This is a genomic window from Streptomyces sp. NPDC002206 (genome assembly GCF_053593595.1).
The window spans coordinates 173,015-286,736 of the sequence record NZ_JBSFCW010000006.1; the positions used below are offsets into that span (position 1 = coordinate 173,015).

Annotated in this window: 102 protein-coding genes, 4 pseudogenes and 1 riboswitch (1 of these 107 only partly in view); of the genes and pseudogenes, 60 read left to right on the plus strand and 46 right to left on the minus strand. The window is 70.4% G+C overall.

What is annotated here, in order from left to right; all coding sequences use genetic code 11:
• Together ACWCP8_RS14740 and ACWCP8_RS14745 are read right to left on the minus strand one after the other, a co-directional pair.
• On the minus strand, positions 1–375 hold the beginning of the coding sequence (locus ACWCP8_RS14740) for a carbohydrate kinase family protein (protein ID WP_451116221.1). The gene continues 522 nt to the left of window position 1, outside the view; only the first 375 of its 897 coding nucleotides appear in the window; its start codon is at positions 373–375; its stop codon lies beyond the left edge, outside the window.
• Positions 372–1,352 carry a pseudouridine-5'-phosphate glycosidase gene (locus ACWCP8_RS14745; RefSeq protein WP_451116223.1) on the minus strand — a complete coding sequence of 327 codons (981 nt, stop codon included), beginning with the start codon at positions 1,350–1,352 and terminating at the stop codon, positions 372–374. Before ACWCP8_RS14745 ends, ACWCP8_RS14740 begins: the two co-directional genes overlap by 4 nt.
• A 151-nt stretch (positions 1,353–1,503) precedes the next feature.
• Between ACWCP8_RS14745 and ACWCP8_RS14750 the strand changes: the two genes are divergently transcribed.
• Positions 1,504–1,866, plus strand: a complete 363-nt coding sequence (locus ACWCP8_RS14750) for a cupin domain-containing protein (RefSeq protein ID WP_352264493.1) — start codon at positions 1,504–1,506, stop codon at positions 1,864–1,866.
• A gap of 86 nt (positions 1,867–1,952) precedes the next feature.
• Here the strand turns inward: ACWCP8_RS14750 and ACWCP8_RS14755 are convergent, their stop codons facing one another.
• From ACWCP8_RS14755 to ACWCP8_RS14765, 3 genes are all read right to left on the minus strand, one after another.
• On the minus strand, positions 1,953–3,245 hold the full coding sequence (locus ACWCP8_RS14755) for an MFS transporter (RefSeq protein WP_352264495.1): 1,293 nt from the start codon (positions 3,243–3,245) through the stop codon (positions 1,953–1,955).
• A gap of 69 nt (positions 3,246–3,314) precedes the next feature.
• Complete coding sequence (locus tag ACWCP8_RS14760) at positions 3,315–3,881, minus strand: methylated-DNA--[protein]-cysteine S-methyltransferase (RefSeq protein WP_352264496.1); 567 nt, start codon at positions 3,879–3,881, stop codon at positions 3,315–3,317.
• 57 nt (positions 3,882–3,938) lie between these two features.
• Positions 3,939–4,898, minus strand: a complete 960-nt coding sequence (locus ACWCP8_RS14765) for a glycerophosphodiester phosphodiesterase (protein WP_451116226.1) — start codon at positions 4,896–4,898, stop codon at positions 3,939–3,941.
• Positions 4,899–5,113: 215 nt separating this feature from the next.
• On the opposite strand from ACWCP8_RS14765, the gene ACWCP8_RS14770 reads away from it, so the two are divergent.
• The 5 genes from ACWCP8_RS14770 (at position 5,114) to ACWCP8_RS14790 (ending at position 12,271) form a co-directional block, all read left to right on the plus strand.
• Entirely contained in the window at positions 5,114–6,004 is an 891-nt protein-coding gene (locus ACWCP8_RS14770; RefSeq protein WP_352264500.1) for an MHYT domain-containing protein, read from the plus strand.
• Between the two features lie 40 nt (positions 6,005–6,044).
• Positions 6,045–8,165: an excinuclease ABC subunit UvrB gene (uvrB, locus tag ACWCP8_RS14775; protein ID WP_352264502.1), complete on the plus strand. Its 2,121-nt coding sequence runs from the start codon at positions 6,045–6,047 to the stop codon at positions 8,163–8,165.
• A 132-nt stretch (positions 8,166–8,297) separates the two neighbouring features.
• The gene (locus tag ACWCP8_RS14780; protein WP_030919738.1) at positions 8,298–8,876 is read left to right on the plus strand and encodes a TerD family protein; all 579 of its coding nucleotides are present in this window, start codon (positions 8,298–8,300) and stop codon (positions 8,874–8,876) included.
• A 162-nt stretch (positions 8,877–9,038) separates the two neighbouring features.
• The gene (locus tag ACWCP8_RS14785) at positions 9,039–11,015 is read left to right on the plus strand and encodes a TerD family protein (RefSeq protein WP_451116229.1); all 1,977 of its coding nucleotides are present in this window, start codon (positions 9,039–9,041) and stop codon (positions 11,013–11,015) included.
• A 254-nt stretch (positions 11,016–11,269) separates the two neighbouring features.
• The gene (locus ACWCP8_RS14790; RefSeq protein WP_352264506.1) at positions 11,270–12,271 is read left to right on the plus strand and encodes a TerC family protein; all 1,002 of its coding nucleotides are present in this window, start codon (positions 11,270–11,272) and stop codon (positions 12,269–12,271) included.
• A gap of 50 nt (positions 12,272–12,321) precedes the next feature.
• On the opposite strand, the gene ACWCP8_RS14795 is transcribed toward ACWCP8_RS14790, so the two are convergent.
• Positions 12,322–12,978, minus strand: coding sequence for an MBL fold metallo-hydrolase (locus ACWCP8_RS14795; protein WP_352264508.1), 657 nt, complete (start codon positions 12,976–12,978; stop codon positions 12,322–12,324).
• Between the two features lie 10 nt (positions 12,979–12,988).
• Entirely contained in the window at positions 12,989–13,678 is a 690-nt protein-coding gene (locus tag ACWCP8_RS14800; RefSeq protein WP_352264510.1) for a maleylpyruvate isomerase family mycothiol-dependent enzyme, read from the minus strand.
• Positions 13,679–13,853: 175 nt separating this feature from the next.
• On the opposite strand from ACWCP8_RS14800, the gene uvrA reads away from it, so the two are divergent.
• Both uvrA and ACWCP8_RS14810 read left to right on the plus strand, forming a co-directional pair.
• On the plus strand, positions 13,854–16,877 hold the full coding sequence (gene uvrA, locus ACWCP8_RS14805; protein ID WP_451116232.1) for an excinuclease ABC subunit UvrA: 3,024 nt from the start codon (positions 13,854–13,856) through the stop codon (positions 16,875–16,877).
• A gap of 239 nt (positions 16,878–17,116) precedes the next feature.
• Entirely contained in the window at positions 17,117–17,542 is a 426-nt protein-coding gene (locus tag ACWCP8_RS14810; protein WP_352264514.1) for a Rieske (2Fe-2S) protein, read from the plus strand.
• A 45-nt stretch (positions 17,543–17,587) separates the two neighbouring features.
• Here the strand turns inward: ACWCP8_RS14810 and ACWCP8_RS14815 are convergent, their stop codons facing one another.
• Positions 17,588–18,514, minus strand: coding sequence for a hypothetical protein (locus tag ACWCP8_RS14815; RefSeq protein ID WP_451116234.1), 927 nt, complete (start codon positions 18,512–18,514; stop codon positions 17,588–17,590).
• A gap of 295 nt (positions 18,515–18,809) precedes the next feature.
• Between ACWCP8_RS14815 and uvrC the strand changes: the two genes are divergently transcribed.
• The 10 genes from uvrC (at position 18,810) to pgi (ending at position 29,855) form a co-directional block, all read left to right on the plus strand.
• Positions 18,810–20,846: an excinuclease ABC subunit UvrC gene (gene uvrC, locus ACWCP8_RS14820; RefSeq protein WP_451116236.1), complete on the plus strand. Its 2,037-nt coding sequence runs from the start codon at positions 18,810–18,812 to the stop codon at positions 20,844–20,846.
• Entirely contained in the window at positions 20,843–21,841 is a 999-nt protein-coding gene (rapZ, locus tag ACWCP8_RS14825) for an RNase adapter RapZ (protein WP_352264520.1), read from the plus strand. Before uvrC ends, rapZ begins: the two co-directional genes overlap by 4 nt.
• On the plus strand, positions 21,838–22,872 hold the full coding sequence (locus tag ACWCP8_RS14830; protein WP_267005761.1) for a gluconeogenesis factor YvcK family protein: 1,035 nt from the start codon (positions 21,838–21,840) through the stop codon (positions 22,870–22,872). The genes rapZ and ACWCP8_RS14830 overlap by 4 nt, the downstream gene beginning before the upstream one ends.
• The gene (gene whiA / locus ACWCP8_RS14835) at positions 22,863–23,852 is read left to right on the plus strand and encodes a DNA-binding protein WhiA (RefSeq protein WP_030919772.1); all 990 of its coding nucleotides are present in this window, start codon (positions 22,863–22,865) and stop codon (positions 23,850–23,852) included. The genes ACWCP8_RS14830 and whiA overlap by 10 nt, the downstream gene beginning before the upstream one ends.
• Positions 23,853–24,113: 261 nt before the next feature.
• Positions 24,114–25,121 carry a type I glyceraldehyde-3-phosphate dehydrogenase gene (gap, locus tag ACWCP8_RS14840; RefSeq protein WP_352264522.1) on the plus strand — a complete coding sequence of 336 codons (1,008 nt, stop codon included), beginning with the start codon at positions 24,114–24,116 and terminating at the stop codon, positions 25,119–25,121.
• Between the two features lie 108 nt (positions 25,122–25,229).
• Positions 25,230–26,441 carry a phosphoglycerate kinase gene (locus ACWCP8_RS14845; RefSeq protein ID WP_451116239.1) on the plus strand — a complete coding sequence of 404 codons (1,212 nt, stop codon included), beginning with the start codon at positions 25,230–25,232 and terminating at the stop codon, positions 26,439–26,441.
• 6 nt (positions 26,442–26,447) lie between these two features.
• On the plus strand, positions 26,448–27,224 hold the full coding sequence (gene tpiA, locus ACWCP8_RS14850; RefSeq protein WP_352264524.1) for a triose-phosphate isomerase: 777 nt from the start codon (positions 26,448–26,450) through the stop codon (positions 27,222–27,224).
• Positions 27,225–27,353: 129 nt separating this feature from the next.
• Positions 27,354–27,584 carry a preprotein translocase subunit SecG gene (gene secG, locus ACWCP8_RS14855; protein ID WP_030919783.1) on the plus strand — a complete coding sequence of 77 codons (231 nt, stop codon included), beginning with the start codon at positions 27,354–27,356 and terminating at the stop codon, positions 27,582–27,584.
• Between the two features lie 109 nt (positions 27,585–27,693).
• Positions 27,694–28,029 (plus strand): RNA polymerase-binding protein RbpA, encoded by a 336-nt coding sequence (locus ACWCP8_RS14860; protein WP_078852825.1) that lies wholly within the window; start codon positions 27,694–27,696, stop codon positions 28,027–28,029.
• Between the two features lie 155 nt (positions 28,030–28,184).
• The gene (pgi, locus tag ACWCP8_RS14865) at positions 28,185–29,855 is read left to right on the plus strand and encodes a glucose-6-phosphate isomerase (RefSeq protein ID WP_451116241.1); all 1,671 of its coding nucleotides are present in this window, start codon (positions 28,185–28,187) and stop codon (positions 29,853–29,855) included.
• Between the two features lie 249 nt (positions 29,856–30,104).
• On the opposite strand, the gene ACWCP8_RS14870 is transcribed toward pgi, so the two are convergent.
• The 6 genes from ACWCP8_RS14870 to tkt all read right to left on the minus strand — a co-directional run bounded on the left by ACWCP8_RS14870 (position 30,105) and on the right by tkt (position 37,136).
• The gene (locus tag ACWCP8_RS14870; protein WP_352264528.1) at positions 30,105–30,464 is read right to left on the minus strand and encodes a VOC family protein; all 360 of its coding nucleotides are present in this window, start codon (positions 30,462–30,464) and stop codon (positions 30,105–30,107) included.
• Positions 30,465–30,544: 80 nt separating this feature from the next.
• Positions 30,545–31,327: a 6-phosphogluconolactonase gene (pgl, locus tag ACWCP8_RS14875; protein WP_356003925.1), complete on the minus strand. Its 783-nt coding sequence runs from the start codon at positions 31,325–31,327 to the stop codon at positions 30,545–30,547.
• Entirely contained in the window at positions 31,324–32,346 is a 1,023-nt protein-coding gene (opcA, locus tag ACWCP8_RS14880; protein WP_352264532.1) for a glucose-6-phosphate dehydrogenase assembly protein OpcA, read from the minus strand. The genes pgl and opcA overlap by 4 nt, the downstream gene beginning before the upstream one ends.
• Positions 32,343–33,875 (minus strand): glucose-6-phosphate dehydrogenase, encoded by a 1,533-nt coding sequence (gene zwf, locus ACWCP8_RS14885; protein WP_352264534.1) that lies wholly within the window; start codon positions 33,873–33,875, stop codon positions 32,343–32,345. Before zwf ends, opcA begins: the two co-directional genes overlap by 4 nt.
• 5 nt (positions 33,876–33,880) lie before the next feature.
• Positions 33,881–34,999, minus strand: coding sequence for a transaldolase (gene tal, locus ACWCP8_RS14890; RefSeq protein ID WP_451116245.1), 1,119 nt, complete (start codon positions 34,997–34,999; stop codon positions 33,881–33,883).
• Between the two features lie 34 nt (positions 35,000–35,033).
• Positions 35,034–37,136, minus strand: coding sequence for a transketolase (gene tkt, locus ACWCP8_RS14895; RefSeq protein WP_451116247.1), 2,103 nt, complete (start codon positions 37,134–37,136; stop codon positions 35,034–35,036).
• A 400-nt stretch (positions 37,137–37,536) separates the two neighbouring features.
• On the opposite strand from tkt, the gene ACWCP8_RS14900 reads away from it, so the two are divergent.
• The 3 genes from ACWCP8_RS14900 (at position 37,537) to ACWCP8_RS14910 (ending at position 40,207) form a co-directional block, all read left to right on the plus strand.
• Positions 37,537–38,490 carry a heme o synthase gene (locus ACWCP8_RS14900; RefSeq protein ID WP_352264539.1) on the plus strand — a complete coding sequence of 318 codons (954 nt, stop codon included), beginning with the start codon at positions 37,537–37,539 and terminating at the stop codon, positions 38,488–38,490.
• A 95-nt stretch (positions 38,491–38,585) separates the two neighbouring features.
• Positions 38,586–38,945 (plus strand): hypothetical protein, encoded by a 360-nt coding sequence (locus ACWCP8_RS14905; RefSeq protein ID WP_030919814.1) that lies wholly within the window; start codon positions 38,586–38,588, stop codon positions 38,943–38,945.
• 119 nt (positions 38,946–39,064) lie between these two features.
• Positions 39,065–40,207: an amidohydrolase gene (locus ACWCP8_RS14910; protein ID WP_451116249.1), complete on the plus strand. Its 1,143-nt coding sequence runs from the start codon at positions 39,065–39,067 to the stop codon at positions 40,205–40,207.
• Positions 40,208–40,215: 8 nt separating this feature from the next.
• Here ACWCP8_RS14910 and ACWCP8_RS14915 read toward each other — a convergent pair whose 3' ends face one another.
• From ACWCP8_RS14915 to ACWCP8_RS14930, 4 genes are all read right to left on the minus strand, one after another.
• On the minus strand, positions 40,216–40,638 hold the full coding sequence (locus tag ACWCP8_RS14915; RefSeq protein ID WP_352264543.1) for a hypothetical protein: 423 nt from the start codon (positions 40,636–40,638) through the stop codon (positions 40,216–40,218).
• Positions 40,639–40,847: 209 nt separating this feature from the next.
• Positions 40,848–41,864, minus strand: coding sequence for a COX15/CtaA family protein (locus tag ACWCP8_RS14920; protein ID WP_451116251.1), 1,017 nt, complete (start codon positions 41,862–41,864; stop codon positions 40,848–40,850).
• Between the two features lie 79 nt (positions 41,865–41,943).
• Complete coding sequence (locus ACWCP8_RS14925; RefSeq protein ID WP_352264547.1) at positions 41,944–42,711, minus strand: ABC transporter permease; 768 nt, start codon at positions 42,709–42,711, stop codon at positions 41,944–41,946.
• The gene (locus ACWCP8_RS14930) at positions 42,708–43,634 is read right to left on the minus strand and encodes an ABC transporter ATP-binding protein (protein WP_451116253.1); all 927 of its coding nucleotides are present in this window, start codon (positions 43,632–43,634) and stop codon (positions 42,708–42,710) included. Before ACWCP8_RS14930 ends, ACWCP8_RS14925 begins: the two co-directional genes overlap by 4 nt.
• 136 nt (positions 43,635–43,770) lie before the next feature.
• On the opposite strand from ACWCP8_RS14930, the gene ACWCP8_RS14935 reads away from it, so the two are divergent.
• The 10 genes and pseudogenes from ACWCP8_RS14935 (at position 43,771) to ACWCP8_RS14980 (ending at position 51,332) form a co-directional block, all read left to right on the plus strand.
• A complete protein-coding gene (locus ACWCP8_RS14935) occupies positions 43,771–44,511 on the plus strand; it encodes a helix-turn-helix transcriptional regulator (protein WP_352264550.1) in 741 nt (246 codons plus the stop codon).
• The gene (sufB, locus tag ACWCP8_RS14940; protein WP_326603017.1) at positions 44,508–45,929 is read left to right on the plus strand and encodes a Fe-S cluster assembly protein SufB; all 1,422 of its coding nucleotides are present in this window, start codon (positions 44,508–44,510) and stop codon (positions 45,927–45,929) included. The genes ACWCP8_RS14935 and sufB overlap by 4 nt, the downstream gene beginning before the upstream one ends.
• A 59-nt stretch (positions 45,930–45,988) precedes the next feature.
• Positions 45,989–47,170 carry a Fe-S cluster assembly protein SufD gene (sufD, locus tag ACWCP8_RS14945; protein ID WP_352264552.1) on the plus strand — a complete coding sequence of 394 codons (1,182 nt, stop codon included), beginning with the start codon at positions 45,989–45,991 and terminating at the stop codon, positions 47,168–47,170.
• Positions 47,170–47,487, plus strand: a complete 318-nt coding sequence (locus tag ACWCP8_RS14950) for a bifunctional 3-phenylpropionate/cinnamic acid dioxygenase ferredoxin subunit (RefSeq protein WP_030919832.1) — start codon at positions 47,170–47,172, stop codon at positions 47,485–47,487. The genes sufD and ACWCP8_RS14950 overlap by 1 nt, the downstream gene beginning before the upstream one ends.
• A 7-nt stretch (positions 47,488–47,494) precedes the next feature.
• Positions 47,495–48,259: a Fe-S cluster assembly ATPase SufC gene (gene sufC / locus ACWCP8_RS14955; protein ID WP_030919835.1), complete on the plus strand. Its 765-nt coding sequence runs from the start codon at positions 47,495–47,497 to the stop codon at positions 48,257–48,259.
• Positions 48,256–49,512 carry a cysteine desulfurase gene (locus ACWCP8_RS14960; RefSeq protein WP_326603016.1) on the plus strand — a complete coding sequence of 419 codons (1,257 nt, stop codon included), beginning with the start codon at positions 48,256–48,258 and terminating at the stop codon, positions 49,510–49,512. The genes sufC and ACWCP8_RS14960 overlap by 4 nt, the downstream gene beginning before the upstream one ends.
• Before the next feature lie 10 nt (positions 49,513–49,522).
• On the plus strand, positions 49,523–49,978 hold the full coding sequence (sufU, locus tag ACWCP8_RS14965) for a Fe-S cluster assembly sulfur transfer protein SufU (RefSeq protein WP_326631193.1): 456 nt from the start codon (positions 49,523–49,525) through the stop codon (positions 49,976–49,978).
• Positions 49,975–50,313: a metal-sulfur cluster assembly factor gene (locus ACWCP8_RS14970; protein WP_030974666.1), complete on the plus strand. Its 339-nt coding sequence runs from the start codon at positions 49,975–49,977 to the stop codon at positions 50,311–50,313. The genes sufU and ACWCP8_RS14970 overlap by 4 nt, the downstream gene beginning before the upstream one ends.
• A gap of 249 nt (positions 50,314–50,562) precedes the next feature.
• Positions 50,563–50,901 (plus strand): annotated as a pseudogene (locus ACWCP8_RS14975) (hypothetical protein); the annotation flags it as partial.
• Between the two features lie 65 nt (positions 50,902–50,966).
• A complete protein-coding gene (locus tag ACWCP8_RS14980; RefSeq protein ID WP_382831254.1) occupies positions 50,967–51,332 on the plus strand; it encodes a VOC family protein in 366 nt (121 codons plus the stop codon).
• A 55-nt stretch (positions 51,333–51,387) separates the two neighbouring features.
• On the opposite strand, the gene ACWCP8_RS14985 is transcribed toward ACWCP8_RS14980, so the two are convergent.
• Positions 51,388–52,410, minus strand: a complete 1,023-nt coding sequence (locus ACWCP8_RS14985; protein WP_451116258.1) for a DUF7847 domain-containing protein — start codon at positions 52,408–52,410, stop codon at positions 51,388–51,390.
• A gap of 274 nt (positions 52,411–52,684) precedes the next feature.
• Between ACWCP8_RS14985 and ACWCP8_RS14990 the strand changes: the two genes are divergently transcribed.
• Together ACWCP8_RS14990 and ACWCP8_RS14995 are read left to right on the plus strand one after the other, a co-directional pair.
• The gene (locus tag ACWCP8_RS14990) at positions 52,685–53,005 is read left to right on the plus strand and encodes a DMT family transporter (protein WP_267005785.1); all 321 of its coding nucleotides are present in this window, start codon (positions 52,685–52,687) and stop codon (positions 53,003–53,005) included.
• Complete coding sequence (locus tag ACWCP8_RS14995) at positions 53,005–53,541, plus strand: TetR/AcrR family transcriptional regulator (protein ID WP_352264558.1); 537 nt, start codon at positions 53,005–53,007, stop codon at positions 53,539–53,541. Before ACWCP8_RS14990 ends, ACWCP8_RS14995 begins: the two co-directional genes overlap by 1 nt.
• Before the next feature lie 69 nt (positions 53,542–53,610).
• Here the strand turns inward: ACWCP8_RS14995 and ACWCP8_RS15000 are convergent, their stop codons facing one another.
• Positions 53,611–54,480 carry a winged helix-turn-helix transcriptional regulator gene (locus ACWCP8_RS15000; protein ID WP_451116261.1) on the minus strand — a complete coding sequence of 290 codons (870 nt, stop codon included), beginning with the start codon at positions 54,478–54,480 and terminating at the stop codon, positions 53,611–53,613.
• A 113-nt stretch (positions 54,481–54,593) separates the two neighbouring features.
• Between ACWCP8_RS15000 and ACWCP8_RS15005 the strand changes: the two genes are divergently transcribed.
• Entirely contained in the window at positions 54,594–55,841 is a 1,248-nt protein-coding gene (locus tag ACWCP8_RS15005) for an MFS transporter (RefSeq protein ID WP_451116263.1), read from the plus strand.
• Positions 55,842–55,932: 91 nt separating this feature from the next.
• Positions 55,933–56,919, plus strand: coding sequence for a 2,3,4,5-tetrahydropyridine-2,6-dicarboxylate N-succinyltransferase (gene dapD, locus ACWCP8_RS15010; protein WP_352264563.1), 987 nt, complete (start codon positions 55,933–55,935; stop codon positions 56,917–56,919).
• Here dapD and dapA read toward each other — a convergent pair.
• Complete coding sequence (dapA, locus tag ACWCP8_RS15015; protein WP_451116265.1) at positions 56,916–57,800, minus strand: 4-hydroxy-tetrahydrodipicolinate synthase; 885 nt, start codon at positions 57,798–57,800, stop codon at positions 56,916–56,918. The two genes, dapD and dapA, sit on opposite strands and share 4 nt — an antisense overlap.
• A 150-nt stretch (positions 57,801–57,950) precedes the next feature.
• Here dapA and ACWCP8_RS15020 point away from each other — a divergent pair, with 150 nt between their 5' ends.
• Entirely contained in the window at positions 57,951–58,643 is a 693-nt protein-coding gene (locus ACWCP8_RS15020; RefSeq protein ID WP_352264566.1) for a DUF4232 domain-containing protein, read from the plus strand.
• 14 nt (positions 58,644–58,657) lie between these two features.
• Here ACWCP8_RS15020 and ACWCP8_RS15025 read toward each other — a convergent pair whose 3' ends face one another.
• Positions 58,658–59,101 (minus strand): GNAT family N-acetyltransferase, encoded by a 444-nt coding sequence (locus tag ACWCP8_RS15025; RefSeq protein ID WP_355999940.1) that lies wholly within the window; start codon positions 59,099–59,101, stop codon positions 58,658–58,660.
• A 419-nt stretch (positions 59,102–59,520) separates the two neighbouring features.
• Between ACWCP8_RS15025 and ACWCP8_RS15030 the strand changes: the two genes are divergently transcribed.
• The 4 genes from ACWCP8_RS15030 to ACWCP8_RS15045 all read left to right on the plus strand — a co-directional run bounded on the left by ACWCP8_RS15030 (position 59,521) and on the right by ACWCP8_RS15045 (position 64,999).
• On the plus strand, positions 59,521–60,978 hold the full coding sequence (locus tag ACWCP8_RS15030) for a hypothetical protein (protein ID WP_352264569.1): 1,458 nt from the start codon (positions 59,521–59,523) through the stop codon (positions 60,976–60,978).
• A 179-nt stretch (positions 60,979–61,157) separates the two neighbouring features.
• Positions 61,158–62,621 (plus strand): alkaline phosphatase PhoX, encoded by a 1,464-nt coding sequence (locus tag ACWCP8_RS15035; protein WP_451116268.1) that lies wholly within the window; start codon positions 61,158–61,160, stop codon positions 62,619–62,621.
• Between the two features lie 488 nt (positions 62,622–63,109).
• A complete protein-coding gene (locus ACWCP8_RS15040) occupies positions 63,110–64,690 on the plus strand; it encodes a TROVE domain-containing protein (RefSeq protein ID WP_451116270.1) in 1,581 nt (526 codons plus the stop codon).
• A gap of 78 nt (positions 64,691–64,768) precedes the next feature.
• Positions 64,769–64,999 (plus strand): hypothetical protein, encoded by a 231-nt coding sequence (locus tag ACWCP8_RS15045; RefSeq protein WP_014156926.1) that lies wholly within the window; start codon positions 64,769–64,771, stop codon positions 64,997–64,999.
• A gap of 120 nt (positions 65,000–65,119) precedes the next feature.
• On the opposite strand, the gene ACWCP8_RS15050 is transcribed toward ACWCP8_RS15045, so the two are convergent.
• Together ACWCP8_RS15050 and ACWCP8_RS15055 are read right to left on the minus strand one after the other, a co-directional pair.
• Complete coding sequence (locus ACWCP8_RS15050; protein ID WP_451116272.1) at positions 65,120–66,313, minus strand: TerD family protein; 1,194 nt, start codon at positions 66,311–66,313, stop codon at positions 65,120–65,122.
• 122 nt (positions 66,314–66,435) lie between these two features.
• On the minus strand, positions 66,436–67,245 hold the full coding sequence (locus ACWCP8_RS15055; protein ID WP_451116274.1) for an NAD-dependent epimerase/dehydratase family protein: 810 nt from the start codon (positions 67,243–67,245) through the stop codon (positions 66,436–66,438).
• 261 nt (positions 67,246–67,506) lie between these two features.
• Here ACWCP8_RS15055 and ACWCP8_RS15060 point away from each other — a divergent pair, with 261 nt between their 5' ends.
• Together ACWCP8_RS15060 and ACWCP8_RS15065 are read left to right on the plus strand one after the other, a co-directional pair.
• Positions 67,507–68,484, plus strand: a complete 978-nt coding sequence (locus tag ACWCP8_RS15060) for a 5-dehydro-4-deoxyglucarate dehydratase (RefSeq protein ID WP_451116276.1) — start codon at positions 67,507–67,509, stop codon at positions 68,482–68,484.
• Positions 68,481–69,662 (plus strand): hypothetical protein, encoded by a 1,182-nt coding sequence (locus tag ACWCP8_RS15065; RefSeq protein ID WP_352264576.1) that lies wholly within the window; start codon positions 68,481–68,483, stop codon positions 69,660–69,662. Before ACWCP8_RS15060 ends, ACWCP8_RS15065 begins: the two co-directional genes overlap by 4 nt.
• Here ACWCP8_RS15065 and ACWCP8_RS15070 read toward each other — a convergent pair.
• A complete protein-coding gene (locus ACWCP8_RS15070) occupies positions 69,645–70,877 on the minus strand; it encodes an MFS transporter (protein ID WP_451116279.1) in 1,233 nt (410 codons plus the stop codon). The genes ACWCP8_RS15065 and ACWCP8_RS15070 overlap by 18 nt on opposite strands.
• Before the next feature lie 219 nt (positions 70,878–71,096).
• On the opposite strand from ACWCP8_RS15070, the gene ACWCP8_RS15075 reads away from it, so the two are divergent.
• The 3 genes from ACWCP8_RS15075 to araD are packed head-to-tail and all read left to right on the plus strand — an operon-like array spanning position 71,097 to position 74,424.
• Positions 71,097–71,756, plus strand: a complete 660-nt coding sequence (locus ACWCP8_RS15075; protein WP_451116281.1) for a GntR family transcriptional regulator — start codon at positions 71,097–71,099, stop codon at positions 71,754–71,756.
• Positions 71,757–71,788: 32 nt separating this feature from the next.
• Complete coding sequence (locus ACWCP8_RS15080) at positions 71,789–72,691, plus strand: dihydrodipicolinate synthase family protein (protein WP_352264733.1); 903 nt, start codon at positions 71,789–71,791, stop codon at positions 72,689–72,691.
• Positions 72,688–74,424: an L-arabinonate dehydratase gene (araD, locus tag ACWCP8_RS15085; RefSeq protein ID WP_451116283.1), complete on the plus strand. Its 1,737-nt coding sequence runs from the start codon at positions 72,688–72,690 to the stop codon at positions 74,422–74,424. The genes ACWCP8_RS15080 and araD overlap by 4 nt, the downstream gene beginning before the upstream one ends.
• Positions 74,425–74,611: 187 nt before the next feature.
• On the opposite strand, the gene ACWCP8_RS15090 is transcribed toward araD, so the two are convergent.
• Both ACWCP8_RS15090 and ACWCP8_RS15095 read right to left on the minus strand, forming a co-directional pair.
• Entirely contained in the window at positions 74,612–75,313 is a 702-nt protein-coding gene (locus ACWCP8_RS15090) for a hypothetical protein (RefSeq protein WP_451116285.1), read from the minus strand.
• A complete protein-coding gene (locus tag ACWCP8_RS15095) occupies positions 75,313–75,885 on the minus strand; it encodes a SigE family RNA polymerase sigma factor (protein ID WP_352264586.1) in 573 nt (190 codons plus the stop codon). Before ACWCP8_RS15095 ends, ACWCP8_RS15090 begins: the two co-directional genes overlap by 1 nt.
• Positions 75,886–76,107: 222 nt before the next feature.
• Here ACWCP8_RS15095 and ACWCP8_RS15100 point away from each other — a divergent pair, with 222 nt between their 5' ends.
• On the plus strand, positions 76,108–77,532 hold the full coding sequence (locus tag ACWCP8_RS15100) for an NCS2 family permease (RefSeq protein WP_352264587.1): 1,425 nt from the start codon (positions 76,108–76,110) through the stop codon (positions 77,530–77,532).
• Positions 77,533–77,659: 127 nt separating this feature from the next.
• On the opposite strand, the gene ACWCP8_RS15105 is transcribed toward ACWCP8_RS15100, so the two are convergent.
• The 3 genes from ACWCP8_RS15105 to ACWCP8_RS15115 form a co-directional block, all read right to left on the minus strand.
• On the minus strand, positions 77,660–79,111 hold the full coding sequence (locus ACWCP8_RS15105; RefSeq protein WP_352264589.1) for a peptidoglycan D,D-transpeptidase FtsI family protein: 1,452 nt from the start codon (positions 79,109–79,111) through the stop codon (positions 77,660–77,662).
• 105 nt (positions 79,112–79,216) lie between these two features.
• The gene (locus ACWCP8_RS15110) at positions 79,217–79,741 is read right to left on the minus strand and encodes a GNAT family N-acetyltransferase (RefSeq protein ID WP_352264590.1); all 525 of its coding nucleotides are present in this window, start codon (positions 79,739–79,741) and stop codon (positions 79,217–79,219) included.
• A gap of 3 nt (positions 79,742–79,744) precedes the next feature.
• On the minus strand, positions 79,745–80,515 hold the full coding sequence (locus ACWCP8_RS15115; protein ID WP_030919961.1) for an IclR family transcriptional regulator: 771 nt from the start codon (positions 80,513–80,515) through the stop codon (positions 79,745–79,747).
• A gap of 155 nt (positions 80,516–80,670) precedes the next feature.
• On the opposite strand from ACWCP8_RS15115, the gene ACWCP8_RS15120 reads away from it, so the two are divergent.
• The 8 genes from ACWCP8_RS15120 (at position 80,671) to ACWCP8_RS15155 (ending at position 89,615) form a co-directional block, all read left to right on the plus strand.
• Positions 80,671–82,191 carry an aldehyde dehydrogenase (NADP(+)) gene (locus ACWCP8_RS15120; protein WP_352264592.1) on the plus strand — a complete coding sequence of 507 codons (1,521 nt, stop codon included), beginning with the start codon at positions 80,671–80,673 and terminating at the stop codon, positions 82,189–82,191.
• The gene (locus ACWCP8_RS15125; RefSeq protein ID WP_355999875.1) at positions 82,188–82,799 is read left to right on the plus strand and encodes a DUF1349 domain-containing protein; all 612 of its coding nucleotides are present in this window, start codon (positions 82,188–82,190) and stop codon (positions 82,797–82,799) included. The genes ACWCP8_RS15120 and ACWCP8_RS15125 overlap by 4 nt, the downstream gene beginning before the upstream one ends.
• A gap of 349 nt (positions 82,800–83,148) precedes the next feature.
• On the plus strand, positions 83,149–83,619 hold the full coding sequence (locus tag ACWCP8_RS15130; protein ID WP_451116289.1) for an N-acetyltransferase family protein: 471 nt from the start codon (positions 83,149–83,151) through the stop codon (positions 83,617–83,619).
• Positions 83,620–83,762: 143 nt separating this feature from the next.
• Positions 83,763–86,270, plus strand: a complete 2,508-nt coding sequence (locus tag ACWCP8_RS15135) for a Tox-REase-5 domain-containing protein (RefSeq protein WP_451116291.1) — start codon at positions 83,763–83,765, stop codon at positions 86,268–86,270.
• Between the two features lie 56 nt (positions 86,271–86,326).
• The gene (locus ACWCP8_RS15140) at positions 86,327–87,049 is read left to right on the plus strand and encodes a hypothetical protein (RefSeq protein WP_352264599.1); all 723 of its coding nucleotides are present in this window, start codon (positions 86,327–86,329) and stop codon (positions 87,047–87,049) included.
• A complete protein-coding gene (locus ACWCP8_RS15145) occupies positions 87,046–87,573 on the plus strand; it encodes a hypothetical protein (RefSeq protein WP_451116293.1) in 528 nt (175 codons plus the stop codon). The genes ACWCP8_RS15140 and ACWCP8_RS15145 overlap by 4 nt, the downstream gene beginning before the upstream one ends.
• Before the next feature lie 151 nt (positions 87,574–87,724).
• Positions 87,725–88,444 (plus strand): DsbA family oxidoreductase, encoded by a 720-nt coding sequence (locus ACWCP8_RS15150; protein WP_352264603.1) that lies wholly within the window; start codon positions 87,725–87,727, stop codon positions 88,442–88,444.
• Between the two features lie 109 nt (positions 88,445–88,553).
• Positions 88,554–89,615, plus strand: coding sequence for an aminotransferase class V-fold PLP-dependent enzyme (locus ACWCP8_RS15155; RefSeq protein ID WP_355999863.1), 1,062 nt, complete (start codon positions 88,554–88,556; stop codon positions 89,613–89,615).
• A gap of 4 nt (positions 89,616–89,619) precedes the next feature.
• On the opposite strand, the gene ACWCP8_RS15160 is transcribed toward ACWCP8_RS15155, so the two are convergent.
• Positions 89,620–90,114, minus strand: coding sequence for a MarR family winged helix-turn-helix transcriptional regulator (locus ACWCP8_RS15160; RefSeq protein ID WP_352264607.1), 495 nt, complete (start codon positions 90,112–90,114; stop codon positions 89,620–89,622).
• Positions 90,115–90,286: 172 nt separating this feature from the next.
• On the opposite strand from ACWCP8_RS15160, the gene ACWCP8_RS15165 reads away from it, so the two are divergent.
• Positions 90,287–91,354 (plus strand): alkene reductase, encoded by a 1,068-nt coding sequence (locus tag ACWCP8_RS15165; protein WP_352264608.1) that lies wholly within the window; start codon positions 90,287–90,289, stop codon positions 91,352–91,354.
• 4 nt (positions 91,355–91,358) lie between these two features.
• Here ACWCP8_RS15165 and ACWCP8_RS15170 read toward each other — a convergent pair.
• A pseudogene (locus tag ACWCP8_RS15170) lies at positions 91,359–92,051 on the minus strand (LacI family DNA-binding transcriptional regulator); the annotation flags it as partial.
• Here ACWCP8_RS15170 and ACWCP8_RS15175 point away from each other — a divergent pair.
• Positions 92,050–92,379 (plus strand): annotated as a pseudogene (locus ACWCP8_RS15175) (Beta-galactosidase C-terminal domain); the annotation flags it as partial. The pseudogenes ACWCP8_RS15170 and ACWCP8_RS15175 overlap by 2 nt on opposite strands.
• A 63-nt stretch (positions 92,380–92,442) precedes the next feature.
• On the opposite strand, the gene ACWCP8_RS15180 reads toward ACWCP8_RS15175, so the two are convergent.
• The 6 genes from ACWCP8_RS15180 to ACWCP8_RS15205 form a co-directional block, all read right to left on the minus strand.
• Positions 92,443–93,459 (minus strand): VOC family protein, encoded by a 1,017-nt coding sequence (locus ACWCP8_RS15180; RefSeq protein WP_451116297.1) that lies wholly within the window; start codon positions 93,457–93,459, stop codon positions 92,443–92,445.
• A 112-nt stretch (positions 93,460–93,571) separates the two neighbouring features.
• On the minus strand, positions 93,572–94,465 hold the full coding sequence (gene thpD / locus ACWCP8_RS15185; RefSeq protein ID WP_451116299.1) for an ectoine hydroxylase: 894 nt from the start codon (positions 94,463–94,465) through the stop codon (positions 93,572–93,574).
• Positions 94,466–94,468: 3 nt separating this feature from the next.
• Positions 94,469–94,867, minus strand: coding sequence for an ectoine synthase (locus ACWCP8_RS15190; protein WP_352264613.1), 399 nt, complete (start codon positions 94,865–94,867; stop codon positions 94,469–94,471).
• Positions 94,868–94,971: 104 nt separating this feature from the next.
• On the minus strand, positions 94,972–96,240 hold the full coding sequence (gene ectB, locus ACWCP8_RS15195; RefSeq protein WP_411085739.1) for a diaminobutyrate--2-oxoglutarate transaminase: 1,269 nt from the start codon (positions 96,238–96,240) through the stop codon (positions 94,972–94,974).
• A gap of 92 nt (positions 96,241–96,332) precedes the next feature.
• Entirely contained in the window at positions 96,333–96,797 is a 465-nt protein-coding gene (gene ectA, locus ACWCP8_RS15200) for a diaminobutyrate acetyltransferase (RefSeq protein WP_451116365.1), read from the minus strand.
• Positions 96,798–97,172: 375 nt separating this feature from the next.
• A complete protein-coding gene (locus ACWCP8_RS15205) occupies positions 97,173–98,279 on the minus strand; it encodes a pyridoxal-phosphate-dependent aminotransferase family protein (protein WP_352264617.1) in 1,107 nt (368 codons plus the stop codon).
• Positions 98,280–98,384: 105 nt separating this feature from the next.
• On the opposite strand from ACWCP8_RS15205, the gene ACWCP8_RS15210 reads away from it, so the two are divergent.
• A complete protein-coding gene (locus ACWCP8_RS15210) occupies positions 98,385–99,485 on the plus strand; it encodes an amidohydrolase family protein (RefSeq protein WP_355999837.1) in 1,101 nt (366 codons plus the stop codon).
• A gap of 338 nt (positions 99,486–99,823) precedes the next feature.
• A complete protein-coding gene (locus ACWCP8_RS15215; protein WP_451116302.1) occupies positions 99,824–100,777 on the plus strand; it encodes an SCO1860 family LAETG-anchored protein in 954 nt (317 codons plus the stop codon).
• Positions 100,778–100,919: 142 nt separating this feature from the next.
• On the opposite strand, the pseudogene cobC reads toward ACWCP8_RS15215, so the two are convergent.
• The 8 genes and pseudogenes from cobC to ACWCP8_RS15255 all read right to left on the minus strand — a co-directional run bounded on the left by cobC (position 100,920) and on the right by ACWCP8_RS15255 (position 111,460).
• Positions 100,920–102,499, minus strand: a pseudogene (gene cobC, locus ACWCP8_RS15220) (Rv2231c family pyridoxal phosphate-dependent protein CobC).
• 187 nt (positions 102,500–102,686) lie between these two features.
• Positions 102,687–104,153: a cobyrinate a,c-diamide synthase gene (locus ACWCP8_RS15225; protein ID WP_451116304.1), complete on the minus strand. Its 1,467-nt coding sequence runs from the start codon at positions 104,151–104,153 to the stop codon at positions 102,687–102,689.
• The gene (gene cobO / locus ACWCP8_RS15230) at positions 104,147–104,755 is read right to left on the minus strand and encodes a cob(I)yrinic acid a,c-diamide adenosyltransferase (protein ID WP_355771082.1); all 609 of its coding nucleotides are present in this window, start codon (positions 104,753–104,755) and stop codon (positions 104,147–104,149) included. The genes ACWCP8_RS15225 and cobO overlap by 7 nt, the downstream gene beginning before the upstream one ends.
• Positions 104,755–106,770, minus strand: coding sequence for a putative cobaltochelatase (locus ACWCP8_RS15235; protein ID WP_451116306.1), 2,016 nt, complete (start codon positions 106,768–106,770; stop codon positions 104,755–104,757). Before ACWCP8_RS15235 ends, cobO begins: the two co-directional genes overlap by 1 nt.
• Positions 106,771–106,945: 175 nt before the next feature.
• Positions 106,946–108,505, minus strand: a complete 1,560-nt coding sequence (locus ACWCP8_RS15240) for a cobyric acid synthase (RefSeq protein WP_355999827.1) — start codon at positions 108,503–108,505, stop codon at positions 106,946–106,948.
• A complete protein-coding gene (locus ACWCP8_RS15245; RefSeq protein WP_352264630.1) occupies positions 108,502–109,482 on the minus strand; it encodes a cobalamin biosynthesis protein in 981 nt (326 codons plus the stop codon). The genes ACWCP8_RS15240 and ACWCP8_RS15245 overlap by 4 nt, the downstream gene beginning before the upstream one ends.
• Before the next feature lie 151 nt (positions 109,483–109,633).
• Positions 109,634–109,762: riboswitch (cobalamin riboswitch) on the minus strand.
• Positions 109,763–109,927: 165 nt separating this feature from the next.
• Positions 109,928–110,161 (minus strand): hypothetical protein, encoded by a 234-nt coding sequence (locus tag ACWCP8_RS15250; RefSeq protein WP_267005848.1) that lies wholly within the window; start codon positions 110,159–110,161, stop codon positions 109,928–109,930.
• A 12-nt stretch (positions 110,162–110,173) separates the two neighbouring features.
• Positions 110,174–111,460: an inorganic phosphate transporter gene (locus ACWCP8_RS15255; protein WP_352264632.1), complete on the minus strand. Its 1,287-nt coding sequence runs from the start codon at positions 111,458–111,460 to the stop codon at positions 110,174–110,176.
• 293 nt (positions 111,461–111,753) lie between these two features.
• Between ACWCP8_RS15255 and ACWCP8_RS15260 the strand changes: the two genes are divergently transcribed.
• Positions 111,754–112,476 carry a class II aldolase/adducin family protein gene (locus tag ACWCP8_RS15260; protein WP_352264634.1) on the plus strand — a complete coding sequence of 241 codons (723 nt, stop codon included), beginning with the start codon at positions 111,754–111,756 and terminating at the stop codon, positions 112,474–112,476.
• Positions 112,477–112,556: 80 nt separating this feature from the next.
• Complete coding sequence (locus ACWCP8_RS15265) at positions 112,557–113,684, plus strand: alpha/beta hydrolase (RefSeq protein WP_451116310.1); 1,128 nt, start codon at positions 112,557–112,559, stop codon at positions 113,682–113,684.
• Positions 113,685–113,722 lie beyond the last annotated feature (38 nt).

The following is a 113,722-nucleotide window of genomic DNA, read 5'->3' on the forward strand; positions in this document are numbered from 1 at the left end:
CGAAGGCGACCAGTTGTCGGGGGACAGACGCAGCACGGCGCCGCTGTCGGTGAGGAAGGTGCGCTCGGCGGCGGAGTCGACGAGCGCGACGACGGTGGCGGTCGGTGCCTCGTCGTCCACGGCCAGCAGCGGACGTACCCCCGCCCGGCGCAGCACATCTTCGTGCCAGGCCGCGGAGTCGGCGCCCACCCGTGCCAGCAGCCGTACGTCCCGGCAGCCCGAACGCACCGCCCAGCAGGCGACATTGGCACCGGCCCCGCCCGGCAGCGTGCTGATCCGGGCCACTGTGTCCGTGCCGTGCACGAGAGGTCCCCCGTGCCGCGCCACCACATCCGTGACCACGTCCCCGACGACGAGAAGACCGCCGCCGGTCATCGGGCGGCCGCCGCCTTCGGCCCGGCTGTTCCGTGTTCCGCGGCGGACCGGGCAACCGCGATTCGCGCAGCAAGGGACACGTTTCCGCGCACGGCTGCCAGGTTGGCCTCCAGTGAGGCCCCTCCGGTGTGCTGCATCAGGTGGTCCAGCAGGAACGGCGTGACGGCCTGCCCCACGATGCCGCGCTCCCGGCAGGCGTCCAGCGCCTGGGCCAGCACCCGGTCGTGCAGGGCGGGATTCAGCTGGTCCTTCCGCGACACGGGGTTGGCGACGATCAGCGCCGCGGCGGGGCCGCCCAGGGTCTCCCTGGCCCGCATCACCTCCACGACCTCCTCGGGCGTACGCACCGTCCAGTCGACGGGCTCGCCCGAACTGCTCAGATAGAAGCCGGGGAAGTGCTTCGTGCCGTAGCCGAGCACCCCGACCCCGAGGGTCTCCAGGCGCTGCAGTGTGGCCGGGACGTCCAGGATCGACTTCACGCCGGCGCACACCACCGTGATGTCGGTGCGGGCGAGCAGCCGGAGATCCGCGGACTCGTCCTGGGTCGCGGTCCAGTCCCGGTGTACGCCGCCGAGACCGCCGGTGGCGAAGACGCGCAGGCCCGCGCGGGCCGCGAGGAACGCGGTCGCGGACACGGTCGTCGCCCCGCTCGCACCGGCCGCCAGTGCCGGTGCGAGGTCGCGGTGCCCGAGCTTCCGCATGGCCGGATCCTCGGCGACCCTTTCCAACTGGTCCTTGTCCATGCCGATATGGGCTCGTCCGTCCAGTACGGCGATGGTCGCGGGGGTGGCGCCCGCGGATCGTACGAGCTCCTCCAGCTCTTCCGCGACCTGCCGATTCCGGGGGCGCGGCAGGCCGTGCGCGATGATCGTCGACTCCAGGGCCACGACGGGGCGGTGCGCGGCGAGGGCTTCCTGTACCTCGGCGGAGGGGACCGGTTCGTACGGGTGGGCGCTGTCCGGCGCATTCAGTGACATGTCCACATCCCTGTCGCGGTCGGGCTCCCCTCAAACGTGACCCGGGACCCGAACGGCCGCCGGACCGTGCGGCACCAGCCGGACGAGTCCGGCTCCCTCCGGTCGGTCCTGCTCGCGAGACGTTCTGCGGCGGTCGCTAGGGTGACCGGCCATGACCACATTTGATCAAGCGCCCGCCTCCTTCGCCGTGCACATCCCCGACGCCGAGCTCGAACCGGAGCCGCTCGACCCCGAGCAGATCGTCTCGGGCGAGCCCGTTGTGACCGGCAAGGTGCTGTGGGAGTCCGCCGACGGCAAGCAGGTGCGGGGCATCTGGCAGATCACACCGGGCGTGGTCACCGACACCGAGGCCGACGAACTGTTCGTGGTCGTCAGCGGGCGCGCGACCGTCGCGGTCGAGGGCGGCGCGACGCTGCAGATCGGCCCCGGTGACGCCTGCGTGCTGCGCGAGGGCGACCGTACGACCTGGACCGTGCACGAGACGCTGCGCAAGGCGTACCACATCAGCCTCTGAAGCCCCGGGGCTTGTCCCCGGCCCGGGCTTGGGCCGCCGCCTTGCGGACCTCGTCCCGCGATGTCCGTCCTGCGGATCCCGTCCGGTCAGGCGGCGGCGGGCCGGGTCAGCGCGCGGCGCAGCGCCAGTGCCGCCATCGGCAGCAACAGGCACGCGCCGACCGCGTTCAGCCAGCCGTAGCTCGCCTGGGAGACGATCACCCCGGCGACCGCACCGCCGATGCCCGCCGCCGTGTTCATGGTCAGGTCCGACAGGCCCTGCACGGCGGCGCGGGCGGGCTGCGGTACGGAGTCGGTGAGGAGCGCCGAACCGGCTACCAGCCCCGCCGACCAGCCGAGACCGAGCACGAACAGGCCGGCGGCCGTCCGGCCGTGGCTGGGGCCCGCGGTGCCGGCCAGCAGCGCGGCGCACGACAGCAGCCCGGCCGCCAGTCCGATCACGGCGAGCCGTCCGAACCTGTCGGAGAGCCAGCCCATCACCGGCGAGAACGCGTACATGCCCGCGATATGACCGCTGATGACCAGGCCGATCAGCTCGAGGTCCGCGCCGTGGTGGCCCAGGTGGACCGGGGTCATCACCATGATCGAGACCATCGCGGTGTGCGACACGGCCACCGTCAGCAGCGCCAGCCGGGCCATCGGCGAGGCCCGCACCGCCGCCAGGCCCGCACGCAGCGAACGGCCGCCCGCGGACCGGTCGTCCTGCGGCGCCAGCGCACGCGCGGTGAGCAGAGGATCGGGCCGCAGCAGCACCCCGACCACCATGGCGGCGAGCAGGAAGATGGCCGCCGCCATGAGGAACGGGCCGGCCGTCTCGGATATGGATGTGCCACGGAAGACATGGCCCGCCGGAGCCGCGATGTTGGGACCGAGGACCGAACCGATCGTGGTGGCCCAGATGACGGTGGAGATCGCCCGTCCTCGGCGATCCGGCTCGGCCAGATCGGCGGCGGCGAAGCGGGCCTGCAGATTGGCCGACGAACCGGCACCGAACCCGGCCATGCCGAGCAGCAGCAACGGGAAACTGCCCACGACGGTGGCCAGGACCACCAGGGCCGCGCCGAGCGCACCGATCAGATAGGCCAGTACGAGGCCGGGGCGCCGGCCCCGCGAGGTCATCAGGGCGGCCAGCGGCAGCGACAGCAGCGCCGTACCGGTCACCGACGCCGTCGGGGCGAGACCGGACAGCGCCTCCGAGCCGCTCACCTCCGTCGCCAGTACAGGGGCCAGGGCGATACCGATGGGCACGCCGAGCCCACCGAGTATCTGGCTGGCGATGAGCACCGCCGATGTTCTGCGCCGCAGGGCGGGGAGTTCCGCCGCGGTGACGGGACAGCCGGGCTCGGCGGGGGTGTCAGATGTGTCGAGGGCGTTGGTCACCGACAGAGTGTGCCAGCTCGCACGCAGGTGCGAAAACGGGTCCGGGGAGGGCGGCCGTGGCGAGCGGCCTCAGAACAGCGGCTGCGGCAGGACCCCCTCCAGCGCCAGCAGCTGCCGCTTGGTCTCCAAACCGCCGCCGAACCCGCCGAGCCCGCCGTCGCTCTCCACCACCCGGTGGCACGGAACCACCACCGGCAGCGGGTTGGACCCCATGGCCGCCCCGACCGCCTGGGCGGCTCCCGGCTGCCCCACACGCCTGGCGAGATCCCCGTACCCGACGACCGTTCCGTACGGCACACCGGCCGCGAGCTCTCGGAGCACCTGACGGTTGAAGCCGGACGTCAGCGACCAGTCCAGCGTGAGGGAGAACTCCCGCAAGGAACCCGTGAAGTACTCCGCGAGCTGGCGTATCGGCTCGGTGAGGCGGGCGGAGCCGGGCGCCTCCACCGGCTCCGCACCGAGCCGGGCCTGCAGCTGCCCGACCGCCCTGTCCCGCACCGCGGGGCCGGCGTGGAAGACGACACCCACCAGCCCCGCGGCCGTCGCGGCGAGCAGCAGCGGCCCGATGTCGCTGCCGACGACGGCCCACTCGACAGTCCCACCGGTGCTACCGCCTGCATCCCCGTTGCTGTTCATGGAAACCACCGTACGGCCGGCCACTGACAGTGGGGGAGGAGAAGCTCCGGCAGGCTGTCAGTCGGTGGCCCTGCGCACCACGTCAGGGGTGTTGGTGATGATCCCGTCGACGTGGAACCTGTCCACCTTCACGGCGGTGGCCGCATCGTTGACCGTCCATGTGTTGACCCGGAGCTTCCTGCCGTGCGCGCCCTTCAGTGCGTGCACGGCCGCCACATAGCGGGTGCTGATCGACGTGTACGACGGGTTGATCTGGTCGGTGAACGCCGCGTACGCCTTCAGATCGGCAACCGCGGGGGTGCCGAGGAAACCGGTGGTGACGTCGGGACGCTGCTGGTGCACCTTCTTGATGCTGCCCGCGCTGAAGCTCTGGATCACCAGCCGGTACCTGACGTGACCGGGGTCCAGCCACCCCTTCTGGCGCAGCACCCGCAGCGTCTCCTTCTCGATGCCCGGGTAGGTCTGCGGGCTCTTGATCTCCAGCAGCAGGTTCTGGTCGTTGCGCTCGATCCGGTCCAGGTACTGCTTGAGCGTGGGGATCCGGGTCCCGGCGTACCGGGCGCCGAACCAGCTGCCCGCGTCCAGCCGGGCGATCTCCGCGGCCGTGAAGTCCTTGACCGCCCACGGTGCGCGCTTCGGGAAGACCTTCTCGACGTTGGTGGTCCGCTTCAGGTCGGTGTCGTGGATGACGACCAGCACGCCGTCCTTGGTGAGCTGGACGTCGTTCTCCACCCAGTCGAAGCCGAGGTGGTTGGCCCGGTCGACGGCGGCCAGGGTGTTCTCCGGCGCGTACGCCGATGCGCCCCGGTGGGCGAGGACGACCGGGGCGCCGGGTGCCGGAATGGCCCGCGTGTTCACAACGGTCCGGATGACTTTCTCCGTGCTCGTACCCATGCGCGTACCCGCACCCGTGACCGTGCCGGAGTCCGTGGCCTGCGAGTGGGGGATCAGCAGCAGCGCGCCGGCGCCCAGCAGGGCGACGGCGGCGAGGGAGGCGGTAGCGGTGCGTGCGTACACGTGTACTCCTTGCGTCAGAGTTCCGTCCGGGCCGAGAGTGACAGCCGCCCCCGAACGACGGACCGGCGAAGGATGGCCACCACATGAACGGAGGAGCCGAGGCCGGGTCTCTGGCCGATTGAGCTGCCGATAAAATGCAGTCCTTCTGTTTGTTTGCCGGGCATCGCGCCTTAGGGTCACCCCGAACCCGGGCTTCACTCGAAGGGCGTACGAGCATGCAGGGCACAACGGACGGCTTCAGCTATGGGATGGTGACGCCCGCTGCGGCCTTCCTCATGGCGTGCCTCGGCGCGGCCCTGGGGTTGCGCTGCACGACGCGGTCGCTGCGGACCGAGCGTTCCTTCAAAGCCGGCTGGCTGGCTCTCGGGGCGACGTCCATAGGCTCCGGCATCTGGACGATGCACTTCATCGCGATGATGGGATTCAGCGTCGAACAGGTGCCGATCGAGTACGACATCCCGATCACCTTCGCCAGCCTGGCCGTCGCGATCGTCATGGTCGGCATCGGCATCTTCATCGTCGGGTACCAGGGCGCGACCCGGATGGCCATGGTCACCGGCGGCACCATCACCGGTCTCGGCGTGGCCACCATGCACTACCTCGGCATGGCAGGAATGCGCCTCCGGGGGCAGTTCGAGTACGACACGCTCACCGTCGCGCTCTCCGTCGTCATCGCCGTCGTCGCCGCGACGGTCGCACTCTGGGCGGCCGTCTCCATCCGCGGCTTCCTGCCCAGCCTCGGTGCCAGCGTGGTGATGGGCGTGGCGGTGAGCGGAATGCACTACACGGCCATGGCCGCGCTCAGTGTCCATCTGCACCCGGACGTCACCGGCAACGCGGCCGAAAGCCCGCCGACCGCACCCCTGATCCCGCTCCTGATCGGCCCCGGCTGCTTCCTCCTGCTCGCCGCGGTGGTCGTGATGTTCGACCCCTTGATGGTGATGGGCGACCCGGGCTGGGCCGACCCGGCGGGACACGGCACCCACGGCACCGGCCGGGCCCCCGGCATCCCCGTCCAGCGGCAGGTCCCGCGGTTCGGCACCTACGCCGACCCGGCGTCCTTCCAGTCGCAGCGTCAGCACACCCCGCCGTCGCGGGACCGGTGACCGGACCCCGGTTGTCAGTGGGGGGCCGTACGGTGGTTCCATGCGGCCCGTTTCGAAGATCGAACGTTCGGTGGCGCCTTTCGAGGTCGTCAGTTCCTACCAGCCCAGCGGCGACCAGCCCGCGGCCATTGCCGAGCTGGAACAGCGCATCCGGGCAGGTGAGAAGGATGTCGTGCTGCTCGGCGCGACCGGCACCGGGAAATCGGCGACCACCGCCTGGATGATCGAGAAGCTCCAGCGCCCCACCCTGGTGATGGCGCCGAACAAGACCCTCGCGGCCCAGCTGGCGAACGAGTTCCGCGAACTGCTCCCGAACAACGCCGTCGAGTACTTCGTCTCGTACTACGACTACTACCAGCCCGAGGCGTACATTCCGCAGTCGGACACGTACATCGAGAAGGATTCGTCGATCAACGACGAGGTCGAGCGGCTGCGCCACTCCGCGACGAATTCGCTGCTCACCCGCCGTGACGTGGTCGTGGTCGCCTCGGTCTCCTGCATCTACGGCCTCGGTACGCCACAGGAGTACGTGGACCGCATGGTCCCGCTCAAGGTGGGCGACGAGATCGACCGGGACCAGCTGCTGCGCCGCTTCGTGGAGATCCAGTACACCCGCAACGACATCGCGTTCACCCGGGGCACCTTCCGGGTGCGCGGCGACACCATCGAGATCTTCCCGGTCTATGAGGAGCTCGCGGTCCGCATCGAGATGTTCGGCGACGAGATCGAGGCGCTCTCCACCCTCCATCCGCTCACGGGCGAGGTCATCAGCGAGGACAACGAGCTCTATGTCTTCCCCGCCAGCCACTACGTGGCGGGACCCGAGCGCATGGAGAAGGCGGTCAACGGCATCGAGCAGGAGCTGGAGCACCGCCTCGCCGAGCTGGAGAAGCAGGGCAAGCTGCTGGAGGCCCAGCGGCTGCGGATGCGCACCACGTACGACATCGAGATGATGCGCCAGATCGGCACCTGCTCCGGTATCGAGAACTACTCGATGCACATGGACGGTCGCGAGCCCGGCACCGCCCCCAACACCCTCCTCGACTACTTCCCCGAGGACTTCCTGCTCGTCATCGACGAGTCGCATGTCACCGTGCCGCAGATCGGCGCCATGTACGAGGGCGACGCCTCCCGCAAGCGCAGCCTCGTCGACCACGGCTTCCGGCTGCCGTCCGCCCTCGACAACCGCCCCCTGAGGTGGGAGGAGTTCGTGGAGCGGATCGGCCAGACCGTCTATCTCTCCGCCACCCCGGGCAAGTACGAGCTGTCCCGCGGCGACGGGTTCGTGGAGCAGATCATCCGCCCCACCGGCCTGGTCGACCCGGAGGTCGTCGTCAAGCCCACCGAGGGCCAGATCGACGACCTGGTGCACGAGATCCGCAAGCGCACCGAGAGGGACGAGCGGGTCCTGGTCACCACCCTCACCAAGAAGATGTCCGAGGACCTCACGGACTACTTCCTGGAGCTGGGCATCCAGGTCCGATATCTGCACAGTGACGTCGACACGCTGCGCCGCATCGAGCTGCTGCGTGAACTGCGCTCCGGTGAGTACGACGTGCTGGTCGGGATCAACCTCCTGCGCGAGGGACTCGACCTGCCCGAGGTGTCCCTGGTGGCCATCCTCGACGCCGACAAGCAGGGCTTCCTGCGCTCCGGGACGTCTCTCATCCAGACCATCGGCCGCGCGGCCCGCAATGTGTCCGGCCAGGTCCATATGTACGCCGACAAGATCACCCCGGCGATGGAGAAGGCCATCGACGAGACCAACCGCCGCCGGGAGAAGCAGATCGCGTACAACACCGAGCGCGGCCTCGACCCGCAGCCGCTGCGCAAGAAGATCAACGACATCGTCGCGACGATCGCCCGCGAGGAGATCGACACCGAGGAGCTGCTCGGCACCGGCTACCGCCAGACGAAGGGCGACAAGGCCCCGGTCCCCGCGCTCGGCGGCAAGGCGGGCAAGGCGGCCGGAGCCAAGAAGGCCGGCGCGGTGGTCACCGACCGGCCCGCGACCGAGCTCGCCGGGATCATCGAGGAGATGACCGACCGGATGCGGGCAGCCGCCGCGGACCTGCAGTTCGAGGTGGCCGCCCGACTGCGCGACGAGGTCGGCGAGTTGAAGAAGGAGCTGCGCCAGATGCGCGAGGCGGGCCTGGCCTGACCTGCCGTACCGGCCTGTGTTGCAGGACCGACACAAAAACGGTCCAGAGCTGCTGCGCCTTCGGCGTGACTGCGTAGGGTGCTGGGAAACCGCGCACGGATGGTTGCGGGGCAAGGGGAGAGGGGACAGCGCGTGACGGTCAACATGACCAAGGGTCAGGCCATCAGCCTGCAGAAGAGCGACGGGGGGACCCTGACCGCGGTACGGATGGGACTCGGCTGGCAGGCGGCGCCGCGTCGCGGTCTGTTCGGTTCGCGCACGCGGGAGATCGACCTGGATGCGTCGGCGGTGCTGTTCGCCGACAAGCAGCCGGTCGACGTGGTCTTCTTCCGCCACCTCGTCAGCGACGACGGGTCGGTCAAGCACACCGGCGACAACCTGGTCGGCGGTGCCGGTTCGGGCGGCGACGACGAGGCGATCCTCGTCGACCTGCAGCGGGTGCCGGTCCACATCGACCAGATCGTCTTCACGGTGAACTCCTTCACCGGCCAGACGTTCCAGGAGGTGCAGAACGCCTTCTGCCGCATCGTCGACGAGACCAACGGTCAGGAGCTCGCCCGCTACACGCTCGACGGCGGCGGTCAGTACACCGCCCAGATCATGGCCAAGGTGCACCGGGTCGGCGCCGGGTGGCAGATGACGGCCCTCGGTAACCCGGCCAACGGCCGTACGTTCCAGGACCTGATGCCGGCGATCCTGCCGCACCTGTAGGCACGGCCGGACCGATCGGGTCCGTATCGGTACGCGCAGCTCCCGGAGGCATCGGCCGCCGGGAGCTGCACCGCATGCACCGCACCGCATGCACCGCACCACACTGCACGGCGGATCGTGGCAGCGGACCGCGCATCATCAACTCGTCGAGGGGACAGGGCAATGACGGCCGAGCTGGTCCGGGGGCAGAACCACACCTTGCCCCAGACCCGTCTGGAGATCCGGGTATCGGCCGGTACACCTGTCGTGGCCGGTGCCACGCTCGGCGACGAGCGGGGCACCGTGCACGGCATCGAGTGGATCGCCCACCCGGGCTCGCCCCAGCTGCCCGGACTCGAAGTGTCCAAGCAGGCCGCCGCCGACCACCGACTGGCCGTGGACCTCGACGCCATGCCCGCCGCGGTGCATCGCGTCACCGTGCTGCTGGCCCTGCCCATGGAGGCCGGCGGCCCGGTCAGATTCGGCGCGGTCGCCGCACCCTTCGTCGCCGTCACCGGCCTCGAAGGCACCGAGATCGCGACCTTCACCCTCACCGGCCTGGATGCCGAGTCCGCGGTCGCCGCCCTGGAGCTCTACCGTCGGCAGGGCGACTGGAAGGTCCGCGCGGTCGGCCAGGGCTATGCGGGCGGTCTGGCCGCGATGCTCGCCGACCAGGGGGTGACCGCAGCGGTGGAGCTGGCCCGGTCGATCCACGAGGCGGTCGCCCGGGGCATGGCTCGCTCGGTGGCGCCGCCCCCGCCCCGCACCCCGGAGGGGGACCGGGTCCGCCACACGGCGGCGATCGGCGATCCGGCTCCGCCCGCCACCCCGCCGGCCGGTCCCACGCCTTCCCGGCCCACAGCCGCCACGGGCCCCGCCACGGACTCCACCGCGGGCACACCCACGGCGGGGCCGAGCGGGGGTCCCGCCACGGGGCCCATCAACTACGCGCACCCACGCCGCCAGGCGACTGCGCCCCCGCCGCCCCCGCCCAGCGCACCGCCCGCCGAACCTGGCCGGCCCGCACAGCCCGTCGCCGGGGACGCGACCGGCTGGTCCATGGAGGAGCGCCTCTACAACCAGGTCTGGGGCATGTTCGAGGACCTGGCCCGCACCACCGCCGCGTACCGCAGCGCTGTCGACTTCGCCGAGTCCCGCATGGACCAGGAGCTCGACCGGGCCCTGTCCGATCCGCGCAACAGGGTCGGCGGGGCGGGCGACCGGGCCCGCGAGGAGGCCCGCACCAAGCGTGACCAGCTGACCGAACGGGCCCGTGAGGCGCTCGACCGCGATCTCGCGCAGCTCGCCGCCGAGTCCGCCGTCGTCGAGCCCGCGCTCCCCGCCGCGTTCGCAGGCTGGGACAACCCGGTGTGGCATGCCTACCGCGTCCCCGTGGAGATCCCCATGGCTCTGCGGATCGGCGACCTCCATCTCCCCGAGAACCCCGACCTGCGCATCCCCCTGCTCGTACGGCTGCCGCTCGAGCGCGGCATCTGGATCGACAGCGGGCGCACGGCATCCGAAGCCGCGGCTCTGACCGATACGGACCGGCTCCGCCGCCTCGCCATGGACAACGCGGTCGCGCACGCCGCCCGGCTGCTGGCCGTCTACCCCGCAGGCGAGTTCTCCGTCCACGTCATCGACCCCGCGGGCTCGGCGGCGGCAGCGCTCGCGCCTCTGGTGAACTCCGGGGTGCTCGCCGGTCCGCCCGCCGCTGGTGCCGGGGGAGTGGCATCGGTCCTCGCCCATCTCACCCGACGGGTCGATCTGGTGCAGATGGCGATCCGGGCCGGCGCCGCCGACTCGCTCCCGCCGGACCTGGACACAGCCGAGCAACTACTGATCGTCAACGACTTCCCGCACGGCTTCGACGACCGGGCCGTCACCCAGTTGCGCTATCTGGCGGACGAGGGGCCCTCGGTCGGCGTCCATCTGCTGATGGTCGCGGACCGGGAGGACGCGAGTGCCTACGGGCCGGTGCTCGATCCGCTGTGGCGGTCCCTGCTGCGGATCACCCCGGTCGCCGACGAGCACCTGGCCGATCCCTGGGTCGGCCATGCCTGGACGTACGAGCCGTTGCGGACGCCACCCGGCAGCCAAGTGCTGGAGCAGGTCCTGGCCCAGGTGGCCGCTGCCCGGCGGACCGGCCGAAGACCATAAGGCAATGCCCCCTCAGGTAACCCCCTGACCTGGCCTTTTGAGCGATCTTTACCCTGCGCTTTACCTTTTCTTGGCATTCCCTGTACTGTTCCTTGGGCGGAGGGGAGTACTCCCATACGCGACGTGCCCGTCAGTACGGACTGTGACCGGTCCCGGGGCGTCGGCCCGTGGTGCGCATCCCGTGCACCCGGGTGGAAGAGACCTCCGGCAGCGACGACGCTGATCAGTAGCCGTAGCGAACTGCCGGAGGCGCAGTGGACGTTTCAGGAACCCTCTGGGTGCTGACCATTCTTGGTCTGTCAGCCCTTATTGCCATCGACTTCTTCATCGGGCGCAAGCCCCATGACGTGACGACGAAGGAAGCCGGAATCTGGACGATCGTCTGGATCGCGCTGGCTGCCCTCTTCGGGCTCGGCCTGCTGGTCTTCGGCGAGAGTCAGGCGTCGGGCGAGTTCTTCGCCGGCTTCATCACCGAGAAGTCGCTCAGCGTCGACAACCTTTTCGTGTTCGTCCTGATCATGGCGAAGTTCTCGGTGCCTTCCCACCTCCAGCAGCGCGTGCTGCTCGTCGGTGTGCTGATCGCCCTGGTGCTGCGAGCGATCTTCATCGCCGCGGGCGCCGCGGTCATCGCCAACTTCTCGTGGGTCTTCTACATCTTCGGCGCGTTCCTGATCTACACCGCCTGGAAGCTCATCCAGGAGGCACGGGCCGACGAGGAGGAGGACGAGTTCGAGGAGAACCGTCTTCTCAAGTCGATCGAGCGCCGCTTCGGTGTCGCCGACAGGTACCACGGCACCAAGCTCTTCATCAGGAGCAACGGCAAGCGAGTCCTGACCCCGCTGATGGTCGTCATGCTCGCCATCGGCACCACCGATGTGCTGTTCGCGCTGGACTCGATCCCCGCGATCTTCGGCCTGACCCAGGACCCGTACATCGTCTTCACCGCCAACGCCTTCGCGCTGATGGGGCTGCGGCAGCTGTACTTCCTGATCGGCGGTCTGCTGAAGAAGCTGGTGCACCTCAGCTACGGGCTCTCGGTCATCCTCGGCTTCATCGGCGTCAAGCTGGTGCTGCACGCGCTGCACGAGTCCGGGGTGCATGTCCCCGAGATCTCGATCCCTGTCTCGCTCGGCTTCATCTGCGCGGTGCTGGTGATCACCACGATCACCAGCCTCATCGCCAACAAGAAGCAGGAGGCGGCCGAGGCTGCGGAGGCCGACCGGGTGGCGGAGAAGAGTTCCAGCATCGACGCCTGATCCGGGCGGGGGAGCAACGGGGGCGGGCGGCAGAGCCGCCCGCCCTTCCCTCACCAGCCGCGTGCGCGCCACTCGGGCAACTGCGGCCTCTCGTCACCGAGCGTGGTGTCGTGGCCGTGGCCCGGATAGACCCAGGTCTCGTCGGGCAGCTGGCCGAAGAGCTTGGTCTCCACATCGTGGAGCAGGCTCGCGAACGCCGCGGGGTCCTTGTGTGTATTGCCGATCCCGCCAGGGAAGAGGCAGTCCCCGGTGAACAGGTGCGGAGCACCGTGCGGATCGTCGTAGACCAGCGCGATGGAGCCCGGGGTGTGGCCGACCAGATGGCGGGCGGTCAGGGTGACCTGCCCCACCCGGATCGTGCCGTTGTCGTCGACGAGGACATCGGTCGGGACCGGGATGCCCTCGGCGTCGTACCGCCCGGCGTAGGTACGTGCACCGGTGGCCGCCACCACCTCTGCCAGCGCCTGCCAGTGGTCGCCGTGCTGATGGGTGGTGACGACGGACGCGATGGAGTCGTCACCGATCAGTCGCAGCAGGGTTTCGGCCTCGTTGGCCGCGTCGATGAGGAGCTGCTCGCCGGTGGCCCGGCAGCGCAGCAGATAGGCGTTGTTGTTCATCGGGCCGACGGCGACCTTGGAGATCATCAGATCCGTCAACTCGTGTACATCCGCACGTCCGCCGACCTTGACCGCTCCGCTGTACGTCATACGCCTCAGCCTATAGCGGGGGCAGTGCGGGGAGGCGGCCACCGTCCACGGTGAGTGCGGACCCGTCTCGGCGCCCGGAGAGCCAGCCCAGCAGCTCCGGCGCGGTGCCACGGACCACGACAGGGCCGCCCTCCGCGCCGCCGCCCGTGGTCCAGAACCTGCCGTCGTCGGCGGCCACACCCGTGGACACGACCTCCGGGTGCCGGCCGAACCGCTCCACCAGGAAGTCGATCTCGCGGACCACGAACTCGTCCGGCAGGTCCTCCAGCTCGTAGCCGATGCCCAGGTCGACATGGTGCAGCTCGACCTCGATCCAGCGGCGGAAGGGGACGCGGGACGCCGAATCCGTCACGCCGTTGCGCATCGTGATCGTGCGCGACCAGTCGGCCGGCTCGGCGGCCGCGGCCAGGAAGCGGGCCGCGCTCTCGCGCACATCGGCCAGCTGTTCGGCGAGCGGCCGGGGTGCGTCGCGCTCGATGTCACGATCGCGGGTTTCGCTGTCTGCGTACATCGGGCGGCTCTGGAGAACATTTACGAGCGCGTCGGCGTTACGAGAGAGGTGCGCAAGAACATGGCCCCGGCTCCAGCCGGGCAGCCGGGACGGCTCGGCGACTGTGATGTTGTCCAATTTGCCCGTTGCGCTGAGGAGTCGATCGGTCGCTTCACGTACGGCTTCCAGGTCGTGCGCATGATCAATCATGTGGCCGAGCCTAGCGCCGCCACTCATTCGGGTGAAGGAGCTATCGGCCGTCCGTAAATCGAATGCGCGTGCTATACGCTCGGACTCGAAAGCTTCGTACATCGCTGTGGCGCCCCCCATACCCTGGGACGGGGGCTCAGTTCCCCCACTTCTCTCTAGAAAGGTGCGGACAGGCGTGGTCGACCGTCTCATCGTCCGTGGCGCTCGCGAGCACAACCTCAAGAACGTCTCGCTCGACCTCCCCCGCGACTCCCTCATCGTCTTCACCGGGCTCTCCGGGTCGGGCAAGTCATCGCTGGCGTTCGACACGATCTTCGCCGAGGGCCAGCGGCGATACGTGGAGTCGCTCTCCTCGTACGCCAGGCAGTTCCTCGGCCAGATGGACAAGCCGGACGTCGATTTCATCGAGGGCCTGTCGCCCGCCGTCTCCATCGACCAGAAGTCGACCTCGCGCAACCCGCGCTCGACGGTCGGCACGATCACCGAGGTCTACGACTACCTCCGGCTGCTCTTCGCCCGGATCGGCAAGCCGCACTGTCCCGAGTGCGGCCGGCCGATCTCCCGCCAGTCGCCGCAGGCCATCGTCGACAAGGTGCTCGCCCTGCCCGAGGGCAGCCGCTTCCAGGTGCTGTCGCCGCTGGTGCGTGAGCGCAAGGGCGAGTTCGTCGACCTCTTCTCCGATCTGCAGACCAAGGGCTACAGCAGGGCCAGGGTCGACGGTGAGACCATCCACCTCGCCGAGCCGCCCAAGCTCAAGAAGCAGGAGAAGCACACCATCGAGGTGGTCATCGACCGCCTCACGGTGAAGGACAGCGCCAAGCGCCGGCTGACCGACTCGGTCGAGACCGCGCTCGGTCTCTCCGGCGGCATGGTCGTGCTCGACTTCGTCGACCTCCCCGGGGACGACCCCGAGCGTGAGCGGATGTACTCCGAGCACCTCTACTGCCCGTACGACGACCTCTCCTTCGAGGAGCTGGAGCCGCGCTCCTTCTCCTTCAACTCGCCCTTCGGCGCCTGCCCCGACTGCACGGGTATCGGTACGCGGATGGAGGTCGACCCGGAGCTGATCGTCCCCGACGAGGAGAAGTCCCTCGACGAAGGCGCGATCCACCCCTGGTCGCACGGCCACACCAAGGAGTACTTCGGGCGGCTGATCGGCGCCCTCGCCGACGCTCTCGGATTCCGTACGGACATCCCGTGGGCCGGACTGCCGCAGCGCGCAAAGAAGGCCCTGCTGCACGGCCACAAGATCCAGACCGAGGTCCGCTACCGCAACCGCTACGGGCGCGAACGCGCGTACACCACCCCGGCCTTCGAGGGCGCGGTGCAGTTCGTCAAGCGGCGGCACTCCGAGGCCGAGAGCGACTCCAGCCGGGAGCGCTTCGAGGGCTATATGCGCGAGGTGCCCTGCCCGACCTGTGAGGGCACGAGGCTGAAGCCGATCGTCCTCGCGGTGACGGTGATGGAGAAGTCCATCGCCCAGGTCTCCGCGATGTCGATCAGCGAGTGCGCCGAATTCCTCGGCCGGTTGAAGCTGAACGCCCGCGACAAGAAGATCGCCGAGCGGGTGCTGAAGGAGGTCAACGAGCGGCTGAGGTTCCTGGTCGACGTCGGCCTCGACTACCTCTCGCTCAACCGCGCGGCAGGCACCCTGTCCGGCGGCGAGGCGCAGCGCATCCGGCTCGCCACCCAGATCGGCTCCGGCCTGGTCGGCGTGCTGTACGTGCTGGACGAGCCGTCCATCGGACTGCACCAGCGCGACAACCACCGGCTGATCGAGACCCTGGTCCGCCTCCGTGACATGGGCAACACGCTCATCGTCGTCGAGCACGACGAGGACACCATCAAGGTCGCCGACTGGGTCGTCGACATCGGCCCCGGCGCCGGTGAGCACGGCGGCAGGGTGGTCCACTCCGGATCGCTCAAGGAGCTGCTGGCCAACGACGAGTCGATCACCGGTCACTATCTGGTCGGCAAGAAGTCCATCCCGATGCCCGACATCCGGCGCCCGGCCGACCCGACCCGCCGGCTCACGGTGCGCGGAGCCCGGGAGAACAACCTCCAGGACATCGACGTCTCGTTCCCGCTCGGCGTACTCACGGCGGTCACCGGTGTCTCGGGCTCGGGTAAGTCGACGCTGGTCAATGACATCCTCTACACCCACCTGGCGCGCGAGCTGAACGGCGCCAAGTCCGTCCCCGGCCGGCACACCCGGGTCGACGGTGACGACCTGGTCGACAAGGTGGTGCACGTCGACCAGTCGCCGATCGGCCGGACACCCCGGTCCAACCCGGCGACGTACACCGGCGTCTTCGACCACGTCCGCAGGCTGTTCGCCGAGACGATGGAGGCGAAGGTGCGCGGTTATCTGCCGGGCCGCTTCTCCTTCAACGTCAAGGGCGGCCGCTGCGAGAACTGCTCCGGCGACGGCACGATCAAGATCGAGATGAACTTCCTGCCGGACGTGTACGTCCCGTGCGAGGTCTGCCACGGGGCGCGGTACAACCGGGAGACCCTGGAGGTCCACTACAAGGGCAAGTCCATCGCCGAGGTGCTGGACATGCCGATCGAGGAGGGCCTGGAGTTCTTCGAGGCCGTCCCGACGATCGCCCGCCACCTCCGTACGCTCCACGAGGTGGGCCTCGGATACGTCAGGCTCGGCCAGTCCGCGCCGACGCTCTCCGGCGGTGAGGCACAGCGCGTGAAGCTCGCGAGCGAGCTGCAGAAGCGCTCCACCGGCCGCACGGTCTACGTCCTGGACGAGCCGACCACCGGACTGCACTTCGAGGACATCAGCAAGCTCATCAAGGTGCTGTCCGGACTGGTCGACAAGGGCAACTCGGTGATCGTCATCGAACACAACCTCGATGTCATCAAGACCGCGGACTGGGTCATCGACATGGGCCCCGAGGGTGGCAACGGCGGTGGCCTGGTCATCGCCGAAGGCACGCCGGAGCAGGTCGCCATGGTCCCGGCGAGCCACACCGGCAAGTTCCTGCAGGGCGTCCTGGACCCGGTCCGGGTGAGCGAGGCGGCAGTGCCGGCGGCGCGCAAGCCGGTACGGAAGGCGGCGGCGAAGACGGTGGCCGCCAAGTCGTCCCCGGTGAGGAAGACGGCGACGGCAAAGACGGCTTCGGCCACGGCGGCTGCGGCGAAGAAGCCCGTAGCGAAGAAGGCGACCCGCACGCGCAAGGCCTGACCCGCACGGCGTCCAGAGGGCGGTTCCCGGACGGGAGCCGCCCTCTCGCGCGTACCGCTGTGACCAGGCGCGATCGTCCAGGACCGGCCCGGCCGCAAGGCCGTCCTTCTCCGCCGGTATCGTCGCTTCCGTCACCGATGCCCGTGGTGCCCCTGGTATCCCCCGAGTCTCCTGGTACCCCGGTACCCGGCGCTTCCCTGACGCGCCTCGCCCTGCCCCTCACACCCCGTGGAGTTCGCATGTCCGGCCAGCCCGCCCGCCGTACCGTGCTGAAGGGTGCCGCTCTCGCCGGTGTCGCCGGGCTGGGAGTGGCCGCCTGTTCGACCGAGTCGAAGCTCGGGCACGCCGAGACGCCCACCCCCACCGCCCCCGTCGAGCTCGGCGCCGCGGACGAGGTGCCGGTCGGCGGATCCAAGCTCTACCGCGAGCAGCGGGTCGTCGTCAGCTGCCCGGCCAAGGGTCAGTACAAGGCGTTCAGCGCCCAGTGCACCCACGCGGGCTGTCTGCTGGACAAGGTCGAGAAGAACGAGGGGAACTGCCCCTGCCACGGCAGCCGCTTCGACACGACGACCGGCGAGGCGGTGCACGGCCCGGCGACCGTGCCGCTGCCCTCCGTCCCGGTCAGGCTCGAGGGCGGAAGGCTGATAGCCGGTCCTGACGCCTGACGCCTGACGCCTGACGACGCCCAGGTGCCTGGGCGCCAGCGGTCGTCACTCCCAGTCCCAGTCGATGCCGATCAGGCCGGGCCGCACCCCCTGCTCCACCAGGTGCACGGTCCGGTGCCGACCGGTGAATGTGAGGTCCGTACGGCCGCCGCGCGGAGCCCCCACCGAAGCCTGGGCGAACCGCCAGCACCGTACCGGCAGCGCGTCCTCGTCGAAGTGCACCTGCAGCACGTACTGTCCGCCGCCGAAGCTGAAGCCGCGCACGTACTCGCCGCACGGGCCGCCCGTACCGTCGTCGAACCCATAGCCGAAGAGGTACGTCTCACCCGCCCGCAGCCGGGTGTCGAAGAGCAGCTCGGCGACGAGCACCCCCGCCTCCCGGTCCCAGCGGACCCGGCCCGTCCGGCAGTTCTCCCGGGCCGCCACCACGACCCGCGCGGGGTCGCTGCCCGGATCGCCGCGGTACACGGCGAGATAGCGGTCGATCCCGTCGCGGTGCGCGCGCACGACGTGCTGCGAGTCCCGGCGCCACAGCTCCCGGCCGGATCCGATCCGTACCCGCTCCTGATGCCCCACTGTGTGCAGTCCGCCGTCGGCCGGTGACTCCAGCGCGCCGAGCAGCCGCTCCACCGCGCCGGACGCCTCCATCAAGGAGCGGTACGAACGGGCGGCCGGTCGCTCGGCGCCCGCGCGGGCGTCCTCGGCGCCGAGCAGCCGGAGCAGCGAGTTCCCCGGCAGTTCCAGCACCTCCTCCAGCGCCTTCACCGCCCGCAGGGACTCGGCGCGTTGCGGGCGCCGGGCCCCCTGCTGCCAGTAACTCAGGCTGGTCACCCCGACCTTGACCCCGCGGTGTGCGAGATGGTGCTGCACCCGCTGGAGCGGCAGCCCGCGCACCGAGAAAGCGGTACGCAGCGCCAGATGGAACGGGCCGGTGTGCAGCACCTGCGCCAGTTCGGCCTCGGTGCGCTGCATGACGTGCCTCCAGTGAACGTTCACGGCACGGGGCGGGGAGACCGCGCCGGTGGGAGCGGGACGGCAGGTGGCCGGGGGCGGAACCGTTCACGCATGCCGCCACACCGTTCACACCGCGCTGTTCCCCCGCATTGAAGCGTGTTGACCCGTTCCCGACAACGGTTGATGCTCCTTGAACGGTGACGGCGCCCGCCGGCCCCGTGCTCCGGGGCGCGCTCCCCCACCCCGCACCCCGGAGCACGGCATCACCCCGGAGGACACCGCACTGTCACCGCCCGCAAGTAGGGTGGGCACCATGGCAGACCCCTCCAGCTACCGCCCCAAGCCGGGACAGATCCCCGACTCCCCGGGGGTCTACAAATTCCGCGACGAGCACCGCCGGGTGATCTACGTCGGGAAGGCGAAGAGCCTGCGCCAGCGCCTGGCCAACTACTTCCAGGACCTGGCCAATCTCCACCCGCGCACCCGCACGATGGTCACCACGGCCGCCTCCGTCGAGTGGACCGTCGTCGCCACCGAGGTCGAGGCGCTGCAGCTGGAGTACTCCTGGATCAAGGAATTCGACCCCCGGTTCAACGTCAAGTACCGCGACGACAAGAGCTATCCGTATCTCGCGGTCACGCTGAACGAGGAGTTCCCGCGCGTCCAGGTCATGCGCGGCGCCAAGAAGAAGGGTGTGCGCTACTTCGGTCCGTACGGGCACGCCTGGGCGATCCGCGAGACCGTCGACCTGATGCTCCGGGTCTTTCCCGTCCGCACGTGCTCCGCCGGTGTCTTCAAGAACGCCACGCGGACCGGCCGCCCCTGCCTCCTCGGCTACATCGGCAAGTGCTCGGCGCCCTGCGTCGGCCGGGTCACCCCCGAGGAGCACCGCGAATTGGCGGACGGCTTCTGTGATTTCATGGCCGGCCGCACGGGCACGTACATCCGCCGGCTGGAGAAGGACATGATGGCGGCGGCCGAGGAGATGGAGTACGAGCGGGCGGCCCGGCTCCGCGACGACGTGGAGGCCCTCAAGCGGGCCATGGAGAAGAGCGCCGTCGTCCTCGCCGACGCCACCGATGCCGACCTGATCGCGGTCGCCGAGGACGAGCTCGAGGCCGCCGTGCAGATATTCCACGTCCGCGGCGGCCGGGTACGCGGCCAGCGCGGCTGGGTCACCGACAAGGTCGAGGCGGTCGACACCTCGGGCCTCGTCGAGCACGCCCTGCAGCAGCTGTACGGGGAGGAGACAGGCGACTCCGTCCCCAAGGAGGTCCTCGTTCCGGCCCTTCCGGAGGACCCCGAAGCGGTCTCCCAGTGGCTCGCCGACCGCCGGGGCTCCCAGGTCAGCCTGCGCATCCCGCAGCGCGGCGACAAGAAGGACCTGATGGTGACGGTCCAGCGCAACGCCCAGCAGGCCCTGGGGCTGCACAAGACCAAGCGCGCCTCCGATCTGACGACCCGCTCCCGCGCCCTGGAGGAGATCGCCGAGGCGCTCGGCCTCGATACGGCTCCGCTGCGCATCGAATGCTTCGACATCTCCCATCTCCAGGGCGATGACGTGGTCGCGTCCATGGTCGTCTTCGAGGACGGCCTGGCCCGCAAGAGCGAGTACCGCCGCTTCCAGATCAAGGGCTTCGAGGGGCAGGACGACGTCCGCTCGATGCACGAGGTGATCGGCCGCCGCTTCAGGCGTTACCTCCAGGAGAAGGAGCGGACGGGGGAGTGGGAGGAGGGCCCGGCACCCTCAGGAGCCGTACCGGACCCGGAGACCGCCGCCGGGGACGGCGACCCCTTCGACAACGAGCCCCGCGAGGACGACGGCCGTCCCAAGCGGTTCGCCTACCCGCCGCAGCTCGTCGTGGTCGACGGCGGCCAGCCGCAGGTCGCCGCGGCCAAGCGGGCCCTCGACGAGCTGGGGATCGACGACATCGCCGTCTGCGGCCTCGCCAAGCGCCTCGAAGAGGTATGGCTGCCCGATGACGACGACCCCGTGGTCCTGCCCCGCTCCAGCGAGGGCCTCTACCTCCTGCAGCGCGTCCGCGACGAGGCCCACCGCTTCGCCATCACTTATCAGCGGGCCAAGCGGGCCAAGCGCATCCGCTCCAGCCCCCTGGACGCCGTCGCAGGCCTCGGCGAGACCCGGAAACAGGCGTTGATCAAGCATTTCGGCTCCGTGAAGAAGCTGAAGCAGGCGACAATCGACGAGATCTGCGAGGTTCCGGGGATAGGCCGCAGGACGGCGGAATCAGTGGCTGTCGCCCTAGCCTCGACCACCCCGGCCGCACCCGCCGTGAATACGGCGACAGGAGAGATCATTGAAGAGGACGACGGGGGCAGCACGACATGACTGAGCACGAACACGAACACGAGCAGGAGCGCGGGCACGACGGCACAGACCGCGTGCACGACAGCGCGGACCGAGCAGACGGAGCAGGACACGTGAGTACGGGCACCACGACCGAGACGGGCGATGCCACCGCGGCCATCCCCGAGCTGGTGATCATCTCCGGCATGTCGGGAGCCGGACGATCCACCGCCGCTAAGTGTCTGGAGGACCTCGGCTGGTTCGTCGTCGACAACCTGCCGCCCGCCCTGATCCCCACCATGGTGGAGCTCGGCGCCCGGTCCCAGGGCAATGTGGCCCGGATCGCCGTCGTCGTCGACGTGCGCGGCCGCCGTTTCTTCGACAACCTGCGGGAGTCCCTCGCCGACCTCGCGGCCAGGCACGTCACCCAGCGGATCGTCTTCCTGGAGTCCTCCGACGACGCGCTGGTCCGCCGCTTCGAATCGGTCCGCCGCCCGCACCCCCTCCAGGGCGACGGCCGCATCGTCGACGGCATCGCCGCCGAGCGCGACCTGCTGCGCGAGCTGCGCGGCGACGCCGACCTGGTGATCGACACCTCCAGCCTCAATGTGCACGAGCTGCGCGCCAAGATGGACGCACAGTTCGCCGGTGACGAGGAGCCGGAGCTGCGCGCCACGGTGATGTCGTTCGGCTTCAAGTACGGCCTGCCGGTCGACGCGGACCTGGTGGCCGACTGCCGCTTCCTGCCCAACCCGCACTGGGTCCCCGAGCTGCGACCGTTCACCGGACTCAACGAGGAGGTCTCGGCGTACGTCTTCAACCAGCCGGGTGCCAAGGAGTTCCTCAACCAGTACACCGAGCTGCTCCAGCTGGTTGCCGCGGGCTACCGCCGTGAGGGCAAGCGCTATGTGACGATCGCCGTCGGCTGCACGGGCGGCAAGCACCGCTCCGTCGCGATGTCCGAGAAGCTGGCCGCCCGGCTTGCCGCCGAAGGGATCGAGACCGTCCTCGTCCACCGGGACATGGGGCGCGAGTGACCAGCCGCAATCTGCGCCTGCGGCGGCTGCGCAGAGCCACCTCTGCGCTCTCCGCCCGCAAGCGTGGTGCCCAGCCCAAGGTCGTCGCGCTCGGCGGCGGCATGGGCCTGTCCGCGTCGCTCGCCGCGCTGCGCCGGATCACCGGTGATCTCACCGCCGTGGTCACCGTCGCCGATGACGGCGGCTCCAGCGGCCGGCTCCGTGAGGAGCTCGGCGTCCTGCCGCCCGGCGACCTCCGCAAGGCGCTCGCCGCGCTCTGCGGCGACGACGACTGGGGCCAGACCTGGGCACAGGTCATCCAGCACCGCTTCCAGTCCAAGGGCGATCTGCACGAGCACGCGGTCGGCAATCTGCTGATCGTCGCCCTCTGGGAGCAGCTCGGCGACCATGTCCAGGCCCTGGACCTGGTCGGCAAGCTCCTCGGCGCGCACGGCCGGGTGCTGCCCATGTCCGCCGTGCCGCTGGAACTCCAGGCGCTCGTACGGGGCCACGACCCGGCCCGCCCGGACGCCGTGGACACGGTGCGCGGCCAGGCGACGGTGGCGCTGACCCCCGGTGAGGTGCAGTCCGTGCACCTCGTCCCGAACGACCCGCCGGCCGTCCCGGAGGCGGTCGAGGCGGTCCTCGACGCGGACTGGGTGGTGCTCGGCCCGGGATCCTGGTTCTCTTCGGTGATCCCGCATCTGCTCGTACCGGAACTGCTCGACGCGCTCGTCACGACGAAGGCCCGTAAGGTCCTCTCGCTCAACCTGGCACCGCAGCCCGGCGAAACTGATGGCTTCTCTCCGCAGCGTCATTTGGAGGTTTTGGGACGACACGCCCCTAAACTCGCCCTGGACGTGGTGCTGGCCGACGAAGCCGCCGTGCCCGATCGCGAGTCCCTCGCCGATGCCGCCAAGCGGCTCGGCGCCGCGGTCGAGCTGGCGCCGGTGGCCTCACCCGACGGCGTTCCGATCCATGATCCGGAGCTGTTGGCCGCCGCGTACGACCGTATTTTTCGGATGCATGGAAGGATCGGCCCATGGCGATGACGCCAGCGGTGAAGGACGAAATCTCTCGGCTTCCCGTGACCCGGACCTGCTGCAGGAAGGCAGAGGTTTCGGCGATTCTTCGGTTCGCGGGCGGGCTGCACCTGGTGAGCGGCCGGATTGTGATCGAGGCGGAGCTGGACACCGCGATGGCGGCGCGTCGGCTGAAGCGGGACATTCTCGAAATTTTCGGGCACAGCTCGGAGCTGATCGTGATGGCCCCCGGCGGGCTGCGGCGCGGCTCCCGCTATGTCGTACGAGTGGTGGCGGGCGGCGACCAGCTGGCCCGCCAGACCGGGCTGGTGGACGGTCGCGGCCGGCCCATCCGCGGACTGCCTCCGCAGGTGGTCTCGGGGGCCACCTGCGATGCCGAGGCCGCCTGGCGCGGTGCCTTCCTGGCCCACGGCTCGCTCACCGAGCCGGGCCGCTCCTCCTCGCTGGAGGTGACCTGCCCGGGCCCGGAGGCGGCGCTCGCACTGGTCGGCGCGGCCCGCAGGCTCTCCATCGCGGCGAAGGCCCGCGAGGTGCGCGGCGTGGACCGGGTCGTCGTCCGCGACGGCGATGCGATCGGCGCCCTGCTCACCCGGCTCGGCGCCCATGAGTCGGTGCTGGCCTGGGAGGAGCGGCGGATGCGCCGCGAGGTCCGGGCCACCGCCAACCGGCTCGCCAACTTCGACGACGCCAACCTGCGCCGCTCGGCACGGGCCGCGGTGGCCGCAGGCGCCCGGGTGGGGCGCGCCCTGGAGATCCTGGGTGAAGAGGTGCCCGAGCACCTCGCGGCGGCCGGACGGCTGCGCATGGAGCACAAGCAGGCCTCCCTGGAGGAGCTGGGTGCGCTCGCCGACCCGCCGCTGACCAAGGACGCGGTCGCCGGCCGGATCCGCCGGCTGCTGGCCATGGCCGACAAGCGGGCCCAGGACCTCGGTATCCCGGGGACGGAGTCCACGCTCAGCGAGGAGCTCGCCGACGGCCTGGTGGGCTGAGGTGAAACGGCGTCGAATCCCGGCCGAAGGCGGAACGTGCTCCGCCCCCGCGGATGTTGACACTCCGTAATCGTCACCGCATGTGAGGCCGAGCAACCGGAGGCCCGTACTCCAACTGGGGAGTACGGGCCTTCGCGGCGCTTCCGGCCCCGCACGATGTCACTCCAGAGCCCACGGAGAGGTAGGGTCGGAGGCGGTCGGGGACATCCCATACAACTCGCCGGCGTCGAAACCCGGCGTACCTAACGAGGAGATCGGTTCGTGACGATCCGCGTAGGCATCAACGGCTTTGGCCGCATCGGTCGTAACTACTTCCGCGCGCTGCTGGAGCAGGGTGCGGACATCGAGATCGTGGCTGTCAACGACCTGGGTGACACTGCGACCACGGCCCACCTGCTGAAGTACGACACCATTCTGGGTCGTCTGAAGGCAGAGGTCAGCCACACCACCGACAGCATCACTGTCGACGGCCACACCATCAAGGTGCTCTCCGAGCGCAACCCGGCCGACATCCCCTGGGGTGAGCTGGGCGTCGACATCGTCATCGAGTCGACCGGCATCTTCACCAAGAAGGCCGACGCCGAGAAGCACATCGCGGGCGGCGCCAAGAAGGTCCTCATCTCGGCTCCGGCCAAGGACGAGGACATCACCATCGTGATGGGCGTCAACGAGGAGAAGTACGACGCGGCCAACCACCACGTCATCTCCAACGCCTCCTGCACCACCAACTGCGTCGCGCCGATGGCCAAGGTTCTGGACGAGAACTTCGGCATCGTCAAGGGCCTCATGACGACGGTCCACGCGTACACGAACGACCAGCGCATCCTGGACTTCCCGCACTCCGACCTGCGTCGCGCCCGCGCCGCGGCGGAGAACATCATCCCGACCACGACCGGTGCCGCCAAGGCCACCGCCCTGGTGCTCCCGCAGCTCAGGGGCAAGCTCGACGGCATCGCGATGCGCGTCCCGGTCCCGACCGGCTCCGTCACCGACCTGGTCATCACGCTGGAGCGCGAGGTCACCCGCGACGAGGTCAACGCCGCCTTCCAGAAGGCCGCCGAGGAGGGCCCGCTCAAGGGCAAGCTCGTCTACACCCAGGACCCGATCGTGTCCTCGGACATCGTCTCGGACCCGGCTTCCTGCACCTTCGACTCCCTGCTGACCATGGCAGAGGGCACGCAGGTCAAGGTCATCGGCTGGTACGACAACGAGTGGGGCTACTCCAACCGCCTCGTCGACCTGACCGTCTTCGTCGGCAGCCAGCTCTGACCGTCGAATCGGTAGGCACCTCGATGTGAGCAAGGGGCTCGGACAGCGCAACGCAGCGCCGTTCGAGCCCCGTTGCATGCTTCCTCGCTCTCCAAGGAGTCCAGCAAGATGAAGACGATCGACGAACTTCTCGCCGAAGGGGTCACCGGCAAGCGCGTATTCGTCCGCGCCGACCTCAACGTGCCGCTGAGCGGCACCACCATCACCGACGACGGCCGCATCCGCGCCGTCCAGCCGACCGTGGAGAAGCTGGCCGCGGCCGGTGCCCGGGTCATCGTCGCCTCGCACCTGGGCCGCCCCAAGGGCGCCCCGGACCCGGCCTTCTCCCTGGCCCCCGCCGCCGCCCGGCTCGGCGAGCTGATCGGCGCCGACGTGGCCTTCGCGGCCGACACGGTCGGCGAGTCCGCCCGTGCCACGGTCGCCGCGCTCACCGACGGCAAGGTCGCCGTCATCGAGAATCTCCGCTTCAACCCCGGCGAGACGTCGAAGGACGACGCCGAGCGCGGCGCGTTCGCCGATCAGCTCGCCGAGCTCGCCGATGTGTACGTGGGCGACGGGTTCGGAGCCGTCCACCGCAAGCACGCCTCGGTCTTCGACCTCCCGGCCCGGCTGCCGCACGCCGCGGGTGACCTGATCGCCACCGAGGTGGGCGTCCTGAAGAAGCTCACCGAGGACGTCGCGCGCCCGTACGCCGTCGTGCTCGGCGGCTCCAAGGTCTCCGACAAGCTCGGCGTCATCGACCACCTCCTGGAGCGGGCCGACCGCATCCTCATCGGCGGCGGCATGGCGTACACCTTCCTCAAGGCCCAGGGCCACGAGGTCGGCAGCTCCCTCCTGCAGGAGGACCAGATCCCGGCGGTGCTGGAATATCTGAAGCGGGCCGAGGAGAAGGGCGTGGAGTTCGTGCTCCCCGTCGACGTCGTGGTCTCCGAGCAGTTCCCCGACCTCAAGACCAAGGCCCCGAGCCGGCACACCACCGTGCCCGCGGATGCCATCCCGGCCGGTGTGATGGGTCTGGACAACGGACCCGAGACCAACAAGCTGTACGCCTCGAAGCTCGCCGACGCCGTCACCGTCTTCTGGAACGGCCCGATGGGCGTCTTCGAGCACCCCGATTACGCCGAGGGCACCCGGGCAGTCGCCCAGGCCCTCGTCGACTCCGAGGGCTTCAGTGTCGTCGGCGGTGGCGACTCCGCCGCGGCCGTCCGCATCCTGGGCTTCGACGAGAACGCATTCGGCCACATCTCGACCGGTGGCGGCGCCAGCCTCGAATACCTCGAGGGCAAGACGCTTCCCGGCCTCGCCGCACTGGAGGACTGACCTTTCATGAGCACCCGTACCCCGCTGATGGCGGGCAACTGGAAGATGAACCTCAACCATCTTGAGGCCATCGCGCACGTCCAGAAGCTCGCCTTCGCCCTGGCCGACAAGGACTACGACGCCGTCGAGGTCGCCGTCCTGCCGCCCTTCACCGACCTGCGCTCGGTGCAGACGCTGGTCGACGGCGACAAACTGAAGATCAAGTACGGCGCCCAGGACATCTCGGCGCACGACTCCGGCGCGTACACCGGTGAGATCTCCGGTCCCATGCTCGCCAAGCTGAAGTGCACCTATGTGGCCATCGGCCACTCCGAGCGCCGCCAGTACCACCACGAGACCGACGAGATCGTCAACGCCAAGATCAAGGCCGCGTACAAGAACGGCCTCACCCCGATCCTGTGCGTCGGCGAGGAGGAGTCGGTCCGCGAGGAGAACCGCCACGTCGCGCACACCCTCGCGCAGGTCGACGGCGCGCTCAAGGACATTCCGGCCGAGCAGGCCGAGTCCATCGTGATCGCGTACGAGCCGGTCTGGGCCATCGGGACCGGCAAGGTCTGCGGCGCCGACGACGCCCAGGAGGTCTGCGGGGCCATCCGCGGCAGGCTCGCCGAGCTGTACTCCCAGGAGCTGGCCGACGCGGTCCGCATCCAGTACGGCGGCTCGGTGAAGTCGGGGAACGTCGCGGAGATCATGGCAAAGCCCGACATCGACGGTGCGCTGATCGGTGGCGCCGCTCTCGACGCGGACGAATTCGTCAAGATCGTCCGCTTCCGCGACCAGTGAGTATGCGGTAGCGCGGATCCGTCGTACCCTTGCGGGGGCCGAGGAGGTGCGTCCTCCCGGCCCCCGTTGTCCGTCAGATCCGTTAGAGCAGTCCAAGGGAATTCCGGAAAGTAGGGACCAGCCGTGGTTATGGGGTTCTCGATCGCCCTGATCGTCTTCAGCCTGCTGCTGATGCTGCTGGTGCTGATGCACAAGGGAAAGGGCGGCGGCCTCTCCGACATGTTCGGTGGCGGTATGCAGTCGTCCGTCGGTGGCTCGTCGGTCGCCGAGCGAAACCTCGACCGGATCACCGTAGTGGTCGGTCTGGGATGGTTCGCGTGCATTATTGTGCTTGGTCTGCTGATGAAGCTGGACAACTGACCCGTCGTCCGCGATTCCCGGTGAGGGTGTAACTCCTTTCACTGGACGCACGTTGGGCCTTACGTAGACTGGGGCATCTTCGAGCACCATCACGCAGGGAGTTACGACCGTGGCAAGTGGCAACGCGATCCGGGGAAGCCGGGTCGGAGCGGGGCCGATGGGGGAGGCCGAGCGGGGCGAGTCCGCGCCGCGCCTCCGCATCTCCTTCTGGTGCTCGAACGGGCACGAGACGCAGCCGAGCTTCGCCAGTGACGCGCAGACACCGGAGACGTGGGACTGCCCGCGCTGTGGTTTCCCGGCCGGCCAGGACCGGGACAACCCGCCGGACCCGCCGCGCACCGAACCGTACAAGACGCACCTTGCGTACGTGCGCGAGCGGCGCAGCGATGCGGACGGCGAGGCCATCCTCGCCGAGGCCCTCGCAAAACTCCGGGGCGAAATCTAAGAGTTGTTCACCGGCCGGTCACCCCCAGGGTGCCCGGCCGGAGTGCATTTGTCGGCGCCGCAGCCCTCTGTCGCCTCGTCCACCCCTCTGATCAATTAAGTTGGAGGGGCAGCGGGGCATGTGCAGGCACGAGAAGAAGTGGGCTGATATCCGGGATGAACGCACAAAGCCGAACCAAGCTCAATCAGACGCCCGAATGGACCGCTCTCGGCAAGCACCGTGAGCAGCTCGGCCAGACCCATCTGCGGCAGCTGTTCGCGGACGATCCTGAACGCGGCACCGGATATACCCTCCGGGTCGGCGATCTGTATCTCGACTACTCCAAGCACCTGGTCACCGACGAGACGCTCCGGCTGCTGCGCGAGCTCGCGGACGCCACCGGTGTCGCCGGGCTGCGGGACGCCATGTTCCGTGGCGAGAAGATCAACACCACCGAGGACCGTGCTGTCCTGCACACCGCGCTGCGTGCCCCGCGCGACGCTGTCATCGAAGTGGACGGCGAGAACGTGGTGCCCGCCGTGCACGCCGTGCTCGACAAAATGGCGGCTTTCGCCGACCGCATCAGGTCGGGGGAGTGGACCGGTCACACCGGCAAGCGGATCAAGAACGTCGTCAACATCGGCATCGGCGGCTCCGACCTCGGTCCCGCCATGGCGTACGAGGTGCTGCGCTCCTTCACGGACCGCTCGCTCACCGTCCGCTTCGTGTCCAACGTCGACGGCGCCGACCTGCACGAGGCCGTCCGCGACCTCGACCCGGCCGAGACGCTCTTCATCATCGCGTCGAAGACGTTCACCACGATCGAGACCATCACCAACGCCACCTCCGCCCGCAACTGGCTGCTGACCGGTCTGCGCGCCGACCAGGACGCCGTCGCGAAGCACTTCGTGGCACTGTCGACGAACGCCGAGAAGGTCGCGGATTTCGGTATCGACACCGCCAACATGTTCGAGTTCTGGGACTGGGTCGGCGGCCGCTACTCGTACGACTCGGCCATCGGCCTCTCGCTGATGATCGCCATCGGCCCGGACCGGTTCCGCGAGATGCTCGACGGCTTCCACCTCGTCGACGAACACTTCCGCACGGCCCCGCCGGAGGCCAACGCCCCACTGCTGCTCGGCCTGTTGGGTGTCTGGTACGGCGCGTTCTTCGATGCCCAGTCGCACGCCGTACTGCCGTACAGCCACTATCTGTCCAAGTTCACCGCCTACTTGCAGCAGCTGGACATGGAGTCCAACGGCAAGTCCGTGGACCGGGACGGCCATCCTGTCGAGTGGCAGACCGGACCGGTCGTCTGGGGCACGCCCGGCACCAACGGGCAGCACGCCTACTACCAGCTGATCCACCAGGGCACCAAGGTCATCCCGGCCGACTTCATCGGCTTCGCCGAGCCGGTCGCCGATCTGCTGCCCGGGCTGGTCGCCCAGCACGATCTGCTGATGGCCAACTTCTTCGCCCAGACCCAGGCGCTCGCCTTCGGCAAGACGCCGGACGAGGTCCGTGCGGAGGGCGTCGCCGAGGAACTCGTGCCGCACAAGACATTCCGGGGGAACCACCCCACGACCACGATCCTGGCCGACCGGCTGACGCCGTCCGTCCTCGGCCAGCTGATCGCGCTGTACGAGCACAAGGTCTTCGTCCAGGGCGCCATCTGGAACATCGACTCGTTCGACCAGTGGGGCGTCGAGCTCGGAAAGGTCCTCGCCAAGAAGATCGAACCGGTACTGACCGGGACGGCGACATCAGTCGCGGCGGGGGGCGGCGAGCAGCTGGACAGCTCGACCGCCGCGCTGGTCGCCGCGTACCGCACGCGCAGGGGTCGCTGAGCCGGATGCCCCCGGGGGAGAGGGCGGTACGGCTCCGGCCGCCGAACAGCACGCCGGACCCGAGCGCCGTCGCCCGGTGGCGGCCGAGCGGCTGCTGACCGCGGCGGTCCTCGGCGTGGCGTGTGCCGTCCTCTCCCCCGTCGGTGGCTCGTACGGGGCCGCGGTCCCCAGCATCGGCTTCGCCCGCGAGGCCGTATCAGGGCTGCTGGAGGCCTTCCTGGGGCGCGCCCCGCCGACCGCCCGACCCGGTCAGCCGTGCGTCGTGTCGATGACGCAGAAGCGGTTGCCCTCGGTGTCCGCCAGCACCACGAAGTCCGGGTCCTGCGGATACAGCTGCCAGTCGACCCGGGCCGCCCCGAGCATGAGCAGCCGCTCCACCTCGGCGTTCTGCTCCTCGGTGTACAGATCCAGATGGACCCGGGGGACCTCCTGCACGGGGGACTCGCTCAGCCCCAGGGACAGCCCGACGCCCTGCCCGTCGGCCGGCACCAGCACCACCCAGTCGTCCGTCGCCGGCTCACGCTCCACATAGCCGAGCGCCGCCGTCCAGAAGGCGGCCGCCCGACGGACGTCCGACGCACCCATCACCACGGTTCCGATACGCACCATGGCCGGAGCCTTTCACGGCGAAGGCCCGGTCCGCTCCTGAGAGCGGACCGGGCCCGGCGTACAGCAGTACTGACGACGGCTCAGGGAGAGGCCGGCGGATACAGTGCGCGCGGCAGCCGGGAGGCCGCCGCAGCATCCAGCAGCCACAGGGTGCGGCTGCGTCCGTACGCGCCCGCCGCCGGGGCCTGGAGCTCCCCGGCGCCCGACAGCGCGATCTCCGCGGCCTCCGCCTTGTCCTCGCCCGCCGCGAGCAGCCACACCTCGCGCGCCGCCCGGATCGCGGGCAGGGTCAGCGAGACCCGGGTGGGCGGCGGCTTGGGAGCGCCGTGCACACCGACGACGGTGCGCTCGGTCTCCCGTACCGCGGGCAGCTCCGGGAAGAGCGACGCGACATGGGTGTCCGGGCCCACGCCCAGCATCAGCACATCGAACGTCGGCACCGGGCCGTGATCCTCCGGACGGGCCGCGGCGGCCAGTTCGTCGGCGTACGCGGCCGCGGCGGCGTCTGCGTCGTTGCCGCAGGGGCCGTCCGACGCGGGCATCGCATGGACCAGGGACGGATCCAGCGGCACCGAGTCCAGCAGGGCCCGGCGGGCCTGCGTGACATTGCGCTCCGGATCGCCCTCCGGCAGGAACCGCTCGTCGCCCCACCACAGTTCGAGCCGCGACCAGTCGATCGCGTCCCGGGCGGGCGCCTCGGCGAGAGCGGCCAGCAGGCCGTTGCCGTTGCGTCCGCCGGTGAGCACCACCGAGGCGTGACCGCGCGCGGCCTGAGCGTCCACGATCTTCGTGATCAGCCGGGCCGCGGCGGCCTGCGCCATCAGCTCCTTGTCGCGGTGCACGACAAGTTGAGGGGCACTCACTTCGGTGCCGCCTTCTTCGCCGCAGTCTTCTTCGCGGCTGCCGGTGCGGCGGCGGTGGCGGCCTTCTCCGGATCGGCGGGCTTCGGCTCCGCCGCGCCGCCGAGCCGGTCCACGCCGAACTTCACCGCGGACGCGTAGATGTTGTCCGGGTCGAGACGCCGCAGTTCCTCGGCGAGCAGTTCGGCGGTCTCCCGTCGCTTGAGCGCCACCGCACGGTCCGGCTGCCCCTCCATGCAGAGCGTGGCCAGCGAACCGTCGGGCCGGTCCAGGACGATGGTGCCGCCCTTGGTCTGCATCCGTACGGCCGTCAGACCGGGACCGTCGGAATGCGTGCGTTCAACCGGCACGCCCAGCCGGTCCGCGAGCCACATCGCGAGCAGCTCACAGCTCGGGTTCTCGGACTCGCCCTCGACCGTCGCCGAGAGGACCTCGACGGGCTTCTGGTCGAGTGCGGCCGCGAGCATCGAGCGCCACGGCGTGATGCGGGTCCAGGACAGATCGGTGTCGCCCGGGGTGTACGACTTGGCGCGCACCGCGAGTTCGGCGCTCGGGTGCTCCGCCGAATACGCGTCCGTGATCCGGCGCTGGGCGAGTGCGCCCAGCGGATCATTGGCCGGGTCCTCGGGCGCGCCCTCGGGCCACCACACCACGACCGGGGCGTCCGGCAGCAGCAGTGGCAGGACCACCGACTGGGCGTGGTTGGCAAGTTCACCGTGCAGTCGCAGCACGATGGTCTCGCCGGAGCCCGAGTCGGAACCGACCCGCACCTCGGCGTCGAGCCGTGCGTCGCGCCGACTGCGCGGCGAGCGGCTGACCCGCTTGATCACCGCGATGATGCGCGAGGGGTGCTCGCGCGAGGAGTCGCCGGCCGACTTCAGAGCGTCGTACGCGTTCTCCTCGTCGGTGACGACCACCAGGGTCAGCACCATGCCGACAGCCGGGGAGCCGGCGGCACGCCGGGCCGACACCAGCGCCTGGTTGATCTTGCTGGAAGTGGTTTCCGTGAGATCGATCTTCATGGCCGACGCCAGCTCCGTCCATCTCGTGCGAGCATCTCGTCCGCCTCGGCCGGACCCCAGGTGCCCGCCGCGTACTGCGCGGGCTTGCCGTGCTTGTCCCAGTACTTCTCGATCGGGTCGAGGATGTTCCAGGAGAGTTCGACCTCCTGGTGGCGGGGGAAGAGGTTGGCGTCGCCGAGCAGCACATCGAGGATGAGCCGCTCGTACGCCTCCGGGCTGGACTCCGTGAAGGACTCGCCGTAGGCGAAGTCCATCGTGACGTCCCGGACCTCCATCGAGGTGCCGGGGACCTTGGAGCCGAAGCGCACCGTGACGCCCTCGTCCGGCTGCACCCGGATGACCAGGGCGTTGCCGCCCAGCTCCTCCGTCGCACCGGACTCGAAGGGCAGGTACGGCGCGCGCTTGAAGACGACCGCGATCTCGGTGACCCGGCGGCCGAGCCGCTTCCCGGTCCGGAGGTAGAACGGCACGCCCGCCCAGCGGCGGTTGTTGATCGTCAGTTTGATCGCGGCATAGGTGTCGGTCTTCGACTTGGGGTCGATACCGTCCTCCTCGAGGTAGCCGAGCACTTCCTCGCCGCCCTGCCACGCGTGCGCGTACTGGCCGCGCACGGTGTGCTTGCCCAGGTCCTCCGGCAGCTCCACCGCTGTGAGGACCTTGAGCTTCTCGGTGACCAGGGCCTTCGGGTGGAAGGAGCCGGGCTCCTCCATCGCCGTCAGCGCCAGCAGCTGGAGCAGGTGGTTCTGGATGACGTCACGGGCTGCCCCGATGCCGTCGTAGTAGCCGGCCCGGCCGCCGATGCCGATGTCCTCGGCCATCGTGATCTGGACATGGTCGACGTACGACCGGTTCCAGATCGGCTCGAACATCGTGTTGGCGAAGCGCAGCGCCAGGATGTTCTGGACCGTCTCCTTGCCCAGGTAGTGGTCGATACGGAAGACCTCGTTGGGCGGGAACACATCGTGCACGAGCTGGTTGAGCTCCTGCGCGCTGGCGAGGTCGTGGCCGAACGGCTTCTCGATGACGGCGCGCCGCCAGGAACCCTCCTTCTGGTCCGCCAGCCCGTGCTTCTTGAGCTGCTGGACGACCTTGGGGAAGAACTTCGGCGGAACGGACAGGTAGAAGGCGAAGTTGCCGCCCGTGCCCTGTTCCTTGTCGAGTTCCTGGATGGTGGCCTTGAGGGTCTCGAAGGCGTCGTCGTCGTCGAAGTTGCCCTGGACGAAGCGCATCCCCTGGATGAGCTGCTGCCAGACCTCCTCACGGAACGGCGTACGCGCGTGCTGCTTGACCGCGTCGTGGACTTCCTGCGCGAAGTCCTCGTCGTGCCACTCACGGCGCGCGAAGCCGATGAGCGAGAAGCCCGGCGGCAACAGGCCGCGGTTGGCCAGGTCATAGATGGCGGGCATCAGCTTTTTACGGGACAAATCGCCCGTGACGCCAAAGATGACCAGGCCCGACGGCCCCGCGATACGCGGGAGCCGGCGGTCCTGGGCGTCACGGAGCGGGTTGGCTCCGGGAACACCAGACAAAGTACTCAGCCCTCCGAAGGGGCGAGGCGCTTGAGCTCCGCCTCGGTGGAGTTGAGCAGGTCGATCCAGGACGCCTCGAACTTCTCGACGCCCTCGTCCTCGAGGAGCTGCACGGCGTCGTCGTAGGAGATCCCGAGCTTCGCGACGGCGTCGAGCTCGGCCCGCGCCTGGGCGTAGGTACCGGCGATGGTGTTGCCGGTGACCTCCCCGTGGTCGGCCGTGGCCTCCAGGGTGGCCTCGGGCATGGTGTTCACCGTGCCGGGGGCGACCAGGTCGACGACGTACAGCGTGTCCTTGTACGCGGGGTCCTTCACGCCGGTGGAGGCCCACAGCGGGCGCTGCCTGTTGGCCTGCGCCTTGTCCAGGGCGGCCCAGCGGTCGGAGGAGAAGACCTCCTCGTACGCCTCGTAGGCCAGCCGGGCGTTGGCGAGCGCCGCCTTGCCCTTCAGCGCCTTGGCCTCGTCGGTGCCCACTGCGTCGAGCCGCTTGTCGATCTCGGAGTCCACGCGGGACACGAAGAACGAGGCCACCGAGTGGATCTTGGAGAGGTCCAGGCCCGCGGCCTTCGCCTTCTCCAGGCCCGCCAGGTAGGCGTCCATGACCTCGCGGTAGCGCTCCAGCGAGAAGATCAGCGTGACGTTGACGCTGATACCCCTGCCGATGACCTCGGTGATGGCCGGCAGACCGGCCTTCGTCGCCGGGATCTTGATGAGCGTGTTCGGCCGGTCAACCAGCCAGGCGAGCTGCTTGGCCTCGGCGATCGTCGCGTGGGTGTGGTGGGCCAGCCGCGGGTCGACCTCGATGGAGACCCGGCCGTCCTGACCGCCCGTGGCGTCGAAGACCGGCCGCAGGATGTCGGCGGCGTCACGGACGTCCGCCGTCGTGATCATGCGGATGGCCTCGTCGACCGTGACCTTCCGGGTCGCGAGGTCGGTGAGCTGCTGCTCGTAACCGTCGCCGTGCGAGATGGCCTTCTGGAAGATCGACGGGTTGGTGGTGACGCCCACGACGTGCTGCTGGTCGATCAGTTCGGCCAGGTTGCCGGACGTGATCCGCTTGCGCGACAGGTCATCGAGCCAGATCGCCACGCCCTCGTCGGAGAGGCGCTTGAGTGCGTCTGTCATGAGAATTGCATCTCCTACTAGTCGTATAACGGCGTCAGCGCGTGACGTCGGCGAGGGATTCCCGCGCTGCGGCGGCCACGTGCTCGCCGGTGAAGCCGAACTCGCGGAAGAGGACCTTGGCATCGGCCGAGGCACCGAAGTGCTCCAGCGAGACGATCCGGCCGGCGTCACCGACGTACCGGTGCCAGGTCAGACCGATGCCCGCCTCGACGGCGACGCGGGCCTTCACGGACGGCGGCAGAACGCTGTCCTTGTACGCCTGGTCCTGCTCCTCGAACCACTCGACGGACGGCATCGACACGACCCGGGTCGGGATGCCGGCCGCCTGCAGTTCCTCGCGCGCCTCGACGGCGAGGTGCACCTCGGAACCGGTGCCGATCAGGAGGACCTGCGTCTCCGCGCTCTGCCCGTCGGTCCCTTCGGAGTCGAAGAGCACATAGCCGCCCTTGGCCGCGTCCTCGTTCGCCTCGTACGTCGGCACGCCCTGGCGGGTCAGCGCCAGACCGTGCGGGGCGCCCTTGCCGAACACCTTGGTGTAGCGGCGCAGGATCTCGCGCCAGACGATGGAGGTCTCGTTGGCGTCGGCCGGGCGGACGATGTTCAGGCCCGGGATGGCGCGCAGCGAGGCCAGGTGCTCCACCGGCTGGTGGGTCGGGCCGTCCTCGCCGAGACCGATCGAGTCGTGCGTCCACACGTACGTCACCGGCAGGTGCATCAGCGCGGACAGACGCACGGCGTTGCGCATGTAGTCGGAGAACACCAGGAAGGTGCCGCCGTAGATGCGGGTGTTGCCGTGCAGTGCGATGCCGTTCATGGTCGCGGCCATGGCGTGCTCGCGGATACCGAAGTGGATCGTTCGGCCGTACGGGTCCGCGCCCGGCAGCGGGTTGCCCGCCGGGAGGAACGACGACGTCTTGTCGATCGTGGTGTTGTTCGAGCCGGCGAGGTCGGCGGAGCCGCCCCACAGCTCGGGGATGATCTCACCGAGCGCCTGGAGCACCTTGCCGGAGGCGGCGCGGGTGGCGACCGCCTTGCCCGGCTCGAAGACCGGAAGCTTGTCCTCCCAGCCCGCGGGCAGCTCGCCCGCCGAGATCCGGTCGAACTCGGCGGCGCGCTCCGGGTTGGCGGTGCGCCACGCGGCGAACTTCTTCTCCCACTCGGCCTTGGCCTCGCGGCCGCGGTCCAGCGCCTCACGGGTGTGCGAGATGACCTCTTCGGAGACCTCGAAGGTCTTCTCCGGGTCGAAGCCCAGGACCTTCTTGGTCGCGGCGACCTCGTCGTCGCCGAGCGCCGAGCCGTGCGAGGCCTCAGTGTTCTGGGCGTGCGGGGCCGGCCAGGCGATGATCGAGCGGGCCGCGATGAACGACGGACGCTCGGTCTCGGCCTTGGCCGCCTGCAGCGCGTCGTACAGACCCGCCGGGTCCAGGTCGCCGTTGGGCAGCTGGGCGACGCGCTGGACGTGCCAGCCGTACGCCTCGTACCGCTTCAGGGTGTCCTCGGAGACCGCGGTCTCCGTGTCGCCCTCGATGGAGATGTGGTTGTCGTCCCAGAGCAGCACCAGGTTGCCCAGCTTCTGGTGCCCGGCCAGCGAGGACGCCTCCGCGGAGATGCCCTCCTGCAGGCAGCCGTCACCCGCGATGGCCCAGACCATGTGGTCGAACGGGGAGGTGCCGGGGGCCGCCTCCGGGTCGAACAGACCGCGCTCGTAGCGGGCGGCCATCGCCATGCCCACGGCGTTGGCGACACCCTGGCCCAGCGGGCCCGTCGTCGTCTCGACACCGGTGGTGTGGCCGTACTCCGGGTGCCCGGGGGTCTTCGAACCCCAGGTACGGAATGCCTTGAGGTCATCGAGCTCCAGGCCGTACCCGGCCAGGTAGAGCTGGATGTACAGGGTCAGGCTGGTGTGGCCCGCCGAGAGCACGAACCGGTCGCGGCCCGTCCAGTTCGCGTCGGCGGGGTCGTGCCGCATCACCTTCTGGAAAAGGGTGTACGCGGCGGGAGCCAGGCTCATCGCCGTACCCGGGTGGCCGTTTCCGACCCTCTGTACGGCGTCGGCGGCAAGGACGCGGACAGTGTCCACGGCCCGCTGGTCCAATTCGGTCCACTGGAGGTCTGTGGTGGTCGGCTTGGTGCTCACCCTGAGTCAGGGCTCCTCTCCACTGTTGTAAACCGGTGACTGTGACCGCACCGGACATTGTCGAGCCTACCCCCGACGGAAGCCGCAATTTCCGGGTGCTTTCCAGGGTGCAGGCGACCCGCGAAGTTCGCCTCCCGTATGAGCGGGAGGGCTCACTTCTGCGCTACTCCAATGAGCGCGACCGGCTACTTCTGCGCCACTCCGATGAGCGTCACTCCTTACTTATGCGCCTCTCTTGCGCGGCGCTTCTGCACCGATTCCGCACAGCACTTCTGTGCCACTCCAACACGACCCCACCCCCGCGAAGAACGGCCTGTCCCCAACGTCTACAGTGGTCTGGTTCGCGCAAGTCTTCACTGGGCCTTCATGCCCGGAGCTTGCTGGGATTTCTCTGTCAGGGGTGTGCGTGACGGCCGTCGAGTCCCGACCCGCAGGGGTCGCCTTGACTCCGAGCCCAGGGGGCCATCGCCCGTTCGGGGCCCGTGTCAAGGCATTCGTGGCGCTGACCAAGCCGCGGATCATCGAGCTGTTGCTGATCACCACTGTTCCGGTGATGTTCCTGGCCGCTCAAGGCGTGCCCGACCTGTGGCTCGTACTCACCACCACCATCGGCGGATATCTCTCCGCGGGCGGTGCCAATGCGCTCAACATGTACATCGACCGCGACATCGACGCGTTGATGGACCGTACGTCGCAGCGCCCACTGGTGACCGGCATGGTGAGCCCGCGCGAATGCCTGGCCTTCGGTATCGCCCTCGCGGTGATCTCGACGGTCTGGTTCGGACTGCTGGTCAACTGGCTGTCGGCGGCGCTGTCGCTCGGCGCCCTGCTCTTCTACGTCGTCGTCTACACGATGCTGCTGAAGCGCCGCACCGCGCAGAACATTGTCTGGGGCGGCATCGCGGGCTGCATGCCGGTCCTCATCGGCTGGTCCGCCGTCACGAACTCGCTGTCGTGGGCCGCCCTCATCCTCTTCGCCGTCATCTTCTTCTGGACGCCCCCGCACTACTGGCCGCTGTCGATGAAGGTGAAGGACGACTACGCCCGGGTCGGCGTTCCGATGCTTCCGGTCATCGCCTCCAACCGGGTGGTGGCCCGCCAGATCGTCATCTACAGCTGGGTGATGGTGGCCGTCTCGCTGCTGCTGACCCCGCTCGGCTACACCGGCTGGTTCTACACCTCGGTGGCGCTGCTGACCGGCGGTTTCTGGCTCTGGGAGGCACACGGCCTGCAGAACCGGGCCAAGGCCGGGGTGTCCGGTGCCAAGCTCAAGGAGATGCGACTGTTCCACTGGTCGATCACCTATGTTTCGCTGCTGTTCGTCGCCGTCGCGGTGGACCCCTTCCTGCGGTGACCCCGCTTCTGCTCCTGCCGACGGGCGGGTGACGTGGTCCATGCCACGTCGCCCGCCCGTCGCCAGTTGATCTACCCGTCGGTAGCATCCGTTGTATGGCAGAGACGGCAGAAACCCAGCAGGTTGACGACAGCAAGCAGGCCGCCCGCGCGGAGCGCAGGGCAGCCAGGCTCGCCAAGCAGATCGGCGCCTTCGCCAAGGCGCACGGCGGCGCCGAGGGGCAGCTCGCGTACATCGGGCAGATGGGCACCCGCATCGTCCTGGTCGGCGGGGACGGCGGCTGGGGCGACCTGGTCGCACCGTCGTACGCGGTCGCCGAGAGCGCCACCGCGAAGGCCGGGATCACGATGCACGAGTCCTTCGACGGCGAGTTCGCCGCCAAGGTCCGCACCGGCCCCTACGAGTGGACGCGGATGGCCGGGATCCAGGTCGGCGGCCCGTCCAACAAGGCCTGACCGGTCGCCCGGGCCGCACCCGAGGGCGTGCGGGCGTATCCCGGTGGCGCAGGAGCAACACCTCGCACCGGGTTCACCCGTTAGGACGTGTACACACACGTCGTCACAGGGAGCTCCGGATGACCGACATACTGCCCGTGGCAGATCTGGTCGATCAGCACTGCCACGGGGTGCTCCGGACCGAGCTGGGCCTCGGCACCTTCGAGGCCCGGCTGGCGACGGCCGCCACGGCCGGCGGGCAGCCCGCCCCCGGCACCACCTTCTTCGACACCCAGACCGGCTTCGCCGTGCGCCGCTGGTGCTCGCCGCTGCTGGGCCTCGAACCCCACTGCCCGCCGGCCGGCTATCTGGCCCGCCGCCGGGAACTGGGCGTGCTGGAGACCGGTCGACGGCTGCTGCGGGCCACCGGCGTCTCCACCTATCTCGTCGACACCGGGCTCCCCGGCGACCTCACGGGCCCCGCCGAGATCGCCGTCGCGTCCGGGGCCGACGCCCGCGAGCTCGTCCGGCTGGAGTCGCTGGCCGAGCAGATCGCCGACACCTCGGGCACCGTCGAGGGTTTCCTCGCCAACCTCGCCGAGGCCGTGCACACCTCCGCGGCCACCGCCACCGCCTTCACCTCCGTCGCGGCCGCACGCCACGGCCTGGAACCCGACCCGGGGCCGCCCGGGCCGGGCGCGGTGCGCGGCGCGGCCGGGCGATGGCTCGCCGGGCGGGAGGCGGAACGCAGAGCGGCACGCACCGGCGGGGGCGGTCCGCGTGCGCCGTACACGGCCCCCGACGACCCGGTGTTGCTGCGGCATCTGCTGTGGACCGCCGTGGCCTGCGGGCGGCCTCTGCAGTTCCATCTGCACTCCACCGACCCGCAGCGGCTGGCGGGCTTCGCCGCCGCCACGGCCGGGCTCGGCAGCGATCTGGTACTGCTGCACAGCTACCCGTACCACCGGCACGCCGCGCAGCTCGCGAGCGTCCATGCGCATGTGTACGCCGACGTGGGCGCCGCCCTCGCCCGGACGGGGGCGCGCGCCGCGGCCGTCCTTGCCGAGGTCCTCGAGCTGGCCCCCTTCGGCAAGCTGCTCTTCTCCAGCGGCGCCCAGGGGCTGCCGGAACTCCATGTGGTGGGCGCGCGTCAGTTCCGCGAGGCGCTCGGCCGGGTGCTGGGCGGCTGGGTGGCGGACGGCGCGTGGTCGCGTGCCGATGCCACGCGGGTCGCCGCGATGATCGCCTCCGGCAATGCGCGCAGGGTGTACGGGCTGGTGTGAAGGGCGGCTCAGCCCTTGTCCTTGTCGGGGGCCTTCGCGTGGGATTCGGCCGCCGGAGCGAAGCGGGCTCCCTGTTTCTCGGCCCAGCCGCGGAAACCGGACATGTGGGTGGGCGTCGAGAAATGACCGGCGTCCTCTCCCGTGCCCGTGCGCAGCAGCACGTACTGGCACCCCTGGCAGTGCTTGAGGTCCGGTCCCTGCGTACCCCCGGTCGCGTACACCCGGTCCGCGAAGCGGGCGGCGCGGTCACGTTCTTGCACCGCGGTACGGACCGAGGCGCGGGCGATCGTAGCCCCGAGCGGGATCAGGACGATCATCAACCCGAACCGGCGCCACGAAACGTCCGCGAACAGGATGACCAGACCGATGACGACGACCAGCGAGGGCAGCGCGGTACTGACGCCGGGCAGCTTCGCCCGGGGGACGGGCATCTCGTACTTCCCGCTCTCCGCGAGCGAAAGACCACGGTGAAAGCACCGGACGCGGTCCTGTCCCGTACACGAACCCATGTCCCACCCCAGAGACCGAACGAACGATCTGTGACGGCCTTCATGGTGAGGCCGGAGGGGTGTGTTCCTTGAAACCGTGACGGGAAATGGCCGAAAGGGGAGGGGAAGTGAGTCGATCGCCGCCCTTGCGCTCAGCCGGCGGCTGCGGGCTCCGGCTGTTCGGCGGCGGCGGGGTCGGGGACGGAGGCGACGGCCGAGGGGCGCTCGCGCAGCGACAGCAGGACCCGCAGGACCGCGATCCACACCAGGCACGAGCCGAGCATGTGCAGCCCGACCAGGACCTCCGGGGTGTCGGTGAAGTACTGGACGTAACCGATCACGCCCTGCGCCATCAGCACCAGGAAGAGATCACGGGTACGGCGCTGCGGCCCGGCCGGCGCGTCGACGGCCTTCAGTACGAACCAGAGCGCCACCGTCAGCGCCACCACGACCCATGCGAGATCGGCGTGCAGCTGCGCGATCGACTTCCAGTCGAGCGGGATGCGGTGGACATCGCTGGAGTCGCCCGCGTGCCGTCCGGCACCCGTGACGACCGTGCCGACCGCGATCAGCAGACCGGCCGCGCCCGTCAGCAGCCAGGTCAGCTGCGAGACCGCCTTGCCCACCAGCGGACGGGGCTCGGCGTCGCCCTCGCGGACCCGCTGCCAGGTCACCACGGCGACCGTGAGCAGCGCGGTGGAGAGCAGGAAGTGCGCCGCGACGGTGTACGGGTTGAGGCCGACCAGCACCACGACGCCGCCGAGCACCGCATTGCCCATGACCACCCAGAACTGTGCCCAGCCGAGCCGGGTGAGGCTGCGCCGCCACGGCTTCGCCGAGCGGGCGGCGATGATCGTCCAGCCGACCGCCGCGCACAGGACGTACGTGAGCATCCGGTTGCCGAACTCGATGGCGCCGTGGAAGCCCATCGCGCTGGTCGCGGTCAGGGACTCGTCGGTGCACTTGGGCCAGGTCGGGCAGCCGAGGCCGGAGCCGGTGAGCCGAACAGCGCCGCCGGTCACCACGATGAGCACGGCCATCACGACGGCCGACATCGCCGCCCGGCGGACCGTCCGGGGGGACGGAGTCCAGCGTTCGGCGATGCAGAGAAGCGGGTTCCGCGCGGCTTGAGCGACTTCGGCTCGGGTCAGCTTGGGCACGCGCACCATCGTAAGCGGCGGCTTGTGCAAGCTTTCACGAGGGGGACGAGTTACCCCGAACCGTCGGGCCGGAGCGATCCGTCCGCGGTCATTCCCAGCGGAAGAACTTCGCCGCAGCGCCCAGCCCGAGCACCGACCAGACCGCGAGGATCCCGAGATCCCGCCACGGCATCGAGGCGCCGTGCTGGAGCACGTCCCGCAGTCCGTCCGACAGGGCCGCGATCGGCAGCAGTCCGAGCACCGACTGCACCGCGCCCGGGAACTTGTCCAGCGGCACGATGACCCCGCCGCCGACCAGCAGCAGCAGGAAGACCAGATTGGCGGCGGCGAGCGTCGCCTCCGCCTTCAGCGTCCCGGCCATCAGCAGCCCGAGACCGGAGAAGGCCGCGGTGCCGAGCACGAGGAGCAGCAGGACGGCGAACGGGCTGCCGTGCGGCGACCAGCCGAGCGCGAACGCGATCGCTGTCAGCAGCACGACCTGCAGCACCTCGGTGACCAGTACGGAGAGCGTCTTGGCGGTCATCAGACCCCAGCGGGGCAGCGGTGAGGCACCGAGCCGCTTGAGCACGCCGTAGCGCCGCTCGAAGCCGGTGCCGATCGCCTGGCCGGTGAAGGCGGTGGACATGACGGCGAGCGCGAGAATGCCGGGCGCCAGGAAGTCGACGGACCTGCCCGCGCCGGTGTCCACGATGTCGACCGCGCTGAACAGCACCAGCAGCAGCGTCGGAATGATCACCGTCAGGAGGAGCTGCTCGCCGTTGCGCAGCAGCATCCGCGTCTCCAGCGCGGCCTGTGCACCGATCATGCGGGGCAGCGGGGCGGCACCGGGCCGCGGGGTGTACGTACCGGCGCTCATGCGCGCAGCTCCTTGCCGGTCAGTTCCAGGAAGACGTCCTCCAGGGTGTGGCGCTCGACGGAGATGCCGTCCGGCATCACGCCGTGCTGCGCGCACCAGGAGGTGACGGTGGCCAGCAGCTGCGGGTCGACCTGGCCGACGATGCGGTACGCGCCGGTGGTGAGCTCGGCCGCCTGCGTGCCGTCGGGCAGCGCCTTCAGCAGCGAGCCGAGGTCGAGACCGGGGCGGCCGGTGAAGCGCAGGGTGTTCTCGGCGCCGCCGCGGCAGAGCGTCTCCGGGCTGCCCTGGGCGATGACCCGGCCCGCGTCGACGATGGCGACATCGTCGGCGAGCTCCGCGGCCTCGTCCATGAAGTGGGTGGTGAGGACGACCGACACACCGTCGGAGCGCAGTTCCCGTACGAGATCCCAGGTGGAGCGGCGGGCCTGCGGGTCGAGGCCCGCGGTCGGCTCGTCCAGGAACACCAGCTCGGGGCGGCCGACGACGGCCATCGCCAGGGCGAGCCGCTGCTGCTGGCCGCCGGAGAGCCGCCGGTAGGTCGTACGGCCGCAGCTGCCGAGGCCGAGGCGCTCGATCAGGGCGTCGACGTCCAGCGGGTGGGCGTGGAGTTTCGCCATGTGGCGGAGCATCTCGTCGGCGCGTGCTCCGGAGTGGACACCACCCGACTGCAGCATCACGCCGATCCGGGGGCGGAGCGCGGCGGCGTCGGCGACGGGGTCGAGACCGAGGACGCGGACGGTGCCCGCGTCGGGCCGGCGGTAGCCCTCGCAGGTCTCGATCGTGGTGGTCTTGCCGGCACCGTTGGGGCCGAGGACGGCGGTGACCGCACCGGTGCGTATGCCCAGGTCGAGGCCGTCCACGGCGGTCTTGGTGCCGTACTGCTTCACCAGGCCACGGATCTGCACGACCGGCTCGTTCTTCATGGCCGGTAAGTCTAGGCAGCGGCCCGGCGGGCGAGTCCCCCGGGGCCGAATTAGGTAACCCTAAGTGACGAACTCCACCGTTGATCGTTTCGGACCGTGGTTGTCAGGGCTGGAGGAATTACGCAACAATGGCGTTGTGAAATACCAGGGCGAGGCTCCGCAGGAGGAACTCGCGACCGGCGAGCGCTCGACGCGCAACCGGGTCGCGCGCTCCATCCTGGACCACGGCCCGTCCACCGTCGCCGATCTGGCGAAGCGCCTGGGGCTGACCCAGGCCGCCGTCCGCCGCCATCTCGACGCCCTCGTCTCCGACGGTGTCGTCGAGGCCCGTGAACAGCGGGTGTACGGGGCGCGGACCCGCGGCCGTCCGGCCAAGGTGTTCGCCCTGACCGACTGTGGCCGGGACGCCTTCGACCAGTCGTACGACAAGCTTGCCGCCGACGCTCTTCGCTGGATCGCCGAGACCGCGGGCGACGAAGCGGTCGTCTCCTTCGTTCGCGCCAGGGCCGCCGCCCAGTCGGTGGCCTACCGCAAGACGATCGACGCGGCGGACCCCGAGAAGCGCACAGAGGCGCTGGCCAAGGCCTTGTCCGCCGACGGGTACGCTGCTACGGCGCGAAGCGCGCCGGGCCCTCAGCAGGGCGAGCAGCTGTGCCAGCACCACTGCCCGGTCGCACATGTCGCCGAGCAGTTCCCGCAGCTGTGCGAGGCGGAGACGGAGATCTTCTCCAGCCTGCTCGGGACCCATGTGCAGCGTCTGGCCACCATCGCCCACGGCGACGGGGTGTGCACGACGTTCGTACCGCGCGGCGGACCCGCAACCGCACAGACCACCACATCAGCATCTGCAAGCACGGCCGGGAGGAACCCCGCATGACGCTCCCCACGGAGACTGCCCACCCTGAGCTCGAGGGTCTGGGTACCTACGAATTCGGCTGGGCCGACTCCGACGCGGCAGGCGCGGCGGCGAAGCGCGGCCTCTCCGAGGCTGTCGTACGCGACATCTCGGCCAAGAAGAACGAGCCCGAGTGGATGCTGAAGCTCCGCCTCAAGGGCCTGCGTCTGTTCGACAAGAAGCCCATGCCGAACTGGGGCTCGGACCTGTCGGGCATCGACTTCGACAACATCAAGTACTTCGTGCGGTCCACCGAGAAGCAGGCGGAGTCCTGGGAGGACCTGCCCGAGGACATCAAGAACACTTACGACAAGCTCGGCATCCCGGAGGCGGAGAAGCAGCGCCTGGTCGCCGGTGTCGCCGCGCAGTACGAGTCCGAGGTCGTCTACCACCAGATCCGTGAGGACCTGGAGGAGCAGGGCGTCATCTTCCTCGACACGGACACCGCGCTGAAGGAGCACCCGGAGCTCTTCAAGGAGTACTTCGGCACCGTCATCCCGGTCGGCGACAACAAGTTCGCCTCGCTGAACTCGGCCGTGTGGTCCGGTGGCTCGTTCATCTACGTGCCGAAGGGTGTCCGCGTCGACATCCCGCTGCAGGCCTACTTCCGTATCAACACGGAGAACATGGGCCAGTTCGAGCGGACGCTGATCGTCGTCGACGAGGACGCCTACGTCCACTACGTCGAGGGCTGCACCGCGCCGATCTACTCCTCGGACTCGCTGCACTCCGCCGTCGTCGAGATCATCGTGAAGAAGGGCGGCCGCTGCCGCTACACGACGATCCAGAACTGGTCGAACAACGTCTACAACCTGGTCACCAAGCGCGCCGTGGCGTACGAGGGCGCGACCATGGAGTGGGTCGACGGCAACATCGGCTCCAAGGTCACCATGAAGTACCCGGCCGTCTACCTGATGGGCGAGCACGCCAAGGGCGAGACGCTCTCCATCGCCTTCGCGGGCGAGGGCCAGCACCAGGACGCCGGATCCAAGATGGTCCACATGGCGCCGAACACCTCCTCCAACATCGTCTCCAAGTCGGTGGCGCGAGGCGGCGGCCGCACCTCGTACCGCGGTCTGGTCGAGATCGGCGAGGGCGCCGCGGGCTCCAAGTCCAACGTGCTGTGCGACGCGCTCCTGGTCGACACGATCTCCCGCTCCGACACGTACCCGTACGTGGACGTCCGCGAGGACGACGTGTCCATGGGTCACGAGGCCACCGTCTCCAAGGTCTCCGAGGACCAGCTCTTCTACCTGATGAGCCGCGGTCTGACCGAGTTCGAGGCCATGGCCATGATCGTGCGTGGCTTTGTCGAGCCGATCGCGCGCGAGCTGCCCATGGAGTACGCGCTTGAGCTCAACCGGCTGATCGAGCTGCAGATGGAGGGTTCGGTCGGCTAGCACAGCCTGACGACCGAATCCCCCGACTTTTGACAGAGAAAGCGAGCACTACGACAGCCATGGCTGAGGCTCAGAACATTCCGGCGGGGTCCACCACCACCGGGTCCATCGCGGTGGCCGCCGAGTCGACCGTCGCCACGCGCATGAGCGCGCCCCCGTCCTTCGACGTAGCGGACTTCCCGGTCCCGCACGGCCGCGAGGAGGAGTGGCGGTTCACGCCGCTGGAGCGGCTGCGCGGGCTGCACGACGGCACCGCCGTCGCGACCGGTGGCGCCGTCAAGGTCGCGGTGGAGGCCCCCGAGGGCGTCACCATCGAGACCGTCGGCCGTGACGACGCCCGGCTCGGCCGGGCCGGCACCCCGGTGGACCGCGTCGCCGCCCAGGCGTACTCGTCCTTCGAGCAGGCCTCGGTCATCACGGTCGCCAAGGAGGCCGTGCTTGCCGAGCCGATCCGGATCGCCGTGCACGGCGAGGGCGGTGTGGCCTACGCCCACCAGGTGGTCGAGCTGGGAGCCTTCGCCGAGGCCGTCGTCGTCATCGATCACACCGGTGACGCGGTCGTCGCCGGCAACGTCGAGTACGTCCTCGGTGACGGCGCGAAGCTCACCGTCGTCTCCGTCCAGGACTGGGACGACACCGCCGTCCACGCCGCCCAGCACAACGCGCTGATCGGCCGGGACGCCACCTTCAAGTCGATCGTCGTCACCTTCGGCGGCGACCTGGTCCGGCTCCACCCGCGGGTCGCCTACGCGGGCACCGGCGGCGAGGCCGAGCTCTTCGGTCTGTACTTCACCGACAAGGGCCAGCACCAGGAGCACCGCCTCCTGGTCGACCACAACACCCCGCACTGCAAGTCCAACGCCGTCTACAAGGGCGCGCTGCAGGGCCAGGACGCGCACGCCGTATGGATCGGTGACGTTCTCATCCAGGCCAAGGCCGAGGGCACCGACACGTACGAGATGAACCGCAACCTGGTTCTGACGGACGGTGCGCGGGTCGACTCCGTGCCGAACCTGGAGATCGAGACCGGCGAGATCGTCGGCGCCGGTCACGCCTCCGCCACCGGCCGCTTCGACGACGAGCAGCTCTTCTACCTGATGTCCCGCGGCATCCCGGCCGAGGAGGCCCGCCGACTCGTCGTGCGCGGTTTCTTCGCCGAGCTCGTCCAGCAGATCGGTCTGCCGGACGTCGAGGCCCGTCTGCTCGACAAGATCGAGGCCGAGCTGAAGGCTTCCGTCTGATGGCCTTCGTCAAAGTCTGTGCGCTGAGCGAGCTGGAGGAGGACACCCCGAAGCGGGTGGAGCTCGACGGTACGCCGGTCTCCCTGGTCCGCACCGAGGGCGAGGTGTTCGCGATCAACGACATCTGCTCGCACGCGAACGTCTCACTGTCCGAGGGAGAGGTCGAGGACTGCATGATCGAGTGCTGGCTGCACGGTTCCAGCTTCGACCTGCGCACCGGTAAGCCGTCCGGCCTTCCCGCGACGCGCCCCGTCCCCGTATACCCCGTCAAGATCGAAGGGGACGATGTGCTCGTCTCCGTCACCCAGGAGTCCTGAGTCACCCATGGCAACGCTTGAAATCCGCGACCTGCACGTCTCCGTCGAGGCCGACAACGCCACGAAGGAGATCCTCAAGGGCGTCGACCTGATCGTGAAGCAGGGCGAGACCCACGCCATCATGGGCCCCAACGGGTCCGGCAAGTCGACCCTCGCGTACTCCCTCGCGGGTCACCCCAAGTACACGATCACCAGCGGCACGGTGACCCTGGACGGCGAGGACGTCCTGGCGATGACCGTCGACGAGCGCGCCCGCGCCGGCCTCTTCCTGGCCATGCAGTACCCGGTCGAGATCCCCGGTGTCTCGGTCTCCAACTTCCTGCGTACCTCCGCCACCGCCGTCCGCGGCGAGGCGCCCAAGCTGCGTACCTGGGTGAAGGAGGTCAAGGAGACGATGGCCGACCTCCAGATGGACCCGGCGTTCGCCGAGCGCAACGTCAACGAGGGCTTCTCCGGCGGTGAGAAGAAGCGCCACGAGATCCTTCAGCTGGAGCTCCTCAAGCCGAAGGTCGCGATCCTCGACGAGACCGACTCCGGCCTCGACGTCGACGCTCTGCGCGTCGTCTCCGAGGGTGTCAACCGGGTCCGCGAGACCGGCGAGGTCGGCACGCTGCTGATCACGCACTACACGCGGATCCTCCGTTACATCAAGCCCGACTTCGTGCACGTCTTCGCCAACGGCCGTATCGCCGAGTCCGGCGGCGCCGAGCTCGCCGACAAGCTGGAGAACGAGGGCTACGAGGCATATGTGAAGGGTGGCGCTTCCGCGTGACACAGCTGCCGGGCCTCCTCGACACCGAGGCGATCCGCAAGGACTTCCCCCTGCTGGATCGTACGGTCCACGACGGGAAGAAGATCGTTTACCTGGACAGCGCGGCGACGTCGCAGAAGCCGCGCCAGGTGCTCGACGCTCTCAACGAGTACTACGAGCGGCACAACGCCAACGTCCACCGAGGTGTGTACACGATCGCGGAGGAGGCCACGGCGCTGTACGAAGGCGCCCGTGACAAGGTCGCCGCGTTCATCAACGCGCCGAGCCGCAACGAGGTGATCTTCACCAAGAACGCCTCGGAGTCGCTCAACCTGGTGGCGAACATGCTCGGCTGGGCCGACGAGCCCTACCGGGTGGACCACGAGACCGAGATCGTCACCACGGAGATGGAGCACCACTCCAACATCGTGCCGTGGCAGCTGCTCTCGCAGCGCACCGGCGCGAAGCTGAAGTGGTTCGGCATCACCGACGACGGCCGCCTCGACCTGTCCAACATCGACGAGATCATCACGGAGAAGACGAAGATCGTCTCTTTCACGCTGGTCTCCAACATCATGGGCACGATCAACCCGGTCGAGAAGATCATCCGCCGCGCCCAGCAGGTCGGCGCGCTGGTCTGCATCGACGCCTCGCAGGCCGCCCCGCACATGGTGCTCGACGTGCAGGCGCTGCAGGCCGACTTCGTGGCCTTCACCGGTCACAAGATGGTCGGCCCCACCGGCATCGGTGTGCTCTGGGGCCGCCACGAGCTGCTGGAGGACCTGCCGCCGTTCCTCGGTGGTGGCGAGATGATCGAGACCGTGTCGATGCACTCGTCGACATACGCCCCGGCGCCGCACAAGTTCGAGGCGGGTACGCCCCCGATCGCGCAGGCCGTCGGCCTCGGCGCGGCCGTGGACTACCTTTCGGCGATCGGCATGGACAAGATCTTCCAGCACGAGCACGCGATCACCGAGTACGCGGTGAAGCGTCTCCTGGAGGTCCCGGACCTCAAGATCATCGGTCCGGCCACCGCGGAGGACCGCGGTGCCACGATCTCGTTCACGCTCGGCGACATCCACCCGCACGACGTGGGCCAGGTCCTCGACGAGCAGGGCATCGCGGTCCGGGTCGGACACCACTGCGCACGGCCGGTCTGCCTGCGGTACGGAATTCCTGCGACGACGCGAGCGTCCTTCTATCTGTACTCCACGCCTGCCGAGGTCGACGCCCTGGTGGACGGTCTGGAGCACGTACGGAACTTCTTCGGCTGAGGGTTGACTGGTGAAGCTTGATTCGATGTACCAGGAAGTGATCCTGGACCACTACAAGCACCCCCACGGGCGCGGCCTGCGGGACGGCGACGCCGAGGTGCACCACGTCAACCCGACGTGCGGCGACGAGATCACGCTCCGGGTGAAGTACGACGGCGAGACCATCGCCGACGTGTCGTACGAGGGTCAGGGCTGCTCCATCAGTCAGGCCTCCGCCTCCGTGCTGAACGATCTGCTGGTCGGCAAGGAGCTGGGCGAGGCGCAGAAGATCCAGGAGACCTTCCTGGAGCTGATGCAGTCGAAGGGTCAGCTGGAGCCGGACGATGCGATGGAGGAGGTGCTGGAGGACGCGGTCGCGTTCGCCGGTGTCTCGAAGTACCCGGCCCGGGTCAAGTGCGCGCTGCTGAGCTGGATGGCGTGGAAGGATGCGACGGCGCAGGCGCTGTCCGAAGGGAAGACGGCATGAGCGACAACGAGACTCTCACCACCAAGCCGGCCTCCGAGGAGGAGGTCCGCGAGGCCCTGTACGACGTCGTCGACCCCGAACTGGGTATCGACGTCGTCAACCTGGGCCTGATCTACGGCATCCACATCGACGACGCCAACATCGCCACCCTCGACATGACGCTGACGTCCGCGGCCTGCCCGCTGACCGATGTCATCGAGGACCAGGCGAAGTCCGCGACCGACGGCATCGTCAGTGAGCTGCGGATCAACTGGGTCTGGATGCCGCCGTGGGGCCCGGACAAGATCACGGACGACGGGCGCGAGCAGCTGCGTGCGCTCGGCTTCAACGTCTGAGTCATGCGCATGGCCGAACGGCCCCCGGCTTCGGCCGGGGGCCGTTCGGGGTTGTTCGTCCGCCGTACGCATGGTGTGTGTCCGCCGTTGGCGCGGGAACCGGAGCCCACTCCTCGACATCACGCCGACGAGAGGCACGCTGTGCTGCATCAGCTTTCGCTCCGGAACCGGCGGGCGTCCACCGCCGCGGCCGGCGTTCTTGCGCTGGCCGCCCTGGGGGTCAACACCTCTGCGCACGCCGCTGCTTACGGGCTCAGCATCCGGGACATCCGGAAGAACGCCGCCGACCAGTATCTGATCGTGGCCGGCTCCTGGGCGGCCGATGACAACTCCGACCCGTACGCCCTCTACTCGTGGGACGGCGTCGCCGGACACGCGCCGGTCAGGCGGGCCGATCTGCCGACCGCCGACCCGGGCGGCTGGGAGGCCGTCGTCGACGTGCCGGACCTGACGGTGCCGGGTGTGCGAGCGCAGCTGATCACGGACGCCGGCTCTGCCGATCTGTACGGGGACGGCACGGAGGCGAAGGACCTCGACCACGCCGAGTGGAAGAAGTCCCGTTCCGTCCGGTTCACCGTCAGCAGCTGACGAACGGGCGCGACTTCGCGTTTTTTCATGGCGAACGGCCATGACCGCCGGGCAGACTGGCGGTCATGGCCGTTTCCTTTTACTCCATCGTCGTCGACGCCCACGATCTGCCGTCGCAGGCCCGGTTCTGGTGCCGGGTGCTCGACTGGAAGGTGCTCTTCGAAGCCGACGACGAAATCGTCATCGGTGCCGACAAGGACGCCGTGCCCGGCATCACTTTCGTCCCCGTACCGGAGGAGAAGACGGTCAAGAACCGGCTCCACATCGATCTCGCCCCCGACGACCAGGCCGTGGAGGTCGCGCGGATCACCGGCCTCGGGGCCACCCGGCTGGACGTCGGCCAGCGCGCCGATGCGGGCTGGGTGGTACTGGCAGACCCCGAGGGGAACGAATTCTGTGTGCTGAGCCCGAAGAACTCGCTCATCGACTGAGAGCCGCCTGCACCCGAACCCGGGTCGGGCCCGTTTGCGCGGGCCCGACCCGCGCTCACGGGCCGAACTGCGGGGGTACGGCAGCGGCTTCGGCGAGCACCGGCCCCAGGTTCTCGTTGCGCATCCGGCGGTCCACGTACAGCAGCCCGGTCACCAGCTGCGAGAACGTCGCCGAGACGAGCTGGCCGACCAGCTGGCCCAGCAGTGATACCACCAGGTACCCGCTCATGGCGACAATGACCGCTGTCGGATTCGGGTCGGAGCCCAGGCTCTCCATGCCGATCATGCCGGGGAACATGCCGAGGATCGAGAACGGCAGCTGGATGATGTAGCTCGCCACGGCCGCCGTGACCATGGCCAGCAGCGAGATGCCGAAGATCCGCCACCAGTCACCGCGCACCAGCTGCGACGAGCGGCGCAGCGCGGCGATCGGGCGCTGCCCCTCGAAGACCGCGGCCGCGGGGGCCAGCGAGAACTTCACCCAGAGCCAGATCGCCAACGGGGCGGTGGCCAGGACCCCCAGGATGCCCACCGCGATCGCCACCCCGCTGCCGGATCCGCTGTCCAGGGTGATGAAGGCGATCGTCATGGCGATGAAGGCGACCATCATGAGCACCACCGGGATCACCGCGACCAGGGAGGTCAGGAGCACCGTGCCGATCACGGCCGGGACCCGCGCCCAGGCCCGGCGCCAGATGATGCCGAAGGTGGTCGGCCGGCCCAGAACCGCGTCCTGCAGAACCGCCGGAACCGTCGCGTACATCATCGCCGTGGCGGTCATCAGTACCAGGACGGCCACCAGCCAGACGGCGCCGAAGGCGATCACCAGCGGCACGATGTCCTCCGTGCTCGGGCTCTCCTCCGAGGAGAGCTCGACGACCCGGTGCAGAGGGCCACTGACCGCGGAGTACGCGATCGCGACCGCCGCCCCGACCACGACCAGCGCCCCGCCGTACACGGCCGCTCCCACGCCGAACAGCTGCTTCCAGTAGCGGCCCATCGTGGAGAAGGCCCCACCGTATATGTCCCCGAGGTTGAGGGGCCGGAGCGGTATCACCCCGGGCTTCGGCGGCGGCATCCAGCCGCCGCCCCATCCCGGTGGCCCGGGAGGCCCCCCGTACGGCGCTCCTCCGTACGGTGTGCCGCCCCCGGGCACACCGCCGCCCCACCCTGCGTCCTGCGCCACTGCTGCTCCGTTGTCTGTTGTCGTTGCTGTGTGCCGGTCGGGACACCGTAGCGGTCCGGACCCGGGAGCGGATCCTGGCCGGCGGCACCGACCGCTGCGGGCCGGGGCGCCGGGCCCGGCCAACCGATGTGTACGGACGTACGCAACGATGCGTACACTCGCACACATGGGATACGGACTGCTGGCCGCGGCCATCGCGGCGGAGGTGGCCGGGACGACGGCCATGAAGTACAGCGAGGGCTTCACCCGGCTGTGGCCCTCGCTCATCACCGTCGTCGGCTATCTGCTGGCCTTCTCGCTGCTCGCACAGACCCTGAAGACACTCTCCATGGGTACGGCGTATGCCATCTGGGCAGGGATCGGCACGGCCGCGGTCGCCACCATAGGGGTCCTCTTCATGGGCGAGTCCGGCAACCCGGTCAAGGTGGCGGGCATCGCCCTGGTCATCGCCGGTGTGGTGGTGCTCAACCTGGGCGGAGCCCACTGATGGCCCGCCGTTACGACCCCGAGCGCCGCGGACGCATCATCGACGCGGCGATCCGGGTGGTGGGCGCCAAGGGCATCGCGGGGCTCAGTCACCGCTCCGTCGCCGCCGAGGCCGATGTGCCGCTCGGCTCGACGACCTATCACTTCGCTTCGCTCGACGAGCTGCTGATCGCGGCACTTCGCCGGTCGAACGAGAACTTCGCCCTCGCCATGCGGGAGAGCGAGGCGCTCATCGCGCCGGACGCGGACCTCGCCGAGGAGCTGGCCCGGCTGCTCGGGGAGTGGTTCTCCGGCGGGCGCGGGCGACTTGAGCTGGAGTACGAGCTGTATCTTGCGGCGCTGCGCCGGCCCGCGCTGCGGCCCGTCGCCGCCGAGTGGACGGACGGTATCGCCGAGCTGCTCGCCGGACGCACCGACCCGGCCACCGCGCGGGCGTTGATCGCGCTGATGGACGGGATCTGTCTGCAGGTGCTGCTGACAGGCGGGACATACGACGCGGCGTACGCGCGGGAGATGCTGACCCGGATCATCGGCTGACCCGGGCTGACCCTGGCCGGCCCGGGCGTCGGCGCATCGCTCATCGGCCGACCGGGGCGACCGGCCGGTTCAGCCGCCGACCGTCGTCAGCGCCGCCCGCACGCTCGCCTCGATGTCCGTGATCGGATACAGCGCCTCGCGGACTGTCCGGTCCCGGTCCACCACCAGCGTCAGCCGCTTCAGCCGGCTGACCCCCGCGACCCGGAACGTCGGCAGGCGCAGCGCTGCCGTCAGCTCCAGCTCCGCGTCGGACAGCAGCGGGAAGCGCAGTCCTTCCGCGTCCGCGAACGCCCGCTGCTCGTCCGGGCGTTGGGTGGAGACTCCGCGCACGCTCGCCCCCGCCGCCGTGAACTCGGCCAACTGGTCGCGGTACGTACAGGATTCGAGGGTGCAGCCGCGCGCGCCCGGGATCTCCGCCCAGCCGGGCGGATATGCGTCCCGACGGGCGTACGCGCCCGGAAAGCAGTACAGGACGGTGTACGGGGTGTCGGCGACCGGGTCGCTCAACACGCCGTAGCTGTCGAGGAGTTGCAGCTCGGGCAGGCGTGTGCCCACCAACGCGTGCACCCGCGCCGCCTCGCGGGACGCCTCCGTGGCCGTCGCCATCGTCTCTCCGTCTCCCGTCACCCAGGTGTCGCCCCAGTCCTGGAGCGCGATCAACACGGGCAGCAGTGCCCGGCCGCGCGGGGTGAGCCGGTACTCGTACCGGGCCGGGCGGTCCTGGTACGGCTCCCGGGTCAGTACGCCGGCGTCGACCAGCAGGCGCAGCCGCTCGGTGAGCACCTTGCGGGACATGCCCAGCTCCTGCTGGAGCGCGTCGAAGCGGTGCACCCCGCGCGCGGTGTCCCGCACGATCAGCAGGGTCCACCAGTCGCCGACGACATCGAGGGCCTGGGCGATCGCGCAGTCGGCGTCGGCCAGGCTGGTGCGCTGCGGCATTGCTTCGTCTTCTTCCGTTCTCTTCCCCAGGTCGGCCACGGCTGGATTGACCCGCAGAATGCATGCTGCCATAGTCCGTTCCCAAGGGGAACTCACTGGGGAGGGTGCTGCGGATGGGGATGCTGCGGAACGTGCCGCGGACGGTGCGGCTGTTGGCCTTCGGCGCCTTCCTCAACGGAGTCGTCAGCTTCACCTTCGTCTATCTCTTCGTCTATCTGACCGGACCGCGTGAACTGACCGTCCCGCAGGCCGGGGTGATCGCGGGCATCGGCGGGGTCGGCCTGGTCGCCGGGAACTTCACCGGCGGCTGGTTCGGCGACCACTACGGCCACCGCCGGATGCTCCTCGCGGGCGCGCTGGTGAGCGGCGCGGCGCTCGTCACCCTGCCGGTCCTGCCGGTCGCGGCGATGTACGGGGTGCTGCCGCTCGCGCAGTACGCGGCCGGCGTCGTACGCGCCGCCAACTCCGCACTCGTCGCCGTCTCCGTGCCCGAGGGCGGCCGACGCCAGAGTTTCGCCGTGATGCGTGCCGGCGGCAACGCGGGCTTCACCGTCGGCCCACCGCTCGGCGCGCTGATCGCCGCCCACTTCTCGTACGGCTGTCTGTTCGTCGTCGACGGCCTGGGGACGCTGGTCTTCGCCGTGTACGCATCGAAGGTGCTCCCGGCGCGCGGCACCGTACACACCCGGCCGGCCCACAACCCCGACGCGCCCGGGCTCCGCCGGGAGCTGCGGGCCAGGCCGGCGGTGCCGGTGCTGCTCGCCGCGATCCTCTGCGTGGACCTCGTCTACCGGCAGCAGTACTCGACCCTGCCGGTCTTCCTCGCCGATCACGGCCACAGCACCGAGTTCTACGGCTGGCTGCTCGCCATCAACGGCGGCGTCATCCTCTGCCTCGAACTCCCCGTGACGCACGCGCTGCGCCGACGGGCGCCGCTGAGCATCGTCGGCGCCGGTCTGTTGCTGGTGGGGCTGGGGTTCGCGGCGCTGATCCCGGGGGCGGGGGTGCTGTTCGCCGTCACCATGATGGCGTCGGTGACCGCGGGTGAGATCCTCTACAAGACCACCGCCACGGCGTACGTCGCCGACCAGGCGCCCGTCCATGCACAGGGCCGCTTCCAGAGTCTGTACGCGGGCGCCTCCATCAGCGGGCAGGTGCTGGCGCCACCGCTCGGCGGCGCGCTCTACGCCACCGCGCCGCAGCTGCTCTGGCCGGCCTGTGCGTTGCTGGCGGGCGGCGCGGGCCTCGCGGTGCTGGCGGCGCGGCGGCTGAGAGGGCCCGGGCCGGTAACCGCGCGGGGGCCGGTGCGCGACGTGCCTGCCGGTCAGGCGCCACCCGTACGGCAGGCACAGTCCGGGTGACCGGATCGTGCGAGGCCGGCGGGGGCTGTGCGGTGACCGTCCGGCGAGACCGGTTGGCTCCGGCGGGGCCTCGCCGGTTAGGTTTCGTGTCATGACCGACACGACTTCTCGCACCACCGGCGCCGTCGCCGCCGGCCTCGCCACCATCGCCGGCGACGGTTCCGTTCTCGACACCTGGTACCCCGACCCCGCGCTCACCGCCGAGTCCGGCCCGGCCGGAACCGAGCGGCTCACCCCCGACCTCGCCGTGAACCTGCTCGGTGAGGGTGCGGCCAAGGCCATCGGCGTGGACGCCCGCCGCGGTGTCGAGATCGTCGCCGTCCGTACGGTCATCGCCTCGCTCGACGACAAGCCGCTCGATGCGCACGACGCGTACCTGCGCCTGCACCTCCTCTCGCACCGCCTCGTCCAGCCGCACGGCCAGAACCTGGACGGCGTCTTCGGCCTCCTCACCAACGTCGCCTGGACGTCGCTGGGTCCGGTCGCCGTCGACGACCTGGAGCACGTGCGGCTGAACGCCCGCGCCGACGGCCTGCACCTCCAGGTCACCTCGGTCGACAAGTTCCCCCGGATGACGGACTACGTCGTACCGAAGGGCGTCCGGATCGCCGACGCCGACCGGGTCAGGCTCGGCGCGCACCTCGCCGCCGGTACGACCGTCATGCACGAGGGCTTCGTCAACTTCAACGCCGGCACGCTCGGCACGTCGATGGTCGAGGGCCGCATCTCCGCGGGCGTCGTGGTCGGCAACGGTTCCGACATCGGCGGCGGCGCCTCCACGATGGGCACCCTCTCCGGCGGCGGCAAGGAGCGCATCGTCATCGGCGAGCGCTGCCTGATCGGCGCCGAGGCCGGCGTCGGGATCGCGCTCGGTGACGAATGCGTCGTCGAGGCCGGTCTGTACGTCACCGCCGGTACGCGCATCACGCTGCCGGACGGCCAGATCGTCAAGGCGCGCGAGGTCTCCGGCGCCTCGAACATCCTCTTCCGCCGCAACTCGGTCACCGGCGCCGTCGAGGCCCGCCCGAACAACGCGGTGTGGGACGGCCTGAACGACGTCCTGCACAGCCACAACTAGCTTGTAGCGGCGAGGAGTTCCTCGTACGCCCTGCGCAGCCCGTCGGCCGCCTCGCGCCCGGCGGGCTGCAGCGGTTCCCGGACCGGGCCCGCGTCGAGCAGCGCCTTGGCCGTCACGGTGCCGGGCAGCCCCGACGCCATCATCAGCTCAGCCAGCGGCACAGTCAGCCGATTGAGCCGGGCGGCCTCCGTGGTGTCCCCGGCGTCGAACGCGTCGAGAACCGCCCGCAGTTGCCGGGGTGCCACATTGGCGACCGTGCTGACGTAGCCTGTCGCGCCCACCGCGTACAGCGGCAGGTTGAGCTCCTCGCAGCCCGAGTAGTACGCGAGCGAGGTCGCGCCGATCACCTTTGTCGAGCCGAGCAGGTCGTACGCGCAGTCCTTCACCGCCATGATGCGCGGGTGCTCGGCCAGTCGCAGCAGGGTCGCCGGCTCGATCCGGGTGCCGGTGCGGCCGGGGATGTCGTACAGCATCAGCGGAATGCCGGTCGCGTCGGCGACGCGCCCGAAGTGCGCCTCGACGGCGGCCTGCGGGGGTCTGCTGTAGTACGGCGTCACGACCAACAACCCGTCCGCGCCCGCCTGTTCGGCCTGTTGCGCCAGCTGCACGGTGTGCCGGGTGTCAGAACTGCCGACCCCCGCGACGAGCGGTACGCCGTCGCCGACGGCTTCCCGGACCGCGCGCAGCAGTGCGGTCTTCTCGGCGTCGGTGGTGGTCGGGGACTCGCCGGTGGTCCCGCTGAGCACCAGGCCGTCGCAGCCGTCGGCGACGAGGCCGGCGGCATGCTTCCCGGCCGCGTCCAGGTCCAGGTCGCCGTCGGCGGTGAACGGAGTGATCATGGCGCAGAGGGCGCGGCCGAAGGGAGCTGCGGATGCTGTCATGTCCGAAGTGTCGGACAGTCGGACCGTAAAGGTCCACTTAGTTCTTCTTGGGCTGAAGAGGAAGGAACGCTGAACAATGGTCGTTGGAGCCCGGTCCGCGCTCTGGCAGGATCGAACGCCTATGCGGCAGGCCGACACGGGGGCGGGTGCATGAGCATGCGGAAAACGGCGAGTACGTGGAACGGGAAGCGAAGAGCGGTGGCGGCCGTGTGCACGGCCGGGGCGTTGGCCCTGTCGCTGTCGGGATGCGCCGGATTCTTCGTTCCGGCGGGTGAGGGGGAGCCGGGGCCGACGCCGAGCGTCTCGCACACACCCGGCCGGGTGCACGCGGAGAAGCTGCAGCCGGGTGACCTGTCCACCGCCCCGCCCGCCACCAGCGACGTGCCCAGCCCCGCCCCGCCGCCGAGCGCTGCCGCCCGGGCCGACTGCCCGTCCTCCGGCCTCGTCGTGGACATGGGCGAGGTACAGGCGGCGCTGGGCCACCGGGCCGTGGGGCTCACCCTCACCAACTGCGGCAGGAAGCCGTACCGGGTCGACGGCTACCCGTCCGTCCGGGTCCTCGACGACGAAGGCGAACCGCTGCCGGTCAAGGTGAACCCGGGCTCCTCGTACGTGGGAACCGACCCGGGTCCGAAAGAGATCATGCTGAAGCCGGGGAAGACTCTGCACTCACTGCTCGCCTGGGTCTCCACCGCGACCGGCGGCGACCTCATCGAGGGCGACGCGCTGGAGATCGCACCGGCCCCGGGGCTGGAAGCGCGCACGTTCCCGCTGAAGGGGAGCGACGTACGGCTGCTCGACGAACTGAACATGACCGCCTGGAGCACCGCGTCGCCCCAGTAGCGCCGCCGGGCGGCTCAGAGGGCGAGCTTGAAACCTTCGTGGCTGCGGTCGAAGCCCAGCGACTCGTAGAACCGGTGTGCGTCGGCACGCCGCTTGTTGCTGGTCAGCTGCACCAGCGCGCACCCCCGCAGTCGGGCCCGGTCGACGGCCTGCTTCATCAGCTCCCGCCCCAGCCCACCGCCCCGTCGGTCGGCCCTGATCCGCACCGCCTCGATCAGCGCCCGCTCCTCGCCGCGCTTCCCGAGCCCCGGTATGTACGTGGCCTGCAGGCAGCCCAGCACCGTGTCGCCGTCCACCAGCACAAGCATCTCGTTGCGCGGATCGCTCTCGATATCGGCGAAGGCCTTCTCGTACGCCTCGTCGACCACGACCGAGGCCGGGTCGACGGCCCGGTTCTCATCGGCGAGGAGCGCGAGGACGGCGGGCAGGTCGGCACGGGTGGCGGTACGAAGGATCACGCCCCGGAGTCTGGCACGGGTGCCTGAGCGCTCAGCAGCCGGATACGGTGCGGCCGCGTGGCCGGCCGGCACCGGGCTCCCGTGAGGCCGGTGGTTGACCTCAAGCGTGCTTGACGTATCAGGGTGGTCGTCAGCGGCGCACCGCAGGGGTGTCCCGGTGAGGAGGGCCGACATGGGCGTGCGATTCGAGTCCCGTCCCGATGTCGCCCGGGGCAATGTGGGCCTGAGGGGGTGTCCGAACGCGTCGATTCCCCGGCTGTACGCGGCAGTTGCCGAGGCCCGTCGGGTGACCGGCCGCCGTCCGTCCTGGGAACCGAGTGGCATGGGCGAAATGCGTCTACGCTTGGTCGGCCTGGGACCACCGCCCCCTGCGGGCCGGTCCGAGCCCGTACCCCCGTACGTCCGAGGAGAACCACCTGATGTCCGCAGAGCGCCCCACCCTGCCACCGGTACGGCTGCACCCCGAGGCGGAGCTGGCACGGGACGCGCTCGCCGCGCCGCTGCTGGCCCGGGCCGTCCGGCTCGCCCGCTGGGCGGGACCCGGGACCCGGGTCGGCGCCGGCGGGGAGCTCGTCGAGGCGCAGCTGCCCGCCGCGGCCGAACACCTCGGGCTGGCGGCGGACGAGGACGGTGCCGCGGAGGCCAGTGAGGCGTGGCGGCTCGCGGTCGACACCGGGCTCCTCGACGTCCACGACCCGGAGGGGGACGATGCCGGAGACGATGCCGAGGGGACCGTCAGCGCGGGCGAGAACCTGGGGCTGCTGACCGGCGGCTCCCCGCAGGACGTCCTCACGATCTGGCTCGACGGCCTGGAGGCAGTGCACGCCGACGCCACCGCACCCGTCTTCGACGACTTCGCCGATCTCGTCGGCGAGGACGGCTCGATCGACTTCGACGCCCTGGACTGGGACCCGGAGGCGGAAGCCGAATTTCTCGACGGCGTGCTCGGCAACCTGTATCTGCTCACGGTCGGCGACGGCAGCGAGGGCGAGGCACCCGTACCGCTGCCCGCGCTCGCCGCGTCGATGATCGTGCCCGACGACATGGGCGAGCCCACCGACGACATCCTGGAACAGGTGTCGGAGGCGATGATGCGCCTCGACGACCAGTTCCGGCTTCTCGAACCGATCGGGATCGTCGCCTACCGGCCGCTGGACGAGACGCTGCTCGTCGAGGAGGGCGAGGAGGCCCAGCCGCCCGCCGACGAGGAGGACGTCAGCCGGTACGGCATGGTGCGGCTGACCCCCCTCGGCCTGTACGGCATCCGGGCCCGGATGCTGGAGGCCGGCATCGATGCCCCGGCGATCGGCGATCTCGCGGACAAGGGCGCGGACACGCTCCTCGGCGGCATCGCGTACTACCCGGAGGCGGCGGCGCGCAGCGAGGTCGAGCAGTGGCTCGCCCGCCGCGGCGCGGACGGAGCCGCGGGCGAACTGCTGGACGCGGCACGCGGCGCGGACCAGCAGGCCCCGCTGCGCAGGCTGCACTGTCAGCAGGCGCTCGCCCTGGTCGGCGCGGAGGCGGAGCCCGCGGTCCGTGCGGTGCTCGACGACGCGGAGCTGGGCGGTCTCGCCCGGGTCTGGCTCGCCGAGCGCGGCGCGGCGGACGTGCCCCCGCCGCCGGAGTCGATGATCTTCTGGCTCGCCATCGACACGATCGCCGCCCAGCTGGAGGCGGACGGCGATCTGGACGAACTCCAGGGGCTGATCGAGGGGCTCTCCGGCCAGCACAGCGGGTTCTTCGACGAGGCGTGGCGGGTGGCGCACCCGGCGACGGCGGACGTCCTGGAGGCGATGGGGCGGCTGCACAGCGACAAGAAGAAGGCGAAGGAAGCACGGAAGGCGGCGTTCAAGGCGCGGTCGCGTTCGGGCGGCTGAGCGGGGCGGCCGGGCCGGGCTGTCGGGCCGGGCAGCCGAGCGGAGGGTGGCGGTAGGGACTCTGTGAAGGTTCACAGAAAGGGTGCCGCTTGAAGACGCCCTCAGTTCAACTGGTGTTAGTGCAGGGGCGGCAGCGTGAGGCCGCAAACACCCGTCCCAGCAGCTCCAGGAGTTTCGTGATGCCCTTCACGCGCAGGGAATTCACCAAGCAGTCCGCCCTCACCGGCGCCGGTATCGCCCTGACCGGTACCGTCGCCGCCCTGGCTACCGCGCCTGGTGCCCTCGCCGCCCAGGAGCCCGGCCACGACGACCACGACGGTGATGACCACGGACACGTTCACAGCGACGAGCCCGGCTACGGACCGCTGGTCTCCGACCCGAAGGGCATACTCGCGCTGCCCGCCGGATTCTCGTACCGCATCATCACCCACAGCGGTGTCACCAAGCTGGAATCCGGCGAGTACACCCCCTCCAACCACGACGGCACGGCCACCTTCGAGGGACCGCGCGGCGTCACCCTGCTCGTCAACAACCACGAGCTGAGCGGCACCCGGGCCGGCTGGGAGCACCCCGTCCCGCTCGCCGAGGGCCTCGTCTACGACCCGATCGCCGCCGGTGGCTGCACCGTCGTCGAGACCCGCCGCGATGGCCGCACCGCCGAGTGGGTCGGCATCGCCGGCACGTCCACCAACTGTGCCGGTGGCGCCACCCCGTGGGGCACCTGGCTCACCTGCGAGGAGACCGAGGACAAGGCCGGCAAGAACGGTCTGCTCAAGGACCACGGCTACGTCTTCGAGGTCGACCCGTACGACGAGCGCGCCAACCGCGACCCGCGCCCGATCAAGGCGTTCGGCCGGTACGCCCACGAGGCTGTCGTCATCGACCCCAAGCTCGGCCACGCCTACCTGACCGAGGATGCGGCCGGCCCCAACGGGCTGCTCTACCGCTGGGTTCCGCCGCACGGCTTCAAGCACGGCCGCGGCAAGCTGCGCACGCTCGCCGACGACGCCGGTGTCCTCCAGGCCACCAAGTGCTTCGACAAGAGCGGCAAGTTCGTCGACGACCTGTCCCGCGCCACGAAGATCGGCACGGTGTACGGCGTGGACTGGGTCGACGTCGTCGACCGTGACGCCAAGACCGTCTCCGTACGCAAGCAGTTCGGCGACCAGGACGTCACCCGCGCCCGCAAGCTCGAAGGCATGTGGTGGGGCGACGGCGGCGTCTACATCGTCTCCTCGTTCGCCCGCGCGGAGAGCCCCGTCCAGCACGACGGCCAGGTCTGGTTCTACGACCCGAAGCGCCGCACGCTGACGCTGAAGGTGCTCCTCGGCGTGAACGCCGACCCGTCGAAGGACGGCGCCTTCGACGGCCCGGACAACATCACCGTCTCGCCGTACGGCGGTCTGGTCATCGCCGAGGACGGCGAGGGCGTCCAGCACCTCTTCGGCGCGACGGAGAGCGGCCGCACGTACCCGATCGCACGCAACGAGCTGAACGCGGGCACGGCCGAGAAGCCGGAGTACAGCGAGTTCACCGGTGTCACCTTCTCGCCCGACGGGAAGACGCTGTTCGCCAACATCCAGACGCCCGGCATCATGCTCGCCATCACCGGCCCGTGGAAGCGCCAGCCGAACGGGCGCTGACGCACCGTCCGGACGCGCACGGAAAACCCGTCGCGCGTCCGGAGGCCGGTCTTCTAAGGTCCTGTCTGTGCCCAGGTGCGCAGGCAGGACCTACTTCCACTCTCAATGGGGATGTCGCGGGTTCGAGTCCCGCCACCGGTTTTCGAACCGGTGTAGCTCAGGGGATAGAGCACCTTCGTCGGTTCCGCCGGCTGTGATCTCTGGGCATATACAGCTTCAAGTAATTGCACGCACCTCCCGGTGCGCAGGCTACGGCTACTTCTTCGAAACGAGTTCCGCCGTCGCCGACCTTGATCTCGGGAGGCACAGCACCGGTGCCCGGTGCGCAGGTGACGGATACTTCTCGGATCTGACGGTTGCGGGTTCGAGTCCCGCCCGGCCACGGTCGGTAGCTCAATGGGTAGAGCATCAGGCAAGCCCGTCGCCGACTCCTGATCTCGGGCACCCATGCGCTGTGTCTTTCCCCAATGAATTCGGGGGAATTCACCATGGCACGCTTCAACGTCCGTACCGCCAAGGCGAATGCGAATTCGCCCGTGAAGTCGACCGGGCGCACCGCGCCCACCCGTCAGGGTGGCCGTGGAAATCTCCGGGACAACCGTTCCGAACTCTTCCTGCTTGCCGTCGCCAATTTCGTCTCGCAGCAGACCTTTTACGAGAACGCCGAGCAGCGCGACAGCCGATTCGCCGCCCTGGTACGCATCCTTGCGGTGGGCGACCCCGACTGGACCGCCGGACTGCTGGGATGGCTGCGCCGCGACGGCGGGATGCGGACCGCGGCGATCGTCGGCGCCGCCGAGTATGTGAAGGCCCGGCTCGATGCGGGGGCCGAGGACGGGCCGTCCAACCGGCAGGTCGTCGACTCCGTCCTGCTGCGCGCCGACGAGCCCGGTGAGCTGCTGGGGTACTGGACCTCGCAGTACGGCCGTACTGTGCCCAAGCCTGTCAAGCGAGGGATCGCCGACGCCGTACGCCGCCTCTACAACGGCAAGTCGCTGCTGAAGTACGACACCGCGTCCAAGGGCTACCGCTTCGGCGACATCCTGAACCTGGTGCACGCCGTGCCCGACCCGGAGAAGGCATGGCAGGGCGAGCTGTTCCGCTATGCCCTCGACCGCCGGCATCACCCGGACGCGGCGGTTCCGCCCGCCTCGAACCGCACCCTCACCGCCCACCGGGCGCTGATGGAGCTGCCGGTCGAGGAGCGACGGGCCGTGATCACCGCGCCCGACGGGGCGGAACGGCTGGCCGCAGCGGGCATGACCTGGGAGGCCCTGGCGGGCTGGCTGCAGGGTCCGATGGACGCCGCGGCATGGGAGGGGGTCATTCCGTCGATGGGGGCGATGGCGCTCGTCCGCAATCTGCGCAATTTCGACGAGGCGGGCGTCTCGGACGAGGTCGCCGCGCAGGTGGCGGCGAAGATCTCCGACCCGGCCGTGGTCGCCGCATCGCGGCAGTTCCCGTTTCGCTACCTCGCGGCGTACCGGCACGCTCCGTCGCTGCGCTGGGCGTACCCGCTGGAGCAGGCGCTCGGCCACTCCCTCGTGAATGTTCCGGCGCTGCGGGGGCGGACGCTGATCCTGGTCGACCGCTCGGGCTCGATGTGGTCGCCGCTCTCGGACCGTTCGCAGCTGAACCGGGCCGACGCCGCCGCGATCTTCGGTGCGGCGCTCGCGCTGCGGGCTGCCGATGCCGATCTGGTGGAATTCGGCACGAACAGCGCACCCGTGGCCTTTCGCAGGGGCGAGTCCGTGCTGAAGATTCTGGACCGGTTCGGTGATCTCGGTGGCACCAACACCGCGGATGCGGTCCGCCGGCACTACCGCGGCCACGACCGGGTGCTGATCGTCACGGACGAGCAGGCGTCGTTCACGTACTGCGGGGATGCCACCGAGGCCGTCCCGGTGAGTGTGCCCGTGTACACCTGGAATCTGGCCGGATACCGGGTCGGGCACGCCCCGTCCGGAAGCGAGAACCGCCACACCTTCGGGGGTCTTTCGGACGCCGCATTCCGCATGGTTCCCCTGCTGGAGGCGGGGCGGGACGCCGACTGGCCCTGGAAACGCTGATTACGAATCCGGCATCAGTGGGCCCCCAGGAGCGGTCGGGCATGGCGTCGGGCGTCCCGGAGGCGCATACTCAACGTAATGAAACAGTCAGCCGGATCCCGGCGTCACCTGCCTTCCAGTCCCTTCAACCGCCCGGCCCAGGCGGCCCCACCGGTCGAATGCTTCGATGTGGGCGACAGGGTGTCGCACGACCAGTTCGGACTCGGTCGAGTCCTCGCTGTCGAGGGCGACAACGACGCAGTGCTCATCGACTTCTCGGGGCGACAGGGGAGGATCCTGAGCCCGTACTCCAAGCTGACCAAGCTCTGAGAGGGACGACGAGCGTACGAAGCGTCCGTCCCGCACTCCCCTTCCGGGGCACCTGAGATCCAGCAGGTGCCCCGAAAGCCATTTCAGGAGCCGGGCTCCAGGGGTGTGCGGAGCGGCCTTCTACAGCGCCTGGGCGGCGGGCTTGACCATGCCGCGGACCGTGCGCGACTTCACGAAGTCACCCATTGCCGTCATCTCCCACTCGCCGGAGAACTGCTTGATCAGCTTCGCCATCATCACGCCGGTCTGCGGCTCGGCGCCGGTCAGGTCGAAGCGGACCAACTCCTCGCCGGAGGTCGCGTCGATCAGCCGGCAGTAGGCCTTGGCGACCTCGGTGAACTTCTGGCCGGTGAACGAGTTGACCGTGAAGACCAACCCCGTCGCCTCCGGGGGGATCCGGCCCAGGTCCACGACGATCACCTCGTCGTCCCCCGCGCCCTCGCCCGTGAGGTTGTCGCCGGAGTGCTTGATCGCACCGTTCAGGATGGAGAGCTTGCCGAAGTAGCAGCTGTCCAGGTGGTTCCGGTTGGGGCCGTAGGCGATCACCGAGGCGTCGAGGTCGATGTCCTTGCCGCGGAACGCGGGTTCCCAGCCCAGCCCCATCTTGACCTGGGAGAGCAGCGGGCGGCCGCCCTTGACCAGGGACACCGTCTGGTTCTTCTGGAGGTTGACCCGGCCCTTGTCGAGGTTGATCTTGCCGGAGCCGGCGGGCGCCGGAGCGGCGACGGGCGGGGCCGCGGGCGCGGCGGTCCGCGGGTCCACGGGGGCGGCGGCAGGCATCGGGGGTGCTACCGGGGCGGGCGGTGCGGCGGGCTCCTCGACCGAGACGCCGAAGTCCGTGGCGATGCCCGCCAGCCCGTTGGCGTAGCCCTGGCCGACCGCTCGGGCCTTCCAGGCGCCATTGCGCAGATAGACCTCGATGACCACGAGCGCCGTCTCGGCACCGAGACGGGGCGGGGTGAAGGTGGCGAGCACACTGCCGTCGTCCGCGTTGCGGACGGTGGCGGTGGGCTCGATGCCCTGGAATGTCTGACCCGCCGCGTCCGGGCTCGCCGTGACGACGATCTTCTCGATGCCGGGCGGCACCGCGGCGGTGTCCACCACGATCGCGTCCGGCGCCGTGCCGCCGCCGGAGCGGTAGGTCACGCCGGGGCCGGTGGGCTGGTTGTAGAAGATGAAGTCGTCGTCGGAACGCACCTTGCCGTCGGCGGTGAGCAGCAGGCCCGAGACGTCGAGCCGCACCGGGGCGGCGACGTCCACCGCCACGCGGGCGGTGGGGAGAGGGATGTTCGAGCCGGGGGTCATAACGGTCATGCCCGGGGTAACGAACGACCCGGCTTTGCCGTTCCCTTACCTTCGGCCGCCTTCGGATGCCCCGGGCGTGCCCGGTCGGGACGTGCCCGGTCGGGACGCGCCCGGCCGGTACGCCCGTCCCGTCAGTACGGCCAGATCGGCGGACGGGTGACGAAGTGGCCGCCGAGGTGGGCGTGGTCCGGGTTGTCCGGGTCGAGTTCGCCGTGTTCCGCGACGAGCTTCTCCGCGTACTGCTCGGAGTCGTCCTGCGGCTCGTACCCGAGCGACCGGGCCGTCGTCAGGTCCCACCACAGGCGGGTGTTGTCGGAGGAGCCGTAGACCACCGTGTGGCCGACCTCGTCGGCGGTGAGCGCCGCGTGGAAGAGCCGGGCGCCGTCACCGGGGCTCATCCAGACCGACAGCATCCGTACGGACGTCGGTTCCATGAAGCAGGAGCCGATGCGCACGGAGACGGTCTCCAGGGCGTGCTTGTCCCAGTAGAGCTGGGCGAGGTCCTCGCCGAACGACTTGGAGAGGCCGTAGAAGGTGTCGGGGCGGCGCGGAGTGTCGATCGGGATCAGCGGGTCGCCGGGGAGGGGGCGCGGGGTGTAGCCGATCGCGTGGTTGGACGAGGCGAACACGATGCGCCGGACGCCCTCCTCGCGCGCGGCCTCGTACAGGTTGTACGTCCCCTCGATGTTGGACCGCAGGATCTTGTCGAAGGAGGCTTCCAGTGAGATGCCCGCGAGGTGGATGATCGCGTCGACGCCGCGCACGGCCTTGCGCAGCGCCTCCTTGTCGCCGAGGTCGGCCGTGATCGCGTCCGGCTCGCCCTCGATGGGGGTGACGTCGAAGAGGCGGAGCTCGTAGCCGTACGCGGGCAGCAGGCCGCGCATCAGGGTGCCGAGGCCGCCGGCGGCGCCGGTGAGCAGGACGGTGCGGGGAGCGGGCATTCGCTGATCTCCTCGGTACATACGCGCGACACATCAAATCCATGGACGACATTCACATGCATGGACAAACTAAGAAATGAGGGTGTGGCGCGTCAAGTGGTGCGCGCCTCTGGTGCAGGGGTGTCGGCTCCCTCCCGGCGCTCCTCCATGGTGCAGGCACTCGTCTTGACCTGCCCCGCGTGGCTGCCTTAACTTGGTGGCGTTCATGAATATGGACACCGATCAGAATTGTGCACGCCTGAATCCGCTCAGGGAGCGCCCGTGACCTCAGCCCCCCTTGCCGCCCGACTCACCCATGTCGCCGGGCCGCTCTTCTTCCCCGTCACCGCCTACGGGCCGGACGACGCCGTGGACCTCGATGCCTTCCGCGCGCATGTGCGCAACGGCATCGATGCCGGTGCGGCCGCGGTCTTCGCCTGCTGCGGCACGGGCGAGTTCCACGCGCTGACGCCGGAGGAGTTCCGTCTCGTCGTCGCCGCGGCGGTCGAGGAGACCGCCGGGGAGGTGCCCGTCGTCGCGGGCGCCGGGTACGGCACGGCCCTCGCGATCCAGTACGCGAAGCTCGCCGAGGAAGCGGGCGCGGACGGGCTTCTCGCCATGCCGCCCTACCTGGTCCTCGCCGACCAGGAAGGGCTGCTCGCCCACTACACGGCGCTGGCTGCGGCCACCTCTCTGGAGACGATCGTCTACCAGCGCGACAACGCCGTCTTCACCCCGGAGACCGTCGTCGCCCTGGCCCGGACGCCCGGGATCATCGGTCTCAAGGACGGCTACGGCGACCTCGACCTGATGCAGCGCATCGTCAGCGCCGTCCGCACCGAGCTGCCCGGCCAGGACTTCCTCTACTTCAACGGGCTGCCCACCGCCGAGCTCACCGGGCTCGCCTACCGCGGCATCGGCGTCACGCTCTACTCCTCCGCCGTGTTCGCCTTCGCGCCGGACATCGCCCTCGCCTTCTACCGGGCGCTGGACTCCGGTGACGACGAGTTCGCCAACGCGCTGCTCGACCAGTTCTACCGGCCGCTCGTCGAGCTGCGCGCCAAGGGCCGCGGCTACGCCGTCTCGCTGGTCAAGGCCGCGGTCCGGCTGGAGGGCCTGGAGGTCGGCGAGGTCCGCACCCCGCTCACCGAGCCGCCCGCCGCGCACATCGAGGAGCTGGCCGGGATCATCGAGCGCGGCCGCGCCCTGCTGGAGAAGTACGGACAGGCCCGGACCGCACCCGAGGAGCCCGCAGCGTGAAGGCCTCCGCCTTCCTGTACCCGTGGGACATCGTCGGGGACCCGGACGCCGCCGCCCGTGTCGCGGACCTCGGCGTCGGGCAGGTGACGCTCGCCGCCGCCTACCACTCGACCCGGGCGCTGACCCCACGTCACCCCGGCCGCCGGATCGTCACCGCCGAACACGCCGCGGTGCTGTACCCGACGGACGCCGGGCGGTGGGCGGGGCGCGAACTGCGCCCGTACGCGCAGTCCTGGGTGGCCTCGGACGATCCGTACGCCGAGGCCGCGCAGGCGCTGACGGATGCCGGTCTCGAAGTGCACAGCTGGGTGGTGCTCGCGCACAACTCCCGGCTGGGCGCCGACCATCCGGACACCTCGGTGGTCAATGCGTACGGCGACCGCTACCCGTGGGCGCCCTGCATCGCACAGCCCGCGGTCCGCGCGTACCTGGTGGAGCTGGCGGGCGAGGCGGCGGTGCGCGGCGGTACGCGCGGCACCGAGCTGGAGTCCTGCGGCTGGTACGGCTTCGCGCATCTGCACGCCCACGACAAGATCGCGGGCGTCGGCCTCGGGGACGCGGCGCAGTACCTGATGTCGCTCTGCTTCTGCCCCGACTGCCGGACCGGATACGGCGAACACGGCGTGGACGCGGATGAGTTGAGCCGGGCCGTGTGCGCGGCCCTGGAACCGGTCTGGGCAGGGTCCGGTTCCTCGGAGGCCGGCTGGTCCGGCGTCGAGAAACTCCTCGGCGCCGATCTCGCCGCCGCCACCCTGGAGTTCCGCGGTCAGGTCGCCCGCACGCTCCAGGAGTCGGCGGTCGCCGCTGTGCGGGCGGCGGCCGCGGAGAACTTCCAGGTGCTGCTGCACGCCGACCCCGCCCCGTACCGCTCCGGTGCGAACGTGGGCGTCGACCCGCAGCACATCCTCTCCGTGGCCGACGGAGTGGTGCTGCCCTGCACCGGCGGTGACGTGGTGCGCGAGACCGTCCTCGGGCCGTTCGCCGGCCGGTCCGACCGGGTGATCGCCGCCAACTTCACCGTGGTCGGTGGCATGGGCGGCAGCCCCGCCACGCTGGAGCGCGACGCCGCGCACGCGGCCTCGCTCGGCGCGAACCAACTGCGCCTGTACCACGCCGGGCTGGCTTCCGGCCCGGACCTGAGGACCGTCACCGAAGCGCTGTCACGCCTCGGTCGATGACGGAACCGGATCGGTGGGGACGGCCGACGGCCGTCCCCACCGATCCGTGATCAGCAGGGCCGCGGTCAGCAGCCCCGCCGCACCGATCAACGGCAGCAGCACCCGGATGTCCAGCACCGCGATCAGCCCCGCGCCGAGCGCCAGCGCCACCGCGTTCGGCGCCATCATCAGTGAGTTGGCGGTCGCCGTCGTACGGCCCAGCACGGCGTCCGGTGTCTCCCGCTGCACCGCCGTCATCGCGGCGATCAGCACGCACGGCAGACCCGCCCCGATCGCGGCGCTCGCGACCAGTGCCACCGCGTCGTACGGCAGCGCCCGCACCCCCACCGCCGCCCCGAACAGTGCGATCCCGGCCGCGGTGAACACCCGCTCCGGCAGCCGCCGCAGCAGCGGACCGGCCAGCAGCCCGATCGCGATGGACCCGGCGCCCTGCGCCGCGTACAGCACACCCACGTACGTGGGGGAGTGCCCGAGCCCGTCGTCCGCGAGGGCGTAGACCGCCGCCCCGCTGAGCCCGGCGCAGAGCATCGTCGCCGAACCCGCCAGCACCAGCGGCCGCAGCACCGGAGAGCGCCACACCTGCCGGATCCCCGCAGCCAGTTCGCCACGCCGGTCCGTGCGGACCGGCCGGGCCGGTTCGTTCACCCGCAGCAGCGCGCAGACCCCCGCGGCCAGGGCGAACGACGCCGCGTCGAGCAGCGCCACCGCGCCGCCCCCGAACCGGGCGTACAAGCCGGCGCCGGTCAGCGGCGCGAGGAGCTTCATGCCCTCGGCCGCGATCATCCGGAGTCCGTTGAAGTCGCCGAGCAGCCGGACGTCGACCGTGTGCGCGACGAGCGCCGTCTCGGCCGCGTCCATCACGACACCGCTCACCCCGTAGAGCACGAGGACGACGAAGAGGATCCAGATCCGTTCCGCCGAATCGACCGCGAGCAGCACGGTGAGCAGTCCCGCCATGGTGAGGTTCGCCCGGATCAGCAGCGGTTTGCGGCGCATCCGGTCGGCGAGCGTGCCGAGCGCGGGCCCGATCAGCGAGGGAAGCCACATGGCGAACACGGCAAGCGCCGCCAGGCTGTCCGACCCGGTCAGGGACTTGACCCAGATCCCCGCCGTGAGCCACATCGCGGACGTTCCGAACCCGGTGATGACGACTGCCGTCAGATACAGCCCGGCGTTGCGATCCCGCAGCACCCTGCCCGCCGCCGCCCCTGCCATAGCGCTCCCCGAACCCTGGTGACCCGCACGCGTGTTGTGGGGCTCATGCTGGCGGCTAAGGACGTATCCGGACATCGGGCAGATGCCTTACATCGAGTTGCCGGAAGTTCTTTCGTCAGAAGCGTTGACGAAACATTCGCACCGGCTCTAGCTTCAACGCGTCGTACTTCGTACGTCATATATGAGACGCGATACGCGAGATGCGAGAGCCCTTCACTCATGACCTTTGCGCCCACCCCGATTCCGTCCCGCACCCAGTACGTGCTGGAGGCGATCAAGCACGCGATCCTCACGGCGCAGCTGAGACCGGGGCAGTCCCTCGTCGAGACCGAACTCGCCGCACAGTTCGGGGTCTCCAAGACCCCGGTGCGCGAGGCGCTCAAGACCCTCGCCGGTACCGGACTCGTTGTGATGAGCCAGTACAAGGGCGTCACCGTGCGGCTGGTCGACGCGGAGCTGGCCCGTGAGGTGTACGACGTACGGCTGCTCCTCGAGCCGGAGGCGCTGCGCCGCTCCATCACCCGCAAGGCCTCGCTCGACGCGGCCCAGGAAGCCCTGGAGCGGGCCGATTCGGCCGGTGACAAGGCCGACCGGTCGCTGGCCAACCGGGACTTCCACCGGGCGCTGTACCTGCCCTGCGGCAACCCGCTGCTGGCCCGGATGCTCGACGAGGTCCGTGACCAGGCCGCACTCGTGTCGACGGTCGCCTGGGCGACCATCCCGTCCTGGGAGCGGGAGGCGGCCGAGCACCGGGAGATCCTGCGGCTCGCGCTCGCCGACGACGCGGATGCCGCGGCCGGGGCCCTGCACGACCACATCGCGTCGTTCGTCCGCCGCGCCTTCCCCGAGGGAGCACAGACCGAGGAGGGCGGGGCATGAACCACCAGCACACCGACGAAAGGCCTGTCCGCATGGACCTCACACCGCTGAAGGCGGCCCTCGCAGATGTCGTGGCGATCCCGGTGACCCCGTTCGCCGCGGACGGGACCATCGACACGGCGACTCACCGCGGACTGCTGCGGCGGCTCCTCGACGGCGGCGTACGCATCCTCACCCCGAACGGCAACACCGGGGAGTTCTACGCGCTCACCCCCGAGGAGCGGCGCACCGTCACCGAACTGACCATCGACGAGGTGGGCGGACGCGCCACGGTCCTGGTCGGGGTCGGGCACGACGTGCCGACCGCCGTGGCCGCCGCCGAGCACGCACGCGACGCCGGCGCCGAGATGGTGATGGTCCATCAGCCCGTGCATCCATACGTCTCGCAGGACGGCTGGGTCGACTACCACCGGACGATCGCCGAAGCCGTCCCCGGGCTCGGCGTCGTGCCGTACATCCGCAACCCGCAGCTCGACGGGGAGCGTCTCGCCGCGCTCGCCGACAGCTGCCCCAATGTCATCGGCGTGAAGTACGCCGTCCCGGACGCCGCACGGTTCGCCGCCTTCGCCCGGGACGCGGGCCTGGACCGGTTCGTCTGGATCGCCGGTCTCGCCGAGCTGTACGCCCCGGCCTACTTCTCCGCCGGGGCCACCGGCTTCACGTCCGGACTCGTCAATGTCGCCCCCGGAGTCTCACTCGCCATGCTGGAGGCACTGCGGGCCGGCGACCACCCGTCGGCGATGAAGGTCTGGGAGCAGATCCGCCGCTTCGAGGAGCTGCGCGCCGACCGCCAGTCCGCCAACAATGTGACGGTCGTCAAGGAGGCCCTCGCCTCGCTCGGCCTCTGCCGCCGCGATGTCCGCCCGCCCAGCCGGGTGCTGCCCGAGGAGCGGCGCGCCGAGGTCGCCGACGAGGTCGCCGGGTGGTCGATATGACGCGCGAGGACGGAAGGATCGGCTCCGAGGAGCTGCGCAGTCACCAGTGGTACGGGACGGACGGGCTGCGGTCGTTCAGCCACCGGGCGCGCACCCGCCAGCTCGGCTACCTCCCCGAGGAACACCTCGGCAAGCCGGTCATCGCGATCCTCAACACCTGGTCCGACATCAACCCCTGCCACGTCCATCTGCGTGACCGTGCGCAGGCGGTCAAGCGGGGCGTCTGGCAGGCGGGCGGTTTCCCGCTCGAATTCCCGGTCTCCACTCTCTCGGAGACGTTCCAGAAGCCGACCCCGATGCTCTACCGCAACATGCTGGCGATGGAGACGGAGGAGCTGCTGCGCTCCTACCCGGTCGACGGCGCCGTGCTGCTGGGCGGCTGCGACAAGTCGACGCCCGCGCTGCTGATGGGTGCCGCATCGGTCGACCTGCCGACCGTCTTCGTGCCGGCCGGGCCGATGCTGCCGGGGCACTGGCGCAACGAAGTCCTCGGCTCCGGCACCGACATGTGGAAGTACTGGGACGAGAAGCGGGCCGGGCTCATCGGCGACTGCGAGATGGGTGAGCTGGAGAACGGGCTCGCGCGCTCGCCCGGCCACTGCATGACGATGGGTACGGCTTCCACCCTGACGGCCGCCGCCGAGGCGCTCGGTGTCACGGTGCCTGGAGCTTCGTCGATCCCGGCCGTGGACTCCGGGCACGACCGGATGGCGGCGCAGTCCGGACTCCGGATCGTCGAACTGGTGTGGCAGCAGCGGAAGCTGTCATCGATCCTCACCGCGGAGGCGTACGAGGACGCGGTCGCCACCGTTCTGGCGCTCGGCGGCTCCACCAACGCCGTCATCCATCTGATCGCGATGGCGGGCCGCTCGGGAGTGAAGCTCACCCTCGACGACTTCGACCGGATCGCCCGCACGGTCCCCGTGCTCGCCAATCTCCGCCCCGGCGGAAAGTACCTGATGGAGGACTTCCACTTCGCCGGCGGGCTGCCCGGGTTCCTGACCGGGCTGACCGACGTACTGCACCTGGACCGGCCCACCATCTCGTACGACACACTCCGCGAGCAGCTCGACGGGGCACTCGTGCACAACTCCGATGTCATCCGCGACCGCGACAACCCTCTCGCGGAGGAGGGTGGCCTGGCGGTCCTGCGCGGCAACCTCTGCCCGGACGGCGCGGTGATCAAGCACATCGCCGCCGAACCGGAACTGCTGCGGCACACCGGGCCCGCGGTCGTCTTCGAGAACTACCGGGAGATGCAGCACAGCATCAACGACCCGGCCCTGGCCCTCACGCCGGACCATGTGCTGGTGCTCCGCAACGCCGGGCCCAAGGGCGGTCCCGGGATGCCCGAGTACGGGATGCTGCCGATCCCCGACTATCTGCTCAAGCAGGGTGTCCGGGACATGGTGCGGCTCTCCGACGCCCGGATGAGCGGCACCAGTTACGGGGCGTGCGTGCTGCACATCGCGCCCGAGTCGTACGTCGGCGGGCCGCTCGCCCTCGTCCGCACCGGTGACCTGATCACCCTGGACGTCGAGGCGCGACTGCTTCATCTCGATGTGCCGGACGAGGAGTTGGCGCGACGCCGGGCCGCGTGGACGCCGCCGCCCACCCGGTACGAGCGCGGTTACGGCGCGCTCTACCACGATCAGATCACCCAGGCCGACCAGGGCTGCGACTTCGCCTTCCTGGCCTGGCAGGGCGAGGTGCCCGACCCGTACGCGGGCTGAGCGCCCACCGAGAATTCCGGCGCACCGAACGTTCGGCGCGGCGCCGGCCGGTGCGCCGCCGACGGTGGTGGCGGAGTGCGGCTCGTTCCTTCATCTCGATGTCCCGTTCCTCGGGGGTGGGGGAGCGTTGCGCTCTCTGGTCGCCGCCGCCGGAGGAAGGGTTGCCGGGTCCGGGATTCCTTTCGTGTCAGTGGCCGGACGTGAAGTTGTCGCCCACGGACACCCGCTGACCGGTGGAGCGGGCGGCGTTCGCGGTGAAGTAGTCGCCCTCCGCGCCCCGGTCGCCCTCCGCGTGGTTGTACTGGCCGGCGAACATGTGCGTACCGACCGGCACCGTCCGCCCCGGCTTCAGCGTCCACCGGTAGACGAGGAAGCCGCCCTTCTCCTTCGCCGAGGCGGTGAAGTCCTGCTCCGGCAGGGAGCGCCAGGAGCCGGTGGTGTGGACGCCGCCGGTCCGAGCGATGCGCAGCTCGACCGTGAGCGAGGAGAGCGGCTGCGTCGTCCTGAGCGTCACATTGCTCTGCGCCCAGTACGCGTTGCTGTGCGGGTCGACGGCGCCGTCCGCCCACAGCGGCCCGTCCTCGGTACGCAGCTCGGGTTCGCGACCCGGCACCGCCGGGGCCGAGACGGACGGGACCGGGGAACCGGCCACCTGCCCGCCCCGCGTCTGCCCGCCGCCCGCCGAAGTGACCGCGTACGCCCCGACGGCCAGCACACCGCAGACCGCCGCCGTCGCCCCGACCACCCGCAGCCATGGCAGCGGACCCCGAGGAGTACGGGCGGACGGACCCTCTGCCATCCCTCGTTCGACCCGGGCCAGCATCCTCTCCCGGTCGGGGCGGTGCGCCTCCGCAGCCGTGCGCAGCCGCTCACGCAGCTTGTCGTCCATCAGTGCCTTCCTCCGCCGCGCTGCGCCGCGACAGCCACCTGTACCTGCACGGCGGGCATATCGGGACCGAGCAGCCGCTGCAGCTCCGCCACGGCACGCGAGGTCTGGCTCTTCACCGTGCCCACCGATATCCCCAGTACCAGCGAGGTGTCCCGCTCCGACAGGTCGAAGGCGTGCCGCAGCACCACGCACGCGCGCTTGCGGAACGGCAGCCTGCGCAGCGCCCCCTGGACGTCGACGACCGTCGACACATCCGGATCGTCGACCGCGTACCCGTCCCCGCTCCCGCGCGGTGCCCAGAACAAGGCGATCCTGCGACGCTCGCGCACGGCGCTGCGGATCCGGGTCCGGGCGAGGTTCGCGACGACGCCTCGCGCGTACGCGACGGGATGGTCGGCCTTCCTGACCCGGTCCCAGCGGTGCCAGAGCGCCAGCAGCGCATCGGCCGCCAGATCGTCCGCGGCGTCGGCCTCACCGGTCAGCAGATGGGCGAGCCGGGCGAGTTCGGCGTAATGGGCCTCGAAGAACTCATGGAACTCGGCGGCAGCGGCATCGTCGACGACTGTGCCCACGGGTACCTCTCTGTGCACTCGATTCCCTGTACGCGCGTTGTCCCGCTGTGTACGTTCCCCGGTACCGCCCGCGGGGCGCGAGCGTACCGGCGCACCCCGGAAGCGCTTCGACTCGGGTGCGTGACCCCAGTAAGGCGTAACACAGCGAAAACCTGAAGACCCTGTGTCCGAAGGAACAATCCAGCTACCCACCGAGGGACCTTCACGCACCCAGGAGCGCCCATGCCGGAAAGCACCGTGCAACGCAACGCCGTCGACCGCTACTTCGCCATCAGCGATCGCGGCTCGACCTTCGGACGCGAGATACGCGGCGGCTTCGCCACCTTCTTCACCATGGCCTACATCCTGGTCCTCAACCCGATCATCCTCGGCTCGGCCGAGGACAAGTTCGGCGCGCATCTCTCCGGTCCCCAACTCGTCACCGCCACCGCCCTGGTGGCCGCGGTGATGACCGCGATCATGGGGCTCGGCGGCAATCTGCCGCTCGCCATCGCCGCTGGACTCGGACTCAACGCCGTCGTCGCCTTCCAGATCGCACCACTGATGAGCTGGCCCGACGCGATGGGCCTGATCGTCCTCGAAGGGCTGCTGATCTGCGTCCTGGTCGTCACCGGGCTGCGCGAGGCCGTCATGCGGGCCATCCCGCCCGCCCTCAAGCAGGCGATCAGCGTCGGCATCGGACTCTTCATCGCGTTCATCGGCTTCGTCGACGCCGGCTTCGCCACCCGCATCCCCGGCGACACCGGTTCCGTACCTGTCCAGCTCGGCGCCACCGGGCAGCTCTCCGGCTGGCCGGTCCTGGTCTTCTGCCTCGGTGTGCTGCTGACCGTCGCGCTGTTGGCCCGCAAGGTGAAGGGCGCCATCCTCATCAGCATCGTCGTGATGACGGCCGTCGCGATCGTCATCAACGAGATCGCCGACATCGCCCCGGCCGCCTGGGGCCTGACGGTTCCGTCCGTCCCCGGCGACGTCGTGGCCGCCCCGGACTTCGGCCTCATCGGCTCCTTCAGCCTCTTCGGGGCGTTCCAGCAGACCGGCGTCGTCACCATCGTCCTGCTGGTCTTCACTCTGATCCTCAGCGACTTCTTCGACACGATGGGCACCGTCGTCGGCGTCTCCAACGAGGCCGGGCTCCTCGACGAGCAGGGCAAGGTCCCGAACCTCGGCCGGGTCCTGCTCATCGACGGCGCCGCGGCCGTGGCGGGCGGCGCGGCCTCCGCCTCCTCCAACACGTCCTACATCGAGTCCGCGGCCGGCGTCGGCGAAGGCGCCCGCACCGGCTTCGCCTCACTGGTCACCGGCGCGCTGTTCGCCGTCGCCCTGTTCCTCACCCCGCTCGCCACGGTCGTCCCGGCCCAGGCCGCCGCGCCTGCCCTGATCGCCGTCGGCTTCCTGCTGATGGCACAGGTCCGGCACATCGACTGGGAGCGGTACGAGATCGCCATCCCGGCCTTTCTCACGATCGCCGTGATGCCCTTCACGTACTCGATCACCAACGGCATCGGGGCGGGCTTCCTCGCGTACGTCGTCATCAAGACCGTCCTCGGCAAGGCGCGCGAGGTGCACTGGCTGCTCTGGGGCACCTCGGCGCTGTTCGCGGTGTACTTCGCGATCGACCCGATCGAGCAGCTGCTCGGCGTGAAGTAGCAGCTGTGGCGGGGCGATCCGGCCGGTGGTCAGGTACCGGACGCGCGCAACGCGGCCCGTGCCGCCCCGCACAGCCCGTCGTCCGTCCGGAACGGAGCCCCGGCCACCGAGCCGGACGGACGCTTCCTCACTTCTTGAGCGCCGCCTTCATCATCTTCTGCGCGATCGGCGCCGCCAGTCCGTTGCCGCTGATCTCGGAGCGCGCCGAACCCGAGTCCTCGACGACCACGGCGACCGCGACCTCCTTGCCGGTGGACTTGTCCTTCGCGTACGAGGTGAACCAGGCGTACGGGGTGTTGCTGTTGCCCACTCCGTTCTGCGCGGTGCCCGTCTTGCCGCCGACCTCCGCCCCGTCGATCCGGGCGTTGGTGCCGGTGCCCTGCTCGACGACGGTGACCATCGCGCTGCGCAGCTGCTCGGCGGTCGAGGCGGAGACGACCTGCTTCGTGTCACCGTCCGCGAACTTCTGCAGGGCGTTGCCGTCCGAGTCCGTCACCTCGGACACCATGTGCGGCGCCGCCAGCTCACCGCCGTTGGCGAGGGCCGCGGAGACCATCGCCATCTGCATCGGGGTCGCGGTGACCTCGAACTGCCCGATGCCGGTCAGCGCCGTCGACGACTTGTCCATGCCGGACGGATAGACGCTCTTCGAGGCGCGCACCGGCACATCCAGCTTCTCCGTGTTGAAGCCGAACTTCTCCGCCGTCGCCCTCACCTTGTCCTCGCCGAGATCGGCGGCGACCTTCGCGAAGACGTTGTTGCAGGAGTACTGGAGCGCCGTACGCAGGGTGGCGTTCTCGCACGGGGCGGAGGCACTCTCGTTCTTCAGGACCGTGGAGGTGCCGGGCAGCGTGTACGGGTCGGGGCTGTCCGTGCGCTCGTCGACCGAGCTGTAGAGGCCGTTCTCCAGCGCCGCCGACGCCACCACCAGTTTGAACGTCGAACCGGGCGCCAGCGGCTGCCGCAGCGCTCGGTTGACCAGCGGCTTGTCCGGGTCGGAGAGCAGGTCCTGCCAGGCGTTGCCGTCCGATGTCCCGCTGATCTTCGACGGGTCGTACGAGGGGGTGGAGACCATCCCCAGGATCTGTCCGGTCCTGGGGTCGATGGCGACTGCCGCGCCCTTGTCGTCGCCGAGCGCCCGGTACGCCGCCTTCTGAACATCCGGGTCGATCGTCGTCAGCACGCTGCCGGGCGCCGCCTGCTTGCCGGTCACCACGTCGAGGGGGTTCTTCAGCCGGTCGTCGGTGCCGTCGAGCACATGGCTGTAGATCCCTTCGAGCTGGGTGGCGCCGTACGCCTGCGAGCTGTACCCGGTGACGGCGGCATAGAGCTCGCCCTGGGTGTATGTGCGCTTGTACGCGAGATCGCCGCCCTGGGTTCCCTTCGATCCGGTGACCGGTGATCCGGCCACGATGATGTCGCCGAGCGGCTGCGCGTACTGCGCGATGGTCTGCCGCCGGTTGTGGTCGTCGTCTGCGAGGGCTCGGGCCTGGTACGCCTGCACCCAGGTCGCCCGCCCCAGCAGGGCGAGGACCAGCAGCAGACAGAAGACCGAAGCGCGCCTGATTGTTCTGTTCATCCCGCTGGAGGGACGAGCAGGGCCGTCCGGCGCGTTCCCGTCCGTGCCGCTTCTCACCGATTTTTCAGACTGCCCGACCGGCCGCAACCGCACGGCGCGGACCCCTCACCGGGTCGTGGAGCGGCCTTCGTCGGGCGCCCGGCCGGCCGTGGGTGCCAGCGTGAAGAGCAGCTCGTCGGTCAGCTCGCCGCGGGCGTGCGCGAAGCCCCGGTCCTTGCCCGTGACGGTGAAGCCGCACTTCTCCAGCACCCGGCGCGAACGCGTGTTGTCGACCGCCGCCCGGGCGTACAGCGGGCGTTCCGGCACGGCGTCCAGCAGCGCCCGCAGGGCGGCGGTCGCGAGCCCGCGGCCCCAGTGTGCCCGGTCGATCCAGTAGGTGACCTGGCGGTCGCCCTCGGGCCCGTACACCCCGGCGTTGCCGACCACCGCGCCGTCGGCGAGCACCGTCCGCATCACGATCGTCGGGTCGGCCAGGAGCCGCGTCCAGTGGGCGTCGAACGCGGCCCGGTCGGTGGGGTCCTCGCTGGTGAAAGCGGCTGTGCGGACCGACTCCGGATCGCACATGTACGCGTAGAACAGCGGCAGATCGCTGCCGCGCACCTCGCGCAGGGTCACCTCGGCCGCGCTCATCGGTCAGAGCCTCCGGGTGGCGAGTGTCAGCCGGTCCCGCGCGTCGAAGAGCGCGTCCTTGACCATCTGCTCGTGCGCGGGGGTGAGCCGGGCGACCGGCACCGAGCAGCTGATCGCGTCGCGCGCCGGGGTCCGGTACGGGATCGCGATGCCGAAGCAGCGCAGCCCCAGGGTGTTCTCCTCGCGGTCCACCGCATACCCCTGCTCGCGGATGACGTGCAGCTCCTCGATGAGCTTCTCGCGGTCGGTGAGGGTGTGCTCGGTCAGCGCGGGCAGCGTCTCCGGCAGCATCTTGCGGACCTGCTCGTCGCTGTGGGTGGCCAGCAGCGCCTTGCCGAGCGAGGTGGAGTGGGCGGGCAGCCGGCGGCCGACGCGGGTGAAGGGACGCAGATAGTGCTGGGACTGCCGGGTGGCGAGATAGACCACGTTCGTACCGTCGAGGCGGGCCAGGTGGATGGTCTCCGTGGTGTCGTCGGAGAGCCGGTCCAGCGTCGGCCTGGCGGCCGCGACGACCTCGTCGCCGTCGATGTACGAGGTGCCGACCAGCAGGGCCCGCACGCCGATGCCGTACCGCGTCCCCGTCGCGTCGGTCTCCACCCAGCCCAGCTCGACCAGGGTGCGCAGCAGCATGTAGAGGCTCGACTTGGGGTAGCCGACGGCTTCCTGCACGGCCGCCAGCGAATGCATACCGGGCCGCCCGGCGAAGTACTCGAGCAGCTCCACCGTCCGTACCGCGGACTTGACCTGTGCCCCACCTGACTCGGCAACCGACATCGCCCTACGCCCCTTCCAGCCCACTTGCGAAACCCTGCGACTTCTTGCCAACACGGAACGCCCGGAAATAGAGTCCCTACATATTCACGATCAGGAACTCTGTTCAGAATACCGAACAACTTCTGATGTGTGGCAGTGGAGCGGAAGGAAACACGGTGGCAGCAGCACCAGTCTGGAGCGTCGACCCCCGCACCGGGAACCCGCGTGAGCAGGTTGCGGTGGAGGCTACAGCGGAGGAGGTCGACCGCGCTGTCAGGGCGGCACATGCCGTACGGGACTCGCTCGCCGACCGCACCGTACGCGCCGCCTTTCTGCGTACCGCGGCCGATCTGCTCGCCGAGGCCGGCGAGCACGTGATCGAGGCCGCCGACGCGGAGACCGCACTCGGCCCGGCCCGGCTCACCGGTGAGCTCGCCCGCACCGCAGCCCAGTTGCGGGCCTTCGCCGAGGTCGTCGACGAGGGCGCCTTCCTCGACATCCACATCGACCACGCGGATGCCACCCGGACCCCGCCGTGGCCCGACCTGCGCCGCTACAAGATTCCGCTCGGCGTCGTCGCCGTCTACGCGGCCAGCAACTTCCCGCTCGCCTTCTCCGTGCCAGGCGGCGACACCGCCAGCGCCCTGGCGGCCGGCTGCCCGGTCGTCGTCAAGGCGCACCCCGACCACCCCGCCACCTCCGAGCTGTGCGCCTCCGTGCTGCGCCGGGCCGCCGCCAAGGTGGGCCTGCCCGAGGACGTACTGATCCTGGTGCACGGCTTCGAGGCGGGCGTCGAGCTGGTCAAGCACCCGCTCGTGGCCGCCGCCGGCTTCACCGGTTCGATCCGCGGCGGGAGGGCGCTGTTCGACGCGGCGGCCGCCCGGCCCACCCCGATCCCGTTCCACGGCGAGCTCGGCTCCCTCAACCCCGTCGTCGTCACCGAGGCGGCCGCCGCCGAGCGCGGCGAGCAGATCGGTGCCGGACTTGCGGGCTCGATGACCATGGGTGCGGGCCAGTTCTGCACCAAGCCCGGCTTCGTCCTGGCCCCGACGGGCGAGACCGGCGACCGGCTGCTGAAGTCGCTGACCGACGCGGTCAGCGACAGCGAGGCCGCGGTCATGCTCGACCACCGGATGCGGGACGCCTTCGTCGCAGGCGTACGGGCCCGGGCCGAACTCCCGGACGTGGACGCCCCCGTCACCCCCGGTGCGGGCGGCGACCACACCGTCTCCGCGGGCTTCCTGACCGTACCGGCGCACCTGCTGGCCACCGAGGGTCCGCACGACGCGCTCCTGGAGGAGTGCTTCGGCCCGGTCACCGTCGTGGCCCGGTACGCCTCCGAGGACGAGATCACCGCCGTCCTCTCCCGGCTCCCCGGCAACCTCACCGCCACTCTCCAGATCGCCGAGGAAGGCGTCGACGCCGACGCCCCCGGACTCCTCGCGGCCCTCACCCCGCTGGCCGGCCGGGTCCTCGTCAACGGCTGGCCGACCGGTGTCGCGGTCGCCCCCGCCCAGCACCACGGCGGCCCCTACCCGGCCACCACCTCCACCTCCACCTCGGTCGGCGCCACCGCGATCGAACGCTGGCTGCGCCCGGTCAGCTACCAGACGACGCCGGAGGCCCTGCTGCCGCCGGAACTGCGCGAGGACAACCCGCTGGGCCTGCCGCGCCGGGTGGACGGACGCCGCGCATGACGCTGAGCCTTCCCGAACTCCCCTTTGAGCTGCGGTCGTTCGGCCCGGAGGGGCAATGGTCGTACGAGGACGGTGTGCTGACCGGGCGGGCGGGCGTCCGGCAGGACCGGTTCGTACCGCCCGGCGGCGACGCCCTCGACCCGGCGAGCGACGCACCACGACTGCTCGGCGTGGCACCGGACGGCGACTTCCAGCTGATCGCCCGGGTGAACGTCGGCTTCGCGGCGGCCTTCGACGCCGGGGTGCTCTATCTGCACGTCGGGGAACGGGAATGGGCGAAGCTCTGCCTGGAACTCTCCCCGGCCGACCCCACCATCTGCACGGTCGTCACCCGCGGCCGCTCCGACGACGCCAACGCCTTTGTCGTGGACGGCGAAAGCTGCTGGCTGCGGCTCAGTCGCAACGGCAGCGCATTCGCCTTCCACGCCTCGGCCGACGGCGAGAAGTGGACCTTCGTCCGCGTCTTCGCCCTCGGTGACGCGGACGGGGCGGCAGCGGCCTCGGTCGGCTTCCTCGTCCAGTCGCCGACCGGCGAGGGCTGCGAGGCGTCGTTCGACCGGATCGCCTTCCGGCCGACGGGGCTCGACGATCTGCGCGACGGCAGCTGAGCCGCCTCGCAGACGCGTCGAACCATCCGGCACCCCGCCGTACCCGTACACAGCAGAGCCCGCTCCGTCCGTCGTCGCACCGGTGACCGGCGGAGCGGGAGCCGGGAAGACCCGAGGCGTGTTCGCGGTCGTCTCCGCACGGTCCGTCCAGGCGGCCGCCGAGGTCCGCAGTGCGTTGAACAGCCCGCGCCGCGCGGTCGGTCGCATTGCTCCTCATCGGTCCGCCCGCCGGGGCATGGACGGACCGGATGCGTCAGCGGCGTGTGCTGATCGCCCTGGACTGCCGGCCCAGGCCGGGTCCGCGGGATCCGGTGCAACCACGGGCTGATCCGCGCGCGTCCCTCCCCGCATGATCAGAACCGCCACACCCGCCGATCTCGACGCCATCGTCCGGCTGCACACCGAGGCTCGCGCCACGTACTACCGGGGCCACCTTCCGGATGAGGAGTATGCGGGCGCCGCCGAGGTCGGCCGCAGCCGCGACGGCTGGTCCCGCGCGATAGACCGCCCGGACGCCACCGTGCTCTGCGCCGAACGGGACGGGACCCTCGCCGGCGTCGCGGCCTTCGCCGTACACGACGGCGTCATGCACCTCACCCAGCTCCATGTCTCCCCGTCCCGCTGGCGTACGGGAATCGGCACCGAACTCCACACCGCCTGCGTCGACGCCTGGCGGCAGGCCGGAGTGGACAGCGCCCGGCTGGAAGTCTTCGTGCACAACACCCGCGCCCGGTCCTTCTACGCCGACCGGGGCTGGACCCCCGACCCCGACCACCCGCGCGCCGGCACCCATCTGGTCCTGCGCCTCACGGTGAGCTGACGGCCACCGTCCTCGATAGGGCCTCACCACGCCCCCTTGGGACCGGAGTTGGGCCCTGGGGCCCAAGACTCCAACCCACAGCACCCCTAGCCTGAACGGGCATCACTCTGCTTGTCGGCAGGTCTGGTTGGGGGAGACAAGGCATGTCCGCGATCGGTGGCATACCCGCATACGGAGGTGAAGCACCGGCGCCGGGTGAGGGGCGACGGGAGCTGCCACGGGCACTCGGAGCGGCCCGCATCCTGCTGCATGTCCTGTTCGGCGCCACCGTGCTGGGCGGCCTCGGCCTGCTCGGCTCCGCGCTCGCCGCGGACGCGATGGGCGGCGTGGTCATCGGCCTCGCGCTGTACGGGGCCGCGCCCGGAGTCGTGGGCTGGATGCTCTCGCGACGCGCCTGGACCGGCGGCAGAGGCGTATGGGGCGGCCTGATCGCCGTACAGGTGTGGCTGATCCTCGGCGGCCTCGCCAACATTGCGAACGGGTCGGTGCACGGCTTCACCCAGTTGTTCCTGCCCGTACTGATCCTGGTGTTTCTCACCCGGACGCAGAGCCGCGAGTGGTTCCGGCTGCCGGAGCAGGCCCGGGAGGACAAGCCCGGGTTCTCGTTCTCCCACATGATCACCTGGCGGCGGGACCGGGGGCAGACGGCTCTGGAGTACCTGGGCCTGGTCCTGATCGTCGTGGCCCTCATCGGCGCGCTGGTGCTGAGCGGAGTCGGCGGCCAGATCACGGACCGCCTCCAGGCGGCGATCTGCTCGCTCACGGGCACGTCGTGCCAGGTGACGGACACCGGCAGCGACACGGTCGGGGCCGGTAGGACCGCGGGGGGTACGGACGGGGGCGGTTCGGACGCGGGTGGCAGCGCCGTCGCCGGGGGTTCGGACTCGGGCGGCGCCGACAACGGCGGCGCCGTCGCCGGTGGCACGGATGCGGGGTCCGCCGGCACGGGCGCGAACGGCAGCGGTGCGGGTGGTGCGAACGGCACCGGCACGGGTGGTGCGAACGGCACCGGCACGGGTGGTGCGAACGGCGCCGGCGGCTCCGACGGCGGTGGTGCGAACGGCGCCGGCGGCTCCACCGGCGGGACAGCGAACGGGGGCGCCGACGGAGGCTCCACCACCGGATCCGGCGGCGGCACCGGCGGACCCGACGGTCCGGGCACCGACACCTACCCCGAGACCAGCACCGAGCCCGAGGCCGCGTACGACACCCCCGTCTCGGCCGCGGACTCCGACGACTCCGGGAACGGCGGGGACAAGAAGGAGGACTGCGGCGGCTGGGGCTTCTTCGGCTGCGCATGGGACCGCACCACCCAGGTCGTCAAGGGCCTCGCCGTCGATGGTGTCTGGGGTGATGTCACCGGCATCATCGACCTGTTCAAGCCCGAGACCTGGTCCGGCCTGGCCGATTACGGCAAGCAGCTGGGCAGCACCTGGATGCAGGACTCCAAGGACGCCGGGAGCAAGTGGGACAAGGGCGACTACCTCGGTGCGCTCGGCGACTGGGGCAAGGCCTCGGTCAACACCGTCGTGAAGGTCGGCGACGACATGTTCGTCGGCGACGAGGTACGGGACCGCTGGAACAACGGGGAGAAGACGCGAGCCGTCACCGACGTCGTCTGGAACGTCGGATCGCTCTTCATCCCCGGCTACGACGTCGCGAAGGTCGTCGGCAAGGCCAGCAAGCTCGGCAAGCTCGGCAAGGTCGCCGCGAAGGTGGCCGAAGCCGCCGAGAACGCCGGCAACGCCGCGCGCCGCGCCCGTAAGGCCGCTGAGGTCGGAGACATCGACGGTGTCCGCAAGGCGGCCAAGGAGGCCGACGAGGCGGCGGACGAAGCAGAGGATGCGGCGCGCAAGACGGGCTGCAGCATCGCCCTCGGCCCCCGGGTGCGCTACGGAGGCTACGGCGGTATCTCCGGGTCCGGAACCGGGGTGCTCGCCGCCGGGCCCCCGAACCGTGTGATCCTCGCCGACGAAGGCTGCGACAAGGCGGCCGAGGCCAAGGCGAAGGAGGCCCGGGAGCAGGAACGGGCGGCCTGGACGGACAAGAAGCGTGCCGAGGAGAAGGATCGCGCGGCCAAGGCGCTGGCGGACAAGAAGCCGTATCCCGATCCCAAGCGCAACGACACCTCCGACCCGCGCAACTACAACCCGCCGGAGTGGGCCAAGGATCTCAAGGACCCGGAGCTGGGGTCCGCCGACCTCGGCGACGGCTACTGGGCGAGCCGCGACCGCAACCCTCCGCCCAACTGGGAGAACGAGTCCTGGCTGCGTTACCAGGAACAGATCACCGGCACCAAGCGCGGCAAGGAGTACGTCGTCGCGCACCCGGACGAGGGCGTGCCGCAGGTGGAGTACGACGGCTGGGACTCCAGTCGGCAGACGTTCCTGGAGGCCAAGAACGGTTACGAGAGCTACCTCTCCAAGAGTGACAAGAGCACGCTCACCGATTCCGGCAAGCAGAAGTTCGTCGACGAGGCTCAGCGCCAGATCGACGCGTCCGGCGGCCGTGCCGTCGAATGGCACTTCTCCAACCCGGAGGTGGCCAAGGCCGCCCGCAAGGCGTTCCGGGAGAAAGGTCTGCGGGTCAAGGTCGTCTACACCGCGCAGAAGACGGGGGACAGCACCAGGAAGCCCGGGGCTTTCGACTAGCGTGGACGGGGTGCTTGCTCGGGCCGGACCAGGGGACGGCAGATGATGGAGGCAACATGCGACGTGTGGTGCGGGGCTTCTGGGGGCCTCGGGTGGAGTCGGCCGAGGTGCTGGCCCGACGGTGGAAGCTGACCCTGGACCAGCTCGCCGGGCTTCTTCCGGTCGTCGGCTCCGGTTCGGTTGCGGGTGAAGCGCGGACGTGGCGGCAGATCCACTCGGGCGGGCCCGCCACCGATCTCCTGCAGGACGAGGAGTCCATTCTCGCCGCCCTGCACGCGGCCCAGGAAGCCGACGGCTGGTCGTCCCGTATCGGCTCCGGACTGCAACTCGTCCTCGCGGGCGAGCCGGACTGGAAGATCGAGGTCAGTGGGACCGGGGGCGGCACCTCGGAGTTCCTCCTCCAGTCGATGGTGATCGGCATCAAATCGCCGGACACCGCCGAGATCCCCGACGCCGAGCTCCTCACGGCTGTCGCCGAGGTGTGGGAACCGGATTTCGGTGATGTGACCGATGACGACGTGCTCGACGCCCTGGAGGACGACGGCGGCTTCGCTGTCGGTGAGCCTTCCATCGGTTGGATCGGCTACCTCTCCCCAGGGCGTGCGGCTCTGCTGCCGGACGGCATGGCGGTCGCGCGCAAGGAACTGCGCGGTGGGGGCGTGCTCCTCGACGTCGCTCCGCGTGGCAACGTCAAGGACGTACTCCGGACCTACCTGCAGTTGCGGGACGCGGGTGCACTGCAGCCGCTGCCCAGTCCGATGGAGCGGGCCGCGCTGTGACGGCCCGGATCGGCGAGGCGTTCGAGATCGATCGCGCGTTGTCCGACGTCGAGGCGCTGCTCGCCGGGCCCGTACCGGCGACCGGACCGACGGACAGCCAAGGGGACCCGGTCACGGGGGAGTGGACCGCAACTTCGGGCGAGGGCTTCCGGATCCTTCCGCTCTGGGAGAGCGACAGCCTCGTCGGCGTGTACGCGCCCGAGTGGAATGACGCGGAGGAAGCAGCCCGCGGGCATTTGGACGACCTCGTAGCGGAATTGGACCGTCGGTGGGGTGCCCACCGGAAAGTGGGCATGCGGGTGCCGATCTTCCGGAACATCGCGGACGAACCCCTGCCGCCGCTCTTCCAGGCGCTGTGCGACCAGGACTGCCTCGGCGACCTGTCGGTGTGGGGGCCGGTGGCCACCGGCCCCGACGCCGCGGACGTGTGGGTCGCGGCCTCCCTCAACCAGTGCGACGGCGACGCCCCGATGATCATCGTGGCCCTCGTCAGCGACCGCCCGATCATCGAGCTGGAGGATTAGCAGCCGACGGGCTCCCGGCCCGGTCGGGAATGACAGGGTCCGGGCGCGTGTTCACCCCAGGAGCGGAGGGTGCCTCCGCGCTGCCCTCACACAACCGTGCCGGGGCAGCCGCACGATCCATCTGTACAACGGCCTGGAGAGAAGAAGAGTCATGCGCGTCGAGATCTGGAGCGACATCGCCTGCCCCTGGTGCTACATCGGCAAGGCCCGCTTCGAGAAGGGCCTGGCGGGGTTCGCCCATCGCGACGAGGTCGAGGTCGTCCACCGGTCCTTCGAGCTCGACCCGGGCCGCGCCAAGGGCGACACCGCCCAGGTGATCGACATGCTGGCGCAGAAGTACGGGCGTACCCGTGAGGAAGCACGGTCCATGGAGGCGAACGTCGCGGCCAACGCGCACGCCGAAGGGCTCGGCTACCGGACCGAGGGGCGCGACCACGGAAACACCTTCGACATCCACCGGCTGCTCCACCTCGCCAAGGCCCGCGGACGCCAGGACGAGCTGCTGACGCTCGCCTACCGGGCGAACTTCGCCGAGGAGCGGTCCGTCTTCGACGCCGAGGTGCTGATCGAGCTCGCCCTCGAGGCCGGGCTCGACGGCGACGAGGCGCGGGCCGTGCTCGCCGACCCGGAGGCGTACGCGGCCGAGGTGCGGGCCGACGAGCAGGAGGCGTCCGAGCTGGGCGCCAACGCCGTGCCGTTCTTCGTCCTCGACCGGCGGTACGGGATCTCCGGCGGCCAGCCCGCCGAGGTCTTCGCGCAGGCGCTGGAGCAGGCGTGGAAGGACCGTCCGCTGACCGCCATCGGCCCGGACGGGGCGGCCTGCGACGCCGACGGGGCCTGCGAGGTTCCGCAGTCCGGCAGTCAGGGCTGACCCTGCGCCGCCCCGGCCGGCCGTTCAACTGCATGGATAAGCATTGCTTGGGGGCACCCCTCAACTCTTCGTGATTGACGATGAGTTGAGGGGCATTCAGGGTGGACGCATGGAGATCTCCTCGCTCACCCAGGCCGTAGCCGCCGAGTTTGCTCCGAAGTCCACGTATCTCAACACCTCCAGCTGCGGGCTGCTGCCCCACCGCACCGTCGAGGCGGTGAAGACGCTCGCCGACGAGAACGCCGCGGGCACCGGTGCGGGCGCCGGCAGCTTCGACGCCGTGGACGCCGCACGGACCCGGTTCGCCGGGCTCGTCGGTGTCGGTCCCGACCGGGTCGCCACCGGCAGCTCGGTCGCCGTCCATGTCGGTCTGATCGCGGCCTCGCTGGAGCCGGGCGCCGAAGTGCTGGTACCCGAGGGAGAGTTCAGCTCGGTCGTCGGCCCCCTCGCAGTCCGTGGGGATCTGCGGATGCGGTACGCCCCGCTGGACGGCTTGGCCGAGGCGGTGCGGCCCACGACCGCGCTGGTAGCCCTCTCCTCCGTACAGTCCGCCGACGGCCGGATCGCCGACCTCGAAGCGGTTCGCGCGGCGGCCGCCGCGCACGGCGCCCGGGTCCTCCTCGACGCCACCCAGTCCGCGGGCTGGTTGCCGCTGGACGCCGGCGCGTACGACTACACGGTCACGGGCGGCTTCAAGTTCCTGCTCTGCCCGCGCGGTACCTCGTTCCTCACCGTCACCGAGGAGGCGCAGGAGACCCTGTCGCCCCTGTATGCGAGCTGGGTGGCCGGCGAGGACCGCTGGAACAGCACCTACGGGCCCGTCGGCCGGCTCGCCGCCACCGCGCGCCGCTTCGACGAGGCGCCCGCCTTCCTCGCCTACCACGGCGCCGAGCGCTCCCTCGCGCTGCTGGCCGAGATCGGCATCGACACCGTGCACGCCCACAACACCGCGCTCGCCGCCCGGTTCCGTACCGCCCTGGCCGGGATCGGCCACGAGCCGGTGCCCGGCCGGTCCGCGGTCGTCGCCGTGCCGGGGCTGGGAAGCCGGGAGGCGGCGCTGGCCCGGGCGGGTGTCGCGGTGTCGGTCCGGGCCGGGAATCTGCGGGCGGCCTTCCACCTCTACAACACGCAGGCCGATGTGGACCACGCGCTGGAGGTGCTCGCGGGCTGACCGCTCAGCGGCCTTCCGGGCAGTTCTCGGCCTCCCGGGAGAGGTTCTCCTCGACCTTGGCCAGCAGCCGGGCCAGCTCGGTGCGCTCCGTCGCGTCCAGCCCGGCGAGCGTGCGCTCCTCCAGACTCGTCCAGGCCCGCTCGACATCCGAGTGCAGCGCGCAGCTGTCCGCGCTGGCCTCGACCAGGACGGCCCGCCGGTCGTCCGGGTCGGGGCGGCGGCGGACATGACCGGCCTGTTCCAGCCGCTGGAGCATCTTGGTGACGGTCGACGGATCGAGGTCGACCGCCTTGATCAGCTCCGACTGGCGCGCCGCGCCCGCGTCCCACAGGTACATCATCAGGAACTCCTGGCCGGGGTAGAGCCCGGCGCACCTGAGCGCCTTGCCGGCGGCGATCCGGTGCAGCCGGGCGACCCGTGAGACGGCATGGCTGAGCGGGCCGCCGCGGGCGGCGCTCGGCAGCTCCGTACAGACGGGGTCGACGGGTTCGGCCTTCATGGGGGACTCCTCGGGGCGATGCTCCGGCCTGCGGCCTGTCCGGCGGATCGGGCCCCGTCCGGGGCCGGTTCCGGCGCTCTCCACGAACTTTACCTTGGTCGGCCAATCAATGCGTTACAGTGGCGCAGGACGAAATACTTGGCCGACCATGTAAATTTCCTTAGGAGCTTTCATGACCACCGTATTCGACCCGATCGATCTGTCCGGCACCCAGCTCGCCAACCGCATCGCCATGGCCCCGATGACCCGCAGCCGTGCCGGTGACGGCGGTACCGCCACCGATCTCACCGTCCAGTACTACGCCCAGCGCGCCTCGGCCGGTCTTATCATCACCGAGGGCATCCAGCCGTCCGTCGTCGGCCAGGGCTACCCCTTCACCCCGGGCCTGCACAGCGCGGAGCAGGTCGCGTCCTGGCGCAAGGTCACCGACGCGGTGCACGCCGCGGGCGGCCGGATCTTCGCCCAGATCATGCACACGGGTCGCATCGGCCACCCGGTCCTGCTGCCGGACGGACTGACCCCGGTCGGCGCCTCCCCGGTCAAGGCCGCCGGCCAGGTCTACACCCACGTGGGACCGAAGGACTTCATCGAGCCGCGTGAGCTGACCGACGCCGAGATCCGGCAGACCGTGGCCGACTTCGCCTCCGCCGCCCGCAACGCCGTGGACGCGGGCTTCGACGGGGTCGAGCTGCACGGTGCCAACGGCTACCTCATCCACCAGTTCCTCGCGCCCAACACCAACCTGCGCACCGACGAGTGGGGCGGCTCCGACGAGGCCCGCATCCGGTTCGCCGTCGAGGTGGTCAAGGCCGTCGCCGCCGAGATCGGCGCGGAGCGCACCGGGCTGCGCATCTCGCCCGGAAACGCGTACAACGACATCGACGAGCCCGCACCGGACGCCGTCTACACCGCGCTGGTACAGGAGATCGAGCCGCTCGGCCTCGCCTATCTGCACGTCCTGGAGGCGCAGGAGATCCGCGAGCTGACCCTCGCACTGCGCAAGCAGTTCTCCGGCACCTTCGTCATCAATGTGCTGACGGACGGGCCGACCGGACCGGACGACCACTCGGTGATCGACGACGGGATCGCCGACATCATCTCGTACGGTGCGCTGTTCCTCGCCAACCCGGACCTGCCCGCCCGGCTGAAGGCCGGCGGCCCGTTCAACACCCCGGACCCGTCCACCTTCTTCGGCGGGGACGCAAAGGGGTACGTCGACTACCCGGCGCTGGGAGCCTGAAGGCCTACGCCGAATCCCGGCGCACCAGTTCGGTGGGGAGGATCACCGCAGCCGGCTCCTCCCCGCCGATCCGGGCCAGCAGTACCCGTACCATCTCGGCGCTGATCCGGTCCCACGGCTGCCGGATCGTGGTCAGCTCGGGCCGGGACGCGAGCGCCGCGGGCGAGTCGTCGAAGCCGCCGACCGCGACATCCTCCGGCACCCGCCGCCCGCCCTTCTCCAGTGCGGCGAGCACGCCCTGCGCCATCAGGTCGGAGGCGACGAACACCGCGTCGAGGTCCGGGGCCCGCTCCAGCAGCAGTGCGGCGGCCGCCTCGCCGCTCGCCCGGCTGTAGTCGCCCGGGACGATCAGCGCGTCGTCGGCGGGCAGCCCGCACTCGGCGAGCATCTCGCGGTAGCCCGCAAGCCGTTCGACGCCGCCGGGGGTGTCCAGCGGGCCGCTGACCGTGCCGATCCGGCGGCGCCCCGACTCGTACAGATAACGCACCATGTCCCGGGCGCCGTCCCGGTCGTCGGCCGCCACATAGCTGACCTTCGAGCCCTGCCCGAGCGGCTTGCCGCAGGCGACGAGCGGGACCCCGGCCTCGTGCAGCCGCGCGGCGACCGGGTCGCCGGAGTGACTGGAGACCAGCAGCACTCCGTCCACATGGCCGGCGATGTACCGCATGTTCCGGCGGCGTTCCGCCTCGGTTCCCGCGGGCCGTCCCGCCATCACCCGGCACCGCCTGGGCAGGGGCACCGCCTGGTACATCTCCACCCGGCTGTCCGGACCCCATCTCGACGCCGTCCTCGACCGGGCCTGCGACGACGCCCGGATCGCGCCGCGCACCGGTCTCCCGCACGACGTCGAGGTCGTACGCCGCACCGGTGACAGCGGCACGTACCTCTTCGCGATCAACCACACCCGGGACGACGCGAAGGTGCCGCTCGACGGCCCCGGCACCGAACTCCTCACCGGCGAGCACACCGTGGGCCACCTCGCCGTTCCGGCGGGCGTGGTCCGGGTCGTACGCCTCGACGGCTGAGTCGCCCTGGAGAACGACATCGCGACACCGGACCAGCTGGTCACCGGCCACCGGGGAGTCCGCCTAGGCGGCATCGAGCGGCGCGCTGCGCCACTTCCATGAGGTGATGCGTTCCCGCCCGGGCAGCTCGGCGCGGCCGGTGGACCAGAGCAGGACGGTCCACCGGTCGGCGTCGTCCGGGGAGTCCGGGAAGAGCCGGGCCAGCACGCGGTCGCACAGATCGGCGGGCGGTGCCCAGGTGATGTCCAGGCCCTGGACGACATCGTGCGTATGGACCAGGGTCTCCACGATTCCCATGGCCGCGAAGCCCTCCGGGTCGGACACCCCGTACGAGTGGTAGGAGCGGACCTCCGCCGCGGTCGTCCGTACTATCGCCGTCAGCAGGGCGCCGCTCGCCTCCAGGGTCTGGAGCAGGCCGATCGGCCCCGCGTCGGGGTTCGCGAAGATCGAATTCGCCGGGCCGCCCTTGCGGTCGGCTCCCCAGCGGTACGGGACCTCGCGGTCCAGCGGTGGCTTCCTCGGGCCCAACTGGGCGGCGTACGCGAAGAGATCGTCGTTCAGATGCTCCACGGTCTCCCAGGAGTCCCACTCCAGCGACCCGGCGGGTGCCCGCCAGTGGTTCTCCGGAACCTCGCGGAGGGCGGCGAGCGCGAGATGGACCGCGGTGGTCACATCGTCCGCGGTGACCGGCAGCCGGGTCGCGGTCAGCGTGGCCCGCTCGACGGCGCTGCACTCCACACAGAACTCATTGCCCTCGGGGTCGGCGAGCGTCGCCCAGCCCCGGCCGTCGGGCCTGCGGTGCTCGCCGACGAGCGTGGCGCCGAGGGCGAGCAGCCGCTCGACCTCCTCGTCCCGGGTTCGGTCCTGCGGCTGGATGTCCAGGTGGACGCGGTTCTTGACGCTCTTGGGCTCGGGCACCGAAATGAACAGCAGCGCGACGCCGGGGGTCTCGACGAGTGCCTCGGGATCACCGGGTCCGTCGTCGTCGGACAGCCGGGCACCGAGCACCTCGGCCCAGAAACTGCCGAGCTTGTAGGCGTCGGCGCAGTCGAAGGTCATGTGACGTACAAGTGAGGTCATGGGACCAACTGTCGCCGTTGCCGGCCGCCGGGGTCCACCAACTTTCGCCAGGGGCCGGCACGACGAACGTCGTCCCGGCCCCTGGCGCTGACGGGCGCGGCCCGTCAGCGCCTCACCTCACCGGCGAGAAATCGCGCGCCCCGATGAACTCCGGGCGCCGCACCGGCGCCGCGAACGGTTCCTCGGCCGTGTTCTCCACGCTGTTGAAGACGATGAAGACATTGCTGCGCGGGTACGGGGTGATGTTGTCCCCCGAGCCGTGCATGCAGTTGCAGTCGAACCAGGTCGCCGAACCGGCCCGGCCCGTGAAGAGCTTGATGCCGTGCCGGTCGGCCATCTTGGTCAGGGCCTCGTCGGACGGGGTGCCGGCGTCCTGCATCTTCAGCGACTGCTTGTAGTTGTCCTTCGGCGTCTCGCCCGCACATCCGAGGAACGATTTGTGCGAACCGGGCATGATCATCAGCCCGCCGTTGGTGTCGTGGTTCTCGGTGAGCGCGATCGACACGGAGACGGCCCGCATGTGCGGCAGACCGTCCTCGGCGTGCCAGGTCTCGAAGTCCGAGTGCCAGTAGAACCCCGAAGCGCCGAAGCCCGGCTTGACGTTGATGCGCGACTGGTGGACGTACACATCCGAACCGAGGATCTGGCGGGCCCGGCCCGCCACCCGCTCGTCGTTCACCAGCCGGGCGAAGACTTCGCTGATCCGGTGGACCTCGAAGACCGACCGTACGTCCTGCGACTTCGGCTCGATGATCGACCGCTCATCGGCCCGCACCGCAGGATCGGCGATCAGCCGTTCCAGTTCGGCGTGGTACACGGCCACTTCGTCCGGCCTGATCAGCTCGTCGACGGTGAGGAAGCCGTCCTGCTCGAAACCCTGCAGGTCCTTTACGGCGATCGGGCCCGGGGCGCCGGGCGCGGACCAGATGACCGGGTCCTGGCGGGGGGTGGTCATCTCGGCCGTGCGCCGGGTGGGATACAGGTCGGGGCGTACATCGGTGATCATGGTTCAGCCCTCCTCGGTCAGTACTGGGTAAACACCGTTCTCGTCGTGCTCCTCCCGTCCCGTGACGGGAGGGTTGAAGACGCAGACGCAGCGGAAGTCGGTCTTGGGGCGCATGGTGTGGCGCTCATGGCCGTCCAGCAGGTACATCGTGCCGGGGCTGATCCAGTGCGTCTCGCCGGTCTCGTCGTCGGTGAGCTCGGCCTCGCCCTCGACACACAGGACGGCCTCGATGTGGTTCGCGTACCACATCGACGTCTCGGTACCTGCGTACATCGTGGTCTCGTGGAGTGAGAAGCCCACCTTCTCCTGGGCGAGCACGATGCGCTTGCTCTCCCAGGTTCCGGAAGCGGCCTTCACGTGCCGGTCGGTGTTCTCGATGTCGCTGAACGATCGGACGATCACGGTGAGTCGGAGCCTTTCTCTCTGCAGCGGTACTTCTGTGCGGGCCTGCCCGGGGTGGACCCGGCCAGACGGTCGGGATGTCGCGCGACCCGTGGGCCGGGCGGTCAGACGGTTTCGCGGACCGCGCGGGCCAGCGTGCGCAGGCCCTCGTCCAGCTCCTCGGGGGTGATGGTCAGTGGCGGCAGCAGCTTCACGACCTCGCTGCGCGGGCCGGAGGTCTCCACCAGCAGCCCCAGCTCGAATGCGCGCGCACAGACCGCGGCGGCGCGCGAGACGTCGGTGAACTCGAGCGCCTGGACCAGGCCGCGGCCACGGAACTGCGCGCCCAGCCGGGCGTGTTCGTCGCAGATCGCGAGCAGCGCCTGCTCGACCTGTTCGCCGCGGGCCAGCGTCTGCTTCTCCATCTGGCCGTCCGCCCAGTAGGCGTCGAGCGCGGCGGCGGCGGTGACGAAGGCCGGGTTGTTGCCGCGGAAGGTGCCGTTGTGCTCGCCCGGGCCCCAGATGTCCAGCTCCGGGTTGAACAGGCAGAGCGACATGGGCAGTCCGTAGCCGCTGATGGACTTCGACAGGGTGACGATGTCCGGGGTGATGCCGGCCTCCTCGAACGAGAAGAATGCACCGGTGCGGCCGCAGCCCATCTGGATGTCGTCGACGATCAGGAGCATGTCGCGGCGGCGGCAGAGATCGGCCAGCGCCCGCAGCCACTCGGGCCGCGCCACATTGATGCCGCCCTCGCCCTGTACCGTCTCGACGATCACCGCCGCGGGCTGGTTGAGGCCCGAGCCCTGGTCCTCGAGAAGCCGCTCGAACCAGAGGAAGTCCGGGACCCTGCCGTCGAGGTAGTTGTCGAACGGCATCGGCGTGCCGTGCACCAGCGGGATGCCGGCCCCGGCCCGCTTGAAGGCGTTGCCGGTGACGGCGAGCGAGCCGAGCGACATGCCGTGGAAGGCGTTGGTGAACGAGACGATCGACTCGCGCCCTTTCACCTTGCGGGCCAGTTTCAGCGCGGCCTCGACGGCGTTGGTGCCGGTCGGGCCGGGGAACATCACCTTGTACGGCAGGTCGCGCGGCCGCAGGACGACATTGTGGAAGGTCTCCAGGAAGGCGCGTTTCGCGGTGGTCGCCATGTCCAGACCGTGGGTGATGCCGTCGCGCTCTATGTAGTCGATCAGCGCGCGTTTCAGCACCGGGTTGTTGTGGCCGTAGTTGAGGGATCCTGCACCGGCGAAGAAGTCGAGGTACGAGTGGCCGTCCTCGTCGGTCAGCCGGGCGCCCTGCGCACGGTCGAACACGGCGGGCCAACTGCGGCAGTAGCTCCGGACCTCCGACTCCAGGGTCTCGAAGACGCTCAGGGCGGGCGGGGTGATGGTCACGGGGGATCTCCTGCTTGTGGGGGTGTGACGGGCGGCGGTGGAACGGGCGCTTCGGTCGACGCCGGGCCGGGGCGTGTCACCCGGGCTGCGCCTCAGACGTGGAACGGACCGATGCGGTACAGCACTTCCGGCAGATGTGTTCCCTCGGGGAACAACCCGCCGTCGAAGAGCACTTCGCGCTCCACGGCCGCGTCATGGCGGAGCGCGTAGGAGGTGAACAGCCGGTCGGAAGCGGTGTTGTCCGGGGTGATGGTCGTCTCGACCCGGGCCAGGCCCTGTTCTGCGGCGACCCGCGCGGTCAGCGAGTCCAGCAGCTCGGCGGCCAGTCCGATGCCGCGATGGCCGTGGTCGACGGCCACCTGCCAGACGACGAGCGTCTCGGGGCGGTCGGGCCGGATGTATCCCGTCACGAAGGCGACCGGCTCGCCGGTCTCGTCGCGGGCGACCGCGGAGGTCGCCGCGAAGTCACGGCACCACAGCAGGTAGCTGTACGAGGAATTGAGGTCCAGGACCTCGGAGTCGCGGGCGATGCGCCAGATCGCGGCCCCGTCCTCCACTCGTGGGGTGTCGATGGTGATGAATTCGCTTCGGGCACGTGCAAAATCTGCTGGTGCGGCGGTCATGTGAAAGGAATTTACCCAGCAAATTTTGAAATTGCATCGCTGAAAGGGGTTGGGTCAAAGAAGTCGCTGTGTTATCACGCGGGCGCGCGCCCCGGCGTGAAACTGTTTCGATTTCTTCCGTTTTGAACCTTATTAATGCCGCAAAACGGCCACGTTGTGGAGTCGGTCACAGAGTTGCAACTTCCCGGAGACGCAACCGAATTGTGCCGATCGGCGTTGTCGAAACTTTGGCGTTTAGGCTCCGGGAGAGCGGGCAGAAGAATGCGGGGAGCTGCTCTCGATAAAGCAGCTCCCCGCATTGATGAATTCTTATTCGCTCGGCCAGGTTTCCGAAACGGCCTTGCGGGCAGATTCGAAGTCGACCTGCCGGCCCTCATCGGCCAGCGCCGACCCCAGAGCCGCGATCGAGGACTGCACCACGCCCCGCGTCGCATCCACACCGTAGTGATTGACCCGGATCATCTCCTTGGACAGAACCCCGCCGCCCGCGATCAGCGGCAGCGAGGGGTCGGTCGCGAGCGCCTTGGCGACCAGCCCGGCGGCGTCGACTCCCGCGGGTGCGCGCAGCGTCGTGGCGACCGGCGCCGCGTCCTTGGCCTCGTGCACATACGGCGCCAGGCCGCCGCCGAGTGCCACCGCGCCCGCCCTCGTGGCCGCTGCGGCCGCCGCGTGCCGGGCCATCAGCGCTTCCGGGCCCTCCGCCTCGATGCGCTCCAGGCACGCCTCGAGCGCCAGCATCTCCAGCTGTGCGGGGGCGTGCAGGAGCGCCTTGCGGCCGCCGTCGATCCAGCGCTCCTTCCAGTCCAGGAGAGAGAGGTACGAGTGGCGCGGGGCCTCGGGGTTGGCGGCGATCCGCTCCCAGGCGCGCTCGCTCACCGACACCGCCGACACCCCGGCCGGTCCGCCCATCGCCTTCTGCGCGCCGATCACGCACAGGTCGACACCCCACACGTCCGGCAGCAGCGGCTCGGCGCCCACCGAGGCGACGGCGTCCAGCATGAAGAGCGCCCCGTGGGCCCGGACGACCTCACCGATCTCGGCGACCGGGTTGGTGTTGCCGGTCGCCGCCTCCGCGTGGACCAGCGAGACGAAATCGATCTCCGGGTGCGCGGCGAGCGCCTGCGCGACCTGGTCGGCGGTGACCGCCGTGTGGAACGGCACCGCCAGGTCGATCACATTGGCACCGCAGTCCCGCAGCCAGTTCCCGAAGGTCTGCCCGTACGGCCCCGTGACCACGTTCAGCGCGGTCGAACCGGGCCGGGCGCCGCTCCGGATGCAGCCTTCGAGAGGAAGCAGTGCCTCGCCCTGCATGATGACGACGTCCTGCTCGGTGGCGAGGAGACCGGCCACCCGCTGCTCGATGGCGGCGAAGTGCGCGGCGGTGAGCGGGGCGAGGTCGAGGAAGGGGTGCGTCACGGTGGTGCTCTCTTCGGATCGGGTCGGCCTGCAGTTCGGCGTACGAACAGTGCTTCCGTCGAGAGTACCCAGGGCCCTCCGGACACCGCCTCGTACAGTGCTGCCATGAGTGATCACAAGGCGCAGCCGGTGCTGCACGTGAAGGGGCGGGTGCTCGTCGGTCCCGACGACGTCAGGGACGAGCTGTGGGCGGTCGGCGGGCGGATCTCGTACGAGCGGCCGCCCGGCGCGGACGCGGCGGAGACCGTCACCGGCTGGGTGCTGCCGGGCCTCGTCGATGCCCACTGCCATGTGGGGCTCGATCACCACGGCCCGGTCGACGCCGCCACGAGCGAGAAGCAGGCGCTCACCGACCGGGAGGCCGGCACGCTGCTCATCCGGGACGCCGGATCGCCCTCCGACACCCGGTGGATCGACGACCGCGAGGACCTTCCCAAGATCGTCCGGGCCGGCCGTCATATCGCCAGGACCCGCAGGTACATCCGGAACTACGCCCATGAGATCGAGCCCGGCGACCTCGTCGCGTACGTCGCGCAGGAGGCGCGGCGCGGCGACGGCTGGGTCAAGCTGGTCGGCGACTGGATCGACCGGGACGCCGGTGACCTGACCGCCTGCTGGCCGCGGGGCGAGGTCGAGGCGGCCATCGCCGAGGCACACCGGCTCGGCGCACGGGTCACCGCGCACTGCTTCGCCGAGGCCGCTCTCGTCGATCTCGTCGAGGCCGGGATCGACTGCATCGAGCATGCGACGGGCCTGACCGAGGACACCATTCCGCTCTTCGCCGAGCGCGGCGTCGCGATCGTCCCGACGCTGGTCAACATCGCCACGTTCCCGGACCTCGCGACGGGCGGCGAGGCCAAGTTCCCGCGCTGGTCGGCGCATATGCGGCAGCTGTACGAGCGTCGTTACGACACCGTGCGCGCGGCGTACGACGCAGGGGTGCCGGTCTACGTCGGCACCGACGCGGGCGGCTCGCTGGCCCATGGACTCGTGGCGGAGGAGGTCGCCGAACTGGTCAAGGCCGGCATCCCGGCGCGCGAGGCGCTCTCGGCAACCGCCTGGGGCGCCCGCGCATGGCTCGGGCGGCCGGGGCTGGAGGAGGGCGCCCCGGCGGACCTGGTGGTGTACGACGAGGACCCGCGGGCGGACGTACGGGTGCTGGCGGCGCCGCGCCGGGTGGTGCTGAACGGGCGGGTGATCGGCTGACGCAACCGTGTCCCAGCGGAAAGGGTGACACGTTGACAGCCGGTGTCCGAACCGCCCTCGCGCTCGTTGTAGCACTTCTGTGCACACTCCGGTGCGCTTGCGCCACACCTCCCGTGCGCTCGGCGGATCGGGTGACGATGAGGAGCACCGAAGGAACAGACGTACCTCGATATTCGAATACAGGCGCGGAAACCCCCCATTGGAGTGAACTCGCCGTAGGTGTCTGTCAGTTCACCCTCTGTACGAAAAGATTCACGGAGTCGAGGTCGCCGGCGCCCGCGATGTCCCCCATTGGACGGTGCCGGTGGCTCCATGTCTCTTGTGGGGGTTCCACCATTTTGAACAGCAACACCTTCCGCCTGGCCGCCCTGGCGGTCGCCGCCGCTCCTGTCGCTCTGCTGGTCGCCGCCCCGGCGCACGCCACCGGAGCCACCACGACCACCGGTGGCGGGAAGGCGAGCGCGGTCGTGCTCCGTACCGCACTCGATGTATCACTCCTGAGCAAGACCGTCGATGTGCCGCTCAAAGCCACGCTGAACGAGGTGCACGCACCGGCGAGCGCCGAGCAGACCGCGCTCCGCGTGCGGCTCGACGGCGTGAATCACGGGCGCCCGTTCAGCGTGCTGCGCGCCGACGTGGCCACGGCGAAGGCGACCGTCGACAAGCACCGGGCGGAGGGTTACAGCAACCTGGCGAAGGCCCGTGTGCATCTGCCCGGACTGCCGCTGCTCTCGCTCATCGAGGCCGAGAAGGTCACCTCGAAGGCGGTCTGCGAGGTGGGCCGCAAGCCCGTCGCCGAATCCAATGTGCTGGGCCGTGTCTCGGTCCTCGGCAAGCGGGTCACGCTCACCTCGGGCGGCACCACGCGGGTCGACGTGCCGGGTGTGGGCGAGGTGACGCTCGACCTGTCGAAGACGCGGACCACGTCGCGTACCGCGGCGGCCACCGCGCTCCGCCTGGAGGTGTCGGTCAACCCGCTCAAGCTGAACGTCGCCGACGTCAAGGGAGAGGTCACGCTCGCCGAGGCGACCTGCGAGACCCCGAAGGGGACCGAGCCCACGAAGCCGGCGGGCGGCAGCGACGGCGGCACCACCGGTGGCGACAACGGTGACGGCGGCACCGATGTGAAGCCCCAGAACGGGACCGGGCACGCCCCGGCGGCGGTCGACACCAATCTCGCGGAGACCGGCGGCAGCTCCACGACGCCCTACATCGCAGGCGGCGCGGCCCTGCTGCTGGCGCTGGGTGCGGGCGCCATGGTGGTGGCCCGCAGGCGCGGCGCCCAGGACTGACGCGACCCGGCCCGAGGGGGGCCGAGGGGCGGCGTCAAAGGGGACGGACGAGCAACAGGGAGGCGGGGAGCGGTGTTCGCGTGAGATCGCGCGAACACCGCTCCCCGCCCGTGCGTGAGATCAGCCGCCGGGCCCCTGGCCGTCAGCGGCCGACGAGCACCAGCGCCTGATCGAGCGCCTGCAGAAAGCGGTTGGTGGTCGCACGGTCGCGTACGGCCAGCCGCAGCCACTCGGGGCCGAGCCCCGGAAAAGTGTCGCCGCGCCGCGCCGCGAACCCCAGCGTCCGCAGCCGCTCCCGCACCTGCGCGCCCCGTTCCAGCCGAACCAGCACGAACGGTCCGTCGGCCGGCTCCGCCACCCGCACCTCGGCGAACTCCATGAGCCCCGCTACCAAATGGGCCCGGTCCACCGCGATCCGGTCCGCCGCGGCGGCCGCCTCCGCCAGCGCCCGCGGCTCCATGCACGCCTCGGCCGCCGCCAGCGCCGGCGAGGACACCGGCCACAGCGGCTGGGCCTCCTGCAGCGCGCCGATGGTCTCCGGGCCGGCCAGTACGTAACCGATCCGCAGCCCCGCCAGCCCCCACGTCTTGGTGAGGCTGCGCAGCACGACGAGGCCGGGGATGTCCGTACGTCCGCACAGCGCCTCGCGCTCGCCCGGGACCGCGTCCATGAATGCCTCGTCGACCACCAACGTCCGCCCGGGACGCGCCAGTTTCTCCAGTGCGGCCGCCGGATGCAGGACCGACGTCGGGTTGGTCGGATTGCCGACCACCACCAGATCCGCCTCATCGGGCACGGCCGCCGGATCCAGCCGGAAGCCGTCCTCGGCGCGCAGCAGCACCCGCCCCACCTCGTGCCCGGCCGCGCGCAGCGCCGCCTCGGGCTCGGTGAACTGCGGATGGACGACGACCGGCCACCGGGCCGGCAGCGCCCGGGCGATCAGCACGAACGCCTCCGCCGCGCCCGCCGTCAACAACACCCGTTCCACCGGCAGCCGGTGCCGCTGCGCGACCGCGGCCCGCGCCGGGCCCCCGTCCGGGTAGACGGCGAGCGTGGCGAGAGAGGCGGCTATTCGTTCCTTCAGCCAGGCCGGGGGCGTATCCGTGCGTACGTTGACGGCGAGATCGGTCAGATCCCGGCCGCGTACCTCCGCGTCACCGTGATGTCGCAGATCGTGCCCGCCCGCGCTGTTCACGTCGGGACTCTCAGTGGGAGTGTGCATGACTTCCAGGGGGGTGTGGGGGGACTGGTTCATGACCGTGGGGTGGAGCGACAGCAGGACGACTATGTGCCCGGCACCGGGCTCCACGCAACGGTCGGATCCGGATGCGCGTGCGATGCCCGCCGGGCCACCGCACACGTCACCTTTCCCACCCGCCCCCGGGGGCTCGACTTCCGCTTCGGTACGAGCAGTTCGTCCGCACCGACGAGAGCCGCCGCCTCCGCGACCGACGGCGTGCCGACCGCTGCGAGCGACACGCCCGACGGATTCGGCACGGCGACCGCGGCCAGCTCGTCCGCGCGGTACGCACGCACCGGTACGCCCAGCCGCGCCGCAGCGCCGACGATCCCCGGCTCGTCCGCCTTGGCGTCGACGGTCGCCAACTCCACGACGCCGCGGGGCGAGAGACCGGCCTCACGCAGTACGGAAAGGACGAGCCCCAGTACTTCGTCGACCGTCACACCGCTGCCCGCCCCGACCCCGACGACCAGCAGAGCCATGGGAGAAATCCTTTCGCGAACTCGGTGGACGGGGCGGGTCCGCGATGCGGGCACCGGGGTCGATCGGCCGGCAGGAGCCCGTGGCGGTGTTCGTCGCGCTCGGCGCGTTCCTGGTGCCCCTGGCGGGCGGCCGGGTCGCCCCCGCGTTACTGACTGCTACCACCGTGGGCATCGCGGACCGACGGTGTCATTCCGCGGCCCGCTCGACGAACCGCCGGGCGATGCCCGGCGCCGAAGCCCAGTGCGTATGCAGATAGCTGGCATGGACGCCCTGTTGTACGAAGCCCTCCACACGCCGCTCCGGCAGATGCATGCCCCACGCGGGCGCGGAACCGGCACCCGGCTCCAGCACCGTCCGGTGGAACTCGTGCCCGCGCAGCCGTGTGCCGACCGCGGCCAAAGCACTGTCGGTGATCGCGACGGCCTCCCGGTAACCGAGTGTCAGCCGCTTCGACATCCGGCCCTCGGCGTCGAGCACCCCGCACATCGGCAGTCCGTCGAGCGAACGCGACAGATAGAGCAGCCCGGCGCACTCGGCTGCGACGGGTGCCCCGGCGGCCGCGAGATCGGCAACGGCCTTGCGGAGCGGCTCGTTGGCGGACAGCTCGGGGGCGTACACCTCCGGGAACCCGCCGCCGATCACGAGCCCCCGGGTGCCCTCGGGCAGAGCCGCGTCCCGCAGCGGATCGAACGTCACGACCTCGGCCCCGGCGGCGGCGAGGAGCTCGCTGTGCTCCGCGTAGGAGAAGGTGAACGCCGGCCCCCCGGCCATGGCGATGACGGGCCGACCACGACCGGACCCGTCCGGGCCACCACTCTCCGGTCCGTCCGGCGTCCGAGGACCGGAGCCCCGGTTCCGGGAAGGGCCGGGCAGGGCCGCGTCGCAGGCGCCCCCGCCTCCCACCGCACCCCGCACGGCCTCCACCGGATCCCACGCCCCCGAGCCCGCAGGCGACCGGGGTGCCGACCGCGCCAACGCCATCAACGCATCCAGATCACACCCGCCGCCCACCTGCGCGCCCATCGCCGCGACCGCGGACACCGCATCGCCCCGCCGCTCGGCCACCGGCACCAGTCCCAGATGCCGCGAGGGCGTGGCCACCTGTTCGGCCCGCCGCAGCACCCCCATCACCGGCACACCGGACTCGTCCAGCGCCTCCCGGAGCAGCATCTCGTGCCGGTCCGAGCCGACCTTGTTGAGGATGACCCCACTGATCCGTACCTCCGGATCCCACGAGGCGAAGCCGTGCACCAGCGCGGCGACCGACCGCGACTGCGACGACGCGTCCACGACCAGCACCACCGGCGCCTGCAGCAACTTCGCGACATGGGCGGTCGACGCCAACTCGCCCTGCCCGGACGCCCCGTCGTACAGCCCCATCACCCCCTCGACGATCGCCAGGTCGCACCCACGCGCCCCGTGCGCGAACAACGGAGCGACCAGCTCCGGCCCGCACATGTACGCGTCGAGATTGCGCCCCGCCCGCCCGGTGGCCAGTGAGTGATAGCCGGGGTCGATGTAGTCGGGTCCGACCTTGTGCGGCGACACGGCGAGACCGCGCTGCGTGAAGGCCGCCATCAGACCCGTCGCCACGGTGGTCTTGCCGCTGCCGGAGGCCGGCGCGGCAATCACCAGTCGCGGAATCGTCACCACTCGATGCCCCTCTGGCCCTTCTGCCCGGCGTCCATCGGGTGCTTCACCTTCGACATGTCGGTCACCAGATCGGCGGCCTCGACGAGCTTCTCCGGGGCATTGCGTCCGGTGATCACCACATGCTGCGTGCCGGGACGGTTGCGCATCACCTCGACCACCTCGTCGGTGTCGATCCAGCCCCAGTGCATCGGGTACGCGAACTCGTCGAGGACATACAGCTTGTACGTCTCGGCCGCCAGGTCACGCTTGACCTGCTCCCAGCCCTCCCGGGCCTTCTCCTCGTTGTCCGTGTTGTCGCCGTGCAGACCGCGCTGCACCCACGACCAGCCCTCGCCCATCTTGTGCCAGGCGACCGTGCCGCCCTCACCGCTCGCGCCGAGTACCTTCAGCGCGTTCTCCTCGCCGACCTTCCACTTCGCCGACTTGACGAACTGGAACACCCCGATCGGCCAGCCCTGGTTCCAGGCGCGCAGCGCGAGTCCGAACGCGGCCGTCGACTTGCCCTTGCCGATACCGGTGTGGACGAAGAGCAGCGGACGGTTGCGGCGCTGGCGGGTCGTCAGCCCGTCGTCCGGCACGGTGGTCGGCTGTCCCTGCGGCATTAGGCTGCCCTCCTGTTGGATCCGTTGGTTCCCTGAACGTCTCGGACGAGTCCGGCGATCGAGTCGGCCCGCAGCTCGTCGAGCGTGACGGCGGTGCCGCCTAGATCGCGCGCCAACCGGCCGGCCAGCCCGAGCCGCACGACCCCCGACTCGCAGTCCACGACGACGGACGCCGTGCCCTCGGCCTCGTGCAGCCGCGCGGCCCGCGCGGCCAGCGCCACCGGGTCCGGGCCGCCGGTCGCCCGCCCGTCCGTCACCACGACCAGCAGCGGCCGCCGCGACGGATCGCGCAGCCGCTCCACCCGCAACACGTCATGGGCCTTCAGCAGCCCGGCCGCGAGGGGGGTACGCCCACCGGTCGGCAGCGTCTCCAGGCGTGCGGCGGCCGTGTCCACGGACGACGTCGGAGGCAGCGCCACTTCGGCGCCCTTGCCCCGGAAGGTGATCAGACCGACCTTGTCCCGCCGCTGGTACGCGTCCAGCAGCAGCGACAGCACCGCGCCCTTCACGGCGCCCATGCGCTGCCGGGCGGCCATCGACCCGGATCCGTCCACGACGAAGAGCACCAGGTTCCCCTCGCGCCCCTCCCTGGTGGCCTGCCGCAGATCATCGCGCCGCACCACGAGGCCGCGCCCGGTGCGTCCGCGCGCGTGCTGGTGCGGGGCGGCGGCCTGCACGGTCGCCGTCAGATGCAGCTTGGTCAGCAGCCCCTCGGGCCGCCGCGCACCGGTCGTGCGACCGTGCTCGGTACGCGCCCGGGACCGCCGCCCCGCCGCACCCTCACCGATCCCCGGCACGCTGAGCATCTTCGTCCGGAACGGCTCGGCAGCTCGTACGGGCTGCTGCTCACCGCCCCCGGCCGGGCGGCCCTGCGAGGGGAGTCCGGGCGTGTCGCCGTCACCCGCCTCGGGCTGCGGCGGCGTGTCGGGCCCGTCCCCCTGCGGCGGCTGCCCGCCCCCACCCGGCCCGTCCGGACCGGGGTCGTCCCCGCCGCCGTCCCCGTCACCGCTGTTCTGCTCCAGCGTGTCGTCGAGTTTGTCCTCGTCGAGACCGGGCGCGTCGAAGGGGTTGCGGCGGCGCCGGTGCGGGAGCGCGAGGAGCGCTGCCTGCCGGACGTCCTCGGCGAGCACGTCGGTACGTCCCGCCCATGCGGCCAGTGCGGTCGCGGTGCGGGCCATCACGATGTCGGCGCGCATCCCGTCGACCTCGAAGGCCGCACAGGTGGCGGCGATCTGCCGCAGGGCACGGTCCCCGAGCGCCACCTGAGGAAGGAGTGCCCGCGCGGCAGCGATCCGCTCCCGCAACGCACCTTCCTCCTCGGCCCACCGGGCGGCGAACCCGGCCGGATCGTCGTCGTACGCGAGCCGCCGCCGCACCACCTCGACCCGCTGGTCGGTCTCGCGCGACGCCGCGACCTCGACGGTCAGCCCGAACCGGTCGAGCAACTGCGGCCGCAGCTCGCCCTCTTCGGGGTTCATCGTCCCGACGAGCAGGAACCGTGCGGCATGCCGTACGGAGACGCCCTCGCGCTCCACGTACGAGGCGCCCATGGCCGCCGCATCCAGCAGCAGGTCCACCAGGTGGTCGTGGAGCAGGTTGACCTCGTCGACGTACAGGATTCCGCGATGTGCATCGGCGAGGAGCCCCGGCTCGAACGCCTTGACCCCCTCGGTGAGCGCCCGCTCGATGTCGAGCGCCCCGACGAGCCGGTCCTCGGACGCGCCCACCGGCAGCTCCACGGTCCGAGCCGCGCGCGACACGCCGCCCCCGGCCTCGTGAGGCCCATCGGGACACGCGGGATCGGGCAACACGGGGTCACACGAGAACCGGCACCCGGAGACGACATCGACCTCGGGCATGAGCGCGGCAAGCGCCCGCACGGCGGTGGACTTGGCGGTCCCCTTCTCCCCACGCACGAGCACACCACCGACAGCGGGCGATACGGCGTTCAGCAACAATCCGAGCCGCAGATCGTCCTGCCCGACGATGGCAGTAAAGGGGTACGGGGTACTCACAAAGCCTCCTTGACGACGTCATCCATCCAAGAACCGGCGCTCCGTCCAGGCCCGCCGTCCAACGTGTCCGGGCGGCTGCTCAGCCCGTCCCGCCCCTGAGGACCGGAGTCCGGGGCGGAGCCCCGGTCACGGGAAGGGACGGGTACGGGAACGGAGCCCGTCGCGGGTGCCCCCCTCACGCCGACCCCCCGGTCACCCCGGCGCCGCGCGCCCCACGGGCCGCCGGCACCTCCGGGGCACCGGGGCCCACGAACGGCAGTCCTCCCGGCACCCCCGCCTCGATCAACCGCATCAACGCCCCCGTATCCGCATGTTCCTCGATCAAATCCCCCAGCCGGTCCAACTGCTCCTCCCGCAGCGCCCCGAAACTCGTGTCCGGCGCCGGCACGAATCGCCGCCCCGCAGCCGCCGCGACCTCCACCAGGAATTGCCGCCGGAACGCATCGCTCTCCAGCGAGCCGTGCCAGTGCGTCCCCCACACCGCCCCCACCCGGCACCCGTCCAGGAACGGCTCGCCGCCCCGCACATCGGCGACCCCGTGATGGATCTCGTACCCCTCCACCGGCTCCCCGAGCGCCGAACCGACCGGCCGGGCCAGGGTCTTCTCCCGGTCGAACCGGATCCGTACCGGAAGCAGCCCGAGCCCGTCGACCTGCCCGGCCCGCGACTCCACCTCGTCCTCGATGCGCTCACCGAGCACCTGGAACCCGCCACAGATGCCGAGCACCGGACGCCCCTGCGCGGCCCGCCGCAGCAGCGCGTCGGCCAGCCCCCGTTCGCGCAGCCAGGCCAGCGCCTTCACCGTGCCGCGCGTGCCGGGCACGATCACCAGGTCCGCGTCGGCCAGCTCCTCCGCCCGGTCCACGAACCGCACGACCACACCCGGTTCGGCGGCCAGCGCGTCCACATCGGTGAAGTTCGACATCAGCGGCACCGCGCACACCGCGACCCGCAGCACGTCCTCGCCGTGCGGCGGCGCGACGACCGACTCGCGTACGGCCCCGCGCAGCGAGACCCGCAGTCCGTCCTCCTCGTCGATGCCCAGGCCATGGACGAACGGCAGCACCCCGTACGTCGGCCGCCCGGTCAGCCCGTGCAGCATGTCGAGCCCCGGCTCCAGCAGCGACACGTCGCCGCGGAACTTGTTGACCAGATAGCCCGCGATCAGCGCCTGGTCCTCGGCGCCGAGCAGCGCCGTCGTACCGAAGAAGGAGGCGAAGACACCGCCGCGGTCGATGTCGCCGACGACGACCACCGGGAACCGCGCAGCCCGCGCGATCCCCATGTTCACGATGTCGGTGCGGCGCAGATTGATCTCGGCCGGGCTGCCCGCCCCCTCGCAGATCACCGCGTCGTACGTGCCCCGAAGCTGCTCCAGACAGTCCACGACCGTGGAGAGCAGCGACTCCTGCCGCCCCCCGTGGTAACCGCGTGCACTCATCTCGCCCACCGGCCTGCCCATCAGGACGACCTGGCTGGAGCGGTCGCTGCCGGGCTTGAGCAGTACCGGGTTCATCAGCGCGGTCGGCTCCACCCGGGCTGCCTGGGCCTGCATCGCCTGCGCACGTCCGATCTCCGCGCCCTCGCGGGTGACGAACGAGTTCAGCGACATGTTCTGCGCCTTGAACGGCGCGACCTTCACCCCTTGGCGCACCAGCCAGCGGCAGATGCCTGCCGTGACGACGCTCTTGCCCGCGTCCGACGTGGTTCCGGCGACCAGCAGTCCGCCGCTCATCTTCCGCTCCGTCCCGCGGCCGGGCGCCGCCCCGTGGACGACCGCCGTCCCGCGATCAGCCGGCCCGCCGCGCACACGCCGAGGGCCAGCACCCCCACCCGGCGCGAGAGCCGCACCGCGCGTTCGATGTCCTCGGTCTCCACCGCACGGCCCGCCGCGCCGTTCAGCACCGGCCGGTGCTCGACACGGCCGCCGTACGCGAGGGTCCCGCCGAGCCGTACGCCGAGCGCGCCCGCGAACGCGGCCTCCACCGGACCCGCGTTGGGGCTCGGGTGCTTGTCTGCGTCGGCGCGCCAGGCCCGTACCGCCCGACGTGGCTGCCCCCCGGCAGCCACGGCGAGCGCGGCCGTGAGCCGGGCACCGGGCCAGCCGACGACGTCGTCCAGCCGGGCCGAGGCCCAGCCGTAGCGCAGATGGCGGGGTGATTTGTGCCCGACCATGGCGTCGAGGGTGTTGACGGCCCGGAAGGCGACGAGTCCGGGCACGCCGCCCAGCGCGCCCCACACCAGCGCGCCGACGACCGCGTCGGAGGTGTTCTCGGCGACGGACTCCACCACGGCGCGGGCGATCTGCGGCCCGTCGAGGGAGTGCGGGTCGCGGCCGCACAGATGGGGGAGCCGCTCACGGGCCAGTGCGATGTCACCGGCGGCCAGCGCGCCGCCGATGGCGCGGGCCTCGCGCCCCAGCGAGGTGCCGCCGACGACCGACCAGGTGGCGGCCGCGGTGAGGGCGACGGATGCGGTGGGATGACGGCGTACGGCACGGGCGGCCAGTGCGGCTCCGCCCGCGGCGCCTCCGGCGCAGACCAGGGTGTGCAGTGCGCCCCACCCGCGGTGGTCGCGCCACAGGTGGCGCTCGACGGCCGCGGCGGCCCGTCCGAATGCGGCGACCGGATGCCGCCGGCGGGGATCACCGAGCAGCAGATCGCCGATCAGACCGGCCGTGGCGCCGTACGCGAAGATGCGGTCGGCTCGCACGGCTCAGCCGGCCGTTGCGCCTCGAAGGACCTTCGTACAGTCGGCTCTTGGTGGGAGCGGCACAGAAACGGACGACGACGCACGGCAGCCGGGCATGGCGATATGTCCTCACTCAGGGTCCGCGCCCTGGTTCGACGTGACCGGCGGCGAGAGTCTCCTGGCTCCCGGATCCGCAGTTCCCCCGGCCTTCCAGCCCGCCTGCGCGAGCCGTGACTTCCGGTGTGGGGGACTGCTCCCCGGTGACAGTGGCGGGACCGCGCCGGATTCGCACCGGCTTCCTCTGCTGTCGCCGTAAATGGCTCCGGCAGTCCACCACGCTCCGCGAATGCCCGTCAACCTGGCCTTGACCTGCGGCGGCGCAGTGTGCGCAGACGCACATCGGGCCGGACACACGCGAGGTGTGTCCGGCCCGGTGAGACCCCGATGACGGAGTGCGGGTAGGTGCTCAGGCGACGATCAGATAGATCCCGTACGCGACCGCGGCCGCGCAGAGCCCGAAGCAGAGGTACGCGCCGGTGCGGGCGAGTGCCAGGGAGCCCGAGGTGGAGCCGCCCTGCGCCGCCGGTTCCGGCTGCTTGGAGAGGCCGACGATGCCCAGGGTGAAGAGGCCCACCAGCGCCACGGTGACGACGAGGGAGACGCCGAAGACGGAGCCGAGAGCTGCCCAGTCGATGTTCATGGTGATCTGTCCTTACACCGTGGCGGGCCGCGCCGGATCGGCGACGGTTCCGGCCGGGGCCGGGATGGTGGTCTTGAGGTCCGTGTCCGTGGCTGCGGTGGCGTCCACCGTCGTGGCCGGAGCCGCGGCCCCGGTGGGCGGCGGGGTGACGGCCGCCATGGCGGTGGTGATGACACCCGCCGGTTCGGCGTCGGGAGCGACATCGCCGTGACCGACCGGCTTGCGGCGGGACAGCAGCCAGATGGCGGCGGACCCCCCGATCAGCAGCATGGCGACGACGACGACACCCCAAGTGCCCTGCTTGGTGAGGAATTCCGCGCCCGCACCGACCAGACCGGCGGCCGGCAGGGTCAGACCCCAGGCGATGAACATCCGAGTCGCGGTGGACCAGCGGACCACACCGCCCCGGCGGCCCAGTCCCGCACCCATCACGGCGCCGGAGCACGACTGGGTGGTGGAGAGGGAGAAGCCGAGGTGCGAGGAGGCCAGGATGACCGTGGCCGCGCTGGTCTGGGCGGCGAAGCCCTGCGGCGGCTTGAGTTCGGTGAGGCCGCTGCCCATGGTGCGGATGATGCGCCAGCCGCCGAGGTAGGTGCCGAGCGCGATGGCCATACCGGCGGAGACGATGACCCAGACCGGCGGGTTGGAGCCGGGGGAGAGAACGCCGCCGGTGACCAGGGCCAGGGTGATGATGCCCATGGTCTTCTGCGCGTCGTTGGTGCCGTGGGCGAGCGAAACCAGTCCGGCCGAGGCGATCTGGCCGGCGCGGTAGCCCTTGGCGGTGGCCTTCTCCTGGGCGTCGTTACCGACCTTGCCGCCGATCCGGTACGTCAGCCTGGTCGCCAGCAGTGCGGCGAGACCGGCGACGACCGGGGCGGCGACCGCGGGGAGCAGCACCTTGGTGACGACGGTGCCGCCGTCGACCGAGGACCAGCCCGCCGACATCACCGCGGCGCCGATGAGACCGCCGAAGAGGGCGTGGGAGGAACTGGACGGCAGGCCGACCAGCCAGGTCAGCAGATTCCACAGAATGGCGCCGACGAGGGCCGCGAAGATGACTTCTGTCCGCAGCCCGTTCTCGTTGATGATCCCGCCGGAGATCGTTTTGGCGACCTCGATCGACAGGAACGCGCCGACCAGGTTGAGAGCGGCGGACATGGCCACCGCTGTCTTGGGTTTGAGAGCGCCGGTCGAGATGGTGGTGGCCATCGCGTTGGCGGTGTCATGGAAACCGTTCGTGAAATCGAACACTAGAGCTGTCACGATCACAATCGCGAGGAGCAGCGTGATGTGTTCCATTTACCCAGGCAATCGCTCGACGTCATTGGCTCGTGGACCGTAGGCAACCTGGGTGAACGGAAGATGAACTGGACGGGGCCCTGTGGTGACTCCAAGCGGAGTGGCGTTGATCGTTTCGTCCGCCACACGACAGTCGGAGGCCGCTGCAGGGCGTGCGGTGGCTGGAATTCGCCGCCCTCGCTCCGTCCCGTGGACCGCCGATCCCGAGGGCGAATACGCCGGAAGATCCGACAAAGAGATGTCGGTCACCCGACGGTCCCCTGCCGCGCCCACCCCGCTGACAGGATTCCCCCATGAGCGATCGGCATGAGGACGGAAGCGGTGCAACAGCCGCGCAGGACACACAGGATGCACACGCCGCACATGACGCGCAGGACGCCGTCGAGCAGGCCTGGCACGGCGTCGTCGCCACCGCCCGCAGGACCGCGGCGGAGGGCCTGGTCGTCGGGACCTCGGGCAATGTGTCGGCGCGGGTCGGCGACCTCGTCCTGGTCACGCCGAGCGGTGTGCCCTACGACCGGCTCGGCCCCGGCGACACCGTCGCCGTCGACCTGAAGGGCCGCCAGGTCCTCGGCGAACTGACCCCGACCAGCGAACTCCCACTCCATCTGGCGGTCTACCGCAACAGCGACGCGGCCGCCGTCGTGCACACCCACGCCGTACACGCCACGGCCGTCTCCACCCTCGTGCCCGAGGTACCGCTCGTGCACTACGCCGCCGCCATGCTCGGCGGCCCCGTCCGCACCGCGGCCTACGCGCGGTACGGAACGCAGGAGCTGGCCGACAACATGCTGGGCGCCCTGCGCGACCGCACAGGCTGTCTGCTCCGGAACCATGGGACCGTCACCTACGGATCCACCCTCGACGAGGCCTACGACCGCACCGCCCAGCTCGAATGGATGTGCAGACTCTGGCTCACCGCCAGCTCCGTCCCCGGCCACTCGCCGTCCCTGCTCACCCGGGCCCAGCTGGACGAGGTGCGGGACGCCCTGAAGGGATACGGACAGCCCGGCTGACCGGGAGGGGCACGCCCGCCCGGCCACCGGACGGCCCCCGCCCACTGGCAGGGAGCGGCACACCCCCCGACACTGAAGCGGTGCGCCCGGCTACAGCGACGGCAGCAGCCGTCATCACCATCCTCGGCGTCGGCGCGGCAGTGGTCGCGGCCGGCCGGTACGCCAGCGACGCCGCCCTCAGGGTGCCGTCCGAACGTCCCCTCCCCGCCGACCGCAAACTCACCGTGCACGCCACGGCGGCCGGACAGGTCACGCTCACCCGCTCCTTCGCCGCGCTCCGGCCCGGTACGTACGGACTGATGGGCGACGGCGTCCACGCTGTCGTCGGCCCGGTGATCGAACAGGCGCCGCACGCCGCCGACGCCGTCGTGCGCCGACTGGAACGCGTCAACAGCGGCAGCCTGGAACCCGGCACCCAGGTCCGGATCACGCCCGCGCTGCACAGCGGCGACCCGGGCACCGCCCTCGGCCTCGACCACCAGGACGTCGAGATCCCTGGCGAACTCGGCTCCCTGCCCGCCTGGTTCCTGCCCGGCCCCCGGGACACCTGGGTCATCACCGTGCACGGCCTCGGCACCACCCGCGAACACCCCATGAATGTCATGGAATTCCTGCACGGGCTGCGGCTTCCGGTGCTCGACCCGGCCTACCGCGGCGACCCCGGAGCCCCACGTTCCCCGGACGGCCTCGCCCACCTCGGCGAGTCCGAATGGCGCGACCTGGACGCGGCGATCCGTTTCGCCGTGCGCTACGGCGCCGAGAAGGTCGTCCTGCACGGCTGGTCGACCGGTGCCTCGATGGCCCTGCACGCGGCCGTCAATTCCGCGCTCCGCGACCGGATCTGCGGCCTCGTCCTGGACTCCCCGGTGCTCGATTGGGCCACCACCCTGCGCGCCCTGGCCACCGCCCGCGGCGTCCCGTCCGCACTGATGCCGCTCGCCGTCCGAGCCGCCCAGGGTCAGACCGGACTGCACGGAGCCAGGCTCCTCGACACCTCCCTCCCGCAGGCCCTGCACGTCCCGACGCTGATCTTCCACGGCCCCGACGACACCCTGGCCCCCTGGCAGCCGTCCCGCGATCTTGCCGCGCGCCGCCCCGACCTGGTCGCCCTGCACGCCGTACCGCAGGCTCCGCATGCGGCAATGTGGAATGCCGGTCCGGCCCGCTACGAAGAGGCCATGCGGCGCTTCCTCACGCCCCTGATGTGACCTGATGCGATGGATCAACCGGTTGGTCCGGCCCGGTC

Bases quoted from the DNA above. Each gene is read 5' to 3' on its own strand.
- ACWCP8_RS14745 (WP_451116223.1), bottom strand. From the start codon at position 1,352: ATGTCACTGAATGCGCCGGACAGCGCCCACCCGTACGAACCGGTCCCC.
- ACWCP8_RS14750 (WP_352264493.1), top strand. From the start codon at position 1,504: ATGACCACATTTGATCAAGCGCCCGCCTCCTTCGCCGTGCACATCCCC.
- ACWCP8_RS14760 (WP_352264496.1), bottom strand. From the start codon at position 3,881: ATGAACAGCAACGGGGATGCAGGCGGTAGCACCGGTGGGACTGTCGAG.
- ACWCP8_RS14770 (WP_352264500.1), top strand. From the start codon at position 5,114: ATGCAGGGCACAACGGACGGCTTCAGCTATGGGATGGTGACGCCCGCT.
- uvrB (WP_352264502.1), top strand. From the start codon at position 6,045: ATGCGGCCCGTTTCGAAGATCGAACGTTCGGTGGCGCCTTTCGAGGTC.
- ACWCP8_RS14785 (WP_451116229.1), top strand. From the start codon at position 9,039: ATGACGGCCGAGCTGGTCCGGGGGCAGAACCACACCTTGCCCCAGACC.
- ACWCP8_RS14795 (WP_352264508.1), bottom strand. From the start codon at position 12,978: ATGACGTACAGCGGAGCGGTCAAGGTCGGCGGACGTGCGGATGTACAC.
- ACWCP8_RS14800 (WP_352264510.1), bottom strand. From the start codon at position 13,678: ATGATTGATCATGCGCACGACCTGGAAGCCGTACGTGAAGCGACCGAT.
- ACWCP8_RS14810 (WP_352264514.1), top strand. From the start codon at position 17,117: ATGTCCGGCCAGCCCGCCCGCCGTACCGTGCTGAAGGGTGCCGCTCTC.
- ACWCP8_RS14815 (WP_451116234.1), bottom strand. From the start codon at position 18,514: ATGCAGCGCACCGAGGCCGAACTGGCGCAGGTGCTGCACACCGGCCCG.
- uvrC (WP_451116236.1), top strand. From the start codon at position 18,810: ATGGCAGACCCCTCCAGCTACCGCCCCAAGCCGGGACAGATCCCCGAC.
- rapZ (WP_352264520.1), top strand. From the start codon at position 20,843: ATGACTGAGCACGAACACGAACACGAGCAGGAGCGCGGGCACGACGGC.
- whiA (WP_030919772.1), top strand. From the start codon at position 22,863: ATGGCGATGACGCCAGCGGTGAAGGACGAAATCTCTCGGCTTCCCGTG.
- ACWCP8_RS14845 (WP_451116239.1), top strand. From the start codon at position 25,230: ATGAAGACGATCGACGAACTTCTCGCCGAAGGGGTCACCGGCAAGCGC.
- tpiA (WP_352264524.1), top strand. From the start codon at position 26,448: ATGAGCACCCGTACCCCGCTGATGGCGGGCAACTGGAAGATGAACCTC.
- secG (WP_030919783.1), top strand. From the start codon at position 27,354: ATGGGGTTCTCGATCGCCCTGATCGTCTTCAGCCTGCTGCTGATGCTG.
- pgi (WP_451116241.1), top strand. From the start codon at position 28,185: ATGAACGCACAAAGCCGAACCAAGCTCAATCAGACGCCCGAATGGACC.
- ACWCP8_RS14870 (WP_352264528.1), bottom strand. From the start codon at position 30,464: ATGGTGCGTATCGGAACCGTGGTGATGGGTGCGTCGGACGTCCGTCGG.
- opcA (WP_352264532.1), bottom strand. From the start codon at position 32,346: ATGAAGATCGATCTCACGGAAACCACTTCCAGCAAGATCAACCAGGCG.
- tal (WP_451116245.1), bottom strand. From the start codon at position 34,999: ATGACAGACGCACTCAAGCGCCTCTCCGACGAGGGCGTGGCGATCTGG.
- ACWCP8_RS14905 (WP_030919814.1), top strand. From the start codon at position 38,586: ATGGCAGAGACGGCAGAAACCCAGCAGGTTGACGACAGCAAGCAGGCC.
- ACWCP8_RS14910 (WP_451116249.1), top strand. From the start codon at position 39,065: ATGACCGACATACTGCCCGTGGCAGATCTGGTCGATCAGCACTGCCAC.
- ACWCP8_RS14915 (WP_352264543.1), bottom strand. From the start codon at position 40,638: ATGCCCGTCCCCCGGGCGAAGCTGCCCGGCGTCAGTACCGCGCTGCCC.
- ACWCP8_RS14920 (WP_451116251.1), bottom strand. From the start codon at position 41,864: ATGGTGCGCGTGCCCAAGCTGACCCGAGCCGAAGTCGCTCAAGCCGCG.
- ACWCP8_RS14925 (WP_352264547.1), bottom strand. From the start codon at position 42,711: ATGAGCGCCGGTACGTACACCCCGCGGCCCGGTGCCGCCCCGCTGCCC.
- ACWCP8_RS14930 (WP_451116253.1), bottom strand. From the start codon at position 43,634: ATGAAGAACGAGCCGGTCGTGCAGATCCGTGGCCTGGTGAAGCAGTAC.
- sufB (WP_326603017.1), top strand. From the start codon at position 44,508: ATGACGCTCCCCACGGAGACTGCCCACCCTGAGCTCGAGGGTCTGGGT.
- sufD (WP_352264552.1), top strand. From the start codon at position 45,989: ATGGCTGAGGCTCAGAACATTCCGGCGGGGTCCACCACCACCGGGTCC.
- ACWCP8_RS14950 (WP_030919832.1), top strand. From the start codon at position 47,170: ATGGCCTTCGTCAAAGTCTGTGCGCTGAGCGAGCTGGAGGAGGACACC.
- sufC (WP_030919835.1), top strand. From the start codon at position 47,495: ATGGCAACGCTTGAAATCCGCGACCTGCACGTCTCCGTCGAGGCCGAC.
- ACWCP8_RS14970 (WP_030974666.1), top strand. From the start codon at position 49,975: ATGAGCGACAACGAGACTCTCACCACCAAGCCGGCCTCCGAGGAGGAG.
- ACWCP8_RS14980 (WP_382831254.1), top strand. From the start codon at position 50,967: ATGGCCGTTTCCTTTTACTCCATCGTCGTCGACGCCCACGATCTGCCG.
- ACWCP8_RS14985 (WP_451116258.1), bottom strand. From the start codon at position 52,410: ATGCCGCCGCCGAAGCCCGGGGTGATACCGCTCCGGCCCCTCAACCTC.
- ACWCP8_RS14990 (WP_267005785.1), top strand. From the start codon at position 52,685: ATGGGATACGGACTGCTGGCCGCGGCCATCGCGGCGGAGGTGGCCGGG.
- ACWCP8_RS14995 (WP_352264558.1), top strand. From the start codon at position 53,005: ATGGCCCGCCGTTACGACCCCGAGCGCCGCGGACGCATCATCGACGCG.
- ACWCP8_RS15000 (WP_451116261.1), bottom strand. From the start codon at position 54,480: ATGCCGCAGCGCACCAGCCTGGCCGACGCCGACTGCGCGATCGCCCAG.
- ACWCP8_RS15005 (WP_451116263.1), top strand. From the start codon at position 54,594: ATGGGGATGCTGCGGAACGTGCCGCGGACGGTGCGGCTGTTGGCCTTC.
- dapD (WP_352264563.1), top strand. From the start codon at position 55,933: ATGACCGACACGACTTCTCGCACCACCGGCGCCGTCGCCGCCGGCCTC.
- dapA (WP_451116265.1), bottom strand. From the start codon at position 57,800: ATGACAGCATCCGCAGCTCCCTTCGGCCGCGCCCTCTGCGCCATGATC.
- ACWCP8_RS15020 (WP_352264566.1), top strand. From the start codon at position 57,951: ATGAGCATGCGGAAAACGGCGAGTACGTGGAACGGGAAGCGAAGAGCG.
- ACWCP8_RS15030 (WP_352264569.1), top strand. From the start codon at position 59,521: ATGTCCGCAGAGCGCCCCACCCTGCCACCGGTACGGCTGCACCCCGAG.
- ACWCP8_RS15035 (WP_451116268.1), top strand. From the start codon at position 61,158: ATGCCCTTCACGCGCAGGGAATTCACCAAGCAGTCCGCCCTCACCGGC.
- ACWCP8_RS15040 (WP_451116270.1), top strand. From the start codon at position 63,110: ATGGCACGCTTCAACGTCCGTACCGCCAAGGCGAATGCGAATTCGCCC.
- ACWCP8_RS15045 (WP_014156926.1), top strand. From the start codon at position 64,769: ATGAAACAGTCAGCCGGATCCCGGCGTCACCTGCCTTCCAGTCCCTTC.
- ACWCP8_RS15050 (WP_451116272.1), bottom strand. From the start codon at position 66,313: ATGACCGTTATGACCCCCGGCTCGAACATCCCTCTCCCCACCGCCCGC.
- ACWCP8_RS15055 (WP_451116274.1), bottom strand. From the start codon at position 67,245: ATGCCCGCTCCCCGCACCGTCCTGCTCACCGGCGCCGCCGGCGGCCTC.
- ACWCP8_RS15070 (WP_451116279.1), bottom strand. From the start codon at position 70,877: ATGGCAGGGGCGGCGGCGGGCAGGGTGCTGCGGGATCGCAACGCCGGG.
- ACWCP8_RS15075 (WP_451116281.1), top strand. From the start codon at position 71,097: ATGACCTTTGCGCCCACCCCGATTCCGTCCCGCACCCAGTACGTGCTG.
- ACWCP8_RS15080 (WP_352264733.1), top strand. From the start codon at position 71,789: ATGGACCTCACACCGCTGAAGGCGGCCCTCGCAGATGTCGTGGCGATC.
- araD (WP_451116283.1), top strand. From the start codon at position 72,688: ATGACGCGCGAGGACGGAAGGATCGGCTCCGAGGAGCTGCGCAGTCAC.
- ACWCP8_RS15090 (WP_451116285.1), bottom strand. From the start codon at position 75,313: ATGGACGACAAGCTGCGTGAGCGGCTGCGCACGGCTGCGGAGGCGCAC.
- ACWCP8_RS15100 (WP_352264587.1), top strand. From the start codon at position 76,108: ATGCCGGAAAGCACCGTGCAACGCAACGCCGTCGACCGCTACTTCGCC.
- ACWCP8_RS15105 (WP_352264589.1), bottom strand. From the start codon at position 79,111: ATGAACAGAACAATCAGGCGCGCTTCGGTCTTCTGTCTGCTGCTGGTC.
- ACWCP8_RS15110 (WP_352264590.1), bottom strand. From the start codon at position 79,741: ATGAGCGCGGCCGAGGTGACCCTGCGCGAGGTGCGCGGCAGCGATCTG.
- ACWCP8_RS15115 (WP_030919961.1), bottom strand. From the start codon at position 80,515: ATGTCGGTTGCCGAGTCAGGTGGGGCACAGGTCAAGTCCGCGGTACGG.
- ACWCP8_RS15125 (WP_355999875.1), top strand. From the start codon at position 82,188: ATGACGCTGAGCCTTCCCGAACTCCCCTTTGAGCTGCGGTCGTTCGGC.
- ACWCP8_RS15130 (WP_451116289.1), top strand. From the start codon at position 83,149: ATGATCAGAACCGCCACACCCGCCGATCTCGACGCCATCGTCCGGCTG.
- ACWCP8_RS15135 (WP_451116291.1), top strand. From the start codon at position 83,763: ATGTCCGCGATCGGTGGCATACCCGCATACGGAGGTGAAGCACCGGCG.
- ACWCP8_RS15140 (WP_352264599.1), top strand. From the start codon at position 86,327: ATGCGACGTGTGGTGCGGGGCTTCTGGGGGCCTCGGGTGGAGTCGGCC.
- ACWCP8_RS15150 (WP_352264603.1), top strand. From the start codon at position 87,725: ATGCGCGTCGAGATCTGGAGCGACATCGCCTGCCCCTGGTGCTACATC.
- ACWCP8_RS15155 (WP_355999863.1), top strand. From the start codon at position 88,554: ATGGAGATCTCCTCGCTCACCCAGGCCGTAGCCGCCGAGTTTGCTCCG.
- ACWCP8_RS15160 (WP_352264607.1), bottom strand. From the start codon at position 90,114: ATGAAGGCCGAACCCGTCGACCCCGTCTGTACGGAGCTGCCGAGCGCC.
- ACWCP8_RS15165 (WP_352264608.1), top strand. From the start codon at position 90,287: ATGACCACCGTATTCGACCCGATCGATCTGTCCGGCACCCAGCTCGCC.
- ACWCP8_RS15180 (WP_451116297.1), bottom strand. From the start codon at position 93,459: ATGACCTCACTTGTACGTCACATGACCTTCGACTGCGCCGACGCCTAC.
- thpD (WP_451116299.1), bottom strand. From the start codon at position 94,465: ATGATCACCGATGTACGCCCCGACCTGTATCCCACCCGGCGCACGGCC.
- ACWCP8_RS15210 (WP_355999837.1), top strand. From the start codon at position 98,385: ATGAGTGATCACAAGGCGCAGCCGGTGCTGCACGTGAAGGGGCGGGTG.
- cobO (WP_355771082.1), bottom strand. From the start codon at position 104,755: ATGCCGCAGGGACAGCCGACCACCGTGCCGGACGACGGGCTGACGACC.
- ACWCP8_RS15240 (WP_355999827.1), bottom strand. From the start codon at position 108,505: ATGAGCGGCGGACTGCTGGTCGCCGGAACCACGTCGGACGCGGGCAAG.
- ACWCP8_RS15250 (WP_267005848.1), bottom strand. From the start codon at position 110,161: ATGAACATCGACTGGGCAGCTCTCGGCTCCGTCTTCGGCGTCTCCCTC.
- ACWCP8_RS15255 (WP_352264632.1), bottom strand. From the start codon at position 111,460: ATGGAACACATCACGCTGCTCCTCGCGATTGTGATCGTGACAGCTCTA.
- ACWCP8_RS15260 (WP_352264634.1), top strand. From the start codon at position 111,754: ATGAGCGATCGGCATGAGGACGGAAGCGGTGCAACAGCCGCGCAGGAC.